At 52.8% G+C, this 90,897-nt stretch carries 82 protein-coding genes and 1 pseudogene; 46 read left to right on the top strand and 37 right to left on the bottom strand.

Annotation, left to right across the window (positions count from 1 at the left end; translation table 11 throughout):
• Positions 1–141 precede the first annotated feature (141 nt).
• Positions 142–630: an adenosine-specific kinase gene (locus tag B4O97_RS14835; protein ID WP_083051992.1), complete on the bottom strand. Its 489-nt coding sequence runs from the start codon at positions 628–630 to the stop codon at positions 142–144.
• Positions 631–652: 22 nt separating this feature from the next.
• Positions 653–2,326 carry a Na/Pi cotransporter family protein gene (locus tag B4O97_RS14840; RefSeq protein ID WP_083051994.1) on the bottom strand — a complete coding sequence of 558 codons (1,674 nt, stop codon included), beginning with the start codon at positions 2,324–2,326 and terminating at the stop codon, positions 653–655.
• A 140-nt stretch (positions 2,327–2,466) separates the two neighbouring features.
• On the opposite strand from B4O97_RS14840, the gene B4O97_RS14845 reads away from it, so the two are divergent.
• A complete protein-coding gene (locus B4O97_RS14845) occupies positions 2,467–3,345 on the top strand; it encodes a type 2 periplasmic-binding domain-containing protein (RefSeq protein WP_083051995.1) in 879 nt (292 codons plus the stop codon).
• Positions 3,346–3,373: 28 nt separating this feature from the next.
• Positions 3,374–3,688 (top strand): ArsR/SmtB family transcription factor, encoded by a 315-nt coding sequence (locus B4O97_RS14850; RefSeq protein WP_083051997.1) that lies wholly within the window; start codon positions 3,374–3,376, stop codon positions 3,686–3,688.
• Here B4O97_RS14850 and pheT read toward each other — a convergent pair.
• Together pheT and pheS are read right to left on the bottom strand one after the other, a co-directional pair.
• A complete protein-coding gene (gene pheT / locus B4O97_RS14855) occupies positions 3,675–6,125 on the bottom strand; it encodes a phenylalanine--tRNA ligase subunit beta (RefSeq protein WP_083051999.1) in 2,451 nt (816 codons plus the stop codon). The two genes, B4O97_RS14850 and pheT, sit on opposite strands and share 14 nt — an antisense overlap.
• A 10-nt stretch (positions 6,126–6,135) precedes the next feature.
• Positions 6,136–7,179 carry a phenylalanine--tRNA ligase subunit alpha gene (pheS, locus tag B4O97_RS14860; RefSeq protein ID WP_083052000.1) on the bottom strand — a complete coding sequence of 348 codons (1,044 nt, stop codon included), beginning with the start codon at positions 7,177–7,179 and terminating at the stop codon, positions 6,136–6,138.
• Positions 7,180–7,573: 394 nt separating this feature from the next.
• Between pheS and B4O97_RS14865 the strand changes: the two genes are divergently transcribed.
• The 11 genes from B4O97_RS14865 (at position 7,574) to B4O97_RS14915 (ending at position 20,183) form a co-directional block, all read left to right on the top strand.
• A complete protein-coding gene (locus tag B4O97_RS14865; RefSeq protein ID WP_158084323.1) occupies positions 7,574–8,911 on the top strand; it encodes a patatin-like phospholipase family protein in 1,338 nt (445 codons plus the stop codon).
• A 63-nt stretch (positions 8,912–8,974) separates the two neighbouring features.
• Positions 8,975–10,060: a BMP family lipoprotein gene (locus B4O97_RS14870; RefSeq protein WP_083052003.1), complete on the top strand. Its 1,086-nt coding sequence runs from the start codon at positions 8,975–8,977 to the stop codon at positions 10,058–10,060.
• Positions 10,061–10,128: 68 nt separating this feature from the next.
• Entirely contained in the window at positions 10,129–11,652 is a 1,524-nt protein-coding gene (locus B4O97_RS14875; RefSeq protein WP_083052005.1) for an ABC transporter ATP-binding protein, read from the top strand.
• Positions 11,649–12,722: an ABC transporter permease gene (locus B4O97_RS14880; RefSeq protein WP_083052006.1), complete on the top strand. Its 1,074-nt coding sequence runs from the start codon at positions 11,649–11,651 to the stop codon at positions 12,720–12,722. The genes B4O97_RS14875 and B4O97_RS14880 overlap by 4 nt, the downstream gene beginning before the upstream one ends.
• A gap of 1 nt (position 12,723) precedes the next feature.
• Positions 12,724–13,671, top strand: coding sequence for an ABC transporter permease (locus B4O97_RS14885; RefSeq protein ID WP_083052008.1), 948 nt, complete (start codon positions 12,724–12,726; stop codon positions 13,669–13,671).
• 5 nt (positions 13,672–13,676) lie between these two features.
• A complete protein-coding gene (gene cdd / locus B4O97_RS14890; protein ID WP_083052010.1) occupies positions 13,677–14,084 on the top strand; it encodes a cytidine deaminase in 408 nt (135 codons plus the stop codon).
• Between the two features lie 52 nt (positions 14,085–14,136).
• Positions 14,137–16,530 carry a glycosyltransferase gene (locus B4O97_RS14895; RefSeq protein ID WP_083052012.1) on the top strand — a complete coding sequence of 798 codons (2,394 nt, stop codon included), beginning with the start codon at positions 14,137–14,139 and terminating at the stop codon, positions 16,528–16,530.
• Between the two features lie 100 nt (positions 16,531–16,630).
• On the top strand, positions 16,631–17,146 hold the full coding sequence (locus B4O97_RS14900) for a hypothetical protein (RefSeq protein ID WP_083052015.1): 516 nt from the start codon (positions 16,631–16,633) through the stop codon (positions 17,144–17,146).
• 15 nt (positions 17,147–17,161) lie between these two features.
• On the top strand, positions 17,162–17,692 hold the full coding sequence (locus B4O97_RS14905) for a glycine cleavage system protein R (RefSeq protein WP_083052019.1): 531 nt from the start codon (positions 17,162–17,164) through the stop codon (positions 17,690–17,692).
• A gap of 253 nt (positions 17,693–17,945) precedes the next feature.
• Positions 17,946–19,409: a Do family serine endopeptidase gene (locus tag B4O97_RS14910; protein ID WP_158084324.1), complete on the top strand. Its 1,464-nt coding sequence runs from the start codon at positions 17,946–17,948 to the stop codon at positions 19,407–19,409.
• Positions 19,410–19,550: 141 nt separating this feature from the next.
• Positions 19,551–20,183 (top strand): YqgE/AlgH family protein, encoded by a 633-nt coding sequence (locus B4O97_RS14915; RefSeq protein ID WP_083052127.1) that lies wholly within the window; start codon positions 19,551–19,553, stop codon positions 20,181–20,183.
• 64 nt (positions 20,184–20,247) lie between these two features.
• Here the strand turns inward: B4O97_RS14915 and B4O97_RS14920 are convergent, their stop codons facing one another.
• On the bottom strand, positions 20,248–20,682 hold the full coding sequence (locus B4O97_RS14920) for an Hsp20/alpha crystallin family protein (protein WP_083052022.1): 435 nt from the start codon (positions 20,680–20,682) through the stop codon (positions 20,248–20,250).
• 283 nt (positions 20,683–20,965) lie between these two features.
• Between B4O97_RS14920 and pth the strand changes: the two genes are divergently transcribed.
• A complete protein-coding gene (gene pth, locus B4O97_RS14925; protein ID WP_083052024.1) occupies positions 20,966–21,493 on the top strand; it encodes an aminoacyl-tRNA hydrolase in 528 nt (175 codons plus the stop codon).
• Positions 21,490–21,978, top strand: coding sequence for an HD domain-containing protein (locus B4O97_RS14930; protein ID WP_083052025.1), 489 nt, complete (start codon positions 21,490–21,492; stop codon positions 21,976–21,978). The genes pth and B4O97_RS14930 overlap by 4 nt, the downstream gene beginning before the upstream one ends.
• On the opposite strand, the gene B4O97_RS14935 is transcribed toward B4O97_RS14930, so the two are convergent.
• The 4 genes from B4O97_RS14935 to B4O97_RS14950 all read right to left on the bottom strand — a co-directional run bounded on the left by B4O97_RS14935 (position 21,966) and on the right by B4O97_RS14950 (position 26,527).
• Positions 21,966–22,883, bottom strand: coding sequence for an SMP-30/gluconolactonase/LRE family protein (locus B4O97_RS14935; protein WP_083052027.1), 918 nt, complete (start codon positions 22,881–22,883; stop codon positions 21,966–21,968). The genes B4O97_RS14930 and B4O97_RS14935 overlap by 13 nt on opposite strands.
• Before the next feature lie 16 nt (positions 22,884–22,899).
• Positions 22,900–23,898, bottom strand: coding sequence for an ABC transporter permease (locus B4O97_RS14940; protein ID WP_083052028.1), 999 nt, complete (start codon positions 23,896–23,898; stop codon positions 22,900–22,902).
• Positions 23,895–25,415 (bottom strand): sugar ABC transporter ATP-binding protein, encoded by a 1,521-nt coding sequence (locus B4O97_RS14945; protein WP_143305731.1) that lies wholly within the window; start codon positions 25,413–25,415, stop codon positions 23,895–23,897. The genes B4O97_RS14940 and B4O97_RS14945 overlap by 4 nt, the downstream gene beginning before the upstream one ends.
• Positions 25,416–25,525: 110 nt before the next feature.
• Positions 25,526–26,527 carry a substrate-binding domain-containing protein gene (locus B4O97_RS14950; RefSeq protein ID WP_083052031.1) on the bottom strand — a complete coding sequence of 334 codons (1,002 nt, stop codon included), beginning with the start codon at positions 26,525–26,527 and terminating at the stop codon, positions 25,526–25,528.
• A gap of 191 nt (positions 26,528–26,718) precedes the next feature.
• Between B4O97_RS14950 and B4O97_RS14955 the strand changes: the two genes are divergently transcribed.
• Genes B4O97_RS14955 through B4O97_RS14970 form a run of 4 tightly spaced genes read left to right on the top strand, consistent with a single transcriptional unit; the run spans position 26,719 to position 31,673 of the window.
• Complete coding sequence (locus B4O97_RS14955) at positions 26,719–28,071, top strand: sigma-54-dependent transcriptional regulator (RefSeq protein ID WP_083052033.1); 1,353 nt, start codon at positions 26,719–26,721, stop codon at positions 28,069–28,071.
• A gap of 5 nt (positions 28,072–28,076) precedes the next feature.
• Positions 28,077–29,918 (top strand): ATP-binding cassette domain-containing protein, encoded by a 1,842-nt coding sequence (locus B4O97_RS14960; RefSeq protein ID WP_083052034.1) that lies wholly within the window; start codon positions 28,077–28,079, stop codon positions 29,916–29,918.
• Between the two features lie 3 nt (positions 29,919–29,921).
• Positions 29,922–31,073 (top strand): thymidine kinase, encoded by a 1,152-nt coding sequence (locus B4O97_RS14965; RefSeq protein WP_083052036.1) that lies wholly within the window; start codon positions 29,922–29,924, stop codon positions 31,071–31,073.
• Positions 31,074–31,082: 9 nt separating this feature from the next.
• Complete coding sequence (locus B4O97_RS14970; protein WP_083052037.1) at positions 31,083–31,673, top strand: MarC family protein; 591 nt, start codon at positions 31,083–31,085, stop codon at positions 31,671–31,673.
• A gap of 1 nt (position 31,674) precedes the next feature.
• On the opposite strand, the gene B4O97_RS14975 is transcribed toward B4O97_RS14970, so the two are convergent.
• Both B4O97_RS14975 and B4O97_RS14980 read right to left on the bottom strand, forming a co-directional pair.
• Entirely contained in the window at positions 31,675–33,870 is a 2,196-nt protein-coding gene (locus B4O97_RS14975) for a bifunctional alpha,alpha-trehalose-phosphate synthase (UDP-forming)/trehalose-phosphatase (protein ID WP_083052039.1), read from the bottom strand.
• A gap of 10 nt (positions 33,871–33,880) precedes the next feature.
• Positions 33,881–34,783: a LysR family transcriptional regulator gene (locus B4O97_RS14980; protein ID WP_083052040.1), complete on the bottom strand. Its 903-nt coding sequence runs from the start codon at positions 34,781–34,783 to the stop codon at positions 33,881–33,883.
• Positions 34,784–34,880: 97 nt separating this feature from the next.
• Here B4O97_RS14980 and B4O97_RS14985 point away from each other — a divergent pair, with 97 nt between their 5' ends.
• Positions 34,881–38,639, top strand: coding sequence for a phosphoribosylformylglycinamidine synthase (locus B4O97_RS14985; RefSeq protein WP_083052042.1), 3,759 nt, complete (start codon positions 34,881–34,883; stop codon positions 38,637–38,639).
• Positions 38,640–38,641: 2 nt separating this feature from the next.
• On the opposite strand, the gene B4O97_RS14990 is transcribed toward B4O97_RS14985, so the two are convergent.
• From B4O97_RS14990 to B4O97_RS15005, 4 genes are all read right to left on the bottom strand, one after another.
• Positions 38,642–39,823 (bottom strand): PD-(D/E)XK nuclease family protein, encoded by a 1,182-nt coding sequence (locus tag B4O97_RS14990; RefSeq protein WP_083052043.1) that lies wholly within the window; start codon positions 39,821–39,823, stop codon positions 38,642–38,644.
• Positions 39,824–39,962: 139 nt separating this feature from the next.
• The gene (locus B4O97_RS14995) at positions 39,963–40,673 is read right to left on the bottom strand and encodes a DnaB-like helicase C-terminal domain-containing protein (RefSeq protein WP_083052045.1); all 711 of its coding nucleotides are present in this window, start codon (positions 40,671–40,673) and stop codon (positions 39,963–39,965) included.
• A 438-nt stretch (positions 40,674–41,111) separates the two neighbouring features.
• Positions 41,112–43,148 (bottom strand): TRAP transporter permease, encoded by a 2,037-nt coding sequence (locus B4O97_RS15000; RefSeq protein ID WP_083052046.1) that lies wholly within the window; start codon positions 43,146–43,148, stop codon positions 41,112–41,114.
• A gap of 61 nt (positions 43,149–43,209) precedes the next feature.
• Positions 43,210–44,214: a TAXI family TRAP transporter solute-binding subunit gene (locus B4O97_RS15005; protein ID WP_083052048.1), complete on the bottom strand. Its 1,005-nt coding sequence runs from the start codon at positions 44,212–44,214 to the stop codon at positions 43,210–43,212.
• 172 nt (positions 44,215–44,386) lie between these two features.
• Between B4O97_RS15005 and B4O97_RS15010 the strand changes: the two genes are divergently transcribed.
• The 3 genes from B4O97_RS15010 (at position 44,387) to B4O97_RS15020 (ending at position 46,237) form a co-directional block, all read left to right on the top strand.
• Positions 44,387–45,220: an 8-oxo-dGTP diphosphatase gene (locus tag B4O97_RS15010; RefSeq protein WP_233143075.1), complete on the top strand. Its 834-nt coding sequence runs from the start codon at positions 44,387–44,389 to the stop codon at positions 45,218–45,220.
• 64 nt (positions 45,221–45,284) lie between these two features.
• Complete coding sequence (locus B4O97_RS15015; protein ID WP_083052049.1) at positions 45,285–45,863, top strand: bifunctional nuclease family protein; 579 nt, start codon at positions 45,285–45,287, stop codon at positions 45,861–45,863.
• Between the two features lie 32 nt (positions 45,864–45,895).
• Entirely contained in the window at positions 45,896–46,237 is a 342-nt protein-coding gene (locus tag B4O97_RS15020) for a TerB family tellurite resistance protein (RefSeq protein ID WP_083052051.1), read from the top strand.
• Here B4O97_RS15020 and B4O97_RS15025 read toward each other — a convergent pair whose 3' ends face one another.
• Positions 46,238–46,720 (bottom strand): PTS sugar transporter subunit IIA, encoded by a 483-nt coding sequence (locus tag B4O97_RS15025; RefSeq protein WP_158084325.1) that lies wholly within the window; start codon positions 46,718–46,720, stop codon positions 46,238–46,240.
• 93 nt (positions 46,721–46,813) lie between these two features.
• Between B4O97_RS15025 and B4O97_RS15030 the strand changes: the two genes are divergently transcribed.
• Together B4O97_RS15030 and B4O97_RS15035 are read left to right on the top strand one after the other, a co-directional pair.
• Positions 46,814–47,863: a sensor domain-containing diguanylate cyclase gene (locus B4O97_RS15030; protein ID WP_083052054.1), complete on the top strand. Its 1,050-nt coding sequence runs from the start codon at positions 46,814–46,816 to the stop codon at positions 47,861–47,863.
• A gap of 21 nt (positions 47,864–47,884) precedes the next feature.
• Positions 47,885–48,172, top strand: a complete 288-nt coding sequence (locus B4O97_RS15035) for a 2Fe-2S iron-sulfur cluster-binding protein (RefSeq protein ID WP_083052055.1) — start codon at positions 47,885–47,887, stop codon at positions 48,170–48,172.
• On the opposite strand, the gene B4O97_RS15040 is transcribed toward B4O97_RS15035, so the two are convergent.
• Positions 48,169–49,614 (bottom strand): aminoacyl-histidine dipeptidase, encoded by a 1,446-nt coding sequence (locus B4O97_RS15040; protein ID WP_083052057.1) that lies wholly within the window; start codon positions 49,612–49,614, stop codon positions 48,169–48,171. The two genes, B4O97_RS15035 and B4O97_RS15040, sit on opposite strands and share 4 nt — an antisense overlap.
• Before the next feature lie 108 nt (positions 49,615–49,722).
• Here B4O97_RS15040 and B4O97_RS15045 point away from each other — a divergent pair, with 108 nt between their 5' ends.
• A complete protein-coding gene (locus tag B4O97_RS15045) occupies positions 49,723–50,826 on the top strand; it encodes an adenylate/guanylate cyclase domain-containing protein (protein WP_158084326.1) in 1,104 nt (367 codons plus the stop codon).
• Positions 50,807–51,514 (top strand): RsmE family RNA methyltransferase, encoded by a 708-nt coding sequence (locus B4O97_RS15050; protein ID WP_083052058.1) that lies wholly within the window; start codon positions 50,807–50,809, stop codon positions 51,512–51,514. The genes B4O97_RS15045 and B4O97_RS15050 overlap by 20 nt, the downstream gene beginning before the upstream one ends.
• On the opposite strand, the gene feoB is transcribed toward B4O97_RS15050, so the two are convergent.
• Both feoB and B4O97_RS15060 read right to left on the bottom strand, forming a co-directional pair.
• Positions 51,486–53,729 carry a Fe(2+) transporter permease subunit FeoB gene (gene feoB, locus B4O97_RS15055; protein ID WP_083052060.1) on the bottom strand — a complete coding sequence of 748 codons (2,244 nt, stop codon included), beginning with the start codon at positions 53,727–53,729 and terminating at the stop codon, positions 51,486–51,488. The two genes, B4O97_RS15050 and feoB, sit on opposite strands and share 29 nt — an antisense overlap.
• 29 nt (positions 53,730–53,758) lie before the next feature.
• Complete coding sequence (locus B4O97_RS15060) at positions 53,759–54,046, bottom strand: FeoA family protein (RefSeq protein ID WP_083052061.1); 288 nt, start codon at positions 54,044–54,046, stop codon at positions 53,759–53,761.
• A 136-nt stretch (positions 54,047–54,182) separates the two neighbouring features.
• Between B4O97_RS15060 and B4O97_RS15065 the strand changes: the two genes are divergently transcribed.
• The 4 genes from B4O97_RS15065 (at position 54,183) to B4O97_RS15075 (ending at position 59,884) form a co-directional block, all read left to right on the top strand.
• Positions 54,183–55,358 carry a sensor histidine kinase gene (locus B4O97_RS15065; RefSeq protein WP_083052063.1) on the top strand — a complete coding sequence of 392 codons (1,176 nt, stop codon included), beginning with the start codon at positions 54,183–54,185 and terminating at the stop codon, positions 55,356–55,358.
• Complete coding sequence (locus B4O97_RS15070) at positions 55,340–56,647, top strand: DUF401 family protein (RefSeq protein ID WP_083052064.1); 1,308 nt, start codon at positions 55,340–55,342, stop codon at positions 56,645–56,647. Before B4O97_RS15065 ends, B4O97_RS15070 begins: the two co-directional genes overlap by 19 nt.
• 67 nt (positions 56,648–56,714) lie before the next feature.
• Positions 56,715–56,909, top strand: a complete 195-nt coding sequence (locus B4O97_RS19635; protein ID WP_198947086.1) for a hypothetical protein — start codon at positions 56,715–56,717, stop codon at positions 56,907–56,909.
• A 107-nt stretch (positions 56,910–57,016) separates the two neighbouring features.
• Positions 57,017–59,884, top strand: a complete 2,868-nt coding sequence (locus tag B4O97_RS15075) for a DUF3427 domain-containing protein (protein ID WP_198947087.1) — start codon at positions 57,017–57,019, stop codon at positions 59,882–59,884.
• Positions 59,885–59,995: 111 nt separating this feature from the next.
• Here B4O97_RS15075 and B4O97_RS15080 read toward each other — a convergent pair whose 3' ends face one another.
• Together B4O97_RS15080 and B4O97_RS15085 are read right to left on the bottom strand one after the other, a co-directional pair.
• Complete coding sequence (locus B4O97_RS15080) at positions 59,996–60,538, bottom strand: GNAT family N-acetyltransferase (RefSeq protein WP_083052066.1); 543 nt, start codon at positions 60,536–60,538, stop codon at positions 59,996–59,998.
• Positions 60,528–61,787, bottom strand: a complete 1,260-nt coding sequence (locus tag B4O97_RS15085; protein ID WP_083052067.1) for a valine--pyruvate transaminase — start codon at positions 61,785–61,787, stop codon at positions 60,528–60,530. Before B4O97_RS15085 ends, B4O97_RS15080 begins: the two co-directional genes overlap by 11 nt.
• Here B4O97_RS15085 and B4O97_RS15090 point away from each other — a divergent pair.
• The 8 genes from B4O97_RS15090 to B4O97_RS15125 all read left to right on the top strand — a co-directional run bounded on the left by B4O97_RS15090 (position 61,786) and on the right by B4O97_RS15125 (position 71,621).
• The gene (locus B4O97_RS15090) at positions 61,786–63,078 is read left to right on the top strand and encodes an ATP-binding protein (RefSeq protein ID WP_233143077.1); all 1,293 of its coding nucleotides are present in this window, start codon (positions 61,786–61,788) and stop codon (positions 63,076–63,078) included. The genes B4O97_RS15085 and B4O97_RS15090 overlap by 2 nt on opposite strands.
• Before the next feature lie 56 nt (positions 63,079–63,134).
• Complete coding sequence (locus tag B4O97_RS15095) at positions 63,135–63,875, top strand: VWA domain-containing protein (protein WP_083052069.1); 741 nt, start codon at positions 63,135–63,137, stop codon at positions 63,873–63,875.
• A 64-nt stretch (positions 63,876–63,939) separates the two neighbouring features.
• Complete coding sequence (arfB, locus tag B4O97_RS15100; RefSeq protein WP_083052070.1) at positions 63,940–64,359, top strand: alternative ribosome rescue aminoacyl-tRNA hydrolase ArfB; 420 nt, start codon at positions 63,940–63,942, stop codon at positions 64,357–64,359.
• Positions 64,360–64,588: 229 nt separating this feature from the next.
• Complete coding sequence (locus B4O97_RS15105; protein WP_083052078.1) at positions 64,589–65,806, top strand: TetR/AcrR family transcriptional regulator; 1,218 nt, start codon at positions 64,589–64,591, stop codon at positions 65,804–65,806.
• Positions 65,803–67,191: a TolC family protein gene (locus tag B4O97_RS15110; RefSeq protein ID WP_158084327.1), complete on the top strand. Its 1,389-nt coding sequence runs from the start codon at positions 65,803–65,805 to the stop codon at positions 67,189–67,191. Before B4O97_RS15105 ends, B4O97_RS15110 begins: the two co-directional genes overlap by 4 nt.
• A 33-nt stretch (positions 67,192–67,224) precedes the next feature.
• Positions 67,225–68,163 (top strand): efflux RND transporter periplasmic adaptor subunit, encoded by a 939-nt coding sequence (locus tag B4O97_RS15115; RefSeq protein WP_083052088.1) that lies wholly within the window; start codon positions 67,225–67,227, stop codon positions 68,161–68,163.
• Between the two features lie 27 nt (positions 68,164–68,190).
• Positions 68,191–71,343 carry an efflux RND transporter permease subunit gene (locus B4O97_RS15120; protein WP_083052090.1) on the top strand — a complete coding sequence of 1,051 codons (3,153 nt, stop codon included), beginning with the start codon at positions 68,191–68,193 and terminating at the stop codon, positions 71,341–71,343.
• Positions 71,340–71,621, top strand: coding sequence for a PG0541 family transporter-associated protein (locus tag B4O97_RS15125; RefSeq protein ID WP_083052091.1), 282 nt, complete (start codon positions 71,340–71,342; stop codon positions 71,619–71,621). The genes B4O97_RS15120 and B4O97_RS15125 overlap by 4 nt, the downstream gene beginning before the upstream one ends.
• A gap of 13 nt (positions 71,622–71,634) precedes the next feature.
• Here B4O97_RS15125 and B4O97_RS15130 read toward each other — a convergent pair whose 3' ends face one another.
• From B4O97_RS15130 to B4O97_RS15150, 5 genes are read right to left on the bottom strand one after another with little or no spacing between them, the layout of a single operon-like run.
• Positions 71,635–72,615 (bottom strand): tRNA-dihydrouridine synthase family protein, encoded by a 981-nt coding sequence (locus tag B4O97_RS15130; RefSeq protein WP_083052093.1) that lies wholly within the window; start codon positions 72,613–72,615, stop codon positions 71,635–71,637.
• Entirely contained in the window at positions 72,588–72,989 is a 402-nt protein-coding gene (locus B4O97_RS15135) for a hypothetical protein (RefSeq protein WP_083052094.1), read from the bottom strand. The genes B4O97_RS15130 and B4O97_RS15135 overlap by 28 nt, the downstream gene beginning before the upstream one ends.
• Positions 72,990–73,027: 38 nt before the next feature.
• Positions 73,028–75,124 carry a putative bifunctional diguanylate cyclase/phosphodiesterase gene (locus B4O97_RS15140; protein ID WP_158084328.1) on the bottom strand — a complete coding sequence of 699 codons (2,097 nt, stop codon included), beginning with the start codon at positions 75,122–75,124 and terminating at the stop codon, positions 73,028–73,030.
• Between the two features lie 56 nt (positions 75,125–75,180).
• On the bottom strand, positions 75,181–76,992 hold the full coding sequence (locus B4O97_RS15145) for a YgiQ family radical SAM protein (protein ID WP_332891047.1): 1,812 nt from the start codon (positions 76,990–76,992) through the stop codon (positions 75,181–75,183).
• Between the two features lie 59 nt (positions 76,993–77,051).
• The gene (locus tag B4O97_RS15150; RefSeq protein ID WP_083052099.1) at positions 77,052–77,411 is read right to left on the bottom strand and encodes a cupin domain-containing protein; all 360 of its coding nucleotides are present in this window, start codon (positions 77,409–77,411) and stop codon (positions 77,052–77,054) included.
• 145 nt (positions 77,412–77,556) lie between these two features.
• Here B4O97_RS15150 and B4O97_RS15155 point away from each other — a divergent pair, with 145 nt between their 5' ends.
• From B4O97_RS15155 to B4O97_RS15175, 5 genes are all read left to right on the top strand, one after another.
• A complete protein-coding gene (locus B4O97_RS15155; protein WP_083052100.1) occupies positions 77,557–78,471 on the top strand; it encodes a sugar phosphate isomerase/epimerase family protein in 915 nt (304 codons plus the stop codon).
• Positions 78,472–78,722: 251 nt separating this feature from the next.
• Positions 78,723–79,388: a GntR family transcriptional regulator gene (locus B4O97_RS15160; protein ID WP_083052102.1), complete on the top strand. Its 666-nt coding sequence runs from the start codon at positions 78,723–78,725 to the stop codon at positions 79,386–79,388.
• Between the two features lie 54 nt (positions 79,389–79,442).
• On the top strand, positions 79,443–80,462 hold the full coding sequence (locus tag B4O97_RS15165; protein WP_083052103.1) for a TRAP transporter substrate-binding protein: 1,020 nt from the start codon (positions 79,443–79,445) through the stop codon (positions 80,460–80,462).
• A 129-nt stretch (positions 80,463–80,591) separates the two neighbouring features.
• A complete protein-coding gene (locus tag B4O97_RS15170) occupies positions 80,592–81,047 on the top strand; it encodes a TRAP transporter small permease (RefSeq protein WP_083052105.1) in 456 nt (151 codons plus the stop codon).
• Between the two features lies 1 nt (position 81,048).
• Positions 81,049–82,329 (top strand): TRAP transporter large permease, encoded by a 1,281-nt coding sequence (locus B4O97_RS15175; protein WP_083052106.1) that lies wholly within the window; start codon positions 81,049–81,051, stop codon positions 82,327–82,329.
• Between the two features lie 42 nt (positions 82,330–82,371).
• Here B4O97_RS15175 and B4O97_RS15180 read toward each other — a convergent pair whose 3' ends face one another.
• The 5 genes from B4O97_RS15180 to B4O97_RS15200 all read right to left on the bottom strand — a co-directional run bounded on the left by B4O97_RS15180 (position 82,372) and on the right by B4O97_RS15200 (position 85,508).
• Entirely contained in the window at positions 82,372–82,998 is a 627-nt protein-coding gene (locus tag B4O97_RS15180; protein ID WP_083052108.1) for a carbonic anhydrase, read from the bottom strand.
• A gap of 140 nt (positions 82,999–83,138) precedes the next feature.
• Positions 83,139–83,864 carry a hypothetical protein gene (locus B4O97_RS15185; protein ID WP_083052109.1) on the bottom strand — a complete coding sequence of 242 codons (726 nt, stop codon included), beginning with the start codon at positions 83,862–83,864 and terminating at the stop codon, positions 83,139–83,141.
• A 168-nt stretch (positions 83,865–84,032) separates the two neighbouring features.
• Positions 84,033–84,533, bottom strand: a complete 501-nt coding sequence (locus B4O97_RS15190; protein WP_083052111.1) for a GNAT family N-acetyltransferase — start codon at positions 84,531–84,533, stop codon at positions 84,033–84,035.
• Positions 84,533–85,042, bottom strand: coding sequence for a dihydrofolate reductase family protein (locus B4O97_RS15195; RefSeq protein ID WP_083052112.1), 510 nt, complete (start codon positions 85,040–85,042; stop codon positions 84,533–84,535). The genes B4O97_RS15190 and B4O97_RS15195 overlap by 1 nt, the downstream gene beginning before the upstream one ends.
• Positions 85,043–85,073: 31 nt before the next feature.
• On the bottom strand, positions 85,074–85,508 hold the full coding sequence (locus tag B4O97_RS15200) for an SRPBCC domain-containing protein (RefSeq protein WP_083052114.1): 435 nt from the start codon (positions 85,506–85,508) through the stop codon (positions 85,074–85,076).
• A gap of 246 nt (positions 85,509–85,754) precedes the next feature.
• Between B4O97_RS15200 and B4O97_RS15205 the strand changes: the two genes are divergently transcribed.
• Positions 85,755–86,573, top strand: coding sequence for an oxidoreductase (locus B4O97_RS15205; RefSeq protein ID WP_083052115.1), 819 nt, complete (start codon positions 85,755–85,757; stop codon positions 86,571–86,573).
• A 26-nt stretch (positions 86,574–86,599) separates the two neighbouring features.
• Here the strand turns inward: B4O97_RS15205 and B4O97_RS15210 are convergent, their stop codons facing one another.
• The 6 genes from B4O97_RS15210 to B4O97_RS15235 all read right to left on the bottom strand — a co-directional run bounded on the left by B4O97_RS15210 (position 86,600) and on the right by B4O97_RS15235 (position 90,468).
• Positions 86,600–87,163, bottom strand: coding sequence for a YdeI/OmpD-associated family protein (locus tag B4O97_RS15210; RefSeq protein ID WP_083052117.1), 564 nt, complete (start codon positions 87,161–87,163; stop codon positions 86,600–86,602).
• 59 nt (positions 87,164–87,222) lie between these two features.
• Entirely contained in the window at positions 87,223–87,693 is a 471-nt protein-coding gene (locus tag B4O97_RS15215; RefSeq protein WP_083052118.1) for a DinB family protein, read from the bottom strand.
• A gap of 12 nt (positions 87,694–87,705) precedes the next feature.
• Positions 87,706–88,551 carry a GNAT family N-acetyltransferase gene (locus B4O97_RS15220; protein ID WP_083052120.1) on the bottom strand — a complete coding sequence of 282 codons (846 nt, stop codon included), beginning with the start codon at positions 88,549–88,551 and terminating at the stop codon, positions 87,706–87,708.
• A gap of 80 nt (positions 88,552–88,631) precedes the next feature.
• Complete coding sequence (locus tag B4O97_RS15225) at positions 88,632–89,081, bottom strand: VOC family protein (protein WP_083052121.1); 450 nt, start codon at positions 89,079–89,081, stop codon at positions 88,632–88,634.
• 118 nt (positions 89,082–89,199) lie between these two features.
• Entirely contained in the window at positions 89,200–90,000 is an 801-nt protein-coding gene (locus B4O97_RS15230; RefSeq protein WP_083052123.1) for an alpha/beta fold hydrolase, read from the bottom strand.
• Positions 90,001–90,078: 78 nt separating this feature from the next.
• Positions 90,079–90,468, bottom strand: coding sequence for a YkvA family protein (locus tag B4O97_RS15235; protein WP_083052124.1), 390 nt, complete (start codon positions 90,466–90,468; stop codon positions 90,079–90,081).
• 164 nt (positions 90,469–90,632) lie between these two features.
• Here B4O97_RS15235 and B4O97_RS19880 point away from each other — a divergent pair.
• Positions 90,633–90,845 (top strand): annotated as a pseudogene (locus B4O97_RS19880) (IS256 family transposase); the annotation flags it as partial.
• Positions 90,846–90,897 lie beyond the last annotated feature (52 nt).

Genomic DNA, 90,897 nt, shown 5'->3' on the forward strand with positions numbered 1-90,897 from the left:
CTTTTTCTCACGGACTGCCCGGCTCTCTGTCAGTGACAGGCTGATCTGGCTTAAGAGGATCAGTACTCCGTTAAAACAGGCGGCGGACTACCTTCCGGCCTATGCATGGGCCTGAGGTATCCCCAGGGTTCGGGACACTAGCTAATACTTGTACCCAAATTTTCGTAACAACTCGCGGCGCTCCCGCTTTTCCTTCTCCCCTTCGACGCCTTTGGGAGAAAATCCGTCCACTACACCGATAATTCCCCGGCCCTGACCGGTCTCGGCAGTCAGGATCTGCAGGGGGTTGGCTGTGGCCGCGTAAATCCGGGCGACTTCGGGGCACTGCTTTATCTGATTCAGGACGTTGATTGGAAACGCGTTCTTAATTATCAGATAAAAACTGTGCCCCGCCGCAGTGATTCTGGCGCATTCCACAGCTTGTGCAATTAGGTCGGCATTGTTGCCTTCGCTGCGGATAAGACATGGGCCGGAAGCCTCACAGAAAGCCAGGCCGAACTCGATTCCCGGTACGGACCCTGCCATGATCTCACCGAGGTCCTCCACAGTTTTAATAAAATGAGACTGGCCAACTATGATGTTGCAGCCCTCTTCCCACTCAAGCTGGTGAACTTCGATCCTTGCATTCATTCTTTCCGCCCCCTTCCAACTATTACTCCACCTGCCGCAGAGCCTGACTTATATTAAGGCTGTAGTCCCCGATATGTTCGAGGTGTCGCACAATATCCCGGAAAATCAGCTCTCCCTTAAGTTCAGAACGTTTCTTCTTGGCCATTTTCCGCCAGGAAATCTTGTTCAGCTGGTCCCGCATTTCGTCTATGGCTTCCTCCAAGCGCAGGGCAGCCTCCAGATCGTAATCCCGGATCGACTTTCCCAGATTGTCGGCATTGAACTTAAGGAAGTCCAGAACTCTTCCGGCATACTCGGCGATCTCTTCGGGACCTTTTTTATGAAGCTGAAGTTCTCCCTCTTTCAGTTTTTTTATCAACATGGCAATGCTGTAGGCGGAGTCCGAGATGCTCTCTAGTTCGTAGACCACCCTCTGCAGGGCCTGAATATTCCGCGCCTGGTAGTTGCTCAAGGAATCCCGCATGCAATCGGTAAGAAAATCCGTCAGCTCTTCCTGCATATCATCCAGATATTTTTCCAGGTCGCCCATCTCCATTTCCACCTCATCGATCCGGGAGAAATCCCTGGCTGCCAGCTGAATCTGCGACATCATTGACCAGGTCTCCCGGGCCATTCTGGCAGCTTCTGCGTGAACGCTGATCAGGTTTGATTCAACCGCATCAGGAATGTTGGAAGGAACCGCGACAAAACGGTACGCCCCGTATCCGGGCCGGATTTCGTCGTCCTTTACCATGCGTTTGACGAGTTCGGCAATCAGGGGGACAAACCAGATCAGCAGCAGGGTATTTGCAATGTTGAAGAAGGAATGAAAAGCCGATAGGTGCAGAGGAATCATGCTGCTTTCCGAGGAGAGTCCAGGTACGAGCTTCTCGATAAAATCGACGAACGGAAAGAATATAATCAGCATCCAGGTCACGCCGACCAGGTTGAATACCATGTGTGCCCGGGCGGATCGCTTCGCTTCTGCTTTCATGGGAAGAGAGGCAAGAAATGCCGTGATGGTTGTTCCGATATTCTCGCCGAGAACAATGGCGGCGGCAATCGGAAAATCGATCCAGCCCTTGTAAGCCATGGTAAGGGTCAGTGCCATGGCCGCCGAAGAGGACTGAAGGATTACCGTAAGCACGGCTCCTACCAGAACAAAGAGGATAATGGAAAGATACCCCAGGGAGGTAAAACGGGCAAGAAAGGCCAGGGCCTGCGGACTGCTCCCGATATCGGGGACCGACTCTTTCATCAAGTGCAGGCCCAGAAAAAGCAGTCCGAAGCCGATCAGGACCTCCGCAATTTCCCGCCGTTTTTCGGAACGGCTGAAATAGAAGGGAATGGCGATCGCCACCGCAGGAAGGGCAAAACCCGTAATTTTGACCTTGAAACCAAAGATCGAAACAATCCAGGCGGTGAGGGTGGTTCCGATATTGGCGCCCATAATCACCCCGATGGACTGTTGCAGGTTTACAAGTCCGGCATTAACGAGGCTGACAAGAATAACCGTCGTTGCGGAAGAGGACTGAACAATACAGGTCGCCGCCAGTCCGGTAATAACCCCCATCAACCTGTTGGTCGTAAGGGTACCCAACAGGGACTTCAGCTTATCCCCGGACCGTTTGTGAATTCCATCGCTCATGGACTTCATACCGATCAGGAATATGCCGAGCCCTCCCAAAAGATTCAGTATCTGAAAAATCGCAGACATGATTGCTCCACAGGGAAAAATGTTGGCATTAGTGCAGGATGCCTTTTATGTTTTAGCATACATTTCGGCATTTTTGGAATAGGAAGCAGGAATAGCCTTCTTCCTTCATGCCGGATAATGCTATACTTTTTTAACTGCATATGAAAACAAAAGCCCTGGTAGTATCGGCCGTGATCCTCTGTTTCAGTGTGCTTGTAAGCGCCGAGGGAGCCCGGGAGGGTACTGGAAACTCCTCCCCAATATTACAGCGGGAAGTGCGCCTGATAATCTCCGGAAATGCAGGAAGTACCCAGGACCAGCTGATAAGAGCCGTCCTGCCTGTTCTGGAAGACAGCCTTCCCTTTCCCGTTCTGGTGGAATACGGAATCGATTCGTCCCGCTCTCCAGGGGATCGGTACAGCTGGATAGCCGGAAACATCAGCAAGCATGTAGATAAACCGTCACCGGATGTGCATGTATTTGTTGCCTTTGAGATACCGGTTGTACTGGCCGCCTCTCCGGTATCTCCCGTGGTCAGTTTTCCGGATATTTTTCTCATCCCGCGGGATTCCTCCTTTCTTGAGTGCCCGGTAACACCCGGAGCCATGAGAAGAGAAAGCACTGCATCCCAGAAGCTCAGCCATATCCACTTCAGGGAAACGGAACCTGTCTCCGCCCTGAAAGCTGCAATCGAAGCACGGGTCCCCATGATGGCCGCCCTATCGGTGGAGCTGACCGAAGTTCTTCGAACCGGAAAGCTGAAGGCCCTCGCGACCTTCTCCTCCTCTCCCTTGCGGATAGAAGGCTACGGAACGGTCCCTCCCGTGGCTTACTGGGAGAAAGGCTATTCGCCGAAACCGGACTATTTTGGTATATTATTACCCGATACTGTGTCGCCGGAAATTCTGGAGATGCTTACAGAAATCTGGATGAAGGATATCGGTGGTTCCGGGGACTTACGGGCCTACGCCGCTGAAAGAGGTCTCATTTTCAATCCCGTGGTAAACCCTGGAGAGACCGGCACGCCTTCCCCGCGGTAATGATTTTATTTAGGAGAAAAGAACGCCGATGGACCGGCACTACGATGAATTTTCACGTTTTTTCAAAGCCCTGGGAGATCCCAGCCGGCTCCAGCTGGTGCATATTCTGCTCCAGTCTGAAGGCAGCCTCAGCGTCAGCGCCCTGGGGGAGCAGGTCAGCATAGGCCAGTCGACCGTAAGTCAGCACCTGCGGATACTGAAGGACGCCGGAGTCATCCGGGCGGAGCGCCGCGGGGCATCGATCTTTTATCAGGTAGATCGGCCCCGTCTGCGCGAAATGGGACACCGGTTCCAGGCCCTATTCGGTTCACTCCTCTTCGAAGGGGAGGCTACTCCATTTTAAGGGGATAGCCCGCCTTCTCTGTTGCCGTGATAAGCTGTTTCTGGGCCTGTTCGAGAAAATCCCCGCTCAGGGTCTTTTCCGGATCAAAAAAGGTCGCCCGTACGGTAATCGCCCGACGGCCCGCTCCCATATCAAAGACATCAGCCACCGAACAACCGCTGAGTTCCTTAATCCCGGCCTTTTCCGCGGCACGCAGAATGTCCGCGGCCCGGTCATCCGGTCCGGCTATGACGGTAAAGTCGAACACAGAATGGGGAAAGCGGGGAAGGGGTTTGTAGACCGTCTTGTCGGGCCGTGAATCCTCCTCGAACAGAGAAAGGTCCAGCACGATCAGAGTGCAGTAGCCCTTAGCCTTGAATTCCCGCATGGTAAGAGGGTGCACCGTGGTAATCATCCCCGCGGGTTTCCCCTTTATATGGATATCCAGGCTCTCAAAAGGGTGAATCCCCTGCCAGTCCCGGGGTATCGCCGGATTGGGAAGTTTGTTTCCCTTTCCGCTCTTTTCTTCCTTCAGCTCCACCAGCCGGCCGGGGAGCCTCAGGTAGTTCATCAGGCGATCGGCGGTATTGGCGGCATCCATAAAGCGGGATACCTGACGGTCGTAGAATGCCGCCGCAAAGAGGTTCCGTTCCCGGGAGAAACCCTCATCATCTGAGGAATAGCCCCGGCCTATCTCGAACATGGCGAAACGGTTGTAGTGCCTGCTGTTGTCTGCGGCGGCTTCCAGAAAGCCCGGAACCAGGCTGGGGCGCATGCGGCCCATTTCCTTGCTCAGGGCATTGGCGAGCTGCAGATTCTCATTCTTCTCAGGCCATCCGACCTTCTCCAGCAGGGCTTCTCCGATCAGGGGATAGGTAATGACCTCATGGGCGTTCCCGTGGAGCACCATGAAGTCCTGAATCGAACGTTCCAGACGTTTCGGATTCGGCAGGCGCACAGCCTCTATCTTCCATTTCGGCGGCTGGGCGGGAATGGCGTTGTAACCGTACATTCGGCCGATCTCTTCTATCAGATCCGCATCGCACTCCACATCCTTCGTTGCCCGGAAGCTGGGAACGCTGACTGAGAAGCCTTCCGCTGTTCCGCTGACACCGAAGTCCAGGGCCTCCAGGATCTCCTGTACCCGGGACTTCTCCAGGGTACAGCCCAGCAGTGACTCAATCTTGCTGTGCTTGAGATCGATCACAGGCGTCTGTATTTCCGAAAGATCGATCCCATCGTATTCCAGCTTTCCCTCCACCTCGGCGCCGGGATTAAGTTCCAGCAGAAGTTCGAGAATTCGCAGGGCTGTTGGCTCCAGCATCATCGGATCCAGACTCTTTTCGTAGCGAAGGGAGGAATCGGTCCTGAGGCCGATTCGGGTGGAACTCTTCCGTATTCCCGCATCCACAAAGTTGGCCACCTCGACGAAGACTTCGGTGGTATTCTCCGTGACTCCGCTGTTCAAGCCCCCCATGATGCCGGCGATAACCAGAGGCTTCACCCCGTCGGCAATCACAGTGTCCTCCGCCTCGAGACGGCGGGTCTGCTCGTCCAGGGTGATAAACTCCTCCTCCCTGCCGACTTGTCGCACAATAATGCTGCCTTTCTCTATGCTCTTTTTGTCGAAGATATGGTTCGGCTGTCCCATCTCCAGCATTACATAGTTCGAAATATCGACGATACTGTTGATGGGGCGCAGGCCGCAGTCCAGCAGCCGCTTCTGCATCCATTGGGGACTCTCTCCCACGGTGACCCCTTTTACGGTGTATCCATAGTAGGCCCTGCAGTAGGAGTCGGGATGTACAGTAACGCTGACCGGGGATTTTCCTGTTCCGAAGCGGGAGAGCATCTCCCTGCGCCATTCAGGATTAAAGGGACGCTTGAGGGGTACCTGAAAAGCTGCGGCAAACTCCCGTGCCATTCCGTAGTGACCCCATAGGTCCGGACGGTGGGTTATGGACTTGTTGTCGATATCAAGTACCACCGTTGGCGTTGAATCCAGGTATTCTGCCATGGTCATGCCGATTACCGCCCCGCCGTCGAGTTCCATCAGTCCTTCATGGCTGTCCGAGAGTCCCAGCTCGTCCTCGGCGCAGAGCATTCCCTCCGAAAGGATCCCCCGGATCTTCTTGGGCTCCAGGGTAAACCCCAGGGGCAGGGTCGTGCCGACGGGCGCATAGGGGACCTTCATGCCGATGGCGCAGTTGGGCGCACCGCATACAACCCGACCCCTGCCTGCGGCGCCCGCATCGAAGGATACCAGCTGGAGCTTGTCCGCGTCGGGGTGGGGTTCGATACCGGTAATCGTCGCCACATAGGTTTCTTCCAGAACCTTGCCGCTTTCAAGAACCTCCTCAACCTCGCAGGTACTGAGGGTAAAGCGCTCGGCAAGATCGTGAGAACTCATCGCCGGCAGTTCTACATAATCATGAATCCAGTCCATGGAAATCTTCACAGCAGTCCTCCTAGTAAGCCTTGAACTGGGAGACGAAGCGCAGGTCCCCAGAACGCAGATGGCGAATGTTGTCGATGCCGTAGCGCATCATAACCAGACGGTCCCAGCCCATTCCGAAGGCGAAACCGGAGTAAAGATCCGGATCGATGTTGCCGTAGCGCAGCACCCGGGGATGCACCATACCGCAGCCCAGGGCCTCGACCCATCCAACCTGCTTGCAGACAGAGCAGCCCTTGCCGCCGCAGAGCAGACACTTGTAATCCAGCTCAAAGCCGGGCTCAACAAAGGGAAAGTACCCGGGACGCAGCCGCACCTCGAGTTCTTTATGGAAAATCTCCGAGAGCAGAGTCTTGAGAAAATGGACCAGGTGAGCTACCGAGACCCCTTCTCCAACCATCATCCCCTCTATCTGCCGGAAGGCCGCCTCGTGGGAGGCGTCGATGGCCTCGTTCCGAAAGACCTCCCCGGGACCGACAAACTTGAAAGGTGGCCGGTGTTTTTCCATTCCCCGCACCTGGATCGGAGAGGTATGGGTCCTCAGCAGGTGGTGCATATCGGAAAACCAGAAGGTGTCCTGCATATCCCGGGCGGGATGATTGGCGGGAATATTCAGGGCCTCGAAGTTATAGTAGTCGCTTTCGATGTGGGGACCGTCGAGTATATCGAATCCCATGGAGATAAAGATGTCCTCCACTTCCCGCCCGATGGCGGTGAGAGGGTGGTATCCGGCGCTGCCGAGGCCCCGGTCGCGGAGGGAATCCAGCAGCGAAATGTCCTGCCGTTCCGATGCCAGCCTGCGGTCGATCTCTTCCCGTTCGATCCGGACAGCGGCCTCATCAATTTCCGAAAGGATCTTCTGCTTAAGTTCGTTGGAAAGGGGACCCAGGGTTTTCCGCTCTTCCGGGGTCGCATCCTTGAGGCTTTTCAGAATCTCGTTGAGCCTGCCCTTTTTGCCAAGGTACTCCGCTTTGATGGTGGCCACCTCGGCACCGGTAGAGACAGCGCCGATTTCGCGGGAAAACTCGGCGTACAGACTTTCTAAGCGTTCCTCCATGGAATAACTCCTTTTAAAAACAAAAAAGCGGGTCCCTCCTCTTTCAAGGAGAAACCCGCCGCATTTACGCTGATCACACCACGATCATGGCAGCCCGGGTCCCTCCTGGGTGCTAAAAAAGAAAAAAAAGAAGGAAAAAAATATGCCCTGCATACCTGTCATGGTGGCTTTATTATAGCGACGAGGACGATACTGTCAAGGCGCAGATAGAGCTCACTGGATTAGCGCTACAAGGAGAGGAGGTCCTTCACTAGGTGAACAACGTTACGGACCTCCTCTCCAGTAGCGGCATAATTTGTGCCATCTCTCCGTGCGGACAGTTTCGTCCTCGCACTTGATGGCGCCTATGGTTCGGGGTGGACAGTACGGCCTCCGTGGGCGTAATAATAGTACCATGGCGAACAAAAAGAATACGTATTGCCTGGTCCTCGGCGGAGGCGGCGGCCGGGGTGCCTATGAAATCGGGGTCTGGCGGGCCCTGCGGGAACTGGGCATTGGTTTTCACGCTGTAGCGGGGACCTCTGTCGGGGCCCTGAATGCCGCCTTCGTTGCCCAGAACGATTACGAAGGAGCCATGGAGCTTTTCTCCTTTGCCACCATCAGGGACATTGCGGACGTTCCGGAGAAATTTCTCAAGGACGGCAGGATCAATCGTGATCTGAACAATCTTCGTCGTCTCAGCAGTTATGTTCTGTCCCGACGGGGACTTGATACATCCCCCATGAAAAAGCTCATTAATCACTATCTCCGGGAAGAGACGATCAGAAAGTCCGGGATCGATTTTGGCCTTGTTACCTTCGATCTGTCACAATTCAGACCCCGGCATCTCTTTCTCGAAGACATACCGGACGGTCAGCTGGCTGACTATCTCCTTGCCAGCGCTTCCTACCCCCTGTTCCGCAGTCCCGTTATTGACCAGTCAAAACTGACCGACGGTGGCGTAGCCGACAATATGCCCTACAACATGATGAAGGAACGGGGTTACCGGCGCATCATTACTGTCAACCTGTCCGGAGTGGGACGTACCAGGCGTCCCCAGACGGAAAACACCCAGACCGTATACCTGAAAAACTCCCAGCCCCTGGAGGGAGCCCTGGAAATCTGTCCGGAAAATTCCCGCAGGGCAATGGATCTTGGATACCTGGATACGCTGCAGAGCTTCGAGGAGATAGACGGCATACGCTACTTTATTCAGAACGACCTGCCTCTCTTCCGCTCCCTGGAGGAGCATTTCTTTAACGAGAGGAACCTCCCCTTGATGCGATCCGCTGCCAAAGGGCTGATAAAAACGGAAAAAGGCGCCCCGTCGAAACCTGAACACCTGGTGCGGAAGCTCCTGCCCAGGGACCTGGCAAAATACCGCTTCCCGGTGATTCCTGCCATCGAATGTACCGCCATCTGTCTGGGAATTCCCCGGGAACCCCTCTATTCCCTGCCTGAACTTATCCGGCTTATCAGGGAAGAGGAACAGAAGCTCGGTAGCATCGAACCCTTTACTGAACAGGAGAATTTTCCGGGACTTGTCCGGCGTCTGCGCGGTGAACTTGATTCCCTGAAAACCGCAGGGCTTCTGCAACTGCCCCCCGCACGTTACGTAACGGCTCTTCGAACAGTTACAGGCATGAGCGACGGGAACTTCGCCGTGCGAATGCTGCACCCCCTGTTCCCGGAGCTTCCCGTCGCGAATCTGATGCTCCGTATTATCCAAAGCAGTACCGGTTTTTTCTATTGACCTGAATGAAGGGTGACCATACAATCATACTACACGGAATCATAATCCTTAAGGAGAAAAGATATGAAAAAGATTTTAGTATCTGTCATCGCCATCGCTCTTATTTTCACCCTTGTTACCTCGTGTTCCAAGAAGGAAGAAGGCGCCGCGGCAGTGGATCAGGCCATGAAAGTCGGAATGGTGACCGACGCCGGAACAATCGACGACAAATCCTTCAATCAGGGTACCTGGGAAGGTATTCAGGCAGCCCAGGAGGACATGCCCATCGACATCAAGTACCTTAAACCCACCGGTACTACCGAAGCGGATTATCTCAAGGAAATCGGGAACCTCTACGACGCGGGTTACAAGTTTGTTGTTACCCCGGGGTTCAAGTTTGAAACCGCCATCTACCAGGCTCAGCAGAAATATACCGACGCGAAATTCGTCCTACTGGACGGCGTTCCCCACCCCGGCGATTACAACACGGAGGTCGGTCCCAACACGGTATCCATCTTCTTTGCAGAGCACGAGTCAGGATTTCTCGCGGGAGTTGCCACAGCGCTGGAACTCAATGAAGGCGAGGTCGCCTTTATCGGCGGTATGGAGATTCCCCCGGTCCAGAAATTCAACTGGGGATTCCAGCAGGGTGTTACCTACGCCAACGAAAACCTCGGAACATCCATCAGCATCAATCCGGACAATGTCGTCTACCAGGGCTCCTTCGACAATGTAGCCGCGGGACAGCAGCTGGCCGCCCAGATGTTTGAGAAAGGTGTTGACGCAATATTCTGCGCCGCCGGCGGCGTCGGCGTCGGAGCCATCAACGAAGCAAAGGCCAGGGCCAAGTCCGGTGAAAAGGTCTGGATTGTCGGCGTAGACGTAAATCAGTATACCGAAGGAATCTACGAGGGCGAGAAGTCGGTTATTCTGACCTCGGCCATGAAGCGGATTGACCAGGCGGCCTACGACATGATCAAGGCTGAAATAGACGGGAACTTCCCGGGTGGACAGATCCTGACCCTCGACGCAACCAACAACGGAGTCGGAATCCCCGAGGAGAATCCCAACCTCTCCGCCGATACCCAGTCACAGATGGACGAAGTTTTCTCTGACCTGCAGGCTGGAAAAATAACCGTATCCGCAGAGCAGGGCTCTCTGATTAAATAAACCGAAACCTTAAACAGGCGTTTCCCCCGGGAGGCGCCTGTTTTTATTTTCCCGGTCCGGAGGCGCCGATGGAACATGTTGTCGAAATGGTGAATATCCGCAAGGAGTTTCCCGGTATTGTTGCCAATGACCGAGTCTCGATAGATCTCAGAAAAGGAGAAATTCTGGCCCTTCTGGGGGAAAACGGGGCCGGTAAATCGACCCTCATGAGTATTCTTTTCGGCCTCTACAGGCCGGATGAGGGGTTCATCAAGGTCCGGGGAAAGGAGGTACAGATTACCAACCCCACCCAGGCCAGTGCCCTGGGAATTGGTATGGTACACCAGCATTTCAAACTGGTTCACAACTTCACCATCACCGAAAATATCGTTCTCGGTATGGAACCCAGGAAAGGACTCAGCCTCGATCTGGCATCCGCGGCAAAGCGGATTCGCGAACTGTCCCGGCACTACGGACTCAACGTCGATCCCGATGCGATTATCGAGGATGTCTCCGTAGGAATGCAGCAGCGTGTTGAGATTCTGAAAATGCTCTACCGGGACGCTGAGGTCCTGATCTTCGATGAACCCACCTCCGTCCTGACGCCCCAGGAAATTCAGGACCTGATGGAGATAATGCGGAACCTGATCAGGGAGGGTAAATCGATTATCCTGATTACCCATAAACTGAAGGAGATCAAGGCAATAGCCGACCGTTGTACCGTAATCCGCCGGGGCAAGGTAATCGGTACCGTGGATGTCAAATCCACCAGCGAATCGGAAATGGCCCGCATGATGGTCGGCCGGGAGGTCTCCTTCACTGTGGATAAGGAAAAACGCGAGCCCGGCGAGCTGATTCTGGAGATAGAGGACCTTTCGGTCCGGAGCGGACGGAATATCCTTGGGGTCAAGAATTTTTCCCTGCAGGTCAGGGCCGGAGAGATCCTCGGACTGGCCGGGGTGGACGGCAACGGACAGACCGAACTTGTGGAGGCCCTGACCGGACTTCGGAGCATAGAGAGCGGACGGATCCTGCTGAAAGGAAAGGACATAAGTTCCGACGGTATCCATCAGCGGATACGGGCGGGGATAGCCCATATCCCGGAGGACCGGCAGAAGCGCGGCCTGGTCCTGGATTACAGTGTCGAAGACAATCTTGTTTTGGAAACCCACAGCAATGAGCCCTTTGCAAAACACGGTTTTCTCCAGCGTGAACCGATCCGGAAACACGCCCGGAAGATCATGGAAGACTTCGACGTCCGGGCAGGAGAAGGTGCCGTCACCAGAGCCCGGGCACTTTCGGGAGGAAATCAGCAGAAGGCCATTGTCGGCCGGGAGATAGACCTGGATCCGGATCTGCTGATTGCCGTACAGCCCACCAGGGGTCTGGATGTCGGATCCATCGAATACATTCACCGCCGGCTGGTCGAACAGCGGGACAGGGGCAAAGCAGTACTCCTCGTGTCCCTGGAACTGGATGAAATCCTGGACCTTTCGGACAGAATCGCCATTATCAGCCGGGGTGAACTGACAGGGATTGTCCGGGCCGACGAAACAGACGAAAACGAGGTGGGCCTCATGATGGCCGGAGTCAGGCAGGGAGAATCGGCATGAAGGTGAGAGTTTCACGGGAGATAATCGTCGCCCTGACCGCGGTAGTACTCGGGCTTGCCGCCGGGGCTCTTTTCATGCTGATAACCGGCCATAATCCCTTTGAAGGTTATACCTACCTTTTTCGCGGCGGATTAATGAACGTTGAACGAATCGGGAACTCCCTGGCCACCGCCACTCCCCTGATCATGACCGGACTTTCGGTGGCCTTCGCCTTCCGTACCGGGCTGTTCAATATCGGCGCCTCGGGGCAGATGCTCATCGGCGGACTCTGTGCCACCGCCGTGGGCCTGACACTTGTTCTGCCCCAGCCGCTGCTCCTTGCACTTATGCTTCTGGCCGCTGTCTGCGGCGGAGCCCTCTGGGGACTGGTCCCCGGCTTCCTCAAGGCCAGGTTCAACGTCCACGAGGTAGTAGCCACCATCATGATGAACTGGATCGCCTACTGGACGGTCTACTATACGGTCCCGGCCTATTTTAAAGGACCCTACCTTGAGACCGAATCCCGCAAGATTCCGGAGTTCGCCTCGTTGAAGGTTCCCTGGCTTACCAGGATATTTGAAGGTTCCTACGTCAACCTCGGCCTTTTTGTGGCCCTTGCGGCGATTGTTGTTATTGCAGTTATTCTGAACCGTACCGTACTGGGGTATCAGCTCAAGGCCGCCGGTTTCAACCGTTACGCCTCGGAATATGCGGGTATGAATGTTCAGCGCAACATCATCCTTTCCATGACAATTGCAGGCGCCCTGGCGGGAATCGGCGGAGCGACCCTCTACGTCGGGTATGCCTCAAACATGCAGATAGGAGTCCTGCCCAGCCACGGCTTTGACGGAATCGCCGTCGCTCTCCTTGGATCAAACACCCCCATCGGGGTTCTGGGCTCGGCACTCTTCTTCGGTATTCTCCACTCCGGGAAGGGCTTTATGAACGCCATGACAGAGATTCCGCCGGAGATAGGAGACACCATCATCGCGACAATCATCTATTTTGCCGCCACCAGCGTCCTTATCGAGAACGGGCTGAACGCTCTTCAGCGCCGCCTGGTCAGACGCAAGGGACAGGAGGAAAGCTGATATGTGGGCTATCATAACGCAGATATTCCCCTATGCCGTCGCCTTTACGATCCCTCTGCTGATTACCTCCCTGGGGGGCCTCTTCAGCGAACGCTCCGGCGTCGTCAATATCGGACTGGAAGGTCTCATGGTAGTGGGATCCTTTACCAGCGCTCTGACAATTTCCAGCCTTTATCCCGTCATGGGCAGCGCGGCGGTCTGGATGGGGCTTGGTGCGGCGGTTCTGGCGGGTGCCGCTTTTTCACTGCTCCATGCCTTTGCCAGCATCAACCTCAACGCAAACCAGGTAATCAGCGGGACGGCCATCAATATGATCGCCGGCGCTCTTACGGTTTTCTTTGCCCGCAATATCACCGGTTCGGGAAACATCCAGATCGTTTCAGGACTCTCCCGCCGCAGCATACCCCTTTTGAAAGACCTGCCGATTGTCGGCCCCCTCTTCTTTACCCAGACCTATACCACCACATGGCTGGTCCTGCTGATCCTCTTTGGTGCCTGGTATCTGATCTACAAGACCTCCTTCGGCCTCCGGCTCAGATCCTGCGGGGAACATCCCCAGGCCGCGGATGCCGCCGGGGTAAATGTCTACCTGATCCGCTATATCGGGGTACTCTTCTCGGGGGCCTTCGCGGGTCTTGGGGGAGCGATTATCCTGGTAACCTACTCTGGAGAGTTCAACGGCTCTGTCGCGGGACTGGGATTTCTCGCCCTCGCTTCGCTGATCTTCGGTCAGTGGAAACCCCTGGGGATTCTCGCCGCAACCTTCTTCTTCGGCTTCGCCTCGACCATCGCCAATGTCTCCCAGGTAATCCCGGCCCTGGCCCTGATTCCTGGACTTGTTCTGAAAGCTTTTCCCTATGTGGTTACCCTGATTGCTCTGGTTATCTTCTCCAAATCCTCCCAGGCTCCCCGGGCGGCGGGAGAACCCTTTGATCACGGGAAGCGCTAGACGATATGGAAAAAGAACCGGATATTGAACAGCTTGTAACCGCCGCCGCTGCCGCCAGGAACAACGCCCATACACCCTATTCCCGGTTCAAGGTGGGCGCCGCCCTGCTCCTGGCGGACGGCAGCATCCGCGACGGGTGTAACATAGAAAACGCCAGCTACGGCGCCACGGTCTGTGCCGAGCGTGTGGCCATCCTGAAAGCCCGAAGCGAAGACCCTGAGATGCAGATTCAGGCAATCGCGGTGGTAACCCAGAGCGAGACCCCCTCCCCCCCCTGTGCACTCTGCCTGCAGGTCATGGCTGAATTCTGCTCTCCCGAAACCCCGATAATCCTCGCAAACACTTCGGGAAAGCGCCTGCACTACCGCTTTGACGAGCTGCTGCCCCATCCCTTTACCCAATCCTTATTGTAAATTCACCCCCCGTTAACAGAAAACTCACACACCGGTATTTACATATATACCGATGGCAAAGGTAGATTTACACGTACATTCAAAGTATTCCGATCACCCGTCGGAATGGTTCCTTCAGCGTCTTGGTACCTCCGAGTCCTATACCGAACCGGAGTATATTTACACCACCGCAAAACAGCGGGGCATGAACCTGGTTACCATAAGCGATCATAACAGCATCCAGGGAGCATTGGAGCTGAAGAAGCAGCACCCGGAAGACTGTTTTGTCAGCGTGGAGTCCACGGCCTACTTTCCCGAGGACGGCTGCAAGATTCACATTCTGCTCTTCGACATAACCGAAGAGCAATTCGAACACATAGAAGCTCTCAGAAAGGATATTTACCTCCTCAGGGACTACATCAAAGAGGAAAATATCGCCTATTCGGTGGCTCATGCGACCTATTCTGTAAACGGTGCGGTTACGGCAGAGCATCTGGAAAAACTGATTCTCCTGTTTGACGTTTTCGAAACTATTAACGGGGGCCGGAACGAACGCAACAACAATGAGTGGACCCGTTATCTCTCGTCCCTTACCCGGGAAGACATCGAAGGGCTGCAGCAGCGTCACCGGATCGAACCCATGAGTGTTACCCCCTGGATCAAGGGCTTCACCGCAGGGTCGGACGACCACGCGGGAATCTTTATCGGGAAAACCTGGACCTCCAGCGAAGCTTCCACGGTGGAGGAGTTTATCCACAGCATACGGACCAGGAAAACCGCTGCCCACGGGCGGCATCACAATTTCCACTCCATGACCTTCATGATCTACAAGATCGCTTTTGATTTTTTCCGCATCAGGCATAACGGCTCAGTCCCCGGACCGGTCTCTCTGGTTCTTGACGGTCTTTTCAACGAAAAAGAGCTGAACCTGAAACGCGCCTTCGCCCTGAAGCGGATACAAAAGAAAAAGAAGAAGAGTGCCAACCAGCGAATCCTGGTCGATCTCATCGAACAGGTTCGAAGCGTGAACTATCACGAAATCGATGCCCGTCTGGATATTGTCTATGAAAAGGCTTCGGAGCTTCTGGATGCAATTATCAAGGATTTTATCGATTCCTTCGGAAAGCACCTGCGTAAGGGCAACTTCGACAAGCTGATGCGGAACTTTTCCTCCCTGCTCCCGGCCCTGTTTCTTACGGTTCCCTTTATCAGTACCTTCACTCACATGTTCAACAACCGCAAGCTGGTTAACGAAATGTTTCTGCGTCTTGGCAAGGAACCTCCCCGAAAGGAGAAAAAGATCCTCTGGTTTACCGATACCCTTACCGAGCTGAACGGGGTGGCCATAACGGTGCAGGAGATCGGATGGATCGCCCATACAATGAAAAAGGAGATCCGCATTGCAGCTGCAGTCGGGAGTGAGAACCTGGGGGAACTTCCTCCCAATTTAATGAACATTCCCATCGTCGGCAGCCTGCCCCTTCCCCATTACGAAAAGCTCAACTTGAAGGTCCCGAGTCTGCTGGCCACCTTAAAGCTGATAAACGACTACGATCCGGACGAGATCTACATATCCACCCCCATGACCATCGGGCTCACAGGACTTGCCGCCGCACGGCTTCTGAATATACCCGCCGTCGCGATTCACCATACCGACGGAACCATGCAGGTACGTAAAATTGTTGATGATATAACCATTACCAATTACGTTGAATCCTACATGAAGTGGTTTCACTCAGCCTGCGACAAGACCCTGGTCAATACCCGGGAATACGCGGAAATATTGAAGAAACGGGGCTACCGCATGCCAGAGGTGGGTCTCTTTCACCGGGGGGTGGATACAAATCTGTTCAAACCTCATGCCGGAGCCCGGAGGGTCCTGGGGGAGAAATACGGAATCAGAAAAGGAATCAATCTCCTCTATGCAGGACGTATATCCCGGGACAAGAGTGTGGACATCGTTGTTGACTGCTTTCTTCATCTGAAAGAGGAGTTTCCGGAACTGAACCTGATTATCGCCGGGGAAGGCCCGTATACCGATGAGATGCTGCGCCGGGTACAGAGGGAGGAGCGGGTCCATTTTCTCGGCAGGGTCGACCACGACCTGATGCCCATCGTCTACGCCGCCTCGGACCTGTTCCTCTTTCCCAGCGTAACCGACACCTTCGGCAGGGTTGTAGCCGAAGCCCAGTCCTGCGGGGTACCGACCATCGTAAGCAACGCAGGGGGCCCCCAGGAGATAATCGCGGACGAACGAACCGGCTGGATTGTCCGCACCCAGTCCGGAGAGGACTGGATCACAGCGACCAGGAAACTTCTTCAGAACCTGAAGGAAAACCCGGAAGAGTATAACCGCATGGGACTGGAGGCCCGCTCCCATATCATTGAAGAGTACAGCATGCAGCATTTTATTACCGGATTGTTTAGAAAACACCCCCGGGAATCCAAACTCGCTGAATCAGCATGAACACAACCGAAATTTCGTGCATTTTTTCTTTATGGCGCTATAATTTAACTAGAAAAGCATCATCGTGTTGCACCGACTGATTTTCTTCAGGAGGTTCAAAATGAAAAAAATCTTGGTCTTGCTGCTTGTTGTTACTCTCGGGGCTGCATATGTCAACGCCCAGGACCAGAAAACGGGCTCCGTCGGCCTGGTTCTCACGAATTCCATTGCCTTTGCCGGTATCGGCGGAGAACTCTTCCTTGGCAACCTCGGCCTGGGTGCTACCTTTACCTTTCTGCCCATCGGGGGCGGAGGCGATATGGTCATCTTCTATGAACCCGGAGCCTATGCCCGCTTCTATTTCGGTAACCCCGCGAGCGCCATGTACCTGATGGGCGGCATGAGTTACTTTACCGCCGCGGGAAGTTCCGGGGACAGCGGACTAAGCAGCTTTGACGGAGGGATTCTCAACATTAATGGGGGCTTCGGTTACAACTCCATGTTCGGAGATAATAACGCAACGCGATTTTACATCGAGGTTGGTCCGCGCTATACTAGCCTTGTTGTAGACAGTGACGAGGAGATTTACGCCGGATTCTTCCTCCACTTTGCCTTAGGATTCGGCGCCACATTCTAAGAAAGGGATTCTTTAATGGGAGACTACTTCGTTTTTACCGCCATCGGGACCGACCGGGTCGGAATCGTGGACGAGATCGCCGCGGTTCTGGAAGCCGAAAACTGCAACATCGAGGAGAGCCGCATGGCCGTGCTGGGAACGGAGTTCTCCGTGATGCTGCTGGCCTCCGGCGGTCAGGGGATTGTTCAGATCCTTGAAAAAGACCTCCCCGATATAGGCGACAAGCTGGGACTGCACGTGCAGATCCGCCCGACGAGGGCTCCCCGCGGGTCCTCTGAAGGGCGTCCTTACAGCATCGAGGCAATCTCATTGGATGCCCCCGGTATCATGCACGCCGTTACAGCCGTACTGAAGAGAGCGGGAGTAAATATCGAGGAGATATCCACCGAAACAACATCGGCTCCCTGGACGGGGGCAACAATGTTCCAGATGCGGGGCACCCTGATCGTGCCCCGGGAGGTTCACATTGCCGAGCTTCGAGACCAGCTGGAAAATCTGGAACATGAACGGGACATAGACATTGTACTCAAGCCCCTGAACAGATAAGGGACAGCTCCAAAAACTGCTATTTTACACATATCCTGCGCCGTCAAGATCGCCCGCGGACCCCAACTCTCGCTATGGCCAGAGTTTACTGGAGCTACAAAATCTTTCCTCCCTGACCAGGGTAAAACTTCCACGTTTATAAAGGTGCCCTGAGCAAACATTACAAAAGTGTAATCTTCCTGTAAGGATACGGTAATCAGGATTCTGTATTGTATGTATGTACGGAAAAAATACAGTGAGGAGGAATCCTGTTATGAAACGAAAAATATTTTCCCTTTTAATACTGCTTCTTTTTGCCCTGGGAATGTCAGCGGCGGCTTTCGGCCAGTCCGAAGGTTATTCCCGGGCACTCTACAGCACATCGAACGGTGCAACCCAAAACCTGAAAGGTTTGCAGAACGATTTTCGCCGGGTTGCCCAGGAGGCACTTCCGGTAGTTGTATCCCTCGATGTGGTTGATGTAATTGAGCAGCAGGTACGATCACCCCAGTCACCCTTTGAGTTCTTTTTCGGCCGTCCGGACAACCGCGAACAGCAGCAGGGAGAACCTGAAACCCGGGAGTTCCGGCAGGAAGGACTCGGTTCCGGTGTGATAGTTCAAAAAACCGGACGAACTGTCTATGTCCTGACGAACCATCATGTCGCCGGTAAGGCTGACGAAATTACCGTCAACCTCTACGACGGACGCAGTTACTCGGGAACCCTCGTGGGAAGCGATGCACGAAAAGACCTGGCCCTGGTCAAGTTTGAGACGGCGGAAAATATTCCCGTGGCAAAACTGGCAGATTCGGACCAGACCCAGGTCGGAGACATCGTATTTGCCGTCGGAAACCCCCTGGGATTTGAATCGACCTTTACCTACGGAATCGTGAGTGCTGTGGGGCGTACCGGAGGTCCCGGCGTGGAGGGCAATCTTACGGATTACATTCAGACCGACGCCGCCATCAACCGCGGCAACTCCGGCGGAGCCCTGGTCAATATCGATGGAGAGGTAGTAGGCATCAACACCTGGATAGCCTCTCAGACCGGCGGCAATATCGGGATCGGTTTTGCCATCCCCATAAACAACGCCAAAAAAACCATCCAGGACCTGATTGAATCCGGAGAGGTTCAGTACGGATGGCTCGGTATATCCATGGGAAATCCCTCGGAGAACATTGCCAAAGAGATGGGATTCGAAGGTCAGAAGGGGTCCTTTGTCTATAATGTCTACAAGGAATCCCCCGCCATGAAGGGCGGAATACGCCCCGGAGACCTGATAACCTTTATTGACGGACGCCGTATAGAAAGCAGCGACAAACTTCTGCAGGAGGTCGCAGCCCTGGAGCCCGGAAAAACCTACAGCTTTGGAATTATCCGCGACGGTTCCTCCATGAATGTACGGGTTCGCATAGCCACCCGGGCACCGGAAGACGCCATTCGATCGAACGTGGAAAACCTGTGGCCCGGCATGACCGTCGTCGGTATAACCGATGAAATCCGGGAGCGTCTGGATCTTCCCAGAAACATGGGCAATGTAATGGTCGGAGCAGTAGAGCAGGGATCCCCCGCCTACAATGCGGGTTTCAGGTCCGGCGACATCATCAAGGAGGTCAATCGCACCAGGATTGAATCCTCCCGGGACTTTTATCGTGTGTTCAATTCCGAGGAGAGTGACGAGCTTATCTTCAAAGTGAATCGTCAAGGAAACGACATGATCCTCGGACTTGTACGGTGACGCGTTGCGTCATCTAATGTTCCCTTCCTTCGTTCCCCCGGTCTTTCGAGACCGGGGGGCTTTTTTGTCCTGTGATGTTTTCGGCATTTGATGGAATACAAAAAAACAGGTACTATTTACCTGAAGGTAACGAGGAAAAGCATGGCTGCATCGAATGATTTTTTCAGAGGTTCTGACCCGGAAAATACGAATCGCGGGTCTCTGGAAGGACATTTCCTGATCTCAGAAACCGAACTTACAGATCCAAACTTCATTCAAACCGTCGTCTATCTGGTTGAACACAATGATAATGGTGCTTTGGGTTTTGTCGTTAACCGGAAAAGCGAAACAGCCCTGAAAGACGTTATTCCGGATTTTACCGATAGCCCCGCAGGGGAGCTCGAGGTGTATATAGGCGGACCGGTGGAACAGATGTTTCTATTTACCCTCCACTCCGGACTTCCAGGGGACAAGCGATCCGACGCAGCCAGCTCATCCCTGCAGGGGGTAATTCTGGAACCGGATTTTGAACTGATACGCCGCTTTCTCAGCGAGCAGTGGCCTGACCTCAACCCGGAGCACCGGCCGGAGATCCGTTTCTATGCGGGATATGCCGGATGGGCTCCCGGCCAGCTGGAAAACGAGCTTCGTCACGGAGCCTGGGTTGTTATTCCGGCAACACCGGGAATAGTATTCGCCCCGGAACCGGAAGAGTCCTGGCGAAACGCCCTGAGAAAAAAAGGCGGTATCTACTGGGTTGTGGCGGAAACCGGATTCAAACCCTCCATGAACTGAAAAAACCCGGCCGCCCCCGCTTCAGGGACGGCCGGGTAAAACAAAGCGTACCCTCCGAGGGCTGCTATTTTTCCTGTCTGATCTCAATCTGACGGGGTTTGGCCTCAGGTCTTTTTTCCATCGTCAGGGTCAGTATACCGTTACTGAAGCTTCCGCTTATCTTCTCGTTATCCACATCCTTGGGCAAGACGAAGCTGCGACTGAACTCCCGGATCTTTCTTTCCCGGACCAGGTAGCGGGCTTCGGTTTTCCCGGAGTTTTCCACGTTCACGGATGAAATAGTCAGCAGATTATCATCCACCTTTACATCCACATCCTTCTCGCTGAAACCGGGTATTTCTGCTTCCAGCAGATAGCGTCCCTCTTCTTCACGCACATCTACCCGGGGAGCATAAAAACCGTCCTGGGGCAGGTCTTCAAAGAAGTTGTTGAAAAGTCGGTCCATATCGTTCCACAGGCTTGCATTGCGGGGTCTGGTATGTCGTACAATAGCTCTCATAATTGTCTCCTCTTCTTCCCTGGGGGAAGATAATATTTCTATCATAATACAAGCATTTTTCATGCCAATTTATATATTTCATTGCATAATAACAAGTTATGCATATTTTGCCCTGTGGTACCTGTCAGCCGAATGCTATCTTGTGTGTCGTTTTTACACATGTCCCATTTTAACGATACATGTAGTGTTATTTTGACTCATCAACAGGCTCCTGGGATCCCGATACGACACAAACCGCTGCAGCCTTGATTCACCCTGACGAGATCGTTAGAATCCTCAGTCAATGGAAAGCAGGATTATCTGCGGGCTCGGCAATCCTGGAAGGGAATACGCACGGAGCCGCCACAACATCGGATGGATGCTCCTTGAGGCCTGGCAGCCGTCCCTCGACTACCGCAGCAAATTCAAGGGTGAATACGCCCTTATACACAGCCCTGTAAAACTGATAAGCCTGAAACCCATGACCTTCATGAATAAAAGCGGCGAAAGTCTCAGATCCTGCGCGGACTTTTTCTCCGTCTCACCCGGGGACATCCTGGTAATTCATGACGATCTGGAGCTCTCCTTTGGAGATGTTCAGATAAAGAAGGGGGGCGGCCTGGGAGGACACAACGGACTCAAGTCAGTCAGGCAGCACCTTGGGACCCCGGATTTTTACCGGCTGCGTTTCGGTATAGGACGCCCCCGGAGGGGCAGTGTTTCGGACTTTGTCCTTTCCCGGTTCTCCAAAGAAGAGGAAGCGGAGCTGCCGGATCTGCTTCTCAAGGGAGTTCAGATTCTGGAAGAGTTCATTCGCAAGGAGAAACAATGAACCACGAATTATCCCTCAGGGTAATCGAGTATTTTGGAACCGACTCCAGAAGAATTCACCACGCCATGCAGGTCTACGGTTTTGCCGAGACAATTCTTCTTGCAGAAGGGATTGTCGGCAAGGAAAGGCAGGTCATTGAAACAGCAGCCCTTATCCATGACATCGGGATTCCTGAGGCGGAACGAAAACACGGCTCTTCCGCCGGCAATTACCAGGAGCTCGAAGGACCTCCCCTGGCCCGGACAATCCTTGAAGGACTCTCATACCCGGAGGAGGTAATCAATCGCGTCTGCTTCATAATAGCCAACCACCACAGCTACACTAAAATTGACGGCATCGACTTCCGCATACTCGTGGAAGCCGATCTTATCGTCAATATCTACGGCAACACCATGTCCCGGCAAGCCGCAGACACCCTGATCAGCAAACACTTTGTCACTGCCGCCGGGAGGCGAATCGCCGAAGGGATGTATCAGGGGTATTGAGCTCCCGCGACACCAACATATACCGAGTACACAGCATGGGTTCCCATGATGAACAGCTGATTTCGTTTCTTTCCGCCAAAGGTGAGGTTGGCAACGACATCAGGGACCAGGATCTTACCGAGAAGCTCTCCCCCGGGAGAATAACAGTGAACACCGTCAGCTGCACTGCTCCAGACATTTCCGTCGATATCAACCCTGAATCCGTCGGAAATCCCCGGATTCACTTCGACAAAGACCGTGTTCCCGCTTAACTCATTTCCATCTTTCACTTGGAAACGACGAATATGGTGGGCTCCATTCTTGTCGTGGGTAGCTCCCGTATCCGAAATATAGAGGTATTTTTCATCGGGAGAAAAGGCCAGACCGTTGGGCATCTGGAAATCATCGGCCACGACCGTCAGCTTCTCTTCCTTCGGGTCATACCGAAATACATAGTTCTTTCCTGTTTCGCTGGGGCTGCGCTTTCCCTCGTAATCAGACATGATGCCGTAGGGAGGATCGGTGAACCAGATTGTACCATCCGATTTAACAACGACATCATTCGGAGAATTAAGACGTTTCCCTTCATAATTATCAACCAGCACGGTTATCGATCCGTCTATTTCCGTGCGGGTAACCCTCCGGGAAAGATGCTCGCAGCTTATAAGGCGTCCCTGTCTGTCCCGGGTATTGCCATTGGAATTATTCGATGGCGACCTGAATACGCTCACCCCCAGACCATCAACCCAGCGCATCATGCGGTTATTGGGAATATCACTCCAGACAAAATAGTCCCCATCGGAAAAATAGACCGGACCTTCGCACCACTTCATTCCGTCATGAACCAGTTCCAGGTCACAGTTTCCCAGCAGATAATACCGGAACCGTTCATCAAAAATTTCATAATCCCGAATACGTTCTCCCATACCTTGCTCCTTGTCTTTACGTACTCTTCAGCTGCCGAATAATACTGTCCAGCAATACAGAAAAGATGATGACCACACCGACGGCGGCTCCCTGCCAGAAGGGTGATACCCCGAGAAGATTTAATCCATTGTTAAGAACCGTAATAATGGCTATACCTATAAGCGTTCCCAGGAGCCCCCCCTTGCCGCCGGCAAGACTTGTTCCTCCGATGACGACTGCAGCAATGGCATTCAATTCAATATTTATGCCCGTATCAGGATCGACTGCTCCCAGGCGGGATGTAAGAATCAATCCGGAAACAGCGCAAAGAAAACCGGTAATTGCATAGGTCAGCGCCGTATAAAAACGGACGCGTACGCCCGAAAGATGAGCGGCCTCTTCGTTGCTTCCGATGGCATAAATATATAAACCGACCTTCGTCTGTTTCAGCATGAAATAGGCCATTCCAAACAACACAATGAACACAATAAGGTACAAGGGAACGCTTCCGATCTCTGCATTTCCGAAAAAGCGATACGCCTCAGGAAGTCCCACCAGCGAACGGCCATCCGTCAGCAGATATGTGGCCGATCGCCCTATGGATAAAAAGCCCAGGGTGACTATAAACGCCGCCAACCGCGCATATGCCACAAGAAAACCCTTAATGACACCGACAAGGGTTCCCAAAAGCAGCATGGCAACAACGCCCGGAATTACACCGAACTGCTGCATTACGATTCCACCGAACATTGCTGCCACCGCGGCGTTACTGCCTACGGACAGATCTATACCCCCCGTCAGGATTACAAGGGTTTGACCTATGGCAATAATCCCCAGAAATGTTGCCTGCCAGAACAGGTTTCGAAAGTTGCGAATGGTAAGGAACCTCGGGGTCAGTATCGTCAGTACCAGACAGAGAAGGATGAATGCAATTGTCATGACAATCTCAACCTGGGATGTGTAGGACAGCAGCTTATTCCCTTTCTCTTTCCATTTCTGAATTAAATTTGGCGACCCGTACATAGTCTCTTTCATGAATTTTCTACCTCGTTTGTTGATGCACTGGACGCATAGCGTATTATTTTCTCCTCATCTGCCTCTGACCAGTCCAGTTCTTTTACAATTGTGCCGGAATTCATAACCAGTATTCGATCGCTTAAGGCCAGGATTTCCGGTAATTCCGAGGATATCAGAATGATTCCCTTGCCTTCCTGCACAAGCTGATCGATCAATGTATAGATTTCGTATTTCGCACCAATATCTATTCCCCTGGTCGGTTCATCGAGGATAAGGATATCAGGATCCAGGGTCAGCCATTTTGCGAAGACGACCTTCTGCTGATTCCCCCCGGAAAGAGAATCCACGGGGTCCGAGACTTCACCAATACGAATTCGCAGATCATCCACCCGTTTTCTGACAATCCGATCCCCCTCCCGTTTAGCAAGAATCATCCCTGAACCAAGGGCATAATGGGCAAGCAGCAGGTTATCCTGGATGCTCATGTTGACAATCAAACCGTGACTCTTTCTGTTTTCCGGAAGCATGCCGATACCCTGCTGAATCGCTTTTCTCGGGGATCGGAAGATCTGGGACCGACTGCCTGTTGATACAGCACCTTCCTTCAGTTTATCTGCACCAAAAATCGCCCGGGCAAATTCGGTTCGGCCGGCGCCGACCAATCCTGAAAGTCCGACAATCTCGCCCCGACGCACGGTAATGTCACAGCCGCGGCAACGGGGTCCATTGTTTACATTCTGCGCCTGCAACAGGATTTCTCCAGGTTCACGTCTTTTCCGAATGGAAAAAAGGTCCCCGATCTCCCTTCCAACCATCGAGGCAATCAGTTCATCAGGAGTTGTTTCTGCTGTTACAAAATCGTTAGTTTTTTCTCCGTCCCGTAAAACGACGATACGATTGGAAAGTTCAAATATCTCTTCTATTTTATGGGTAACAAAAACAACCGTTGTACCATGATTTTTTTGCAGGCGTCGAACTAATTGAAACAGCTTATCTACTTCCCTGGGACTCAGGGCGGCGGTAGGCTCATCCAGAATCAAAAGCCGGGCTTCGTATGCGATACCTTTCAGAATTTCCAGAATCTGCTGTTCCGCGACAGACAGATTGGAAACGAGAATATCGGGATCGACCGGAAGATCCCAGCCAATCTGACTGTAGAGCTCAAGGGCTCTTTTACGCATATCCTTTCGGTTCAAGAGGGTTTTTGTCGTCCCCCTGGCGCAGTCGGAAAGATACAGGTTTTCCGCAATTGAAAGGTCCGGCACAAGGTTGAATTCCTGAAGAACAATCCCTATACCTGAATCAATTGCCTCGTTTGTATCCCGAAACGATACACGCCTGCCTTCAAGCAGAAGCTCTCCACTGTCATACCCCTGAACCCCGGCGATTATTTTTGCCAGTGTTGATTTTCCAGCACCATTTTCACCTACAAGTGCCAGGGTATCACCTTTTTCGATGGTCATGCTGACATTATTCAGGGCCTGGATTCCACCAAAGCGTTTGCTTATCTCTTTTACTTCAATTAACGGATACACATCATCCCCTATGCTATGCAGAAGCACTGCGGACACAATAACTGATCCTGTTGCCCGGCTTTACGGCCGGGTAACAGGAATGTATATATGTCCTGCCGAGACACCCTCGTTTATTTCTGAGCTTCCAATTCCGCAGGAAAGACATTATCTGCCAGCTGGTCTTCCACATCGAGCACGTTTTCGCGGGTGACCAGAATGGTCGGAACGAGAACTCTCTCCTCCGGAGTCTCACCATTCAGGTATTTCCACATTGCCTTGAAGGACTCCCGGCCCATAAGCACAGGCTGCTGCATGGAAGCCGCGGCAATCCTGTCACCTGATTTTATTGCTTCAACCGTTTCAGGGCTGCCGTCGAATCCGACGTGGGCTATGTTCTTGTAGTCTCCGGTATTTTCAAGAGCAGACAGGGCGCCAAGGTTTGCTTCATCGTGCTGGGTAAACAGGCCGTGAAGGTTCTCATGCGCAGCCATCAGATCCTGAGTAAAGTTGAATGATTCTCCCCGGGTATACTGATTGCACTGCAGCAGATTAACGACGTTGATTCCGGCTTCGGTCATGGCTTTTTCGAATCCTGCGGTGCGGTCACGTCCATTCTGCCGGGCCTGGGAGATAGCAATCTGAGCGACGTCTCCGTTCTCCCATCCTTTTTTCTTCATGATCCGGGCCAGATACTCGCCTGCCTGATAGGCACCTTCAAAGTTGTCGGAAATGATAAAGGATACGTATTCACCGGAGTCGGTTCCAATGTCACTGATAACTACGGGGATACCGTCGGCCTTTGCCAGTTCAAGAACCGGAGGACAGGAGGCACTGTCGGTGGGTGAAATGATAATTCCATCCACTCCTCGCTGAATCAGATCCTGCACGTTCTGCAGCTGAGTTGCAGCATTCAATTCGGAATCCGAATCAATTATGGTTACCTTCTGACCGAGCTTTTCCGCTTCCTGCTTTATTCCATCGGACACATTTTTCCAGAACGGAACATGAAGCGCGGGGGTTACATAAGCAATGGTTATTCCTTCGGAATCACCAGTCGCCTCCTGTTCACCGGCAGAAAAGACAGCTCCCACCAGAAAACAGCTTACAATAAGACACAACAATAGTTTCTTCATACTATTTCTCCTTTCAGTTTTTATGAGCAATATTTATGCCACATACAGCATATCTTTGAGATACTATCAATAATCTTTTTCCCAGCAAGGATTTATCAATAATACACTTTATGTTGACAGAAATATTCCGGCCGCCGTATAGTCAAAGGTGTGCATTTTGAAAACAATGAAACTACACAGTGTGTGAAATTATGATACAACAATTGGAAAAGAAATGCTCTGTCCTTGTTGTGGATGACAGGGAAAAGGTCTGCCAGACACTTGTCAAGAATTTTGTAAAACTGGGTTACGAGGCAGACTTCGTTACTTCCGGATCTGAAGTTCTTCGCACAATACGCAAAAACCGGCCGGATACCGTCCTTCTGGACATTATGCTCGGAAGCGACGATGGTATCGAAATCCTGAAAATGGTAAAGCATGAAAACCCTGATCTTCCGGTCATAATGATAACCGGATACGCATCCATTGATTCTGCTGTACAGTCTCTCAGATGCGGCGCCTATGATTATGTTCAGAAACCCCTCGAATTTGAGGAACTGAGAGAGATTGTCGACCGTGCAGTCAGGGAAAATTCATCCGGGATGTCACAGCCCGGTCAGGAAACTTCATTTCCAAAGATTGTTACCCAGAGTAAAGAAATGCTCTCCATAATCAAGCAGATTGACAAGCTGGCACCCAGCGATCTTCCCATCCTGATTCTCGGAGAAAACGGGACAGGGAAGGAACTGATTGCTGATCGAATTCATCGAAAGTCAAAGCGAAGCTGCCGGCAGATGCTGAAAATAAACTGCGCGGCTCTGCCCGAATCGCTTCTTGATAACGAGCTTTTCGGACATGAGAAAGGGGCCTACACAGGAGCAGAGTCGACCTTTCAGGGTGTCTTTGAGAAGGCCGACGGAAGCAGCCTGATGCTGGATGAAATCGGAGACATGTCGCTGTCCATACAGGCCAAGATTCTCAGGACTCTGCAGCATAACGAAATCAGGCGTATCGGAGGAACAGAAACCATATCCATAAATGTCCGATTCATTGCGGCTACCAACAAGGATATCGAAAGTCTCATAAAAAAAGGAGACTTCCGGGCGGACCTCTTCTATCGACTCAATACCGCTATTATTCGAGTCCCCCCCCTGAGAAACAGACGGGCCGATATCCTTCCCCTGGCACAAACGTTTCTGGAACAATACTCTCTGAAAAAGGGGATACCCGCAAAGTCACTGACGGACAAAGCTGCCGATATTCTGATGGAGTATCACTGGCCGGGCAATATACGGGAACTGAAGAATATTGTCGAGTACAGCGCAGCTATTACCGAGTTCTCCGACACCATCACCGACCGCGATCTTCCTCCGCAAATTATGGGAAAAGAAGATCTGTTCTCTTCAGATGACGATCCACTCAATATACGTGAAACCATGGAAAGAGAACTTATACAGAAAACCCTGCACAATACCCTGTTCAATAAAAGCGAAACTGCACGAATCCTTAAAATGAGCCGTCGAACCTTATACAATAAAATCCAACGCTACAATATTGATATATAAAGACCATGCCGGAAGTACCATTAATTGAGCTTAAAAATATCAATCTTGACTACGGAGACATTCCCGCCCTCCGTGACATTAACCTGTCCCTGCTGCCCGGAGAAGTGCACGGAATCGTGGGAGAACACGGTGCAGGCAAATCATCCCTGGGAAAAGTAATCAGTGGAGTAATCCGCCCTCAATCCGGTACTCTCTTATATAAAGGAAAACACTACGGAAACACATCTTTAAAAGAGGTAATGAAGCTCGGCATTCAGATGGTGTATCAGCATACACCGCTCATAGAAGATTTTACGGTGATAAAAAACCTGTATTTTGCTCATCAGCCTTCCGCTTTTTTTCGACGCCGCCAGCTGAATACCATCGCCGAAGAAGTGGATACCATAAAGAAAAAATATGGAATATCGATCGATACCAGTGCCCGGGTCCAGGACTTGAACCTGTCGGATAAAGCCGTGGTTGATATCATCAAACACGTCATATCCAGGCCCAGCCTGCTGATCCTTGACGAAGCGCTGGAAAAAATCGAAACAAAAAACCTGGGGCCGGTTATTGAACTCCTTCATGCCTTGAAAGACAATGGAATGTCGATTTTATTTATTACCCATCGAATCGATGATCTTTTTGAGTTTGCCGACCGGGTCAGCATTATACGAAACGGAACCGTTCTTCTAAGTGAGTATGTATACAATATAGATAAAATAAACCTCATCCGTATGACATATACGCAGATCAATAAAAAGAAATACCCGGGGGTATACAGCCAGGAATTCTATCGTCTGTTAAAGTATAATGAAGCCATTTTACGCAAATTGCCCATTAACCTTATAGTGATCGATACGAAGGAACATGTCCGCCTCGTAAACGAGTACTGTAAGGAGTATTTCGGCATTGACGACAATGCAAATATCGAATTGACCCTCGATCAGATCATCGACCGGGGATCAGAATCTTTTCGCTCATCCATGCAAAGCGCACTCAAAAAGCGAAAAGAGGAAGTCTTCTATCATCTTCCTCTTAGAATAGGAAATCGCGAAATCGTAACAAACCTGCGTGTTCTTCCCATCTTTGATAAAACCTCATTTATCGGTTCCATTATAATAATTGAAGATATAACTGAATACGATAAGCTGCAGAAGCAATATGTCTTATCGGAAAAACTGGCCTCCGTCGGACTGCTGTCTGCCGGAGTTGCTCACGAAATCAACAATCCCCTTGAAATAATGCTCAATCAACTCAACTATATCAAGCTTTCTTTCCAGAACCAGGAACTCATCAGTCTGATTGATGATGTTAAAGAGGAAGTTACATTCATCGCAAAGATCGTACGAAATCTGCTCTCCTTTACTGATAACCGAAAAGTTGAGGAAGACAACATAGAAATAAATCATCTTATAAACGAGGTGATACGTTTTGTACGATTTTCCGCCAAAAAGCGCTCTGTTCAGATAAGTGTGCATAATGCCCGGGATCCTCTTTATATCAAAGCGAATGCTGATGAGATACGACAGGTCTTTCTCAACCTCCTGAAAAACAGCTTCGAGGCAATGCCCGGAGGCGGAAAAATCAATATCAAGATCCAGTTTACAGAAATTAACGATAAGCACTATATTGAGGTGCGCCATTGTGATACCGGCCATGGGATTCAGACAGAAAACCCGGATGATATTTTTCTTCCCTTCTTTTCCACAAAAGAGAGTAATGGATTAAATAACGGCCTGGGGCTTTCCGTCAGCTATGGAATCGTAAGCAAATATAATGGAATAATACAGGCGGAAAATGATCCCAATGGAGGTTGCATCTTTGTCATAAGATTACCGCTCCAACAACCCGATGCAAAGGAGTAAAGGATGCAGCACTCCGAACTCTCAGCCGAAACCCTCAGCTTCATGAAGAACCTCGGATTCCCCAGGCTCAAGGTACATCACTCCTATAACCACTTCGATTTTACCGAAGGGGCACGCAGGATTCTTGTAATCGGACCCATGGGTTCGGGAAAAACGGAATTCTCCGCCCGGGTATGGCGGGACGCCCGTATAGCCAGGCAGAAATCCGGCGCCGTGGCGGAGCAGACAACCAGCGGAAGGGCGGACCGTCGTATCGTCTATTTTGTCCGTTCCGTAATGGACAAACTGCGCTTCCCAGACTATCCCGCCGACGCCCTGGCCTATCGCGGCGGCTACGAACGCTGCGGCGAGAATATCTGCTATATATCCAACTCCTTCGAACTGGAACAGGCCATTCACGACCACCCGGACGCGGGAACCTGGATTGTCGATGAAGCGAGTTTCTACGATGAGCGGACCGCCTACGTCGTCAAGGAGGCCTCGCTGCGGAACGATCTCGTCTTTATATTCCCCACCCTGGTGCTGAATTTCCGGCGGGACATATTCAACCGGACGACCCAGTTCCTGCTGGAAAACTGCACGGATATCTTTCCCCTGACAGCCTACTGTGAACACCCGGACTGTATCGAAGACTCCTTTTACACCTACCGCTATTACCGGATCGACGGAGAGGAGTGCCCCGCCCTCTACTTTGATCCCCTGATCGTCATCGGCGGGGATACAACGAAGGACGATCCCCGCCAGCCCAACTACTGCACCCGTTGCGACCGGCACCACTACCTGCCGGGGAAGGAGTACACCTATCTGGTGCTGAAACCCCTGGGAGAGAGTGCTTCCCGGGGTGATCTTGCACCCCTCCGCCGGGAACTTGAACTGATCAAATCGGATATTACCCGATCCCGGCTGCACAGCCACCTGGAGAACCGTTTTCTTCAGGGAGAATCCCCGGAACCGGTTAATCTGAATGCCCTGAAGGTCCCCTGTATCGCCGAAAAGGCGCTGATCTTCCTCTTTGCCGAACAGAACCTGATCTCAGAAGACCAGATGCGCCTCCTGGTCGGGGAACTGGATCTCGACCGGGAATACATGCAGCAGACCCTCCGGGACAACGGCCGTCCCCTGGACCTGGATCAGTTTACCCTCTCCTTCAAGTGAGGTTTTAGGATGATAATCAACAGCGCCCTGTTTTTGACAGCCCTGATCAACCCCATCAGCAAGATAGCTGTAATTTCCATGCTGCCGGAATCGGCCAGCATGAAAGACGTGGAAAAGATTGCCCTGAGATCCAGCCTGGTGGCCTTCGCGATGCTGATCGTCTTTGCCCTGGGGGGAAACCTGCTTTTTAAATCGGTATTCCATATCGAGCTCTATTCCTTCCAGAGCGTCGGGGGATTCGTCGTTTTCTTTTACGGTTTCATGGCCCTCAGGCAGGGGGTTTTCTTTGAGGTCTCCTCACAGCAGAAGCTTCTTGACCTCTCCATCGTCCCCATTGCGAGTCCCCTGATTGCAGGACCCGCGACAATAACCGCAGTGATTACACTCTCCGCCGAGCATCATATCAGTACGGTTATCATCGCCCTTGCACTGGCCCTGGGCCTGAATCTGGCGGCAATGCTGCTTTCGCGGGTCATAGCAAAGCCGCTTATCAAGTTCAATGTGATGGGCGCCCTGATCCGGATCACCGGTCTTTTTGTCGCCTCCATCGGAGTCGACATGATGTTCACGGGAATCCGCTCATTCGTTCAAACGCTGTAGATCAGTCCAGGCGGGCGAGTTTCTTCAATACCCCCCGCAGGGATCTCCATCCTTTTACATGATACTTCGCCTTCGACAGGGTCATTCCAACCTTTATTGAATATGCCGTATCGGGCACAACATCGAAGAGGTCCTCATCCGTGTAGTCGTCTCCCACGGCGAAGATAAAATCAAACTCCTCTCCCCGGAGCCACTCGGAAGCTGCTATACCCTTGTTTACGAAGGAATCCTTTACCTCAAGGACCTTGTTGCCGTCCAGCAGCCCGATATTCATGTTCTCGATAACCGAATAGAGGGAATCCTTCAGTTCCCCGACCCTCAAGGCCGCCAGATCCGGTTCGCAGCGGCGGTAATGCCAGGCCAGGGAGAACTCCTTCTCCTCGATAAAGGAACCGGGAGTACGGTCGGTATAGCTTTCCAGAATGGGACGGATGCCTTCCTTCCATTCGGTGGAGAAAAGCTCCGCTTTTTCCCACTCCCTGCCCTTCATCTTGACCCAGCTTCCGTGACCTGCAGCCATTTCTATGGGAACTCCGCTGAAGAAGCTTTCCAGGTCCTTCGGTTCCCGACCGCTTATAACAACGACCCTGTTTCCCCTGGACTTGCAGAGGGCCGAGACAATATCAAGAAGTTCCGCGTCGGGGCGGGCCTTTTCCGGCTTGTCCCGGAAACCCACCAGGGTACCGTCGTAATCGAGAAAAAATATGGCTTTCCTGGACTTTTCATAGTCCGCCAGCATTTTCGATTCCACGGAATCGATCATGTTCCTCGCCGATTGGGAACGCTGGTATTCATGGACCTCTTCCAGTTTCCTGACGAAGTCCCTGGCCCAGAAACGGACGTTATAGCGGGAAATCCTTCGCTTCATGATGGAATTCTGCCGTTTCTGATCCTCCACGTCCATCTTCAGTCCGGTATCGATGGCATCGGCGATACCCTGCAGGTCGTTCGGATTGATCATCAGCGACTCACCCAACTCGTGGACGGCACCGGCGGTTTCGCTGAGAATCAGGACACCCGTATCGTCCCTGCGGGCCGCCAGGTACTCCTTGGCAATCAGGTTCATCCCGTCCCGCAGGGCTGTAACCAGAAGCAGGTCAGCCTCCATGTATAGGGCGGTCAGGTCTTCAAAGGAGAAGGAGCGGTAAAAGAAATGAATCGGCGTCCAGCCCAGGCTGCCGTGCCGTCCATTGGTTGCGCTTACCAGTTCCCGGATCTCCTTCAGGAGGTCCTGATACTCCTCAACTTCGGTACGGGAGGGAGCGACTATCAGGAAAAGTTCCACCTTTTCATGATATTCCGGGTGCTGGTCCAGAAAAAGGGCGAAGCTTTTTATGCGCTCCGGGATTCCCTTGGTGTAGTCCAGCCGGTCCACCGAAAGGATTGTCCTCTTTCCCGACAGTTCCCGCTTTACCTCGGCATGAGCGGAGATAACCTCCGGTGTATTGTCCGCCTGATTGTACTTTTCGTAATCGATCCCCATGGGAAAGACATCCGCCCGCACAAGCCGCTGCCCCGCGGTCAGATATCCAAGACTGAACTCGTAGCCCAGAAGCCTGCGGGCGCTGGAGATAAAGTGGCGCACGTAGTCATAGGTATGAAAACCCAGCAGGTCCGAACCCATCAGGCCCTCCATGATCTCCTCACGCCAGGGCATCAGACGCATGATTTCGTAGGAAGGAAAGGGAATATGCAGAAAAAAGCCCACAAGGGCTTCGGGAAACTCCTCGCGGATCATCTGTGGCAGCAGCATGAGCTGGTAATCATGGACCCAGATTGTATCTCCCGGTTCAATATATGGTTTGAGCTCTTCAAAAAAAAGCCGGTTCACCCGGAAATAGGCCTCCCACTGGTCGGTATGGTAGTGGGCCCGGTTGGGAAAGTAGTGGAACAGGGGCCAGATGGCCTCGTTGCAGAAGCCTAGGTAGAAATCTTCAAAGTCCTTCCTGGACAATTGAAAGGGTACGCAGCTCTCCTCCCGCATCAGGAGGCGCTTCAGCTCCTCCGCGTCGGAACCGGATACATCCTCCTCGTGGAGGCCGCTCCATCCCACCCAGAGGCTTCCGCCTTCGTTGTGAACGGAACTCAGTCCCGTTGCCAGCCCGCCGATACTGCGGGTAAAACTGTACTCTCCGCTTTCGGGATTACGATTAATCGTTACCGGAAGCCGGTTTGATACATAGATAATTTTTGCCATATACTCCTCGTTATATCGTCGTAACCGGCTCCCGGGTAAGGATGTACTCACGCATCAGCTTCGCCGCCCCGGAAGGCAGGGAGGCGCCGAGGCTGACAATTCCGAGCTCCCTGTCGGGCAGGGCCGGTTCTGTATTAATAATAAACAGCTCCCCTGCGGAAACTGCCCGTTGAATACTCATCTCTTCCACGTGGGCAATGCCGAATCCTATCTTTGCAAACTCCTCCAGCAGATCCATGCTCTCGAGTTCTATGGCGGGAACGACCTTTATTCCCCGGGACTGAAGAAAGTGATCCAGCAGCTTGCGGGTGGTACTTTCACCGTTCAAAAGGAGCAGGGGATATTCCGCCAGGTTCTCGATTCTGCAGCGCCCGCCCCGCAGTTCTTCAAAACGCCGGGAGGCCACAAAGACATCCCTGACCCTTCGGAAGGGCTGTATCGTATACTGCCCCGATCCTGCAGGAAGGGAGACTATACCGAAATCGATGCTGCCGTTTTTCAGCAGAGAGAGGATTCCGGAGCTTGTCCGGTTCTTTACCTGGATCCTGATCCCCGGATACTCCTCGGCAAAGCTCTTGAAGATGGGGATCAGATGATAGCGGCAGATGGTATCCCCCACGCCGATTCTCACCTCCCCGGAATCAAAGCCCGCCATCTCCTTGAGACTCCGCTCACCGGCGGAAAAATTGAGGATACCCTGGGAAATATGACGGAACAGGACCTCTCCCTCATGACTGAGGCGTATGCGCCTTCCGTCCCGCAGGAACAGGGGAGTCCCGAGCCGGGATTCCAGGTTCTTGATCGCCTGGCTTACCGCCGACTGGGTAATGTGCAGTTCCTCCGCACCTTTGGTAAAACTGCCCGCACCGGCGACACGATGGAAGATTTTATATAGTTCGTAATCGATATCCATTAGTATAACTTATCTTATAAATAAATAACATTAATTTTACTAAAGTTCAAGATTCCGCTATCATGAGCGCATAGTCCAGATTATGCAGGAGGCCCCCATGGTCCGACGGGTTTACGTCGAAAAATTGTCCCCCTTTGCCCACGAGGCGCAGCACACCCTCAAAGAGATTTCCGGGAGCCTCGGAATCAGGGGAATCCACGCCGCCCGTCTGCTTCACCGTTACGATATCGACGGCCTCTCGGAACCGGAGTTCCGATCCGCTGCGGAGACAATTCTGGCTGAGGCTCCGGTGGACAGGGTCCATTACGAGCTTCCCGTCTTGAGCCCGAAAGACCATGTCCTCGCCATCGAAGCCCTGCCCGGGCAGTATGACCAGCGGGCGGACTCCGCCACCCAGGCGATTCAGCTGATGACCCACGCTGCTCCGCCGGCGGTCAGCGCTGCCGGGGTCTGGATCTTCACCGGCGACATCTCCCCTGAGAATATGACGGCCATCCGGGAGTACCTGATAAACCCCGTGGAGTCCCGGGAGGCTTCCCTTGATCTGCCGGAATCCCTGGAACTGAAAGCCCCGGAACCTGCTCAGATCCCCCTGGTGGACGGCCTGATGGATGCCGACGGAGAGACCCTGAGGAACATCATGAACCGTTACGGCCTTGCCATGTCGGAGGCCGACCTGGCCCTCTGCCGGGACTACTTCCGTAACACGGAGAAGCGGAACCCCACCGAGACGGAACTGAAGGTACTGGACACCTACTGGTCCGACCATTGCCGGCACACAACCTTCCTGACCAGTCTGGAAGAAATCAGTTTCGAAGACAATCCAATATCCCGGCGCATCGAAGCCACCTACCGGGAATACCTGGAACTGAAGAAGCTCTGCTCCCCCAAAAAGCCGGTATCCCTTATGGACCTGGCGGTAATCGTCATGAAGGAGTTCCGGGGAGACGGCAGGCTGGAGGATCTGGAGGTCTCGGAAGAGATAAACGCCTGCAGCATCCGGGTGGAGGCCCGGGTGAACGGCAAACCCGAGCCCTGGCTAGTGATGTTCAAGAACGAGACCCACAACCACCCCACGGAGATCGAACCCTTCGGCGGGGCCGCCACCTGCCTGGGCGGGGCAATCAGGGACCCCCTCTCCGGCCGCTCCTATGTCTACCAGGCCATGCGCGTCAGCGGAGCGGGAGACCCCGGGACAGCCCTTGCGGACACTCTGCCGGGAAAACTTCCCCAGCGGAGCATCTGCACCACAGCGGCCCGGGGCTACAGCTCCTACGGCAACCAGATCGGGATAGCCACCGGGAAGGTCCACGAGTTCTATCATCCCGGTTACATCGCCAAGCGCATGGAGATCGGAGCGGTTATCGGCGCAGCCCCGGAACGCAACGTCAGCCGTCTTGAACCGGCCCCGGGAGACCTGATCCTCCTGGTAGGCGGCAGGACCGGTCGGGACGGCATCGGCGGGGCCACCGGCTCATCACGGGAGCACTCCCAGGATTCCCTGGCAAGCTGTGGTGCGGAGGTCCAGAAGGGCAATCCCCCCACGGAGCGCAAACTGCAGCGCCTCTTCCGGGATCAGGAATTCTCCCGGCGCATCAAGCGCTGCAACGACTTTGGCGCGGGAGGGGTTGCCGTCGCCGTGGGAGAACTGGCCCCGGGACTGGAGATAAACCTGGACGCGGTCCCCAAGAAATATGCCGGTCTGGACGGCACGGAGCTCGCTATCTCCGAGTCCCAGGAACGCATGGCCCTGGTAATCGAGGCCGGGGACCTGGATTATTTTATCCGACGGGCAGCGGAGGAGAACCTCGAGGCCACAAGGATCGCCGAGGTTACCGACTCCGGGCGTCTCGTGATGCGCTGGAACGGCAGTACCGTCGTCGATCTTTCCCGGGACTTTCTTGACACCAACGGAGCGGAACAGCAGAGCAGTGCTTGTATCGAAGGGCCCCTGACTGAGGAACCTCCCTTCGATCTCGATAAGCGGTCCCGCAGCTTTTCTGAACAGCTCCTCTCTGTTCTTTCCGGGCTGGACTCTGCCGGCCAGGAGGGGCTCGGCCAGCTCTTCGACTCCACCATCGGGGCTGGCAGCCTCCTGATGCCCTTCGGCGGAAGGACCCAGACCAGCCCCTCCGACGGTATGGCGGCCCTCCTCCCCCTGGAGGAAGGTGAAACGGACACGGCCACCCTGATGAGCTTCGGCTTCGACCCCAGGATCAGCTCCTGGAGCCCCTATCACGGAGCCGTCTACGCGGTACTGCAGAGCGTCGCCCGCATTACCGCCATGGGGGGAGACTACCGCAGAACCCGGCTTACCCTGCAGGAGTATTTCGAACGGCTGGGGAAGGACCCGAAGCGCTGGGGAAAACCCCTGGCGGCCCTTCTTGGTGCTTTCCACGCCCAGCGCGCCCTGGGAACACCCGCCATCGGAGGCAAAGACAGCATGTCCGGCTCCTTCGAAGAGCTCGACGTTCCCCCGACCCTTGTCTCCTTTGCAGTCGCCCCCGTCACGGCGGAGCGGGTAATTTCCCAGGAGCTCAAGGTGGCCGGCAGTACGCTGCTTCTGTTGAGCATTCCCCGGGACGACGATTACCTGCCGGACCTGAAAATCGCGGCGGAAACCTACGGCAGGATTCACGCAGCGGAACCCGGAATTATCCGCAGCGCCAGAAGCATTGGGGCCGGAGGTATCGCAGCTGCCCTTGCGGAGATGGCCTTCGGCAACGAACTGGGCGTGGAGATCGACGGAAGCGTCGCGCGGGAGGACCTCTTCCGCCTGGAATACGGCAGCATAATCCTGGAGGTATCCACGGACAGCCCATGGCGGGAGCTTTTCCAGGGTCTCCCCTGCCGGGAAATCGGCCGGGTAATCGCCGGGGGAGAACTCAGGTTCGGAACGGAGGTTCTGCCCCTCGACACCGCTCTGGAGGCCTGGAGGAATCCCCTCCTCAAGGTATTCCCTATCGCCCCTTCGCCGGCGGAAGCATCAGGGAAGGTGGAAGTCCGCGGGGAGAAGAAATCCGCGGTGACTGCAGCCCGCAGCTACACAGGTCCAAAGGTTTCCCCCCGGGTCCTGATTCCCGTGTTCCCCGGGACGAACTGCGAATACGATTCAGCCGCCGCCTTCCGCAGGGAGGGGGCGCTCCCTGAGTTTGCCGTCGTTCGCAACCTGAACCCCCGGATGGTAGATGAATCCATCGCCCGGATGGCCGCAGGGCTCAAGAAAGCCCAGATCCTGATGATCCCCGGCGGCTTCAGCGCAGGAGACGAGCCGGAGGGGTCGGGAAAGTTTATCGCCGCCTTTTTCCGCAACCCCGAGCTGACAGACGCGATCCATGAGTTCCTGGACAGGGACGGGCTTGTCCTGGGAATCTGCAACGGCTTTCAGGCCCTCATAAAGCTGGGGCTCCTTCCCTGGGGACGGATTACTCCCCTGAAGGCGGACAGCCCCACCCTGACCTTCAACACCATCGACTCCCACGTCAGCCGCTTTGTGGTAACCAGGATCGACAGCGCCTCCTCTCCCTGGCTGACGCATACAAAACCCGGAGAACTTCACTGGATACCCGTATCCCACGGGGAAGGCCGCTTTGTGGCAGCTCCGGAGGTTCTGAAGAAACTGGAAGATTCCGGGCAGATCGCCGCCCGTTACGCCGACCAGTCGGGAAGGCCGACCATGGAAGGACCGGCCAATCCCAACGGTTCCATGGGAGCGGTGGAGGCCCTGGTAAGCCCCGACGGAAGGATCCTGGGCAAGATGGGACATTCCGAGCGCTGGCGCCCCGGGCTTTATCGGAACATACCGGGGAACAAGGACCAGGGGCTGTTCAAGGCGGGTGTGGAGTACTTCGGGTAATCCTATGAATTATATTCAGTGAATACTCTCTTTAATGAATCATAATCATCGAGAAATTTATCAGCATATTCTTTTGCCCATTTCTGCCATTCAATTGAAGAAGCATACTCATTGTCTTTATTTTTCTTAAAATTGCCAATTCCACTACTATTCGTGGTTCGCCAAAGGTACCAATAGTCATTTGGGTTTAATTCATCACAAGGTATAGATTTCTTGTTCACGATATGCTCAATTCTATCCTTCACGTTCTGATCTGTGGTTCCAGGTGAGACAGGCTGTAATCCTGTCCCTAAGCGATAATTACCATTATTCCAGTTAAACTCAACCACCCAATTATACTGTTCGGACATTGTAACGCAGAACCCATAATCATCACCTTCAATAGCACTTTGTTTGATTTCATTTACGTCTGTTTCGATTTTTAAGCCACGTTGTTGTAGCTCCTGCATCAGTTCTTGTAAAAACATTACATGACATCTCTTTTGTGATGCATTCAGTACATAGCGTGTCTGATTCGGTTCTATTGAACCCTCCTCGAAAACAGCACTTGCCGCTTCTCTTTCATTAAAGGAATCATTAACCATTTCTTCTATCATCTCCCTGTATAATCGTATATTGCAGCGGATATTGTCATTACCAAAAGCTTCAGGCGTATCATCACAAGTCTGCAACCACTTAATAATATGCTCTTTATAAGAACATGGCGTTATCGGTCCCGTATAATCTCCGATGGAATCAACTGATGGATCCCAGCCTAATGGAGTAAGATAGACAACGTGTATCGATTCTTCTTTATAGTTGTATTTCTCCCCTTTTAAAGTTTTTACATAGTTACTAATTTGAGCAGGCTGATCGCGGGCATCAACTTTGTTTTCGATTATTATTGCAGTCTTCTCATTCAATAATTCTATAAGAATATCTATATTATCTGTTTCTCTTGAAACTATGATCGATTTTGGATCTTTTAGTGAATAATTGGGGAATTCTTTAATTTGAAGACACCTAAATAGAAGTCTGACTCGTTCCAGACTGCCATCATAATTCGTATCTATAAGCTTAGCTATAATGTCTGAATGAAGAAGTTCTCTCCGGAGTACATTACTGGAAAGAAGTAAATTGAGATTATCATTTTTTAAGGTATATAGTTTTCCTGAGATATCGATTATTGTCTTCAATACAGACATAGATAATTCCTCACAAGAAATATTTTAATATGACCATAAAGCAACTTCCTCTGAATATGCTGTCAATAATCTTCATCAACTTTCAACTTGGATTATTCAAAGACATTCAGTATTGGTGCACCATCCTTTAGAAATCTCATTAATTATTGCTCTGTCTCGGTCGAACTGAATCTTCCTCATTTTCTTGAGTTATAACATCGTTTCGGAGATCGAGATATATTCTGGATAAACCTATAGGGACTGATAAATATTTGGCAAGTAGATCAAGATATTTTCGGTTTATAATGTTTGAATTTGCGACTACGTACTTATCGTTGCTTTGCTTGTATAAGATTAAAACAAAGGAAATGAATTTTTCTTTTACAAATCTTTTTACATCCTGAATTCTTCTAATACTTTCAGGTTTTGAAAAAACCAAGAAATATGATTTTCTATCATAAATGGCCCCTCCTGCTTTAGTTATCCTATGAAAATGACAAGGCTGGAAATTCCCGGTTCTTAACCTATGAACATCAAGAGCACACATAGCAGACAATAAGTCCATCATAATCGCATCTGCGGATTGATTTATGCTAATAACCAGGCATGGAATTTTCTTCGTTATTGATAATCTCTTTAAAAATTCCATTGTTGGCAATTTCTTGTACAACATTTTCGATACATAATCATCCTTACATTCTTCTCGTCCGCATATATATTCAATTTTGCCATATGTCTCCTCGATATCAAATGCTGGATAATTAACTTCTTGAGAACGATTATGATATCTCTTTTCAATTAATTCCATACACTCAGTAAGAGCCTCGCTATACATTAAAATTCGATAAATTGTGGGAACACTGTCTGACATACATTTCTCCTTTATCAATTACTCTGTTAGCCCAGAGTGGGTATTTATAAACAAGGCTCTCGACCGATTTTTCCGGGCGTTTGTGCTGTTTTCACTACTGCTAAATGCCATGAAGAAAAGAGATTTTTATAAATTAAAGATACTCTACTCATGACGCTCCACTGCAACTGAAACAATGAAAATAGGCGGTCCGAAAGTGTGTAATGAGAATGGCGGATTGGTAGCGGCATCATATCCGATCCTGATCATTTTCAGCCAGGTCCGGAACACCAAATTAGTGAAGAGTAGTCATTCCAAAAAGCAAACCTTTCAATTAGCCGGGCATACATTTTCAATCAGACGCTTGGGTACGTGTAATCTGTATGCAAACTGCACTGTGCTAAAAGCCGGAATTCGGCAATGGATATTCCTCTTCAGCCAGCTACAATAAACCTGCCTTTACACAGCCGCCTTCAAACTCACCTTCTGCATCAGATACACCCCAGCGTATACAGCCAGACCCGCAGGGTAGAGCATGAAGCGCAGTTCATGGGCAATCCCGAATAATCCGGCAAAAAAACCGGGATTAAAGAGAATAAAGGAAGCCAAAAGCAGAACAGGGATTTCGTACCAGCGGTTCTGCCGCAGAAACCAGCCCTGCACGGCATTGGTAAAGGCGAAGGCCCCGAAGATCGCCATGACGAAGATCAGCATGGATACCGGCCAGCCCCGCACTCCCTGGAGTACCAGGTCGGGATTGAAGATGAACATGAAAGGGATCACCGCCGTCCGCAAGTCGTAGATAAAGCCCTGAATACCCGTTTTTATGGCGTCGGACCCGGCAATGGCGGCGGCGGTATATGCCGCAAGACCCACCGGCGGGGTATCGTCGGCGAGAATCCCGAAGTAGAAGCAGAAGAGGTGGGCGGCGATGGCGGGGATAATGATTCCCATGCCGCCCCCCAGCTGGAGAATGATCGGTACGGTAATGGAGGCCATAACGATGTAGGTGGCGGTTGTGGGCAGCCCCATGCCGATAATCAGGCTCGCCACGGCGGTAATAAAGAGCAGCAGGAATATGTTTCCCATGGCCATATACTCCACCACCTGGACGATCATGCTGCCGATTCCCATATTCACGATACCCACAACGATTCCCGCCGTGGCGGTTGCAAGGGCCACGGTCAGCATGTTACGGGAACCTTCGATCATTCCCTTTCCCACAAGAAGGACCACTGCCCAGGATGCCTTTAAGGGGGATTCTTTTTTCCTGACCGCCAGGAATATCTCCCGTGCAAGATGCACGACAAAGAGGGTCACAATTGCGGTAAAAGCCGAGAGCTTCGGACTGTGGCGCATTATCATCAGTTCGTACAGAAGAACAAAGAGGGGAATCAAATTATGGAAGCCCCCTTTCAGGACGGTCCAGAAGGGAGGACACTCCTCCTTCGGCAGCCCCTCCATACCCCGCTTTGAAGCCTCAAGATGGGTAATATAAAAGAGGGCGAAGTAGGAGACAAAAGCGGGGATTGCCGCAGCCCTGACGACCTCCATATACGGCAGACTCAGGTATTCGGCAATAATAAAGGCGGCGGCTCCCATTATCGGAGGCATGAGCTGCCCGTTGGTACTGGCGGCCACTTCAGTGGCGGCGGCAATACGTCCGGGATACCCGACCTTCTTCATCAGCGGAATTGTAAAGGTCCCGGTGGTAACAACATTGGCGATACTGGACCCGGAAACAAGCCCGGTAAGTCCTGAGGAGACCACTGAAGCCTTGGCGGGTCCGCCCTTGTAACGCCCGAGAAGGGAGATTGCCAGATCGTTAAAATAGAAGCCCGCGCCGGTCCGGTTCAGAAGCGCCCCCAGAAGCACGAAGAGAAAGACCGTGTTCGCCGAAACATCCAGGGGAATTCCGAAAATTCCCTCCGTGGAGAGGGCAATCTGGCTCAGGTACTTGCTGACGCTGACCCCCCGGTAGGCGATAAAGTGAGGCAGATAGGGCCCCAGAAAAGCGTAGGCGGTAAAAAGCACGGCGATGGTCCCCAGGGGCATCCCGATAACCCTCCGGGAAGCCTCCAGCACCAGAAGGATCATCACAAAACCGAATACCAGGTCCCGCCCGATGGGGCGTCCCGCCCGGGAGGCGATTCCTTCGTAATCAAACACCACATAGAGCACCGCCGTAACCGCCGCGGCGGCCAGAAAGAAGTCGATTATGGGTATCCGGTCCACGGCATGGAGAAACTTGATTCGCCTTTTATGTTTGGAAATCGGGTAACCGAGATAGACCAGGGCCACCGCGAAGGCAAGGTGGATTGCCCGGACAGTAACGCTGTCCAGAACCACAAGCCTGGGCAGAGCAAGCTGGAAGAGGGCCCATAATACCGCGATGGTACCGAAGAGGATCCTGTCTATGGGCCGCTTATCACGGATAAGACCCAGTTCCTCTTTTAATAATTCTTCCGCGGTTTCGTTTTCCCACTCCTTGGACATGCACTGCTCCTGTAAAAATATAAATTCTGCGGTGCAGGGCATGCACCGCAGTCACGTTCGTTTATTTCTGTATAAGCGCCGGGTTGATGTATTCGGTCAATCCCGCTTCTTCATAGTACCTGAGGGCACCTTTGTGAATCGGGGCGGAGAGACCTTTGAGCATACTCTCCCTGGTCAGGTTCTGGTATGCCGGATGCAGTTTTTTAAAATCGTCGAAGTTTTCGAAAACCTCTTTGGTAATGGCATACACTACATCCTCCGGAACCTTGGTCGAGGTAACAAGGGTAGCCGTTACTCCCACGGTAACAGGATCGGAGGTGTTGGCCGCCATGGGATACTCCTTGCCGGGAAGAACAGCCTTGGCATAATAGGAGTACTTGTCCGTCAGGGCCTTGAGAACGTCTCCGTCGATATTGACAATGCGGACCTTCACCCGGCCGGCGGTTGCTTCCTTGACGTTCCCGTTGGGGTGTCCGACGGTATAGAAAAAGGCGTCGATACGACCGTCATTCAAAAGCCCCGGGGCTTCCACGGCGTTTACGTTTTCCGCCTGCACATCAGCCTCGGAGAGTCCCGCCGCGGCGAGAACATCCAGGGCGTTCTGAAGGTTTCCGGAACCGGGATTACCCAGGTTGACGCGTTTTCCCTTAAGGTCCGCCACCGATTCAATCCCGCTCTCAACGCTGGCCACCAGGGTAACCGCCTCGGGATGAATGGAGAATACCGAGCGCAGCTCCTTCTGGGGACCGCTCTCTTCCCATTCAGCAAGACCGGTGTAGGCCTGGAACTGACGGTCGGACTGGGAAATCCCGAAATCCAGGTCGCCGCTTAGAACTGCGTTCACGTTATATACCGAACCGCCGGTGGACTCCACCGTCGCTTTGATGCCGTATTCATCGTACTTCGCATTTACCATACGGCTTATGGCACCGCCGGTGGGATAATAGACCCCTGTTACTCCGCCGGTACCGATGGTGACAAACTTGCTCTGCCCCTGTCCGCCTGCAAAGACCTGAGGCGCAGCCTGCAGAAGCACAAGCAGGGAGAAAACGAGGATTTTTTTCATATGATTCTCCTATAGAATAATAATTGTGGATATACAATACTGGATTTTTGAGGATATTACAAGTTTCAACTTGATTCTTTTCATTTTCTCATAAATTGCCGGTGTTTATTCAGAATCTGATAATACCCTGCTTTACTTGACCTAAACAGCTGCAGATGGGTAGGGTTTCTTCATGACAGATCAATTTGCCTCCGCCGTATTCTATCTGCTTGCGGCTGTGCTTGTATTCAACATGACCCAGAGAAAGTATCAGGACCTGGGGGAACAGAAACGTTTCGCCAGTCTTTTTATCGCAGTGGGAATTCTGCTTTTTATGGTGGGACTGCAGATTATCCGGCATTTCGCTCTCCCCCCCGTCAGCTATCTGCCCCTTGGACTGGCCGTGGCTGCCTACCTGGGGATGCTTCGGGAAAAGATCTTCATCTTTTCGCCCCGCTGCCGGGAATGCGGAAAACGCTTTTCTCTGAAGGAGATCCTCTATATCGATTCCCCGGATTGCAGCTGCGGTCCCCGCAGCGTGGATGATATAGACTGGGACACCTGGGAGCCCACCGAACATGCGGTACTCTGCTTTATCGTCTCCGAAGGCCGGGTGCTGATGATTCATAAAAAAACGGGTCTCGGAAAGGGAAAGATCAACCTCCCCGGGGGACGTATCGAAGCGGGGGAGACCCCCAGAGAAGCGGCGATACGGGAGACCCGGGAAGAGACAGGTCTTACCCCTCTGGACCCGGAAGAGCGGGTTGAGCTCTCCTTTGTTTTTACCAACGGGTACTCCCTTCACGGCAGGGCATTTTTTGCCGCATCCTTCGAGGGCGAGATGACGGAAACCGATGAGGCCGATCCGTTCTGGTGCGATCTGGATAAAATCCCCTGGGACCGCATGTGGGAGGATGATCCTCTCTGGATTCCCAGGGCATTGAAAGGAGAAAAGCTCAAAGGGGTATTCGTATTCGATGAAGATACGATGCTGAGCCACAGAATTACCAGCCTGGATGGAAAGTGATTATTATTTGATCCTGATACAAAAATTCCCTATGCTATACTTGAGGGGTAAACAGAGGTAGCTGATGTTAGTTGAAGCCGAAATATGGACAATTGCCAGAACAGACCAGGGCAACGCCGTTCTGGTCCGTCCCATCGGCAGCGAATCCGCTGTTCCGATCTTTATCGGTCAGCTGGAGGCGCAGTCCATCCTTATCGGGCTTGGAAACGTCCCCATGCCCCGTCCCCTTACCCACGATCTGTTCATTACCCTTTTTTCCATGCTCGGCGCCGAGCTGCAGCGTATCGAGATAACCGCCCTCAAGGAGGGAACCTTTTACGCCCAGATAATCCTGAGTAAAACGAACGGCGAGGAACTGATTATCGACGCCCGGCCCTCCGACTCCATCGGAATAGCCGTACGGGCCAAATGTCCAGTCTATATTGACGAATCCGTGGTTGATGAAGCCGGGATTTCCGTATCCGCCGTAAGCACTGGCAGCGAAGAGGTGGCATCCAACCCCTACGAACAGGAGAAGCGGCGTCTGGAAGAGGAGCTGAACCGGGCCGTGGAGGTCGAAAACTACGAGGAAGCCGCGAAGATCCGGGACAAGCTGCAAAGACTGTCGGAAACCTTCCCCCAGGGGGATGAAGAAGCAGAGTAGCTCTCCTACAGGCAGAGCGAAAGGAGGCGATCATGAGAATTTCACAACTGGACTGGGAAGCGAAGATGTTTCTCGCCGGCTGCATCAAGAGCGCCATCATGGCGGACGGCCGCTTTGGCGATGATGAACTTGCGGAACTAGAAGAGCTCGAATCTGATCTCCCCTTCCGGGACTTTCCTGCTGCCCTGGAGGAGTTTGAAGCGGTTGTAAAAGACAGCGAATCCTTCTGGGAGATGGCGGAGGAGATCCAGAAGAAGGACATTCAGGAGCTGATTCTGTCCATCCTGCGGGAGATCAGTCTGCGGGAGGGTTTTCCTGACGAACATGAACTCGAACTTATCAGCGACCTGGAAAGGGTCTGGAATTTCCAGTAGTCAGGCGCTTATGGCATACCCGCTGCCTATGGTATCCAGCGCTCCGTGGAGGAGGACCCGGGCAATATGCCCTTCGCTGTTGATTATCCGCTCCCGAAAGGCTGCCAGGTGCAGGTACCGGGAAAGCACCGCAAGCATATGAAGATACACTCCCTGCATGGAAGGCGGATTGGCCGCCACAAACAGAAGACGCACAGGCTCACCGTCGTAGGAACCGTATTCAATACCATGCATGGATATTCCGAGGCACAGAAAAATATCCGTCAGACTCTGCAGTTTTCCGTGGGCCATGGCGACGCCATGCCCGATACCCGTATTTCCCTCGAGTTCCCTGCGAAGGACTGCCTCCTTGAGACCATGTATCCGGTCCAGGGTCCGCAGCATGCTGATCCCTGCAAAGAGTTCGTCAAAGGCTTCCTGCTTGGTTTCGGCCCGAAGGGGAACAAGTACCGACGAAGGGGGGAGGAGGTGATGGTAGTCCATGGCTGAATCCTCCATACCTCTAGTATCGTCCGTTTTGTACCAGCTTCTTACGCTTAAATATAGAAACAACTACACGTAAACAGGATCAGGAAGATGAGCAGCGAAGATCGGAGCTTAGAACAGATAAAGGCCGGGTACGAAAAAAAGATTTCCGATCTTAAAAAGCTTATACGCATAAGCCGGGATTTTAACGCAACCCTGGAGTTTCCAATCCTGATCGAGTCGATTCTCTTCGTCTTTATGGGACATCTGCGGCTTCTTCAGGTGGGCCTTTTTATTCGGGACCAGTTTGACCAGGGAGATCTGAGTCTCTACCGGAATTACCGGGGCTTTCAGATTGACCACCGCGTTGACTATACCCTGAAGGGAAAATCTCCCTTTATGCAACTGGTGCAGGAGCAGGCCTGTCCCTGTACCCTTGAAGAACTCAGCACCCTTCTGCCCGCCGGAGAGGATAGCCTCACCGTTCTCGAAAAGCTGACCCCCGGACTGATTGTACCCCTGACAGCCAAAAATACGGTAATGGGTATCCTGGTCCTGGGACAGGGGACATCCCCGGGGTTAATCTCCCCGGAAATTCTGGAACAGATACGGATTATCGGCCCCTTTGCGGCCATGGCAATCTACAACGCCCTGCTCTACGAAATGGCCATTACCGACATGATGACCAAACTAAGGCTGCGCCACTATTTTCTCTCCTCCATGAACGAGGCCTTTGAAAAGGCCTGCAGGAACAAGAGCAGTCTGTCGCTTCTGTTTCTGGACATAGATCATTTCAAGGCCTTCAATGACTCCCATGGTCACAGCTGCGGGGATTTTGTGCTGATCAAGGTGGCTGACCTGATCCGGGGCAGTATACGACGGGGGGATATTGCCGCCCGCTACGGAGGAGAGGAATTTACCGTTCTTCTGCCGGATACGGACAGTAAAATGGCCCTTCTTGTTGCCGAGAGAATCCGCAGAAAAATCAGCCAGGAAGACTTCGCATATGAAGGGGAAACCGTCAAAACCACGATTTCCATCGGTGTTGCGGAGCTTGAGACTGAACGGGATTTTACCAGCGAATCCCTTATCAAACGCGCCGATACAGCCCTCTACCAGGCCAAGGAACAGGGTCGGAACCAGGTTGTACTGGCACAGTAATTCAACACTTCAGGAGAAACCATGGCCAGACTGACCGTACAGCCGGAAAACAGGAGCTATCCCCTGTCTGCGACAGTGTCCCTGCTGAATACCCTTCTCAGGAACAGCCATCCGATTCAGCACAAATGCGGAGGCAAAACCCAGTGCGGAACCTGCAGGATTCGCATACTGGAAGGTTCCCGCTTCCTGAATCCCGTGGGAGAAAACGAGCTCAACAGGCTGGGGCAGGAAAACCTGGCCGCCGGCCTGCGTCTCGCCTGTCAAACCTTTGCCTACGGGGATGTCAGCATCGAGATCCCGAAGGATTAGAGCCGGGCCAGGAGTTCCTTCAGGAAGGACCAGAAGGCTTCCGTTGAGGGAATACTGACCCTCTCGTCCGGGCTGTGGGCCCCTTCAAGGTCCGGTCCGAAGGATACCATGTCCATGCCGGGTACCTTGTCGGCGATCACTCCGCACTCGAGCCCCGCGTGTACCGCGGTCAGGTGGGGTTCCTTTTTCCGGACCTCCCGGTATACCTCGGCGGCAAAGCGCAGCAGAGGAGAGTCCGGATTCGGTTCCCAGGAGGGATACTCGCTCTCGTACTCCACGGTGCAGCCCATGAGTTCCAGCTGTGCCTTTACCCTGCGGCTGATAATATCCCGCTTGTAGCCGGCGGCTGAACGCTGACTTGTCAGCACGTAAAGCTTCTTATCATCCATGGTGACAGCCGCAAGATTGGTGGAGGTCTCCACCATTCCCGGCACAACCGTACTCATCTCCTGGGACCCGTGGGGCATGGCAAGGAGCCCCCGGATTATCCGGATTCCGTCCTTCAGGACCCGGGAAGGCTTCTCCTTCAGCTCTTCCACAACAACCCGTACGGGCTTGTCCTCGGTGTAGAGTCCGCGGGCATCCACTTCCACCTTCGCCGCAGCCTCTTTCAGCCGCGGAATATCCCCGGGGGCCAGGGCAAGAATAAACTCCGCCTCCCGGGGAATCGCGTTGTGCTTTCCGCCGCCCCTGAGCGAGACAATCTCCATGGATTCTGCCTCGGCAGAACAGATGGCCAGCGCCCCGAGCTGAAGGGCGTTTCCCAGGCGCCGATGAATCTCTCCCCCGGAGTGTCCCCCGGAGAGCCCTTCCACCCGAAGTCGCAGCATCCGGCTGCCGGATCGGGGAGATGCAAAGGAGGGCACCAGGCTTCCCGAGGTGTTCCTGCCCCCGGCGCAGCCGAAGTAGAAGACCCCCTCCTCCTCGGAGTCCAGATTGATAAGGCGACGGCCCTCGATCAGGTCGGGGGTAATCGCCATGGCCCCGTTCAGGCCGGTCTCCTCGTCGACGGTAAAAAGTGCTTCCAGGGAAGGATGCTTCAGATCCGGATTGTCCAGCACCGCCAGAGCAGCTGCCACGCCGATGCCGTTGTCCGCCCCCAGGGTCGTGCCGTCCGCCCGGAGCCAGTCTCCGTCTATTACGGGCCGGATGGGGTCTTGTTCAAAATCGTGGACGGTCCCGTCGTTTTTTTCGCACACCATGTCTATATGTCCCTGAAGCACCACCGGGGGATGATCCTCGTAGCCCGGAGAGGCGGGCTTTTTTATAATGACATTCCCCGCCGCATCGATACGGACAGGGAGTTTCCGCTCCTGTGCAAAGGAGCGGATATATTGCGCCAGGGCCGCCTCGTTTCCGGAGCCATGGGGAATCGCGAGCATCTCTTCAAAGAATTTCCACAGCGGAGCAGTACAGCCTGCTCCTTCGTTCAGTACAGCCATTCATCTTCCTCCAGTCAAATCCGTATCCTACCATGCATGCCTCATTGTGCCCATACGGAAGTTTTGTGCTTGACGTATTCCCCGCTTAGCCGTAAGGTTTTCTACACTATGCAGCGCACTATCTTAAGCATTACCACCGATCCCATCGACACGGAAGAGCTGATCTCCGTTCTTGACAGTGTCGGTCTGGGCAGTTTCCGTATCATCAGCGCCGCTTCCATGGAAGAGGCGGAGCCTCACTTTTATGTACAGGAAATCTATCTGGTAATTGCGGACGAGCGCGTTCCCCAGGCGCTCGAAGTCCTGCAGGAGATGAAGCAGGACGAAATGTTCGCCCATGTCCCGATTCTGCTGCTCATCGAAAAGAGGACCAAGGAGCGCATACAGGCGGCCTTCCGGATGGGCTTTGATACCTGCGTGGCCCTGCAGGAGGTCTCCGCCCTGCTTGCACACCAGGCCATACCGCTTATCCGCAACCACCTGAACAACGACGATACCATGGAGAAGATTTCCGTCCTTCAGGAAAAGGCCATTCAGGATTTCATACTCCTCGATCTCATCAAGGATTACATTCCCCGGACAATCTGGAATGTCGCCAAAGAGTACGCTCACGAACAGCGGATTGAAATCCCCGAGGAAGAGCGGATCCTTACCATCGTATTCGGGGACATCAAGGATTTTACCCCCCGAACTCAGAGAATGGAACCGAAAAATGTTATCCGTTACCTGAACAGCGCCTTCGACGTTGTCGCCCGCCTGGTATACGCCCATGACGGAGACATCGACAAATACATCGGGGACGCCTTTCTCGCGGTCTTCAACGATCCGGAAAAGGCCGTTGCCTCCATGCTCAGAATCCAGAAGGAGTTCGAGAAACTCAACAGTGAGCGCTCTTCCCGGGGCGAAGACACCATCGTATTCCGGGTGGGTATCCACACCGGACCGGTGATCCGGGGCAACGTGGGGGGAAACCAGCGCTTCGACAATACCCTTATCGGAGACACCGTCAACACCGCCGCGCGCCTCGAGGCTATAGCCCCTCCCGGAGGAATCCTGATTTCCGAGGCAACCCGCAGAGAACTGGGGCTGGAGCTGCCCGAGGCTTGCGGCCGGACGGAAAACCTGAAAGGCCGGGTCGGCGACGAGAAGGTCTGGGAGATCTACAAACACCTGAAAGACTCCTCCTTAGCCAATGAACCTGCTGCTCTGTGAACCTGACGAGGTCGACTCCGGCGGACAGGCGGAACTGAAGGGTCCCCGGGCGGAACACCTGAGAAAAATTCTCAGGCTCAAAGCGGGGGACTCCGTCGCCGCAGGGATCATCGGTCAGGGGACAGGGAAAGGACGCATCGAAAGTCTCAGCCCCGGATACGCCCTCCTCACCATACACGTTACGGATCCGCCCGAACCTCTCTATCCCTTGAGCCTTGCCGTCGGCATGGTCCGCCCCATCCAGACCAGACGCATACTGAAAACCGCCGCCTCCTTCGGCATCCGGGAAATCTGCTTCGTACCCACCGCCCTGGGGGAAGCCTCCTATCGGGAGGCGAAAATCTGGGACAGCTACCGGGACTTCCTGGTGGAAGGAGCCTCCCAGGGAGGAATATGCTCCCTGCCGGAGGTCCTTCGCTTCGCTTCCCTGGAAGAGTTTCTGGAAGAGACACGCCGCCGTGACGGGCGCATCCTCTTTGACCTTGCTGATACAGCTGCCGCCCCCCCGGAGAAGAGCAGGGAGGCGCTAATACTGATAGGTTCGGAACGGGGATGGACGGGGAAGGAACATCGCGAAATACTGGATGCGGGCTTTCAGCTCCGGGGTCTTGGCAGACGCATCCTGACCACAGAAACCGCCTGTACCGCAGCGACGGCCCTTACGCTGCGGGAACTCGGCCTTTTTTGAGCCCCATAAGATAGAGAAAGAGGTAGAGGCCCCCGAAAAAGAGGACCGGCGCCGCCATCCAGGCAAACTGATGCCCCTCTGCCGCCTGGTAGAAGAGGGTTGCCACAATCCAGGCCATCAGAGTGTGGTAGGTAACGAAGAGTACCGTGTAGGGTCCGCCGATCTCCCTGACCACCGTGGCGACCACCGCAAGACAGGGAAAATAGACCAGAACGAAGAGCAGATAGGCATAGGCCTGGGCGGGGGTAAAGTGCTGCCTGAGAAGCTGAAAACTTCTGGGGTCCTCTTCCGCCTCGTCACCAAAGCCCAGGGCTGCAGCCAGCCCGGCGGGAATGGAGAGCAGGGAATCCCGGATTCCCGAAACAAGGGAAAAGCCTTCATCCTCCTCACCTTCTGCCGGATTTTCCGAGGATTCGCTAAGCTGGGAATAGAGGCCGTTGATTGTTCCTACAATCGATTCCTTGGCGAACATACCGGTAAAGAGTCCCACCGCGGCGGGCCAGTTGTCCCGCTCGACCCCCATGGGAGCAAAAACCGGCGTCAGGCCCTTGCCCATCAGGGCCATGACGGAGTTTTCGTTGTCCTGATTGCCGATGCTGCCGTCAAGGCCAAAGCTGCTCAGGAAACCCAGGACCAGTACCGCCAGAATAATCACCTTTCCTGCCCGGAAGATAAAATCCTTCAGCCGCAGCCAGGTGTGCAACATGATGTGTCGAAAGCGCGGAGCATGGTAGGAGGGGAGCTCCATGATCAGGTGGCTTGTCTCTCCCCGGAAGGCGGTGGTCCGGAAGATCAGCCCGGTAAGAATCGCCAGGACAATACCGATCAGATAGAGGGAAAACACCACGAGTCCCGCCTGTTCTCCGAAGAAGGCCGCCGCAAAGAGGGCGTAGACCGGCAGCCGCGCCCCGCAGGACATCAGGGGAGACATGAAGATAGTCATAATGCGGTCTTTTCTGGAATCCAGGGTACGGGTCGCCAGGATCGCCGGCACCGTACAGCCGAAGCCCACCAGCATGGGAACAAAGGCCTTTCCCGGTAGGCCTATCCAGCGCATAAAACGGTCCATAATAAAGGCCGCCCGGGACATGTAGCCGGAATCCTCGAGCAGGGAGAGCATGAGAAAGAGAAAAAAGATAACCGGAATAAAGGTCGCCACCGTCTGAATACCCGCGCCGATTCCGTCCGCCAGCAGGGCGATGAGAAAACCAGGGGTGCCGAGGGTCCGCAGCAGCAGACCGAAGCCGTCGACAAAGATTGTGCCGGTAAGAATATCGAAGAAATCGATAAAGGCCCCGCCCAGGGATATGGAGAGCCAGAAGACCAGATACATGGCGACTGCGAAGAGAGGAACCCCGAGAACGGGATTCATGACAACCCTGTCGATCTTTTCGGTCATGCTCTCCCGGGTGATTGTTCTGGTAACAACCTCCCGTACCACACCGCGGATCAGTCCGTAGCGGGCGTTGGCCACCACCACGTCCGGCCGGTCCTTCAGGATGCCCGAAACCCGGAGAATCTCCGCTTCCAGCTCCTCCCGGGTAAACCAGCCCTCCCGCAGTATTTCAGGAGTTACGGTTTCATCCTCTTCCAGGAGTTTAACCGCCGTCCAGCGGGGCCGGGGATGCTCGGGGTCGGCCCTTTTTATCCGCTCCATCATCGAAGCCAGGAGGTCCTCGATCTCGTTGGGATAGCGTACCAGTTTCTGGGGGACCCGGGGAGGTTTCTCCAGGGATGAGCGCACAGCCCGCATGACCTCCGCGGCGGCGTCCGGACGTGTAGCCGAAACCTCCACGGCGGGATACTGAAGATGGGTGCTCAGATGCCCCACGTCCACATTCAGGCCCTGTTCACTGGCCAGGTCGTGCATGTTCAATACCATCAGGCTCGGGATCCCCATCTCCATGAGCTGGGTGGTCAGGTAGAGGTTCCGCTCCAGGTTGGTGGAATCCAGGATATTCACCGCCAGGTCGTACTCACCGGCAAGCAGAAAGTCCCGGGCCACCCGTTCGTCCTCGGTTTTTGCCGAAAGACCGTAAATACCCGGCAGATCGACAATTCGGAAGCTGTCGTCCCCCTCCCTGCGGTGGCCCTCGACCAGATCCACCGTAACTCCCGGCCAGTTTCCGATCCGCTGGGAACTGCCGGTGAGGGCGTTAAAAAGAGTCGTCTTGCCGCTGTTCGGGTTTCCCACCAGGGCTATCGTATATTTCATTATCTTCCTGTCCCCTTGATTCGGGTTCGTTAATTCTGTTCCTCCGGCGGGTCTTCAGAAGACGAGAGGCTTACGAGTATGTGTCGAACGATACCATGGCCCAGCATGATCTTTGAGGTTTTTACCATAAGCACATGGGGCATCCCCCTGCCGCCGCGGATTACCCGGATCTTCTCGCCGGGGACAACCCCCAGATCGAGCAGACGCTGCCGCATTCCCCTTCCGCCCCGCAGGGATCGTATACGAACCTCTGCTCCGGGAGGAACATCTGCAAGAGAAATGAGCTGATGGTCAGGGTGATTGATACCGGATTCCATAAAATTAGGCCCGCCTATCTTGATTCGGATATGCTATTATCTCTAATCTTGCCATATCTTGTCAATTATCTTTCCCTCCAGTTGATCTTCAGATATACTGAAACTCTCACTTTTATACACGGGAGTATGGAGAAACTTGAGTACCTTTCGTCCGCAGCACACCGTCGATCTGACGGAGCGTAAAACGGAGTCCACAATAAACCTCCAGCGCCGGCGGCTTCTGAGCCTGGACAGCCAGTTAATCGAGCCCGTCACCAGATTTATCCGGGAAGGGCTGGTCATTCTGAATACAGAGCTGCAGATTCTCTTTGCCAACCCCTCATTTATCGCCCTTGCCCAGGCTTCAGGCGAGGAGGAGCTTATCGGAAAGAGGATCGGAGAAGCCATCAACTGCATTAACGCCACCCTCTCTTCCGAAGGTTGCGGCACCTCCAGCGAGTGCTCAGCCTGTATGGTCCTCTCCTCCCTGGTAAACCTGGGGGAACAGCGCCAGGATACCTCCGCAACGGTCTTCAGGAAGGCAAAAGAGGCCCTGCACCTGAAGGTAAGCTCCATCAGGATACACATCCAGGAGGAAGACTACGTCATAAGCGTACTGCGGCCGGTAAACCAGGAGGAGCGCAAGATCTCCCTGGAGAGGATTTTTTATCACGATATCCTGAACTCCGCGGGGGTTTTGAAGGGCCTTATTGAACTCCTGCACGAGAACTATCGTCAGCTTCCCGGCTCGGCGGAAACCGGAGGGAACAGCGAGATGGAGGAACTCTGGAACGCCACAATACTCTCATCGGCCCGTATTGTGGAGGAGATCCAGGCCCAGCGTGACTTTTCGAAGGCCGAACGCAACGAGCTTGCCCTGAACATCTCAGCCATACATACAGCCAGCTTTTTCCGGGAACTGCGGAACTGGTTTACCGCCTACGAACTCTCAGAAGAAGGACAGATCAGGCAGGCCGAAGGTTTTGAGGAACTCGCATTTTCCAGCGATCCGGTCATACTGAGGCGGGTCTTTATAAACCTGATAAAAAACGCCCTGGAGGCGGCCCCCAGGGGATCTGTGGTCGTTATCGATGCCAGGGGGAATCCCGGGGGTGTGACCATAAGCGTCCAGAACCAGGGTGTCATGCCCCGGGAGGTGCAGAGGAGTCTCTTCCGCCAGACCTTCAGTACCAAAGGGTCCGGTCGCGGTTTCGGCAGTTACAGCGTTAAACTGCTTACCGAGCAGTATCTTCAGGGGTCGGTGAGTTTTCTCTCCGATGACGAACACCAGACCATATTCAAGGTTAGACTTCCATGGAAAATCAATTTGTAGTATCCCTGCTGGCCGTACCGGCCCTCTGGAAAATCGGACTCTCCCTGGCCCTGATTCTGGTGGTTCAGAAGTTTTCCCGCTCCCTTCTGGCGGGGGTAATCGCGGGATCGGCCCTGCTGGCCTTCTGGGCGGGACACAGTCCCCAATCTGCCCTGGACATCATGCTGGAGAGTACCTTCACCTTCGACGGCATGATGCTGCTGGCGGTAATCGTGCTGGTTATTCTCCTCTCGAGCCAGATGGCCAACAGCGGCATGATGGCAGAGCTCGTCGCGGCGGTGCAGAAACGCCTCAACCGCCGGGCCTCGGTGGCCCTGCTCCCCGCACTGATCGGGCTTCTGCCCATGCCGGGAGGGGCCCTCTTCTCCGCACCATTAATCGACGACTGCGACCGGGACAAAGCGCTCCCCCCCATGGAAAAAACCCGGGCCAACTACTGGTTCCGCCATATCTGGGAGTTCTGGTGGCCCCTCTACCCGGGAGTGCTTCTGACCATCGAGCTCTCGGGGCTTAAAATCTGGCAGCTCATGGTGGTCATGTTTCCCCTTACCTTGATCTCGGTGCTTTCCGGGTACCTCTTTATCCTGCGCAGGATTCCAAAAGATCATGCCATCCACGTCAGCGAAGAGGGCCACCACGCCGCCGGACAGATTCTTCCCCTCCTGAGTCCGGTACTCATCGTCATAGCCACATATCTTGGCTTTATGCTGCTTCTGCCGGGCACGGAAGTTTTCAGCAAATACCTTCCCATGGTCTGCGGCCTGAGCCTGGCGGTGTTGTTTGTGCAGGTCCGCCGTCCCCTGGACCGGAAAACCTGGAAAACGATGATCCTATCCCGGAGGATCATCTCCATGGTGGCCATTGTGGCGGTAATCCGCATCTACGGAGCCTACATAGAGAGCCCCCTTCCCGACGGCTCCTCCCTGATCGTGCTTCTCCGGAGCGAACTCGCAGCCCAGGGGATTCCCGCAGGACTCCTGATTATCCTGCTGCCCTTTATCGCCGCCCTTACCACCGGCCTTACCATCGGTTTTGTGGGAGCCAGCTTTCCGGTGGTCCTGAGCCTGCTGGGGCCGGAACCGACGGCATTGCAGATAATGCAGATTCTGCCCTTCGCCTACGGAGTCGGATTCATGGGAATGATGCTCTCCCCGGTGCACGTCTGTCTGCTGGTAACAAATAAACACTTCAATACCGGGCTTACCAGCAGTATAAGGGCCCTGATAGCTCCGGTTGCCTTTACGGCCCTGGGCATCATTCTGGTAGGAGGGCTGTGGATGATGGTGTAGGAGGGATGGAATACTAATTCAGCTTCTGTTATATGGTTTGAAAGTCTGATTTAATGAGAAAGCATTTATGATAACATCAGGATTATATGAATCCCTCATCACCCGCATGCTTCAGGAACGTCTGGAAGAGCTTGACGGGTCCTTTTACATAGCAAAACAGTCCGTGGACTCCGCAGAGGCTGCCGGATATTTATCCCGATTTTTATCCCGGATTCTTTTTTTGTCTTTGAATCTCTGCCTGATCATGAAGATCGCCTGCTGACTCAAGTAGATCTTGCCAACGCTTTAGTAAAATGGCTGGCTGAGTATTTAAACAAGGCAGAACTCTCTGAAAATTTACTTGTGTCTCAGGGAGAGATTCTCACAGCTTTGTTTGAAACCCAGAACCCGCTTGCCAAAGATTTGAAAGCATATGTTTCCAGGATTACTCCACAGACCGGCCTGGTTCAAAGCGAGCTGTTTACCGGAAGCAATGCCGGTCTATCCCTTGAATCGGAACTGAAACGTGAAATCCTCTCATCCAATGAAATATGCTGGCTTGTATCCTTTATAAAATGGACAGGGATTCGGATTTTCTCGGATGTGCTTAAAGAGGCTGCGAGCAATGGAACAAAGTTGAGAATAATCACGACTTCATATATGGGAGCAACTGATCAAAAGGCTGTAGACTTTCTTGCGGATCTTCCCAATACGGAAGTGCGTCTGAGTTATAATACCGAAAGGGAACGCCTGCATGCAAAAGCTTATCTGTTTTTGCGAAACACCGGTTTTAATACCGGGTATATCGGTTCTTCAAATCTCTCCCGATCTGCTTTAACAAACGGACTCGAGTGGAATCTTAAGGTTACAACCGGGGAAATTCCACATATTATAGAAAAGTTCAAATCAACCTTTGAAACCTACTGGGTTTCTTCTGATTTTGAACAATACAATAATCAAGATAATTCACATCGCTCGAGGTTGAAAAAGGCGCTTCAATTCGAGCGCGGTGGTGAATCCTTAGACCCGGACGACCCGGTCTTTTTTACCATTGAACCTCACTCATACCAGAAGGATATTCTTGAACAACTGCATGTAGAGCGGACTGTACATAAGCGTTACCGTAACCTTGTGGTGGCTGCAACAGGGACAGGAAAAACGGTTATATCTGCCTTTGATTTTCGATCGTATTACAGGAAGAATCCTTCGGCTCGCCTGCTTTATGTCGCGCATCGCGAAGAAATCCTTCGCCAGGCACGTGCGACATTCAGAGCAGTTCTGGGTCTGCACTCTTTCGGTGAACTATGGGTCGGGAGTCATGAGCCGGATAACTTCAGACAGCTTTTTGTCTCAGTTCAGACTCTAAACAACAGGATTGAAACCCTAAACTTTGATTCCGATTATTATGACTTCATTATCATTGACGAAGTTCATCATATTGCAGCAGAAAGCTATCGGCCCATATTATATCAGTTCCAGCCGGGAGTTTTACTGGGATTAACAGCCACCCCGGAACGCCATGACGGCACGGATATTCTGGAAGATTTCTGTGGAGTTATTGCCGCAGAACTCCGGCTTCCGGAGGCAATCAACCTTCGATATCTTTGCCCTTTTCAATACTTCGGAATCGACGATCCTGTTGATCTGTCAAATGTACAGTGGGTCAGAGGAAGATACTTACCATCAGAGTTGACCAATATTTACATGGCCAATGATCAGCGGGTCGACCATATTCTTCGTTCCATGAAAGATATTCTGGTTAATCTGAAGGCAATTAAGGCGCTGGCATTTTGCGTTTCCCAGGAGCATGCGCAATTCATGGCGGAAAAATTCGTTCTCAATGGAATCAAGGCGGCTGTTTTAACGAGCAGGAATTCACCCGATCGTACCAGGCTTCGCGATCAGCTGGTTCAGGGCAAAATAAATATTCTCTGTGTGGTGGATATATTCAATGAGGGTGTGGACATTCCGGAAATCGATACGGTACTTTTTCTTCGCCCAACGGAAAGTCTTACAATCTTCCTTCAACAGTTGGGCCGGGGGCTTCGCCTGGTTAATGACAAGGAATGTTTAACGGTTCTCGATTTTGTCGGAAATGCCCACGCTGAGTATGACTTTTCCAGAAAATTTCGAGCCCTGGTCGGAAAATCCCATATTTCAATCATCGATGAAGTGGAAGAAGGTTTTCCGCATCTGCCCCTGGGGTGCTCAATCGTTCTACAGAAGCAGGCGAAAGAAATAATACTTCAAAATATCAAAAACGCAATTGTGAATCAGCGTAAAATTATTTCATGGATTCGAAGCTACCCGCTGCATACATCACAGAATCTGACCATCACCAATTTCTTGCGGCTCTTTCCGCAGGTATCAATCGAGGATATCTATAAAAATAAAATTGATGGTGGAGGCGGATGGTCACGCCTCTGCGTCAAGGCCGGATTTACCGAGGATACTCTCAATAAAAAGCTCGAACGGGCGATCTTCCGAGGTATATCAAACCGGCTTCTTCAATGCACTTCACAGTCATATCTATCCTTTGTCAGGAAATTAATCATAAACGGTTCCTGGGATACAACAAATCCCATTGAAAACCAGATGGCTCTGATGGCCCACTATGATTTCTGGCAGAAGCCGGGGAGTGAACTCGGGTTTTCATCTTTACAGGAATCCCTGGGCGCTCTGTTGCAGGATTCCCGCCTGAAGATAGAATGTTTTGATGTAATCAATCATCTTCTCGAGCGCCTGAAAACGGATGAAAAACCTATGATCATTGGATTTCCAACGGCCCTGCATCTCCATTCCCGTTATACCCGGGATGAGATTCTATCGGCCTTTGGAATACACCGGTTTGGGAAGAAAAGCAGCAGCCGTGAAGGCGCAGTAGAAATAAAAACTTTGAATTGCGAACTTCTCTTTGTAACCCTTAAGAAAACGGTAAAAAATTTTTCACCCACCACGCTCTACCACGACTACGCAATCAGTGAAGATCTTTTTCACTGGCAGTCACATAATGCTGCCCGGCCTGACAAAGGGAGAGGATTATCCTATGTTCAGCACCGTATACGTGGGAAAAAAATCATCCTTTTTGTGCGGGAGCAGATTCTGGATGAATACGGCCGGGCTATGGGTTTTATAAATCTTGGACCTGTTAATCTGGAATCCTGTCATGACAGCCGGCCGATGAACATAATCTGGCGTCTGGAAGAACCTCTTCCGCCATATCTCTGGAATGACGCGGCAAAAATGGCGGTGGGATAAGCAACCTGCGTAACGCCACCAGAAATGATTCCCGGTAGAATCTGCTCATCCTATTCTGGTATATGAAATTGAAGAAGATCTGATAAGGATCATTGCCTGCAGTTTTCATTATTAGGTCTGGAACGCCTCTTCCCCCACCCGCAGCTCGAAGATATCCACGTCAATGTAGCGGCCGAACTTGCAGCCCACCTCCCGCAGGGTTCCCACGTGGCGAAAGCCGAAACGCCGGTGAAGGGCAAGGCTCGCGGCGTTGCCTTCGGCTATGCGGGAGATCAGCATATGCAGTCCCTCCCGGCGGGCGATCTCAATAAGCTGCTCCAGCAGACGGCCTCCCAGGCCCCGCTTCTGATGCGCCGGGTCCACATAGATGGAGACCTCCGCCGTGCTGTCGTAGGCTTTTTTTTCCGACCAGCGGGAAAGAGACCCCCAGGCGGCGACATCCCCGGATTCCTCATGAAGGACTGCAAAAACCGGGTGGGAGCCGTCATGGGCTGCCAGCCAGGCGCGGCGCTCTTCCAGGCTTTTTGGTTCGGTGTCGAAGGTGGCGGTGCTTGTCTCCACGGCCTGGTTGTAGATGCGCCGGATTCCCTCCAGGTCGCCCTCTTCAGCGGCGGCGCAGCGGTATCCTGCGGGAAGGCTGATTTCAGATCCCATAGATCAGCCGCAGCTCCTCTGCCATTATCTCGATGCCCCGGCGCACGTCTTCACTGTTCTGGGCGTAGCTTACCCGCAGGCACTGGTCCCGGTGGGGCCAGGGGTCGTCGTTACCGAAAAAGAAGTAGGAGCCGGGAATAACCAGGACGTTTCGTTTTTTCAGGCGCCGGTAGAGTTCGATGCTGCTGACGGGCAGATCCTTGAACCAGAGCCAGAGAAAGATGGACCCTTCGCTCACGTGGATCGAATAGGGAAGCCCGGCAAAGGCTTCGTCCATTAGCTTCATGGTTTCCCGGGATTTTTTCAGGTAGAAGGGCCGCACCACCTCGCTGCTCAGGCGCAGCAGCTCGCCGTTTTCCAGGAGCGGGGCGGTTATCACCTGGCCGATGCTGGAATTGGCCAGGCTCAAAATGGCGTTTACCCCCGACAGGGCCTCGATAATCTCCGCGGAAGCCACGATAATACCGGTGCGGGATGCGGGGAGTCCGATCTTCGAGAGGCTCATGCTTAAGATTATATGCTCGTCCCAGATCAGGTTGGCGTCGGTAAAGATGATATTCGGAAAAGGCGCTCCATAGGCATTGTCCACGATCAGGGGAATCCCCTTCTCCGCGGTCCGCTCAGAAAGCACCGCAAGCTCCTGGTCGGTTATTACGTTTCCCGTGGGATTCGTGGGCCGGGAGACGCAGACCGCCCCGATATCCGGACCGATCTCCAGGTTGTCCAGGTCGGGATGGTATTTGAACCTGTTGCCCGGCAGCTCCTCTATGCGGGGCTTCCGGGCGGTAAAGATGCCCTCCTCAATGGCCTGGTCGGCGTAGCCGATGTACTCAGGCAACAGCGGGAAGAGGATCTTCCTCATCTTCCCGGATTCATCGGTTCCGCCGAACATGTTCAGAAGGCAGAAGAAGGCGCTCTGGCTGCCGTTGGTAATGGCGATGTTTTCAGGGCCGATTTTCCAGCCGTACTCCCGGTTCAGCATCCCCGAAAGGGCCTTGAGAAAGCTCTCCTTTCCCTGGGGAGTGTCGTAATTGGCGACCATGCGCTCGTATTCGCTGCCGTTGGACAGGATATGCTCCATGCGTTCCCGCCAGAGGGCGTTGACCTCAGGAATGTGGGCCGGATTCCCGCCCCCCAGCATATAGACCTTCTCGTCGGTCTGCAGGGCTTCGCCCATGTCCTTCATCAATCCCGAAATACCGGATGGAGAGGTAAATTTTGTTCCGAACCTGGATAAAGGGTACTTCATGGCCGTTATCTCCCTTTCTTCATCTGCATGTCGAGGTGTTGCGGCATCCTATCACAATTCCCGCCTTTTGAGTACCGCGGAAGCCCCGGTCAAAACGCTTGACCGTCTTCCCCGGGACGGGTATTTTGCCTGTATGTACAGAGTTTACCCCTTCTCGGCCCTGGTCGGTCAGGAAGACCTTAAAACAGCCCTGCTTCTCTGCGCCGTCGACCCCGGTATCGGGGGGCTCCTTATCCAGGGAGACAAGGGAACAGCCAAGACAACCGCAGTCAGGGGCCTTGCGGCCCTGCTGGAAGAATATAGACCCCTGCCCAGGGAGGAGAGCCTGGTACTGGAGGGCGACATGCCCGGCAGTGTTCCCCTCCGGGGATCCATTCTGACGGAGCTTCCCTTGAACGCCACGGAAGACCGTATAACCGGCTCGATTCACCTGGAGAGTATCCTGAAAGAGGGCACCCGCCGCTTCGAACCGGGTCTTCTGGCCCAGGCCCACGGGGGAATCCTCTACGTTGACGAAGTCAATCTGCTGGAAAGCCATCTTGTGGATATCCTGCTGGATGCAGCTGCCACCGGTATCAACCGGGTGGAACGGGAGGGGATCTCCATAAGCCACCCCTCGCAGTTCATCCTGGTGGGTACCATGAACCCCGAAGAGGGGGACCTGCGACCCCAGTTTCTGGACCGCTTCGGGTTCACCATCTTCATAAGCGGCCTCCATGATCTGGAGGAACGTAAGGAGATCGTCAGCCGACGTCTGGATTTTGACGCCGATCCCGAGGGCTTTTGCGACCGCTGGCTGGAAGACGATGCCCTGACGGCAGAGATGCTCAGGAAAGCCCGCGAGAACCTTACGGACATAGAAGTACCCGAATCCTCCCGTCACCTTATCGCGGAGCTCTGCAGCCGTGCCGGGGTCATGGGACACCGGGCGGACATTACCCTTACCAGGGGAGCCCGCGCCCTGGCGGCCCTGGTGGAGGCTCCCGCAGTTACCGGAAACCACGTAAAAGCCATGGCCCGCTTTGTACTCCCCCACCGGATTCCCCACTCCGGCGTTGAGGGCTTCAAGGACCTGGCGGACAGGACCGAGCAGCTTATCGGCGGTGCAGGCGGCGGGGGAAGCGCGCAGGTCGAGACCGGCAGCTTTGTCCCCGGAGACGACGGTTCCCTGGATGATCCCTACGACAATACCGAGATCCCCGGAGGTGCCGCCGCGGGGAGCCTTGTTTTCGATCACTTTAAAAAAAAACGGCGGACGAGCCCCGGGATACCTCAGGGCTCACCGAAATAAGCCTTCCTGAAAACCTGGAGGTCTTTCACGGTCGCTTTGCCGCCAAGGGACAGCGCATGGAAGAGAGCCCCCGTGGCCGGGGGCGCCAGGTACGGAGCCGGAAGGCCCGGGACCTGAAAGGGGGCATCGCCCTGCGGGATACCATCTACCGGGCGGCCCTGGAGGGGATCAGCGACGCGGCGGGAAAGCTGCATATCGGCCCTGAGTCCCTGCGCGAGGCGGTGCGGGTCGAGCCTTCGGGATTCACGGTCATCTTTACGGTGGATGCCTCGGACTCCATGGGTTCGGTTGAGCGCCTGGCCGCGGCCAAAGGAGCCGCCCTCTACCTCTTGAGCCAGGCCTATGTACGGCGCCTCAAGGTCGGCATGGTTGTCTTTCGGGGAGAATCGGCCTATACGGTCCTGGAACCCACCTCCAGCCTCTCCCTGGTTCGCCGGCAGCTGGCAGCTCTTTCCATCGGCGAAGCCACCCCCCTGGCGGCGGGACTGGTAAAAAGCCGGGAGCTTGCGCTGCAGGTTCTGGACCGGGACGGTTCCGGCACGGCCCTTATCGCGGTCCTTACCGACGGGGAGGCCAACGTACCCCTCACCCGGGGCCGGATGACCCACGAGGAGCTCTACGAAATGGCGCCGTCCCTTGTTCATCCCCGCATCCGGTACCTCTTTCTCGACACATCCCCGGGAGAACCGGGGGCCCTTATCCGCCGCCTTGCAGCTCAGACGGGGGGACGATACCTGCACCTGAACACCGGAGAGAGCGGCGATCTGATCAAGGCCCTCAAAGGGCAGAAAGGCTGAAAGTTTTCCCGGGAAAGCAGTGGCCGCCTTGTACCATCCGGCCCCGCCATGACAGAATGGGAGCATGGACCAGGAACTGCTGCGACAATGGATACTCGAACACGGAGAGGAGCGCTTCGCCCGCTCCGGCGGACCCGGGGGCCAGAACGTCAACAAGCTCAACACCAAGGTGCAGCTTAGAATTCCCCTCGATCAGCTTCCCGGACTGACGGAGGCGGAGATCTCCCGCCTCAGGGAGAGACTGCAGGGGCGAATCGACTCATCCGGGGAGCTCCTGGTACAGGCCCAGGAGAGTCGAAGCCAGATCCGGAACCGGGAGACCGCGGTGGAGCGGGCTCTTTCCCTGATCAGCGGAGCGCTGGTGGTCCGCAAGTCCCGGAAAGCCACCCGTCCCAGCTTTTCCGCCAGGGCCAGGCGGGTGGATAACAAAAAGGCCCGGGGTGCGATAAAGCGACACCGCCGCCCCCCGAAGATGGACGAATAGGGCAGCGCTAAAAACGTGGCATTTTTGTCCTGGGAAATCCCGACAACGCTGCATAGGGCAAAAAGAGTAGTTTTTAGAGGTGCCCAATAATTAATACGAATTTACCGGTATGACCCTTTAACAAGTTCTCGTCTTTTTGTATGATTTGAGTTAACGAACGTTCGGTTACTTGTTTTGATCAACTTTCTGACAACAGACAGATCAGAAAAGAAAAAGTGCAGCGATTAGAATGGAAAAAACAAAAATCCTGTCCGGCGCCTTTACCGTATGGCAGAAAAGCATGTTTACCCGCACCAGTCTCACACCTCTGGCGAGGGAACTGGGGGTAAGCAAAGCGGCCATCTACCGGTATTTTCCCGGAAAAGACAGCATAATCGACACCATGGAAGAGTATTTCGCCGGGAAATACCGCGAGAATACTCCCCGGATGCTTGAGGTCCTGGAAGCAAAATGCCTGAAAGAGGGCATTGAGGGCTATACCCGGGAGCTGATTGCCTTTCTTTCGGGAAATCCGGGCTTTATCCGCTTCTTTATTTCGCGCCTCTATCACCAGTACCGTCGGGAAACCCTGCCGTTCTGGCCGATTATCGAAAAGGAGGCCCTGCTTCTGCAGGAGCGATTTATCGCGACGGGATTTGAAAAAGAGGAAAGCGCCCTGTGCGTCCGGTACTTCTACACCCACGTTCTAAGCTGGGCCCATCTGCTCACCGGAAACGGCCTGAACGAGACCGAGGTCTACGGTTACGTATCGGTAATCGCAACCTCCTTTTTTGAAGGATTCGCTCCCCCCGGTCTTCCGGAGGTCCCCTATAAAACAGTGGAAAAGGAGATCCGGGTTCTCCCCGAGGCCTTCCCGGAGGAGAACAGGATAATAAACTCCCTCCTGGCGGTGGTGGCAAAAGAAGGAATCGAAGGGGCAAGCATCAGCAGGATAGCCGAGGAGGCGGGATACTCAAAAAGCACCCTCTATTCCTACTTCAAGAACAAGAACTCCATGATCCTCAGCATTCTCAAAAACCACGCCGAGGCTGTTGACCGCCTGTACACGCGCTTCTGCAGCGGGGAATATCCGGTAAACGAGACCATCTACCGTCTGATTCTGCTCATCTCACGATATCTTTGCCAGACCCCATCCTTTCTGGTTACCTTGAACTGGCTGCGTTTCCAGAGCCCCCGGTCCGGAAATAATAGTAAAGGGGGAATGGAGAGTCTGCAGGACCGGCTTCCCCGCTTTGTACAGGTCATGAAAAACAGGGAGTGCCGCAGTTTCGGCCTTGCACCGGAAAGACTGATGGGGATTCTATGGTTTCAGCTGATCCGGGAGATCATGGACCTCTATGGAAATTCAGCCCCCGGATCCACACCGCAGGAGAAAACAGTACCCCTGCGCACACTCCAGATACTGTTCTGCGAAGGTCTGGAAGGAATAGAAAGGAGACATCAATGAAAAAGCCCTGCATCCTGGCGGCGTTTACCCTGTTACTTCTGTTTTCAGCACAACTCAGCGCCCAGCTTATGCCGGAAAACCGTAAAGACCTTGACTCCATGATCGGCGAGGAGCTTATGCTCCCGGAAGCCCGGGACTACACCCTAACCGTGGACCAGGCGGTGGAGCTTGCAATGGAGAACAACCTGGGACTCATCAGAGAAAAGGCGGGATTAAAAACCACCAGACGCAGCCGCGACACCGCCTGGAACGTTCTGATACCATCGGCGGACGTATCTTCGACCCTGCGGCGCTTCAGCGAAGCATCGGGCATACCCCCGGCGGAAACCTACGGGAGCCTGGGCGCCAGGCTGAACTTTTCCCTTACCCTCACCCCTCAGCTCTGGTACGCCTTCCGTAAAACGGTAATCGACTACGACCGGGGACTGATGGACCTGGAGCAGACCAGGCAGGATCTGACGGTCAACATCAAAAAGCAGTTCTACGCCCTGCTGACCCAGCAGGAGAACATAAAGATCCTTGAACAGCAGCAGAGGTCTCTGGAAAAACGCTACCGGCAGGCGGACACCAACTACAACTTCGGACTGGTGGATGAGTATACCCGCCTCAGCGCCCTGGTGGCCCTGGAGAACTTCAAACCCCAGGTGGAGATCGCCCGGGACGGGTACGAACAATCCCTCCTGGGTTTCAAACTCAGCCTGGGAGTCAACCTTGATTCAGGACTCACCCTGGACGGGCGCATCGAAGCGGAACCCCGCACCTATGATCCGGATACCCTGATTGGCAGGTACATTCTGGACCGACTGGACATCCGCTCCCTGGTAACAGAGATCCATGGAATTGAAAACACCCGAAAGCTCGCCTCTTCGGGATATCTGCCCAGACTGACCTTCGGATACAGCCTGGACAACTCCTTCAACCTGGACCCCTGGTCGGACCTCTCCTTCGCCGGGGACGACTGGAGCGACAGCCGGACCTTCTCGATGACCCTCTCCATGTCCCTGAGCGAACTGCTGCCGGTTTCCGGAACAACCAACGATGTCAGGGCGGCGGATGACGGCCGGGAAGCCCTGCGGGCGGGCCTGGCCCAGGCCCTGCAGGCCGCGGAGGTGGAAATAATCACAACGGTGCAGACCATCAATAAATCGGTCCAGATGATAAAGGCCAAGGAACTAAACGTGGAACTGGCCCAGCGGGCGTATAACCTGGCGGAAGAGGCCTACAATGCCGGAGGAAAATCCCTGCTGGACGTGGAGGATGCGGAAGACAAACTGCAGGAGGCCCGTTTTGAGCTTCTGCGGGAAAAGGTCAACTACATAAATGGAATCATCGACCTGGAAGCCGCGGTCAACCGCGGTATCAGCGAAATCGAGACTGCAGAATAACAGACTGAAAAAGAACAGAGAAAGGAAAAAACCATGAATAGAAAAAGATACATCCCCACAGGCGGATTAATTGCCCTGATAATTCTCCTTCTCCTTGCATCCTGTCAGGGAAAAGGTCCCGGTGCACAGGGAGCTGCGGAAGAGGAGGAGACCCTCTTTGCCGTCAACGTAACGAAGGCGGTCCAGGGTCAGCTCTACGACTACCTTGAGGTCAACGGCGACATAGTGGCCCAGTCCAGCGTGGATATTTATGCCGACACCAGCGGAAAGCTCTTCCGGCTGAATGTGGCCGTGGGAGACTACGTGTACAAAGACCAGGTAATCGCCGAGGTGGACCCCTCCCGTCCCGGACAGACCTTCGCAACCAGCCCGGTAAAGAGCCCCATTTCCGGAACAATCACCCGGGTCCCCTCGGATATCGGCGCCTCCATAAGCACGGCTGTTCCGGTAGCTACGGTGAGCAAGGTGGACAGCCTGGAGATTAAAACCGGCGTTGCCGAACGCTATATAGCCCGGGTCCGAAAGGGGCAGGAAGCCCTGGTCGAGCTCGAGGCCTACCCGCAGCAGCGCTTCAAAGCCTTCGTAAGCGAGGTGAGCCCGGTGGTGGACCCTGTAACACGAACCCTTGCCGTTACCCTGGCTTTCCGTGATCAGGACCGCCGCATAAAAGCCGGCATGTTCGCCAAGGCGAAGATCATCGTCGAAAACAGGCAGAACGTAATAAAGATTCCCGCTGAATGCATGATTCAGCGCCAGGAGGGCAACACCGTTTTCGTCGTCACTGCTGAGTCAAGGGTCGAAGCGCGGCGGATTGTACCGGGCATTCTGATCGACCAGAAACTCGAAGTAGTGGAAGGTTTACGAGCCGGAGAAACCGTGGTTATCCGCGGACAGACCCTGCTTGAGGATCAGGCAAAGGTTCGTATCATCGACGAGATTCCCGGTCTGGAAGAGGCTGACAGCATTCTTTAAGCCCGGACACACAGAAAGGATTATCCTATGAGCATAACAAAAACCGTGGTCGGCCGCCCCACAACGACGGCCATCATATTCGTACTGCTGATCGCCCTGGGTTTCTACGCCATAAGCGATCTGGCCATCGACCTCTACCCGGACATAGAACCCCCGGTGCTTCTGCTCTTTACCGACTACAGCGGAGCCGGCCCGGAGGAGGTGGAAAAGCGGATAACCCGTCCCCTTGAAGGGGGATTGAGCAACGTGGGCAACATAGAAGAGATAACCTCCACCTCCGCGGAGGGGAACAGCATGATCCAGATCGAGTTTACCTGGGGCACCGATATGGCGGAGGCCGCCAACGATGTCCGGGACAAACTGGAGTTCGTAAAGGACATGCTTCCCGAGGAGGCCTCGACGCCCCAGATATTCAAGTTCGATCCCTCCATGATTCCCATCATGTACCTGAATGTGAGCGGGAACAGAAGTCCCGAAGACCTGCGGGAAATCGCGGAAAAGATCATCCAGCCCCGGCTCGAGCAGGTCGAGGGGGTAGCCCTGGTCAGTGTGGCGGGGGGACGGCAGCGTATAATCCGGGTCGAGGTTCCCCAGAACCGCCTGGAGGCCTACAACCTTACCCTGACCCAGATTCAGGGAATGCTGCAGCAGCAGAACGTCTCCCTTTCCGGCGGTTCCGTGGGGGAGGGAAACATCAACTATCTTGTCAGTACCGCCGGGGATTTTCAGTCCATCAAGCAGATCAGGGATTCGGTTATCGCCTATAAAGCGAAAAGCTCGGGTGCAGCTGCTGCCGCCGGATACAGCCCCACCCAGACAATACGTCTGGGGGACCTCGCCAATGTCTACGACGGATATGCCGATGAAACCAACGCCATCTTTATCAACGGAAAAGACGGGGTTTTTCTCACCGTTCAGAAACAGAGCGGAACCAACTCCGTACGGACCGCAGACAACGTGCTTGAGCGGATAAGGCGCATCAATACCGAGCTGCCCGCGGGGGTACAGATGGCGGTAATCTATGACACAACCAAGATAATCCGGGCGTCCCTGCAGCAGGTTTCCAGTTCCGCCATAACCGGCGGTATTCTGGCCGTGGTGATTCTTCTCCTCTTTCTGCGGAGCTTTCGCACCACCCTGATTATCGGCCTGACCATTCCCATATCCTTTGTCATTACCCTGATGCTCATGTATTTTGCCGGTCTGACCCTGAACATCATGACCCTGTCCGGACTTGCCCTGGGTATCGGCATGCTGGTGGACAACTCCATTGTCATCCTGGAGAACATCTTCCGCTATCGGGAGAAGGGCGCAAAGCTCAAGACCTCCGCGGTAATCGGAACCCGGGAGATGATCAACGCAATCGTCGCCTCCACCCTGACGACAATCTGCGTCTTTGCGCCCCTGGCGATCTTCAAGTCCCAGCTGGCAATGATCGGGGAACTTTTTGCCGGACTCTCCTTCACGGTTGTTATTTCACTGCTCTCTTCCCTGGCTGTGGCCATGTTCCTGGTACCGGTGCTCTCCAGCCACTACCTCCCCATCAGGTCAAATCTGCAGCGTCCCAGAAAAGGTCTCTCCAAGAGAATCGATGATTTTCTTGGCGGCTTTTTCAACGCCCTGGACGAGCTCTACAAGCGAAGCCTGGCCAGGGTGCTGCGGCATAAGCTGCTGACCATACTCCTGGTTGTGCTGATTTTTGCCGGGAGTCTTTCTCTTCTTACGATAGCAAGCTATGAGTTCATGCCCGAAATGGACGATGACTTTATCGAGCTCAGCGTCGAGTTGCCCCTGGGAACGAGGCTGGAGTTAACCAAGGATGTTATGCGCCAGCTCGAAAGCATCGCCCGGGACGAAATCCAGGCCTATTCCAGTCTGATCGTCTCGGCGGGAGAACGGAGTTTCTTTGGATTTCTCGGAAGCCTGCAGACCCACAAGGGGACCCTGAGCATAACCCTTCCGCCCTACCAGGAGCGGGTGGAAACCTCCACCCAGGTGGAACAGATACTCCGCTCCCATTTTAACGAGTTCCCTTCGGCGGTCTTCGAGTTCACCGCCGGCGGACCGGGAGGCGGCGGTACCCCCATCGATGTTCTGGTCAAAACCGACGACATGGAGCTGGGCAGGGAAACCGCCTACCGGATACGGGACCTCATGAAAGAGGAGATCCCGGAGATTACCGAACCGGTGGTATCCCTCCAGGAAGGGCTGCCGGAACTGGACATCGTGATCGACCGCGACCGGGCCTACGAACTGGGTCTTACCATGGCGGCCATCGGTCAGGAGATCCGGGCCAACGTGGAGGGGGTTACGGCATCCCGCTACAACGACGAAGGCAACGAATACGATATCCTGCTTATCCTGCCGGAGGAGGACCGCAACGAAATACCGGACCTGGAAAAGATCTTTGTGGTCAACTCCGCCGGACAGCACATACCCCTGGCAAGTTTCGCTTCCACCACAAAGACCACCGGACCGGTCAGCATTAACAGGGAAAACCAGACCAGGACCATTCACGTGCAGGGGGGTCTGGCACCGGGGGCAAAGCTGCAGGAGGTGGAACTCGGGCTCAGGAGGCTTATTGCCGACAGGATACCGGTAAACGAAAACGTCGTGCTGGAGTACTCCGGAGATTACGCGGAGCTGATGGAATACGGAATGAAATTCGTGGTCATCCTGATCATCTCCATTCTGCTGGTTTTTGGAGTCATGGCGAGCCAGTTTGAATCCTTTCTGGATCCCTTTATCATCTTTTTTACCATCCCCCTGGTACTGGTGGGGGTCATTCTCATATACATCCTGACCGGACAAAGCTTCAGTATCTTTACCGCCGTGGGACTGGTCATGCTGGTGGGAATCGTCGTCAACAACGGGATCGTCCTTGTGGACTACACCAACCTGCTTCGAAAGCGCGGAATGTCCATAACGGAGGCCTGTATCGAAGCAGGAGGAAACCGTCTGCGCCCCATTCTGATGACCAGTCTTACCACCATCCTCGCCCTTGTGCCCATGGCTTTCTTTGCCGGTGAAGGCGCGGAGCTGGTCCAGCCCATTGGAAAAACCGTGGTGGGCGGTCTCTCCGTCGCGACCTTGCTGACCCTCTTCCTGGTCCCGGTACTCTACGCCCTGCTTAACGGCCGAGCGGAAAAACGGGCCCTCAAAAGGAGACAGAAATCGTGAAAAGAATCGAAATTATCGCCAACCGCTCCATAGAAGGTGACCTTCACGACGCCCTGAAAGAGGCGGGAGCGGCACAGCATTACACCAAGATACCTGTCGTTCACGGGGTCGGAAACTCCGGCCCCCGGATGGGGGACCATATCTGGCCGGAGGAGAATTTCATTATGATTGTCTACTGCGAGGATGAGGAGGCGGCGAAAATCCGCTCCGCGGTGGAGAATTTAAAGACCTTCTTTACCCAGGAGGGAATCAAGCTCTTCGAAATGGAGTGGCGATAAACCGGGCTCGTATTTACAGGAACTCCCGGAGCCGGTCCTCGAAGAGGCTCCACTCCCTGCAGCCCCGCAGGACAGTCCAGAACTCCCCTGCCTGTGCAGCATCGTCGCTTCCGTGTTTCAGATACCCGAAGTAGAGCTTCATCTTCCCCAGGATCCATGGAGGGGCGGCTCCGGAGGCAAGAAACTCGTCGGCAAGGCGCCGTAAAAAATGAGCGATCTCCTTCATGGCAAAGGATTCTTTCCTGCCGCTTCTGATCTCCCGCGCCAGTACCGGCCGGCTCAGGAATCCCCGGCCCAGGAGCCATCCGGCGGTTTCCGGAAAACGGGCAGAGATCCCCTGAAAATCTTCGGCAGAATTAATGTCCCCGCTGTAGAACAGGGAATGCCGGCAGCGGGCAAGGAATTCGCCGTAGGCCTCTCTGTCCGGTGTCCCCCGGTACATCTGCCGTCCCGTCCTGGGATGGAGCACTACAAAGTCCAGGGGAAAATCATTCAGAACCTTCAGGACCTCCCGCCACTCATCAGCCTCCTCGAGGCCGAGACGCAATTTGACCGAGAAGGCCGGAAGATCAGGCCGACAGGAGCGGGAGAGAACCTCTTCTATCAGGTGTGGATGGGGCAGAATCCCGGAACCCCGCTTTTTACGGGTAATGTTCGGTATCGGGCAGCCGATGTTCCAGTTTACCTGGGTGTATCCCAGATCGGCGCAGGCCCGGGAGACATGGACTATCCCCTCTGGATCGGCTCCCAGGATCTGCGGAATCAGCGGCCGGGTTCCGTTGACCCCGGGCAGAACGTCCCGCAGGTGATAGTCATAGCGTCTGGCCCCCCGGATGGTCCCGATAAAGGGCGCAATGGCCCCGTCAAGTCCGCCGAACATCTCCATGGCCGCCCTGCGAAAAGCGGCGGTGGTTATGCCTTCCAGAGGAGCGAGAACAAGGAGAGGGGAGCTTCCGGCGGAGGAACCTAGGCGTAACGGCGAAGGATTACCCACAGCGAGGAGAGTACAATCAGGTCAGGAGCCATATTGTGGAGCCAGACAAGGGCATCGGGCTGAAGAAAATCATTGAGAAAATAGTATAGAACGACCCGCAGGGCCCAGAGAACAAAGACGAAGAGAACCGCGAAAAAGAGGGTCCTGTTGCGGATAAGCAGAAAAAGCCCCACCAGCAGAATGGTACCGGAAACGAGTTCCAGGACAGTAATTATAATCGCAACAACGTCATTTCCTATACCCAGAGCACGAAAGACCTTACTTCCCGTTGAAGTGTAGTCCATGAGCCCCAGCAGTCCGGATACTATTAAAAACAGAGAAACCGCGAGCTGCAGAAAAAAGATTCCGTCCACGGATTTTTCCCGATTAGCCATATTATCTCCTATATATGAATGTCTGCTTTTATCATATTCTAGCTGCCCGCGTTGAGCAATACCGGGTAATACCGGACCGTGAAACGTGAGGCCAGCTCCTCGATGGCGAGGGGTTTGTCGAAGAGGTACCCCTGATAGATATTGCAGCCCGCCTCCTGGAGAAACTCGAGCTGGTCCAGGGTTTCCACCCCTTCGGCAACAACGGAAAAACCCAGATCATGGGAGAGCCCGATTATTGCATTGATGATGGTGGATGATTTTCGACTGAAATTCAGGTTTTCCAGAAAAGACTTGTCAATCTTGATGGTCCCCACAGGAAAATCCTTGATTTTTTTCAGGGAAGAGTAGCCTGTTCCAAAATCATCGATGGCAATACTGACCCCCATTTCATTCAACTGCAGCAGTTTTTTCTCCGCCTCGTCCTGGTCCCTCATGATCCCGGTTTCAGTTATTTCCAGTTCAAGAAGGGCGGGATCAAAACCGGTCTTCTCCAGCGCCCGCTGTATGTCCCTCACCAGGTCCGGATGGCCGAACTGAAAGGGTGATAAATTCACCGCCAGAACAGGTTTCTCTTCCCCTTCTCCGGCACAGACACAGCGCTGCCATTCCCTCAGGGCAAGATCCAGTATCTCTCTGCCGAAGGGGATGATAAGTCCGCTGCTCTCGGCCACGGGAATAAACTGATCCGGCGGAATCTGTCCAAGTTCCGGAGAGTTCCAGCGGGCCAGGGCTTCCGCACCGATAATGCGCCCCTTGCGGTCAACCTTCGGCTGAAACAGGGCGTGGAATTCGTTTCCCCCCAGGGCCTGTTCGAACTGACGCTCCAGGGTCCGGCGGGCCTGGATTGAGCTGTGGAGACGGCGGTTATACATCTGGTAGGTGGACTTCCCCCGTTCCTTTGCCATGAAGAGGGCCGTTTCACTGTTCTTGACCAGCATCTCCTCGTTAAAACCGTCGTCCGGATAGACCGCGACACCGATACTGACACTGACCCGGATCCTCTCTCCGAGAATGCCGATCGGCTCCTTGAACACCTCGAGGATCTTCTTGACGATTTCCAGCACATGATCGGTGCGGTTTACATCCGTCACCAGCACTCCGAACTTGTCGCCCTCCAGCCGGGAGACCGAATCGTCCTTGCGGAATGATCTGGAAAGGATCTTCCCGATCTCCACCAGAAGCCTGTCGCCTATCTTGGGCCCGAAAAGGTCATTGACCTCCTTGAAGCGGTCTACCCCGAAACAGAGAACCGCGAAGGTTGTGGACCTGCGCTTTATGTGCCGCAGCTCAAGACCGAGGCGTTCAAAGAACATTCTGCGGTTCGGCAGACGGGTAAGATAGTCGTAGTGTTCATAAAACTGGGCCTTCTCCTCCGCCACCTTCCGGGCGGAGATGTCCCTGAGGGTAACAATGACTCCGGAAATTCGGTGATTGTTCAGCTGGTTATTGCAGTTCGCCTCCATGTGTACCCACTCGTCATCGGTATTCCGCAGGCGAAAATCCAGAATATCGAAGGTGGACATTTCAGTAATCCCGGAAAGGAAGAGGGCGGAGACCCGGTCGATATCCTCGGAATGAATAAAATCCCGAAAGTTCCTGGTGTTCAACGCCTCCGGCCGATACCCAAGGAGGGAGACAACGGCACCCCCGGCATACTCAATTGTCATCGATTCATTGACAACCAGGGTTATCTCCCGGCTCAGCTCAACCATGGCCTTGAGCTTTTCCTCATTACCGAGGAGCCGCTCCTCGTAGCGCTTCCAGTGGGAGATATCAAAGAGGGTAATGACCAGATTACCGGCGTCAAGATAGTTTCCAACCTGCAGCACCAGGTTGCGGTGCAGACCGTTGCGATCGACAATCCGGACTTCGTACTGGTCGGGAACATCCTTGTCCCCGGCGCTGCGTCGTCGATGATAGTAGCGGATCTTCTGCAGGTCTTCCTGGACGACAATATCGTTCCAGTGAACCGTGCGGTTTAAAAACAGTTCGTGGGAATATCCGGTTACTTCAAATACAGACTCGTTGATATATACAAGATCAAGCCGGGCATCCACAACAGCGATGATCACAGCCCTCGACTGCTCCAGAATGCGGCGATAGAATTCTGATGTTTCCCCAAGCTGCGAACTCACGCGATACAATCCTTTATGATACGATTAACGGCATTGTAGCACATAAGATTGAGCCCTCATGCGGGATGTTTTCCCCTGTTTTTGCCCCGGCTCTTTCCCGCCGGCGCCACCAGGCATTTCCCGCCGTAACCGATCAGATCCTTCCTGCCCGCTTTTATCAGGGCCCTTCGCACGAGCTCGGCGTTTTCCCGCCTGTTGAACTGCAGCAGTGCCCGCTGCATCTGTTTTTCATCAGGATCCGAGGGCACGTAAATCTTTTTCATTGTCCTCGGGTCGATCCCGGTATAGTACATGCAGGTGGACACCGTTCCAGGGGTGGGATAATAATCCTGGACCTGCTGGGGAATAAAGCGCTGCTCCTTGAAAAAGAGGGCCAGTTCCACCGCGTCATCCAGGGTGGATCCGGGATGGGAGGAGATAAAATAGGGTACGATGTACTGCTTTTTCCCGAGTTCCGAGTTTATGCTGTCAAAGCGCTTTTTAAAGTCCAGGTAGACCCGGTGCTCCGGTTTCCCCATGGCCGCGAGGACCCGGGACGAGACATGCTCGGGCGCTACCTTGAGCTGGCCGCTTACATGATGTTCGCACAGCTCCCGCAGAAAACGATCGTTCCCTTCGGCCAGCAGATAATCAAAACGGATACCCGAGCGTATAAATACCTTCTTTACCCCCGGGACCCTTCTCAACCTGCCTAAAAGCTGAACATAATCCGAATGGTCCGCATCCAGGGCAGGACAGGGTTCGGGATACAGGCACATCCGGTCGACGCAGGTTCCGCTTTCAAGCTGTTTTTTGCAGGAGGGATGCCGGAAGTTGGCCGTCGGTCCTCCCACGTCGTGAATGTAGCCCTTGAAGCCGGCATGCCGGGTAAGCTCCTCCGCCTCCCTGATAAGGGATTCATGGCTGCGGGACTGGATAATCCGTCCCTGGTGAAAGGTCAGGGCGCAGAAGCTGCAGGAGCCGAAGCAGCCGCGGTTCGAGACCAGGCTGAAGCGAACCTCCTCGATGGCCGGTACGTCCAGGGTGTACATGGGGTGAGGCTCCCTGGCAAAGGGCAGGGAGTAGATCCGGTCGAACTCCTCCCGTTCCAGGGGCCTCTGGGGCGGAAGCTGCAGCACACCGTTACTTCCGTAGGCTTCGTAGAGGGGCTTTGCGCTTACAGGATCGGTATTGCGCATCTGGACGCGGAAACTCTCCGCATAGGCCCTGCGCTCCTTTTTCAGACGGTCATGGGAGGGAAGCACAATCGTCTCTTCCGGCAGAGAATCCTCATCCGCCAGCACAACGGTACCGGGGATGTTCCTGATCTCCCGGATATGTTCCCCCGCGTCCATGCGCCGGGCGATCTCGACGATGCTCCGCTCCGCCATTCCATAGACCAGAAGGTCCGCTTTGGAATCAAGAAGCAGGGAGCGGCGCAGGGAATCGCTCCAGTAATCATAGTGGGCCAGGCGCCTTAAGGAGGCCTCGATACCGCCGATGATGAGGGGCATGCGCTTATAGGCCCGGCGTACCAGGTTGGCGTAGACAATGGAAGCCCGGTCAGGCCTGCGCCCCCCCTCTCCCCCGGGGGAATAGGAGTCGTCCCTGCGGGGCTTTCTGGCCGCCGTATAGTTGGCCACCATGGAATCCAGGTTTCCGGCGCTTACGAGAAATCCCAGGCGGGGACGACCGAACAGGGTCAGGCTTTCCGGAGAACGCCAGTCGGGCTGGGGGATAATCCCCACACGGAAGCCCTCGGCTTCCAGGACACGGCCGATAATAGCCGTTCCAAAAGAGGGGTGATCAACATAGGCGTCGCCGCTTACCAGGATAAAATCGCAGCGGTCCCATCCGCGGTCCGCCATTTCCTGAGCTGTACAGGGCAAAAAAGGTATCATTCAGGGGCAAGTATGACAAAAAAAGAGAGAATTATCCAGAGACGGCCCTAGATCCTTTCCAGTTTCTCCTTTGTATGTTCGTCTCTGACATCCCCGGTATTCAGTGTTCCTGCAGGTTCAAACATCATGATACAGGCTTCGGAATCCGCGTGAGGACGATGAAGAACCCCCCGGGGCACAACGATCAGATCTCCCTCTCCAAGGGGCACCTGCCGATCTTCGAAATCCATTCGGATGGTCCCCTGGACCACGAGGAAGAGCTCGTCCGTCTCCTCGTGCCGGTGCATGGGAAAATCCCCTTCGATCCGGGCTATCTTTACCTGGTACTCATTAACCTGGGCAATTATCCTGGGATCCCATTGTTCGGTGAACAGACTGAATTTTTGCTGAAGATTGATTCTATCCATATCCTTTCCTTTTACCTTTCAGTATACCCCTGTGCTGACAGACACAGGAGATTGAGGGGATAATTATACTCCGGGATTTGCCAAATGATAACAAATAGGTACATTATAGAAACATAGGAAGTTAACCATATACGGAGGAATTGGTATGAATGAATCTTTGCACGCCTACATGCGAGTCGGCATCATACACTTTATGGCCTATCCTGAGGCCGGAAGCGGCAACGGACCGATTGACGAGTCCCTGCGCAAAGTCCTCACGGACGACTACTTTGATGCTGTGGAGATCACCTGGATCAAGGACAGGGAGGTTCGGGACCGGGCCAGACAGATGATCCAGTCCGCCCACATTTCCGTCGCTTTCGGAGCCCAGCCCATGCTCCTGTCCCAGAAGCAGAACGTCAACTCTCTGGACGAGGGAGAACGGAAAAAAGCGGTGGACACCGTTAAAGCCGCCATCGATGAAGCCTACGAGATGGGCGCCGAGGGAACCGCTTTCCTGAGCGGGAAATACGAAGAGGCCGGCAAGGAAGAGGCCTTCCAGGCTCTCCTGAAATCCACCAGGGAAATCTGCGCCTACGCCAAATCAAAGGGAAACATGAAAATTGTCCACGAGGTATTCGATTACGATATCGACAAGGCAAGCCTGATCGGTCCCGCCTCTCTGGCAAAACGATACGCCGAGGAGATAAAAAAGGAGTACGATAATTTCGGACTCATGGTGGACCTGAGCCACATACCCCTGCTCCACGAAAGCATCAAGGAATCCCTGCTTCCCATCAAGGAGCACCTGGTTCATGCCCACATGGGGAACTGCGTCATGAAGGATCCTTCCATGCCCGCCTACGGAGACCAGCATCCCCGCTTCGGCTTTCCCAACAGTGAAAACGATGTACAGGAGCTGACGGAGTACCTGCAGGCCCTCAAGGATATGGGTTTTCTGAACAAGGAGAAACCGCCGATCCTGAGCTTCGAGGTCAAACCCACCGCCGGAGAAGACCCCGATGTAGTCCTGGCCGGTTCCAAGCGCGTCCTGAACAGGGCCTGGACGATGGTGAAATAGAATTCAAACCGGGTGTATCCATTTCGCCGATACACCCGGTTTTTATACACAATAAGCCATTGTTCCAGATAGGATTTTTCGTTTCTCAAAAAACCAAAACTTTTCCTTGACAACAACTAAAACCACCTTTACAGTATTTTTACGGCTTATCATTGGTATACAAAATGTTTTTTATATACATGATTCCAATTATGCCTGATTGTATACACACATCATTCTAACTTTCAGGTTACGGAGCAGGTACCGGCATTATGAACAAGAACCAGATAATTGAGGACATTAAAAAAAAGATTCGCAACGAAGAACTCCTCCCCGGTGCATACCTGATCGAACGTGACTTGTGCGAGCATTACGGCGTCAGCAGGACCCCCATGCGGGAGATCCTCTTCAACCTGGTCAATACAGGGCTTGTTGTACAGCAGCGGGGAAAGGGCTTTTCCGTACGCAAGCTGGACATAAAGCAGCTGTTCGAAATCTTCGAAGCCCGGGAGAGCATCGAGGCCATGGCGGCCAAGCTCTGCTGTCAAAAGGCCAGCAAGGCCGACCATCAGGAACTCAGAAACATCAGGGACCAGCTGGAGGCTATTGATGCCAATGCCCATGCCGACGAAGGCGTAAAGCTCGGCCGGGCCATGCACAGAAAGATAATCGAAACTGCAGGGAACTCTCTGTTGTCGGAGTTTCATGAAAAGCTCAACAACATGGTAACCCTTACCGCCAATATGACCCAGAAAATCTCAGGCATCGAGGTGGATTCCCGGACCTATCATATCTACATCATCAACGCCATTCTCGAAGGCAACGAGGAAATGAGCGAGCAGTATATGCGGGAGCACATCATCATGACCTGTCAGCATCTGCTTCACTCGTTGTATCCGAATTACAGCGGATTACCGGTGGGAACCGGTTCAAATTAGGTTGCTTCCCGGTTTCCGGGTAAAAAAATACATGTTCCTATTAGGAGGGATATTATGAAAGCCATGAAAACACTCATGCAGATCGTCCTTGTTCTGCTCCTTGCATCCACACTGATCTATGCTGAAGGCTCCAAGGAGAGCGCCGGCGGCAGTGCGGACAAGACTTACGAAATGTCGATTTCCTACGGCGGAGCTTCCGGCGGAGAAGACGATATTTCCGCAAAGGAGTTCAAGAAGAGAATCGAAGAGAAATCCAACGGCAGAATCGAAGTTAAACTCTACGGCAACGAACAGCTGGGAAAAGAGGTTGATATCGTCAACATGCTCGAGCTCGGCAACGTAGATATGGCCATTATGGGAACCACGGTTCACCAGCAGGCCGCACCGGAATACAACATCTGGAGTGCCTACTACATCTTCAAGAACAGCGATGAGGTTATGCACGTCCTGAACGGATCCATCGGTGACCGTGTCGAGAAGGCCATGCTCGACAACAAGGGCATCCGGATCATAGGCTACGGACTCAGGGGGCCCCGGCACCTGACTTCTCTCCGGCCCATTCGCAAAGCCTCCGAGGTTCAGGGTCTCAAGATCAGAATTCCCCTCCAGCCCATCTATGTAGAAAGCTGGAAGGCCCTCGGCGCCCAGCCCCAGGCAATCGCTTACGGCGAGCTCTACATGGCCCTGCGCCAGGGTATCGTTGAAGCCCAGGAGAACCCCCTTGCCTATATCTACGCTCCCCACTTTGACGAAGTCCAGGATTACGTAAACCAGACCGCTCACCAGCGGGCCTTCTTTACCTACGTTGTCAGCGAAAAGTTTTTCCAGAAACTCCCCGCCGATCTTCAGGAGCTTGTACTCGAAGAAGGCGAAGGAATTACCCAGTTCCACAACGATCTGCTGGCTGCCGGAGAAGAAGACTACAAGAAAAAGCTGCAGGAGAAGGGCATGGAATTCATCGAGGTGGATGTAGATTCCTTCCAGCAGGCCCTCAAGGATATTCCCAACCAGTTTGCCGACAGCTGGGTAGACGGACTTTACGACGACATCAAGGCTGAAATCGCCAACATGTAAGCGTTGTTTCACATCCTTTTGTTTATGCACAAGCTGCCGTCCAGGACGGCAGCTTTCTTTGTAGAAGACAAAGCTTTATAAAGGTAAAGCTTTTCAATCGAACTGATGAAATGAGGTTTCACAAGAAACATGGAAAAGAAACTTGTTCGTATCCTCGAGACCATCTGCGGAGCATTTCTTGTGGCCATGGTGGCACTGCTCTTTGCACAGGTTGGAACTCGATACATTCTCCAGGGGTCTTTGCTCTGGGCCGGAGAAATCGCCGTATGGTTCTTTGTCTGGATAACCTATCTGGGAGCGGTAATTCTCTACATCAACAAGAAACATATTATCGTTGATATCCTGACCACCTTTTTACCGGAAAAAGTAAACAAGACGATCGAGATGATTTCTTCGGTTATTATTCTCATTTTTCTGTTGATAGTATTTAAAGAATCGATTCCGGTTGTAATCTCCTATTCAAAGCAGACAGCAACCTCTATTGCACTGTCAAAAAAGTACCTCTTTTCTTCCCTTACCGTTTCTACCGGTTTGATGATTCTTTACACAATCTACTCATTCATCCGAAAGCTCAGGAGGCGTTAGTATGCTTACGGTTGTATTAATAACAATGCTTTTGGGCTTTCTCCTGGGGATTCCCGTCGCCATTACCCTTGGCCTGGCAACCTTGTCGTACTTTTTCATGAATCCCGGACTGCCCATGGTTAACATTCCCCTGCGATTTGTAACCGGAGCAGAATCATACACCCTTATGGCGATTCCCCTGTACATGCTTGCGGGGAACATCATGAACAGCACCGGGGTAACCGACAAGATCTTTCGTTTTACCCGTGCCCTCGTCGGCCATTACACCGGCGGAACCGCCCAGGTGAATATTCTCGCCAGCTTTATCTTCTCAGGAATGTCCGGCTCCGCCCTGGCGGACGCCAGCGGCGTGGGAAAGGTACTCATCAAGGCCATGGTCGATGAAGGCTACGATGTCGAGTTCAGTGCGGCGGTAACCGGAGCCTCGGCAACCATCGGACCGGTATTTCCCCCCAGCATTCCCATGGTACTGATCGGCGGTGTAGCGGGAATCTCCGTTGGAAAACTCTTTATCGGAGGAATCATTCCTGGAATCATGCTGGCCATTTACATGATGGTTCTGGTCTATTTTATCTCCAAGAAACGGAACTACCCCAAAAGAAGCAAGGCCAGTCTTCCCGAGCTCGGCAAGGAGTTCTGGGGCGCCTTACCTGCCCTGTCCACACCGGTTGTAATCCTGGGAGGGATTCTCGGCGGATTATTTACCCCCACCGAAGCCGGCGTCGTCGCGGTCTTCTACGCCCTGGTAATCGGCATATTCGTTTACAAACAGCGGGATTTCGGAAAGATTTTTCAGATGTTCGTTGATACGGCCAAGGGAACGGCCAGCATCATGTTCATAGTCGGGGCGGCCTACTCCCTGGCCTGGGTTTTCTCGAAAGAGCAGGTGGGAATTCTTCTTACCGATGGCATTACCGCCCTTTCGTCGAATCCTACGGTTGTGCTGATCCTGATACTTCTGGGATTCCTTGCAGCGGGCTGTGTACTGAATCCATCGGCAAATATCATCATCTTTGTTCCCATGCTGATGCCCCTGGTAATGAGCGTAGGAATCGACCTTGTACACTTCGGTGTACTGGCAACCCTGGTTCTGATGATCGGACTGGTAACGCCGCCTCTGGGCCTGAGTATGTTTATCATATGCGAAATAACAGGCTTAACAACGATGCAGTTTACAAAGGGAATGCTGATCTTTTTTGTAGCTCTGCTGGCAGTTGTAGTCACCATGGTATTTGTTCCGGCAACCATCACCTGGCTGCCCCAGGTTATCATAGGCGGGTAGAAAGCTCGTCAACGACGGGTAAGGGCCGGTTTCCGCCGGCCTTTACTCTATCTTTTTAAAAACCTTATCGTCCTTGTCGTAGTTAAAAATCTCTCCGGTCTCTATCAGGTAGTACCAGCCCAGAATATTGATCTCCTGTTTATCGTAGCGCTCACGGATATACGGGTAGCTCAGCAGATGGTTCATCTGTTCGACGATATTGAGCTGTTCGGTAACCCACTCACGTTTTACCGCATCTTTCATCAACTCAGGATCCTTTTCGATTTTTTCCCGGACCGGTCGTGCCAGCTCCAGCCACTTTTTCGTGTGGGGAGTGTTGGCAAGCTCTTCTTCGCTCATATAGAGGGCATTGCAGCCCCCGCAGTTGGAATGACCGCAGACAATAATATTCTCCACATTCAGCATCTTGACCGCATACTCCACCGCAGAGGTTGTCGAAAGATACTCCTCGGAAGCCCGGTAAAAGGGGACCACATTGGCGATATTCCTGATAATAAAAAGCTCTCCTGGCAGAGTCTTGGTTATCAGATGCGGGACAACCCTGGAATCGGAACACCCGATAAACAGAGAATGGGGGGACTGCTTCTTGCCGAGCTTCTCGAAAAGCTCCCGGAAATGGGTAAAATCCTGAGATGAAAACTCCTTTACACCTTCGAACAGATAATCCATACCAAATCTCCCACTATTCCAAGGGTCCTCTGAGAATGACCGCTTTCAGATCTACCCGTATAGTATAGCATCAGGGCGAAAAAAAACCGGCGAAGACAATGTCCGCCGGTTTCATACTAGATAGACAGAGGCCGATGGGCTTAGCGCTTGACTGCGTTCAGACCGCCATTGATCTTCAGTTCGTTGCCTCTGAAATCCACCTGCAGGGATCCATCCCAATAGAACATGGAGGCAGGATCCGCGCCGTCGGAAACGATGTTACCGGTCTTTTTATCGCTTCCGGGAATTGTCTTGCCGCCGGCTACTCCGGTACTCCAGACTTTGTCCCAGTCGACGCCGTTGGCCTGGCCGTTGCGGGAGAAATCGGTGGAAATCACCTGAGGATTATTTCCGGAAATAAAGCCGATGCTCCGTTTCTGGAAGGTTCCGTTCGGCAGATTGATCCGTCCGCTGCTGTCAGTGACCAGCCTGTAAGCAGTTCCACGATGAACATACTGAATGGTAATAACGCCGCTCCTGTCTTTATCAACAGTCAGGTTATCGATTTTAGGCTGAGCTGATTCGGCAACGGCAAAAAGAAAAAGCCCCCGGAGTGTATCGGGAAGAGCATTTCTTCCTTTTACGTCATAACGATAGGGCTGAAACTTTTCTGTGGACGTCTGGACAGATGCACCGGTTCTGCCGTCGAAATGGTCTTTTTCAACAGCCATGTAGCGGATAGGTCCGGTAAAGGTCAGGTAGTTTGTGCGAGCGGTACCAGTGATATCATACTGATATTCAATGGTCAGATCCTGAGCAGTTACAGCCCCGCCGAGCAGTGCGAAGACAGTAATAAGCGCAAGAATAACGAGATAATTCCTTTTCATTTGCTCCTCCATAATTACCCAAAAAGGTAATTCATAGTAATTTACTCTATTATCGTTCTATTTATATCGTTTCGTCAATATATTAGCTATAACTAATACTGATTATCATTATGTATTTTGTCAGATATGTAATAGCGGCAGGAGATAAAACAGGGGGAGTGCAGCCCGTCAGGAGTCAGTTTTCAGCCATTTATACAGTACAAGGGCATCAACATAGCCCAGAACGGGATGCTTAAACGCCTTCGGTAGCCTGCCCACGGTCGTGAAACCAAGTTTTGTCCAGAGCTTTACGGCAGCGGTGTTGCTGGAGGCGACAAAATTAAACTGCATTGCAAGAAAACCCAGATCCTGAGCGAGCGTCTGGGAATGACGGCACATAAAGGTGGCAATGCCCTGGCCTCTGGCCCGGGACGCCACCATATAACCGCAGTTGCAGACATGAGCGCCTGGCCCATGGTGATTCGGTTTTATATAGTACGTCCCGAGAATTTCTCCGTTCTTCTCCAGCACAAAGGTTTTCAAAGGGGCCCTCATCCAGAGCTCTTCAGCCTCAGATCTTTCGGTATCCGGCTCATAGCCGTAGGTTTCTCCTGCGGACACAACCTCGTGAAAGATGGGCCATATAGCCTGAAAATCCTCTTTTTTCGCTTCACGTATTCTGTATTCCATTAACGTACCTCATATTCAAGAAGAATCATGCCGCCGGGATAGACGCTCTGCCCGGTTAAAGTCAGCCTTCTGTACACTGCAGGGGATGGAAGAAACGGAACACCACCGCCTAAAAGCACCGGAATAATTGCTGGCTCGACGGTGTCCACAAGATTCCAGGTCAGAAGCTGAGAGAACAGCTCTCCGCCTCCGTAAAGCCAGATATCACGACCGGGCTGTCCGCGCAACTCCTTCACCCGACGCTCCAGATCCTTGCTTACAATTTCAACCTCCGGGTGATCCTGCTGTCTGAGCTTTCGTGAAGCAACAAGCACCTGTTTTCCGCGGAAACTCTCTCCGGCTGCACTGACAATTTCGTATGTACGTCGCCCCATCAGCAGGGTATCGAACTGTTCATAGAGCGCATCAAAATCAAATTCAGGCTCCGGCGTTATCCAGTCATAATTGTCCTCCGGCCCTGCAATATATCCGTCGAGACTGCAAGCTACCTGATAGCGGATCTTCCTCATCTGTGGATAAGCTTCTTGACGTGGAGACTGTTCATGCCCTCTCGACATACTCTTTTAATCTCCCGTTCATGAGCTCAAATCCGTTTCGCGTATTGTGGTCCAGCATTTTTCTGAATAAGGGGACCAGAATTCCCCGGAAAATCTCCTTCTGTAAAAACGTAGTCGTTCCATCATCATTCTGAATCAGCTCAAAGGAATGTTCGCCGTCAAATAATCCTTTAAAAAACAGATGTCCAATCCACCTCAATTCCCTGTTCGGCTTAAATGTCATTACTTCCGGTTTGATTGTCATCGGATTCATACCGGGCTGATGTAAAACTACAGTTATCTTCTGACCGGCTTGAACATTGCCGGATACGGACCTGATGAAGGGATTCCAGGAGGGGTAATTCGCAAAATCAGAGAATACCTTCCATACTTTTTCTGCATCGGCCTTAATGGTTACTTCTGTGCTTAACTCTTTCATCTTTTACACTCTTTTCACTGCAGTCTTAATTCCTTCATAATCTTTTCAATATCGTTCTATCTGAAGCCCTCCGTCAACAGATTATAAAGAACTACTGTTGAGCGCAATCGCAGATCCAGTCAGGATTAAGAGGAAAGAAGTAATAAGTCATCCGGGAGATCTCCCCTAAGTTCACCATACAGAAGAACCTTGTTGCCGGGGACATGCAGGAATACCTATCTTAGTACTTACAAAGGAAGGATACCCATGGCAGAGACCAGACGAACCGCTCTAATAACCGGTGCATCTTCGGGGATGGGAAAAGAGACAGCCCTTGCCCTGATTCAGGCAGGTTATGATGTTTACGGCGCAGCGAGGCGCATTAACCAGATGGCCGATATAGTGACCGCCGGCGGGCACAGCCTGGAACTGGATATTACGGATGAGAAGTCGATAGTCTCTGCTGTTACATATATAGAAGAGGCGGCAGGAGGCATAGATATCCTGATAAACAATGCAGGGTATGGCTGCTATGGTGCCGTAGAGGATGTTCCTCTGGCAGAGGCGCGGCGTCAGTTCGAGGTCAATCTTTTCGGGCTGGCGCATATTACCCGCCTTGTGCTTCCGGGGATGAGAAAAAGGGGATATGGAAAGATCGTCAATATCTCCTCCATCGGTGGAAAAATCTATATGCCCATGGGAGCCTGGTATCATGCGTCGAAGCATGCGGTGGAAGGTTTCTCCGATGCCCTGCGGTTTGAAGCACGGCCTTTCGGCATCGATGTAATTATTATTGAACCTGGATTAATTCAAACCCACTGGAGCGGTATTGCCACAGATAACATGCTCACATATTCGGGCGGCACAGCTTACGACTCAGCAGCGCGAAAAACAACTGAAATGTTCCGGGGCCTCGAAGGCTCTGATCCCCGCACAGTCGCCAGGATCATCCTAAAGGCCATCTCGGCCAGAAAGCCCCGAAGCCGTTATGCCGTGGGAAAATACGCCCGTCCGTTGCTTACACTGCGCAAAATCCTGCCGGACAGAACCTACGACTGGCTGTTGCGAAAAAGAATAGGAAAATAGGCCCTACTGCAGCTAAGCGTCCCCCATCACTCCTTGGGAGGATCCAGAAGCACACCGCTGCGAGAAACCTCCGGCTCCGTGCACATATTCCGGTTAAAACAACACGGGCGACGTTCGCCTTTTGCCATTTTATCACGTGCCGCATCGATTCGGCGCATACAGGTTTCCCGGTTCTGTGTCGATCTGATCCACCGGATCCAGTCCCAGCGCGCCAGAGTCGTAATGTCCTTCCACAGGGCGAAAACCCCCGGGTCAAGCATCAGCGCCTTCTCCAGATCCTCAGGAACTTCGGGTTCCGGCCAGTCTGTTAACGGTGTAAGCTTCAGCTCGACCGCCTCTCCCGCTTGAATCCCGCAGGAATCCTGCAGGGCTTTATCGACGCTGAGCCAGTGGCTTCCTTTACCGTCCGGCTCAAGCACAGTCCTGAACGAAACATCATTGATGCATGCTTCCACAGAGACAAGCCCTCGGGACGGAAGCTGACTGCTTGCTTCTTTCGCTATCCGCAGAATTGTCCAGACGCCTATTGAAAAAAGGGTCGATCTACAGTGTATAGACTCCGTGTGCCGACCCCTGGTATCGGTACTCATATATAAAATATATAGAGCTTTATATAGAAATAACAGTTTTCTAGTTGAACTTCGTGGTTTTACGAACCGGCCGACTTTTCACGGATTGCTTTTAAACGCTCCGCAAGCTGGGAGAGATGTATTTCCAGATGATCGATATAATCAGTAACCAGAAAAGACAGGCTCAGGTCTCTTCCCTCGTTTTTCCAGCTGTTTTCTTTTTTTGACTCATCCAGGTTTTCAATGATGTGACAAAGCAGCAGGTTAAACTGCTTCCAGAGCTCCAGGAGTTGAGAGTAGGGATATGAATTGTATTTGATTATCTTTATCCAGTTGTAATCATATCCCGGAAAATCAAGGTGACTCACTTCCTGCAATCTGATAAAACGCTGATAATTGTTTGCAGCAGAATCTATCAGGTGTCCGAAGATTTCCTTAACAGACCACGCATCCGGAGATACATTGATCGATGCCGTTGTGTCATCGATTCCGCAGTAGAGTTCATATTGTTCGTCAATATGTTTTCGAAGCCGCAGAGTTTCACTCCTCATATTATTTCCTCTTTAATTCACCTGGTATTCCCATTCTTCAGCCAATATCGCATAGATCAAATCATCTTCCCAATTTCCATCAATTAACAGACTCCTCTTAAACAGTCCTTCCTTCCGAAAGCCAAGACTTTCCAGCAAGGCTATTGAGGCAGTATTTTGGGGATCTGTAGATGCTGTTATCCTGTGTTTTTGCAGAACTTTGAATAAGTAATTTACCACACCGATTACAGATTCCTTACCATACCCCTTTTTCTGATACACCGGATGTATTGTATAACCAATTTCGCATTGACTGTTTTCCGGACCGATAAAGTGTATGCCGATATCCCCTATCATTGTACTATTGTGGAAAATACCCAGCTGAAACCATCTCCCTTCCTCGTTAAAGCCGGTTGTGCTGTTCCTGATAAAATCTTCAATTTCATGTAGTGTTCCCGGCTTGAAGGTTTGAAACAGGAAGATTTCCTCCTTTGTCCGGTATTCAAACATGGCGGAGGCATCAGCGAGAGTTATCGGCTTTATTGTGAGCCTTTCAGTCCTGATCAATATTTTGTTCCCCGGCTTCTGCTCTTTTCCAAAAACCAGGATTGTGTCACAAGCAGCACCTGATAATCTGTATTTCAGAATCTCCTGATAATCATCAGAATAATACCACTCTTTAAAATCCTCTCTGTTTGGGAACTCTATTAGAACAGATTTTGAGTACTTCCAGTTTCCTTCCAGTATTTCAGGTGCAGAATCTACAGCCAAATATTTCCCATTACATCTTGAAAATATATCATCACATTTGTCTAAATATTTTTGATACAGATTCGAATCTGTTATTCTGATTTGGGCAAGGAAATAGACAGCACTCATTTTTCCTCCTTAAAGAAACAACCAGGGTATAGAAATACAATGACCGGATTCTGGATTTACCGGAATGTATTGTTTTATGACTATTCCCACTTTTGAATCTCGATAATATTTCCTTCAGGATCCTTTGCATACACGACGGTAATTTTACCAACTCCGTCAATTTCTGCATCGATTAATCTTCCGACTACGGATCCCCCGTTTTCCAGTAAAAGGTTTAATTTTAGTTCTACATCTTCCACTGCAAAGGCAATATGACCAAAACCTTCTAAGTTTATCTTTTTGCTTGTATTGATAATTTCGTCATTATATTCGAAAATTTCCAACGTCGGTCCGGCGATATCATAGCCTGGAAGAAGCAAATGCATTCCTTTAATGCTTGCATTTGATAAACTGGTTAATCTATCCAGCCATTCACCTGAAAGATCTCTTTGCGGTGGCTTTGGTCTGCAATCAAATACCCGGATATAAAAATCAGCTAGTTTTTTCCAGTTTTTACTTATAATATTTTTATGAGAGAATTTTGTCGCCACATCTTATCCTTCATGCTCTATAAAAGAAGCATTATAATTCATTTTATGTCATCCATATAGGTGTTTTTCATATCTACAGTTAACAGGATAAAAACCTGCTATATATTGTGAGCCATCCTTATTTTTTGTTTTGAAAGAACTCTTCTATTTCCTTGATTATCTCATTTGGTTTATCGATTTGCATCAGATGATTTGATTCAGGGATCGACCTGAACGTGGAATTAGGTAAGATCTCATGCAGACGCTTTCCAATTTCCAATGGTATCCAGTTATCATTTTCCCCCCATAATATTCTAATCATATTCCTTATATTACAAAGTCTATCTTCAATTTCTGCAGTATATTTTTGATCCATCTGAGCTATTTGTCGATAAAAAGCTTTTTTCCCTGATTTTGATAACCACGGCTCAACAAGAAAGTCTATTTCTTTATCTGTCACTTTTTTATAAATTGCATCTCTAATATAGGCTTGAACCATAGCTTTATGAATATAATCGGGTATTTCATTGAATACACCTTCATGTTTGTTAACGTGCTTCACAAATGGTGATCCCCATGGAGACAGGGCGACAACGTCAATAAGCATAATTTTTCTGTAATGACAATTATTTAGAATAATTGATCGAAGAAGTGTCGCTCCTCCAAAATCATGAGCGACAACATCCGGTTTATCAAGTCCCCAAAAAGTCAGAAGTTCAGACAAGACATTATTCTGAATAGCAAGAGAAACATCCTCCGCCTTTTCAGAAAGTCCATAGCCCAACAGATCATATGTGTAGATTTCATGCTTATGCTTTACAGCATCTTTTATTTCGGACCATTCCTTTGAGGAAAATGGAGTACCATGTATCATCAGCAACGGACTTCCATTTCCGCTTATCTCATAATTAATTTCTCCAAATGAAGATTTAAATATCATCTATTCTCCCTTAGCGATATATGGGAAAGAGCATTTCAGATATTGTATTTCATTTTCCTGTTATACAATATACTAAATCTATTCGATAAAAAGTCCTGCTGCCGCACATAGGAAAACTATTATCAAAATAATCCATGTTAGTATGAACAATATGGCGAAAAACCAGTTCTTCTTTAATTGTACCGGCTCCTGACGGGCCTTTTTTCTCGACTCAGCCATAATTTCCTCAGGGATGAGTTTGATTGAAAACGTAATCAATACCGGGATGATTATTAGATCATCCAAATAACCAAGAATTGGAATAAAATCAGGAATAAGGTCAATCGGGCTGAGCGCATAACCAAGAGCGATAATAATCATAACTTTTGGTAACAGTCTTATCTTCGGATTTTGATATGCATAGTAAATCGCTGTAATTTCATTCTTCAGACTATCTGTTCTTGTTTTCATTTCTTCGACAATTTTCATCATTCTTTACATTATTTAGAATACATCACACTTATCCAAATACTTTTGATATTGTGAGTCGTCGGGATCCCGTCCAAAAATGTTCGCAATTTAGATAACTAAAAGGAGCCACCATTTCCTCCGATGGGTTAAGTGACCAAACAAAACCATAAGGAGAGTTAACAGTGGCTCCACGTAACAGTACCAAAGATTTCAAGAACCTTCTATCCCAGTTTATCGGTGAATCTGACCCTCTCTTCGAGATGTTGAAGTGGACAACCGAGCAGCTCATGAAGATTGAGGCTGAAGGCATTGTTGGCGCCGAAAAGGGACAACATTCAGAAAGTCGACGAACGTACTTTTCCGGAACTCGAGTACGACGCTTCGATACGCGATTAGCCCGCATTTCTCACAAACCAGCGAGGACCCTGCATTAAATCAGTATCAGAC

Origin of the sequence: Marispirochaeta aestuarii (assembly GCF_002087085.1) — a bacterium.
Classification (GTDB): Bacteria; Spirochaetota; Spirochaetia; order JC444; family Marispirochaetaceae; genus Marispirochaeta; species Marispirochaeta aestuarii.

Excerpts from the sequence above, each read along its gene's own strand:
- B4O97_RS14835 (WP_083051992.1), bottom strand. The coding sequence starts at position 630 with ATGAATGCAAGGATCGAAGTTCACCAGCTTGAGTGGGAAGAGGGCTGC.
- B4O97_RS14840 (WP_083051994.1), bottom strand. The coding sequence starts at position 2,326 with ATGTCTGCGATTTTTCAGATACTGAATCTTTTGGGAGGGCTCGGCATA.
- B4O97_RS14845 (WP_083051995.1), top strand. The coding sequence starts at position 2,467 with ATGAAAACAAAAGCCCTGGTAGTATCGGCCGTGATCCTCTGTTTCAGT.
- B4O97_RS14850 (WP_083051997.1), top strand. The coding sequence starts at position 3,374 with ATGGACCGGCACTACGATGAATTTTCACGTTTTTTCAAAGCCCTGGGA.
- pheS (WP_083052000.1), bottom strand. The coding sequence starts at position 7,179 with ATGGAGGAACGCTTAGAAAGTCTGTACGCCGAGTTTTCCCGCGAAATC.
- B4O97_RS14865 (WP_158084323.1), top strand. The coding sequence starts at position 7,574 with ATGGCGAACAAAAAGAATACGTATTGCCTGGTCCTCGGCGGAGGCGGC.
- B4O97_RS14870 (WP_083052003.1), top strand. The coding sequence starts at position 8,975 with ATGAAAAAGATTTTAGTATCTGTCATCGCCATCGCTCTTATTTTCACC.
- B4O97_RS14875 (WP_083052005.1), top strand. The coding sequence starts at position 10,129 with ATGGAACATGTTGTCGAAATGGTGAATATCCGCAAGGAGTTTCCCGGT.
- B4O97_RS14880 (WP_083052006.1), top strand. The coding sequence starts at position 11,649 with ATGAAGGTGAGAGTTTCACGGGAGATAATCGTCGCCCTGACCGCGGTA.
- B4O97_RS14885 (WP_083052008.1), top strand. The coding sequence starts at position 12,724 with ATGTGGGCTATCATAACGCAGATATTCCCCTATGCCGTCGCCTTTACG.
- cdd (WP_083052010.1), top strand. The coding sequence starts at position 13,677 with ATGGAAAAAGAACCGGATATTGAACAGCTTGTAACCGCCGCCGCTGCC.
- B4O97_RS14895 (WP_083052012.1), top strand. The coding sequence starts at position 14,137 with ATGGCAAAGGTAGATTTACACGTACATTCAAAGTATTCCGATCACCCG.
- B4O97_RS14900 (WP_083052015.1), top strand. The coding sequence starts at position 16,631 with ATGAAAAAAATCTTGGTCTTGCTGCTTGTTGTTACTCTCGGGGCTGCA.
- B4O97_RS14905 (WP_083052019.1), top strand. The coding sequence starts at position 17,162 with ATGGGAGACTACTTCGTTTTTACCGCCATCGGGACCGACCGGGTCGGA.
- B4O97_RS14910 (WP_158084324.1), top strand. The coding sequence starts at position 17,946 with ATGAAACGAAAAATATTTTCCCTTTTAATACTGCTTCTTTTTGCCCTG.
- B4O97_RS14915 (WP_083052127.1), top strand. The coding sequence starts at position 19,551 with ATGGCTGCATCGAATGATTTTTTCAGAGGTTCTGACCCGGAAAATACG.
- B4O97_RS14920 (WP_083052022.1), bottom strand. The coding sequence starts at position 20,682 with ATGAGAGCTATTGTACGACATACCAGACCCCGCAATGCAAGCCTGTGG.
- pth (WP_083052024.1), top strand. The coding sequence starts at position 20,966 with ATGGAAAGCAGGATTATCTGCGGGCTCGGCAATCCTGGAAGGGAATAC.
- B4O97_RS14930 (WP_083052025.1), top strand. The coding sequence starts at position 21,490 with ATGAACCACGAATTATCCCTCAGGGTAATCGAGTATTTTGGAACCGAC.
- B4O97_RS14935 (WP_083052027.1), bottom strand. The coding sequence starts at position 22,883 with ATGGGAGAACGTATTCGGGATTATGAAATTTTTGATGAACGGTTCCGG.
- B4O97_RS14940 (WP_083052028.1), bottom strand. The coding sequence starts at position 23,898 with ATGAAAGAGACTATGTACGGGTCGCCAAATTTAATTCAGAAATGGAAA.
- B4O97_RS14950 (WP_083052031.1), bottom strand. The coding sequence starts at position 26,527 with ATGAAGAAACTATTGTTGTGTCTTATTGTAAGCTGTTTTCTGGTGGGA.
- B4O97_RS14955 (WP_083052033.1), top strand. The coding sequence starts at position 26,719 with ATGATACAACAATTGGAAAAGAAATGCTCTGTCCTTGTTGTGGATGAC.
- B4O97_RS14960 (WP_083052034.1), top strand. The coding sequence starts at position 28,077 with ATGCCGGAAGTACCATTAATTGAGCTTAAAAATATCAATCTTGACTAC.
- B4O97_RS14965 (WP_083052036.1), top strand. The coding sequence starts at position 29,922 with ATGCAGCACTCCGAACTCTCAGCCGAAACCCTCAGCTTCATGAAGAAC.
- B4O97_RS14970 (WP_083052037.1), top strand. The coding sequence starts at position 31,083 with ATGATAATCAACAGCGCCCTGTTTTTGACAGCCCTGATCAACCCCATC.
- B4O97_RS14975 (WP_083052039.1), bottom strand. The coding sequence starts at position 33,870 with ATGGCAAAAATTATCTATGTATCAAACCGGCTTCCGGTAACGATTAAT.
- B4O97_RS14980 (WP_083052040.1), bottom strand. The coding sequence starts at position 34,783 with ATGGATATCGATTACGAACTATATAAAATCTTCCATCGTGTCGCCGGT.
- B4O97_RS14985 (WP_083052042.1), top strand. The coding sequence starts at position 34,881 with ATGGTCCGACGGGTTTACGTCGAAAAATTGTCCCCCTTTGCCCACGAG.
- B4O97_RS14990 (WP_083052043.1), bottom strand. The coding sequence starts at position 39,823 with ATGTCTGTATTGAAGACAATAATCGATATCTCAGGAAAACTATATACC.
- B4O97_RS14995 (WP_083052045.1), bottom strand. The coding sequence starts at position 40,673 with ATGTCAGACAGTGTTCCCACAATTTATCGAATTTTAATGTATAGCGAG.
- B4O97_RS15000 (WP_083052046.1), bottom strand. The coding sequence starts at position 43,148 with ATGTCCAAGGAGTGGGAAAACGAAACCGCGGAAGAATTATTAAAAGAG.
- B4O97_RS15005 (WP_083052048.1), bottom strand. The coding sequence starts at position 44,214 with ATGAAAAAAATCCTCGTTTTCTCCCTGCTTGTGCTTCTGCAGGCTGCG.
- B4O97_RS15010 (WP_233143075.1), top strand. The coding sequence starts at position 44,387 with ATGACAGATCAATTTGCCTCCGCCGTATTCTATCTGCTTGCGGCTGTG.
- B4O97_RS15015 (WP_083052049.1), top strand. The coding sequence starts at position 45,285 with ATGTTAGTTGAAGCCGAAATATGGACAATTGCCAGAACAGACCAGGGC.
- B4O97_RS15020 (WP_083052051.1), top strand. The coding sequence starts at position 45,896 with ATGAGAATTTCACAACTGGACTGGGAAGCGAAGATGTTTCTCGCCGGC.
- B4O97_RS15025 (WP_158084325.1), bottom strand. The coding sequence starts at position 46,720 with ATGGACTACCATCACCTCCTCCCCCCTTCGTCGGTACTTGTTCCCCTT.
- B4O97_RS15030 (WP_083052054.1), top strand. The coding sequence starts at position 46,814 with ATGAGCAGCGAAGATCGGAGCTTAGAACAGATAAAGGCCGGGTACGAA.
- B4O97_RS15035 (WP_083052055.1), top strand. The coding sequence starts at position 47,885 with ATGGCCAGACTGACCGTACAGCCGGAAAACAGGAGCTATCCCCTGTCT.
- B4O97_RS15040 (WP_083052057.1), bottom strand. The coding sequence starts at position 49,614 with ATGGCTGTACTGAACGAAGGAGCAGGCTGTACTGCTCCGCTGTGGAAA.
- B4O97_RS15045 (WP_158084326.1), top strand. The coding sequence starts at position 49,723 with ATGCAGCGCACTATCTTAAGCATTACCACCGATCCCATCGACACGGAA.
- B4O97_RS15050 (WP_083052058.1), top strand. The coding sequence starts at position 50,807 with ATGAACCTGCTGCTCTGTGAACCTGACGAGGTCGACTCCGGCGGACAG.
- feoB (WP_083052060.1), bottom strand. The coding sequence starts at position 53,729 with ATGAAATATACGATAGCCCTGGTGGGAAACCCGAACAGCGGCAAGACG.
- B4O97_RS15060 (WP_083052061.1), bottom strand. The coding sequence starts at position 54,046 with ATGGAATCCGGTATCAATCACCCTGACCATCAGCTCATTTCTCTTGCA.
- B4O97_RS15070 (WP_083052064.1), top strand. The coding sequence starts at position 55,340 with ATGGAAAATCAATTTGTAGTATCCCTGCTGGCCGTACCGGCCCTCTGG.
- B4O97_RS19635 (WP_198947086.1), top strand. The coding sequence starts at position 56,715 with ATGATAACATCAGGATTATATGAATCCCTCATCACCCGCATGCTTCAG.
- B4O97_RS15080 (WP_083052066.1), bottom strand. The coding sequence starts at position 60,538 with ATGGGATCTGAAATCAGCCTTCCCGCAGGATACCGCTGCGCCGCCGCT.
- B4O97_RS15090 (WP_233143077.1), top strand. The coding sequence starts at position 61,786 with ATGGCCGTTATCTCCCTTTCTTCATCTGCATGTCGAGGTGTTGCGGCA.
- B4O97_RS15085 (WP_083052067.1), bottom strand. The coding sequence starts at position 61,787 with ATGAAGTACCCTTTATCCAGGTTCGGAACAAAATTTACCTCTCCATCC.
- B4O97_RS15095 (WP_083052069.1), top strand. The coding sequence starts at position 63,135 with ATGGAAGAGAGCCCCCGTGGCCGGGGGCGCCAGGTACGGAGCCGGAAG.
- arfB (WP_083052070.1), top strand. The coding sequence starts at position 63,940 with ATGGACCAGGAACTGCTGCGACAATGGATACTCGAACACGGAGAGGAG.
- B4O97_RS15105 (WP_083052078.1), top strand. The coding sequence starts at position 64,589 with ATGGAAAAAACAAAAATCCTGTCCGGCGCCTTTACCGTATGGCAGAAA.
- B4O97_RS15110 (WP_158084327.1), top strand. The coding sequence starts at position 65,803 with ATGAAAAAGCCCTGCATCCTGGCGGCGTTTACCCTGTTACTTCTGTTT.
- B4O97_RS15115 (WP_083052088.1), top strand. The coding sequence starts at position 67,225 with ATGAATAGAAAAAGATACATCCCCACAGGCGGATTAATTGCCCTGATA.
- B4O97_RS15120 (WP_083052090.1), top strand. The coding sequence starts at position 68,191 with ATGAGCATAACAAAAACCGTGGTCGGCCGCCCCACAACGACGGCCATC.
- B4O97_RS15135 (WP_083052094.1), bottom strand. The coding sequence starts at position 72,989 with ATGGCTAATCGGGAAAAATCCGTGGACGGAATCTTTTTTCTGCAGCTC.
- B4O97_RS15150 (WP_083052099.1), bottom strand. The coding sequence starts at position 77,411 with ATGGATAGAATCAATCTTCAGCAAAAATTCAGTCTGTTCACCGAACAA.
- B4O97_RS15155 (WP_083052100.1), top strand. The coding sequence starts at position 77,557 with ATGAATGAATCTTTGCACGCCTACATGCGAGTCGGCATCATACACTTT.
- B4O97_RS15160 (WP_083052102.1), top strand. The coding sequence starts at position 78,723 with ATGAACAAGAACCAGATAATTGAGGACATTAAAAAAAAGATTCGCAAC.
- B4O97_RS15165 (WP_083052103.1), top strand. The coding sequence starts at position 79,443 with ATGAAAGCCATGAAAACACTCATGCAGATCGTCCTTGTTCTGCTCCTT.
- B4O97_RS15170 (WP_083052105.1), top strand. The coding sequence starts at position 80,592 with ATGGAAAAGAAACTTGTTCGTATCCTCGAGACCATCTGCGGAGCATTT.
- B4O97_RS15175 (WP_083052106.1), top strand. The coding sequence starts at position 81,049 with ATGCTTACGGTTGTATTAATAACAATGCTTTTGGGCTTTCTCCTGGGG.
- B4O97_RS15180 (WP_083052108.1), bottom strand. The coding sequence starts at position 82,998 with ATGGATTATCTGTTCGAAGGTGTAAAGGAGTTTTCATCTCAGGATTTT.
- B4O97_RS15185 (WP_083052109.1), bottom strand. The coding sequence starts at position 83,864 with ATGAAAAGGAATTATCTCGTTATTCTTGCGCTTATTACTGTCTTCGCA.
- B4O97_RS15190 (WP_083052111.1), bottom strand. The coding sequence starts at position 84,533 with ATGGAATACAGAATACGTGAAGCGAAAAAAGAGGATTTTCAGGCTATA.
- B4O97_RS15195 (WP_083052112.1), bottom strand. The coding sequence starts at position 85,042 with ATGAGGAAGATCCGCTATCAGGTAGCTTGCAGTCTCGACGGATATATT.
- B4O97_RS15200 (WP_083052114.1), bottom strand. The coding sequence starts at position 85,508 with ATGAAAGAGTTAAGCACAGAAGTAACCATTAAGGCCGATGCAGAAAAA.
- B4O97_RS15205 (WP_083052115.1), top strand. The coding sequence starts at position 85,755 with ATGGCAGAGACCAGACGAACCGCTCTAATAACCGGTGCATCTTCGGGG.
- B4O97_RS15210 (WP_083052117.1), bottom strand. The coding sequence starts at position 87,163 with ATGAGTACCGATACCAGGGGTCGGCACACGGAGTCTATACACTGTAGA.
- B4O97_RS15215 (WP_083052118.1), bottom strand. The coding sequence starts at position 87,693 with ATGAGGAGTGAAACTCTGCGGCTTCGAAAACATATTGACGAACAATAT.
- B4O97_RS15220 (WP_083052120.1), bottom strand. The coding sequence starts at position 88,551 with ATGAGTGCTGTCTATTTCCTTGCCCAAATCAGAATAACAGATTCGAAT.
- B4O97_RS15230 (WP_083052123.1), bottom strand. The coding sequence starts at position 90,000 with ATGATATTTAAATCTTCATTTGGAGAAATTAATTATGAGATAAGCGGA.
- B4O97_RS15235 (WP_083052124.1), bottom strand. The coding sequence starts at position 90,468 with ATGAAAATTGTCGAAGAAATGAAAACAAGAACAGATAGTCTGAAGAAT.